This window comes from Caballeronia udeis, assembly GCF_001544555.2.
Lineage (GTDB): Bacteria > Pseudomonadota > Gammaproteobacteria > Burkholderiales > Burkholderiaceae > Caballeronia > Caballeronia udeis.
In genome coordinates this window covers 226,794-319,799 of the sequence record NZ_FCOK02000002.1, presented here as the reverse complement: position 1 = coordinate 319,799, position 93,006 = coordinate 226,794, and the positions used below count along the sequence as shown (strand labels likewise).

At 58.3% G+C, this 93,006-nt stretch carries 75 protein-coding genes (1 of these 75 cut by a window edge); 27 read left to right on the top strand and 48 right to left on the bottom strand.

Annotation, left to right across the window (positions count from 1 at the left end):
* Positions 1-283 precede the first annotated feature (283 nt).
* Positions 284-1,216: a UTP--glucose-1-phosphate uridylyltransferase GalU gene (galU, locus tag AWB69_RS02980; protein ID WP_062081935.1), complete on the bottom strand. Its 933-nt coding sequence runs from the start codon at positions 1,214-1,216 to the stop codon at positions 284-286.
* A gap of 267 nt (positions 1,217-1,483) precedes the next feature.
* Here galU (AWB69_RS02980) and AWB69_RS02975 point away from each other — a divergent pair, with 267 nt between their 5' ends.
* Both AWB69_RS02975 and AWB69_RS02970 read left to right on the top strand, forming a co-directional pair.
* Positions 1,484-2,656 carry a GlxA family transcriptional regulator gene (locus tag AWB69_RS02975; protein ID WP_231936958.1) on the top strand — a complete coding sequence of 391 codons (1,173 nt, stop codon included), beginning with the start codon at positions 1,484-1,486 and terminating at the stop codon, positions 2,654-2,656.
* 159 nt (positions 2,657-2,815) lie between these two features.
* The gene (locus AWB69_RS02970; RefSeq protein ID WP_062081933.1) at positions 2,816-3,406 is read left to right on the top strand and encodes a phosphatase PAP2 family protein; all 591 of its coding nucleotides are present in this window, start codon (positions 2,816-2,818) and stop codon (positions 3,404-3,406) included.
* 90 nt (positions 3,407-3,496) lie between these two features.
* Here AWB69_RS02970 and galU (AWB69_RS02965) read toward each other — a convergent pair whose 3' ends face one another.
* Together galU (AWB69_RS02965) and AWB69_RS48565 are read right to left on the bottom strand one after the other, a co-directional pair.
* Complete coding sequence (gene galU, locus AWB69_RS02965; RefSeq protein ID WP_062081931.1) at positions 3,497-4,417, bottom strand: UTP--glucose-1-phosphate uridylyltransferase GalU; 921 nt, start codon at positions 4,415-4,417, stop codon at positions 3,497-3,499.
* 265 nt (positions 4,418-4,682) lie between these two features.
* On the bottom strand, positions 4,683-4,826 hold the full coding sequence (locus tag AWB69_RS48565; RefSeq protein WP_165936459.1) for a hypothetical protein: 144 nt from the start codon (positions 4,824-4,826) through the stop codon (positions 4,683-4,685).
* 291 nt (positions 4,827-5,117) lie between these two features.
* Between AWB69_RS48565 and AWB69_RS02960 the strand changes: the two genes are divergently transcribed.
* Entirely contained in the window at positions 5,118-6,296 is a 1,179-nt protein-coding gene (locus tag AWB69_RS02960) for an acyltransferase family protein (protein WP_082913240.1), read from the top strand.
* Between the two features lie 80 nt (positions 6,297-6,376).
* On the opposite strand, the gene AWB69_RS02955 is transcribed toward AWB69_RS02960, so the two are convergent.
* From AWB69_RS02955 to AWB69_RS02940, 3 genes are all read right to left on the bottom strand, one after another.
* A complete protein-coding gene (locus AWB69_RS02955) occupies positions 6,377-8,899 on the bottom strand; it encodes a glycosyltransferase family 4 protein (RefSeq protein WP_062081929.1) in 2,523 nt (840 codons plus the stop codon).
* 15 nt (positions 8,900-8,914) lie between these two features.
* The gene (locus AWB69_RS02950) at positions 8,915-10,408 is read right to left on the bottom strand and encodes an oligosaccharide flippase family protein (RefSeq protein ID WP_062081927.1); all 1,494 of its coding nucleotides are present in this window, start codon (positions 10,406-10,408) and stop codon (positions 8,915-8,917) included.
* A gap of 1,080 nt (positions 10,409-11,488) precedes the next feature.
* Entirely contained in the window at positions 11,489-13,732 is a 2,244-nt protein-coding gene (locus AWB69_RS02940) for an NHL repeat-containing protein (RefSeq protein ID WP_407923006.1), read from the bottom strand.
* A gap of 871 nt (positions 13,733-14,603) precedes the next feature.
* Here AWB69_RS02940 and AWB69_RS02935 point away from each other — a divergent pair.
* Positions 14,604-15,587, top strand: a complete 984-nt coding sequence (locus AWB69_RS02935) for an NAD-dependent epimerase/dehydratase family protein (RefSeq protein WP_062081922.1) — start codon at positions 14,604-14,606, stop codon at positions 15,585-15,587.
* Here the strand turns inward: AWB69_RS02935 and AWB69_RS02930 are convergent.
* From AWB69_RS02930 to AWB69_RS02880, 11 genes are all read right to left on the bottom strand, one after another.
* Positions 15,577-16,554, bottom strand: a complete 978-nt coding sequence (locus AWB69_RS02930; protein WP_082913239.1) for a LysR family transcriptional regulator — start codon at positions 16,552-16,554, stop codon at positions 15,577-15,579. The genes AWB69_RS02935 and AWB69_RS02930 overlap by 11 nt on opposite strands.
* 213 nt (positions 16,555-16,767) lie before the next feature.
* The gene (locus tag AWB69_RS02925) at positions 16,768-17,934 is read right to left on the bottom strand and encodes a glycosyltransferase family 4 protein (RefSeq protein WP_062081920.1); all 1,167 of its coding nucleotides are present in this window, start codon (positions 17,932-17,934) and stop codon (positions 16,768-16,770) included.
* 52 nt (positions 17,935-17,986) lie between these two features.
* The gene (locus tag AWB69_RS02920; protein WP_062081918.1) at positions 17,987-19,264 is read right to left on the bottom strand and encodes a glycosyltransferase family 4 protein; all 1,278 of its coding nucleotides are present in this window, start codon (positions 19,262-19,264) and stop codon (positions 17,987-17,989) included.
* Positions 19,261-20,790, bottom strand: coding sequence for a glucose-6-phosphate isomerase (locus tag AWB69_RS02915; protein ID WP_062081916.1), 1,530 nt, complete (start codon positions 20,788-20,790; stop codon positions 19,261-19,263). The genes AWB69_RS02920 and AWB69_RS02915 overlap by 4 nt, the downstream gene beginning before the upstream one ends.
* A 3-nt stretch (positions 20,791-20,793) precedes the next feature.
* Positions 20,794-21,960 carry a glycosyltransferase gene (locus tag AWB69_RS02910; RefSeq protein ID WP_082913238.1) on the bottom strand — a complete coding sequence of 389 codons (1,167 nt, stop codon included), beginning with the start codon at positions 21,958-21,960 and terminating at the stop codon, positions 20,794-20,796.
* A gap of 56 nt (positions 21,961-22,016) precedes the next feature.
* On the bottom strand, positions 22,017-23,003 hold the full coding sequence (locus AWB69_RS02905; RefSeq protein ID WP_062081979.1) for a glycosyltransferase family 2 protein: 987 nt from the start codon (positions 23,001-23,003) through the stop codon (positions 22,017-22,019).
* A 37-nt stretch (positions 23,004-23,040) separates the two neighbouring features.
* Entirely contained in the window at positions 23,041-25,263 is a 2,223-nt protein-coding gene (locus AWB69_RS02900; RefSeq protein ID WP_156528713.1) for a polysaccharide biosynthesis tyrosine autokinase, read from the bottom strand.
* Positions 25,264-25,309: 46 nt separating this feature from the next.
* Positions 25,310-26,485, bottom strand: a complete 1,176-nt coding sequence (locus tag AWB69_RS02895) for a polysaccharide biosynthesis/export family protein (protein ID WP_062081912.1) — start codon at positions 26,483-26,485, stop codon at positions 25,310-25,312.
* The gene (locus AWB69_RS02890; protein WP_062081909.1) at positions 26,479-26,934 is read right to left on the bottom strand and encodes a low molecular weight protein-tyrosine-phosphatase; all 456 of its coding nucleotides are present in this window, start codon (positions 26,932-26,934) and stop codon (positions 26,479-26,481) included. The genes AWB69_RS02895 and AWB69_RS02890 overlap by 7 nt, the downstream gene beginning before the upstream one ends.
* 138 nt (positions 26,935-27,072) lie before the next feature.
* The gene (locus AWB69_RS02885; RefSeq protein WP_062081907.1) at positions 27,073-28,464 is read right to left on the bottom strand and encodes a UDP-glucose dehydrogenase family protein; all 1,392 of its coding nucleotides are present in this window, start codon (positions 28,462-28,464) and stop codon (positions 27,073-27,075) included.
* 64 nt (positions 28,465-28,528) lie between these two features.
* Entirely contained in the window at positions 28,529-29,899 is a 1,371-nt protein-coding gene (locus tag AWB69_RS02880; protein ID WP_062081905.1) for an undecaprenyl-phosphate glucose phosphotransferase, read from the bottom strand.
* A 514-nt stretch (positions 29,900-30,413) separates the two neighbouring features.
* Between AWB69_RS02880 and AWB69_RS02875 the strand changes: the two genes are divergently transcribed.
* Entirely contained in the window at positions 30,414-31,919 is a 1,506-nt protein-coding gene (locus tag AWB69_RS02875) for a mannose-1-phosphate guanylyltransferase/mannose-6-phosphate isomerase (RefSeq protein WP_062081902.1), read from the top strand.
* A gap of 91 nt (positions 31,920-32,010) precedes the next feature.
* Here the strand turns inward: AWB69_RS02875 and AWB69_RS02870 are convergent, their stop codons facing one another.
* From AWB69_RS02870 to AWB69_RS02840, 7 genes are all read right to left on the bottom strand, one after another.
* Positions 32,011-32,982, bottom strand: coding sequence for a transposase (locus AWB69_RS02870; protein ID WP_062081899.1), 972 nt, complete (start codon positions 32,980-32,982; stop codon positions 32,011-32,013).
* A 359-nt stretch (positions 32,983-33,341) separates the two neighbouring features.
* Complete coding sequence (locus AWB69_RS02865) at positions 33,342-34,373, bottom strand: glycosyltransferase family 9 protein (protein ID WP_062081897.1); 1,032 nt, start codon at positions 34,371-34,373, stop codon at positions 33,342-33,344.
* 9 nt (positions 34,374-34,382) lie between these two features.
* Positions 34,383-36,263, bottom strand: a complete 1,881-nt coding sequence (locus AWB69_RS02860) for a polysaccharide biosynthesis protein (protein ID WP_062081895.1) — start codon at positions 36,261-36,263, stop codon at positions 34,383-34,385.
* Positions 36,253-37,269 carry an MraY family glycosyltransferase gene (locus AWB69_RS02855; protein WP_062081892.1) on the bottom strand — a complete coding sequence of 339 codons (1,017 nt, stop codon included), beginning with the start codon at positions 37,267-37,269 and terminating at the stop codon, positions 36,253-36,255. The genes AWB69_RS02860 and AWB69_RS02855 overlap by 11 nt, the downstream gene beginning before the upstream one ends.
* Entirely contained in the window at positions 37,266-38,222 is a 957-nt protein-coding gene (locus AWB69_RS02850; protein WP_062081890.1) for a UDP-glucose 4-epimerase family protein, read from the bottom strand. The genes AWB69_RS02855 and AWB69_RS02850 overlap by 4 nt, the downstream gene beginning before the upstream one ends.
* A 19-nt stretch (positions 38,223-38,241) precedes the next feature.
* Positions 38,242-39,426: a glycosyltransferase family 4 protein gene (locus tag AWB69_RS02845; protein WP_062081887.1), complete on the bottom strand. Its 1,185-nt coding sequence runs from the start codon at positions 39,424-39,426 to the stop codon at positions 38,242-38,244.
* A gap of 62 nt (positions 39,427-39,488) precedes the next feature.
* Positions 39,489-39,764 (bottom strand): hypothetical protein, encoded by a 276-nt coding sequence (locus AWB69_RS02840; RefSeq protein ID WP_156528712.1) that lies wholly within the window; start codon positions 39,762-39,764, stop codon positions 39,489-39,491.
* 322 nt (positions 39,765-40,086) lie between these two features.
* Between AWB69_RS02840 and AWB69_RS02835 the strand changes: the two genes are divergently transcribed.
* The 5 genes from AWB69_RS02835 (at position 40,087) to AWB69_RS02815 (ending at position 46,269) form a co-directional block, all read left to right on the top strand.
* Positions 40,087-41,538 (top strand): mannose-1-phosphate guanylyltransferase/mannose-6-phosphate isomerase, encoded by a 1,452-nt coding sequence (locus tag AWB69_RS02835; RefSeq protein WP_062081883.1) that lies wholly within the window; start codon positions 40,087-40,089, stop codon positions 41,536-41,538.
* A 112-nt stretch (positions 41,539-41,650) separates the two neighbouring features.
* Complete coding sequence (locus AWB69_RS02830) at positions 41,651-42,766, top strand: glycosyltransferase family 4 protein (RefSeq protein WP_062081881.1); 1,116 nt, start codon at positions 41,651-41,653, stop codon at positions 42,764-42,766.
* 86 nt (positions 42,767-42,852) lie between these two features.
* Complete coding sequence (locus AWB69_RS02825) at positions 42,853-43,959, top strand: glycosyltransferase family 2 protein (RefSeq protein ID WP_231936957.1); 1,107 nt, start codon at positions 42,853-42,855, stop codon at positions 43,957-43,959.
* On the top strand, positions 43,956-44,363 hold the full coding sequence (locus AWB69_RS02820; RefSeq protein WP_062081876.1) for a GtrA family protein: 408 nt from the start codon (positions 43,956-43,958) through the stop codon (positions 44,361-44,363). Before AWB69_RS02825 ends, AWB69_RS02820 begins: the two co-directional genes overlap by 4 nt.
* A gap of 148 nt (positions 44,364-44,511) precedes the next feature.
* The gene (locus AWB69_RS02815) at positions 44,512-46,269 is read left to right on the top strand and encodes a hypothetical protein (protein WP_062081869.1); all 1,758 of its coding nucleotides are present in this window, start codon (positions 44,512-44,514) and stop codon (positions 46,267-46,269) included.
* Between the two features lie 289 nt (positions 46,270-46,558).
* On the opposite strand, the gene AWB69_RS02810 is transcribed toward AWB69_RS02815, so the two are convergent.
* Positions 46,559-47,200: a sulfotransferase family 2 domain-containing protein gene (locus AWB69_RS02810; RefSeq protein ID WP_156528711.1), complete on the bottom strand. Its 642-nt coding sequence runs from the start codon at positions 47,198-47,200 to the stop codon at positions 46,559-46,561.
* Between the two features lie 552 nt (positions 47,201-47,752).
* Here AWB69_RS02810 and AWB69_RS02805 point away from each other — a divergent pair.
* From AWB69_RS02805 to AWB69_RS02775, 7 genes are all read left to right on the top strand, one after another.
* Positions 47,753-48,751, top strand: coding sequence for an NAD-dependent 4,6-dehydratase LegB (locus AWB69_RS02805; protein ID WP_062081864.1), 999 nt, complete (start codon positions 47,753-47,755; stop codon positions 48,749-48,751).
* Between the two features lie 8 nt (positions 48,752-48,759).
* Entirely contained in the window at positions 48,760-49,476 is a 717-nt protein-coding gene (locus AWB69_RS02800) for a sugar phosphate nucleotidyltransferase (protein WP_062081861.1), read from the top strand.
* On the top strand, positions 49,473-50,330 hold the full coding sequence (locus AWB69_RS02795) for an NAD-dependent epimerase/dehydratase family protein (RefSeq protein ID WP_062081859.1): 858 nt from the start codon (positions 49,473-49,475) through the stop codon (positions 50,328-50,330). Before AWB69_RS02800 ends, AWB69_RS02795 begins: the two co-directional genes overlap by 4 nt.
* A 2-nt stretch (positions 50,331-50,332) precedes the next feature.
* Complete coding sequence (locus AWB69_RS02790) at positions 50,333-51,283, top strand: glycosyltransferase family 2 protein (protein WP_062081856.1); 951 nt, start codon at positions 50,333-50,335, stop codon at positions 51,281-51,283.
* Positions 51,280-51,960, top strand: a complete 681-nt coding sequence (locus tag AWB69_RS02785; RefSeq protein WP_062081854.1) for a class I SAM-dependent methyltransferase — start codon at positions 51,280-51,282, stop codon at positions 51,958-51,960. The genes AWB69_RS02790 and AWB69_RS02785 overlap by 4 nt, the downstream gene beginning before the upstream one ends.
* Positions 51,960-52,343, top strand: a complete 384-nt coding sequence (locus AWB69_RS02780) for a GtrA family protein (protein WP_062081852.1) — start codon at positions 51,960-51,962, stop codon at positions 52,341-52,343. Before AWB69_RS02785 ends, AWB69_RS02780 begins: the two co-directional genes overlap by 1 nt.
* A gap of 123 nt (positions 52,344-52,466) precedes the next feature.
* On the top strand, positions 52,467-54,800 hold the full coding sequence (locus AWB69_RS02775; protein WP_062081849.1) for a glycosyltransferase family protein: 2,334 nt from the start codon (positions 52,467-52,469) through the stop codon (positions 54,798-54,800).
* A 298-nt stretch (positions 54,801-55,098) separates the two neighbouring features.
* Here AWB69_RS02775 and AWB69_RS02770 read toward each other — a convergent pair whose 3' ends face one another.
* From AWB69_RS02770 to gmd, 9 genes are all read right to left on the bottom strand, one after another.
* The gene (locus AWB69_RS02770) at positions 55,099-58,440 is read right to left on the bottom strand and encodes a glycosyltransferase (protein ID WP_062890643.1); all 3,342 of its coding nucleotides are present in this window, start codon (positions 58,438-58,440) and stop codon (positions 55,099-55,101) included.
* A 116-nt stretch (positions 58,441-58,556) separates the two neighbouring features.
* Positions 58,557-60,413, bottom strand: a complete 1,857-nt coding sequence (locus AWB69_RS02765; protein WP_062081847.1) for a glycosyltransferase — start codon at positions 60,411-60,413, stop codon at positions 58,557-58,559.
* Positions 60,414-60,435: 22 nt separating this feature from the next.
* Positions 60,436-61,569 (bottom strand): class I SAM-dependent methyltransferase, encoded by a 1,134-nt coding sequence (locus AWB69_RS02760; protein ID WP_082913235.1) that lies wholly within the window; start codon positions 61,567-61,569, stop codon positions 60,436-60,438.
* 422 nt (positions 61,570-61,991) lie between these two features.
* On the bottom strand, positions 61,992-63,560 hold the full coding sequence (locus AWB69_RS02755) for a hypothetical protein (RefSeq protein ID WP_062081843.1): 1,569 nt from the start codon (positions 63,558-63,560) through the stop codon (positions 61,992-61,994).
* 541 nt (positions 63,561-64,101) lie between these two features.
* Complete coding sequence (locus tag AWB69_RS02750; RefSeq protein ID WP_062081841.1) at positions 64,102-64,902, bottom strand: ABC transporter ATP-binding protein; 801 nt, start codon at positions 64,900-64,902, stop codon at positions 64,102-64,104.
* Between the two features lie 12 nt (positions 64,903-64,914).
* Positions 64,915-65,715, bottom strand: a complete 801-nt coding sequence (locus tag AWB69_RS02745; protein WP_062081839.1) for an ABC transporter permease — start codon at positions 65,713-65,715, stop codon at positions 64,915-64,917.
* A gap of 191 nt (positions 65,716-65,906) precedes the next feature.
* Positions 65,907-68,450 carry a glycosyltransferase family 4 protein gene (locus AWB69_RS02740; RefSeq protein WP_062081838.1) on the bottom strand — a complete coding sequence of 848 codons (2,544 nt, stop codon included), beginning with the start codon at positions 68,448-68,450 and terminating at the stop codon, positions 65,907-65,909.
* An 18-nt stretch (positions 68,451-68,468) separates the two neighbouring features.
* Entirely contained in the window at positions 68,469-69,173 is a 705-nt protein-coding gene (locus tag AWB69_RS02735) for a hypothetical protein (protein WP_062081837.1), read from the bottom strand.
* A gap of 129 nt (positions 69,174-69,302) precedes the next feature.
* Positions 69,303-70,334 carry a GDP-mannose 4,6-dehydratase gene (gmd, locus tag AWB69_RS02730; RefSeq protein WP_062081836.1) on the bottom strand — a complete coding sequence of 344 codons (1,032 nt, stop codon included), beginning with the start codon at positions 70,332-70,334 and terminating at the stop codon, positions 69,303-69,305.
* 939 nt (positions 70,335-71,273) lie between these two features.
* Here gmd and cysC point away from each other — a divergent pair.
* A complete protein-coding gene (gene cysC / locus AWB69_RS02725; RefSeq protein WP_075643849.1) occupies positions 71,274-71,918 on the top strand; it encodes an adenylyl-sulfate kinase in 645 nt (214 codons plus the stop codon).
* A 127-nt stretch (positions 71,919-72,045) separates the two neighbouring features.
* Here the strand turns inward: cysC and rfbD are convergent, their stop codons facing one another.
* Genes rfbD through rfbB form a run of 4 tightly spaced genes read right to left on the bottom strand, consistent with a single transcriptional unit; the run spans position 72,046 to position 75,453 of the window.
* Complete coding sequence (rfbD, locus tag AWB69_RS02720) at positions 72,046-72,933, bottom strand: dTDP-4-dehydrorhamnose reductase (RefSeq protein ID WP_062081834.1); 888 nt, start codon at positions 72,931-72,933, stop codon at positions 72,046-72,048.
* Between the two features lie 10 nt (positions 72,934-72,943).
* Complete coding sequence (gene rfbC / locus AWB69_RS02715) at positions 72,944-73,495, bottom strand: dTDP-4-dehydrorhamnose 3,5-epimerase (RefSeq protein ID WP_062081831.1); 552 nt, start codon at positions 73,493-73,495, stop codon at positions 72,944-72,946.
* The gene (rfbA, locus tag AWB69_RS02710) at positions 73,480-74,373 is read right to left on the bottom strand and encodes a glucose-1-phosphate thymidylyltransferase RfbA (RefSeq protein WP_062081829.1); all 894 of its coding nucleotides are present in this window, start codon (positions 74,371-74,373) and stop codon (positions 73,480-73,482) included. Before rfbA ends, rfbC begins: the two co-directional genes overlap by 16 nt.
* A 12-nt stretch (positions 74,374-74,385) precedes the next feature.
* Positions 74,386-75,453, bottom strand: a complete 1,068-nt coding sequence (rfbB, locus tag AWB69_RS02705; RefSeq protein ID WP_062081827.1) for a dTDP-glucose 4,6-dehydratase — start codon at positions 75,451-75,453, stop codon at positions 74,386-74,388.
* 422 nt (positions 75,454-75,875) lie between these two features.
* Here rfbB and AWB69_RS02700 point away from each other — a divergent pair, with 422 nt between their 5' ends.
* The 5 genes from AWB69_RS02700 (at position 75,876) to AWB69_RS02680 (ending at position 80,198) form a co-directional block, all read left to right on the top strand.
* Complete coding sequence (locus tag AWB69_RS02700; RefSeq protein ID WP_062081825.1) at positions 75,876-76,730, top strand: symmetrical bis(5'-nucleosyl)-tetraphosphatase; 855 nt, start codon at positions 75,876-75,878, stop codon at positions 76,728-76,730.
* A gap of 472 nt (positions 76,731-77,202) precedes the next feature.
* Entirely contained in the window at positions 77,203-78,081 is an 879-nt protein-coding gene (locus AWB69_RS02695) for a class I SAM-dependent methyltransferase (RefSeq protein WP_156528709.1), read from the top strand.
* Between the two features lie 472 nt (positions 78,082-78,553).
* Positions 78,554-78,871 carry a hypothetical protein gene (locus AWB69_RS02690; RefSeq protein WP_063977737.1) on the top strand — a complete coding sequence of 106 codons (318 nt, stop codon included), beginning with the start codon at positions 78,554-78,556 and terminating at the stop codon, positions 78,869-78,871.
* A gap of 85 nt (positions 78,872-78,956) precedes the next feature.
* Positions 78,957-79,319 carry a hypothetical protein gene (locus AWB69_RS02685; RefSeq protein WP_063977736.1) on the top strand — a complete coding sequence of 121 codons (363 nt, stop codon included), beginning with the start codon at positions 78,957-78,959 and terminating at the stop codon, positions 79,317-79,319.
* A gap of 198 nt (positions 79,320-79,517) precedes the next feature.
* The gene (locus AWB69_RS02680) at positions 79,518-80,198 is read left to right on the top strand and encodes a class I SAM-dependent methyltransferase (RefSeq protein ID WP_062081822.1); all 681 of its coding nucleotides are present in this window, start codon (positions 79,518-79,520) and stop codon (positions 80,196-80,198) included.
* An 87-nt stretch (positions 80,199-80,285) separates the two neighbouring features.
* Here AWB69_RS02680 and AWB69_RS02675 read toward each other — a convergent pair whose 3' ends face one another.
* From AWB69_RS02675 to AWB69_RS02650, 6 genes are all read right to left on the bottom strand, one after another.
* Positions 80,286-81,098, bottom strand: a complete 813-nt coding sequence (locus tag AWB69_RS02675; protein WP_156528708.1) for a lysophospholipid acyltransferase family protein — start codon at positions 81,096-81,098, stop codon at positions 80,286-80,288.
* 9 nt (positions 81,099-81,107) lie between these two features.
* Positions 81,108-82,385 (bottom strand): dihydroorotase, encoded by a 1,278-nt coding sequence (locus AWB69_RS02670; protein WP_062081818.1) that lies wholly within the window; start codon positions 82,383-82,385, stop codon positions 81,108-81,110.
* 3 nt (positions 82,386-82,388) lie between these two features.
* Entirely contained in the window at positions 82,389-83,420 is a 1,032-nt protein-coding gene (locus AWB69_RS02665) for an aspartate carbamoyltransferase catalytic subunit (protein ID WP_062081816.1), read from the bottom strand.
* Between the two features lie 101 nt (positions 83,421-83,521).
* Positions 83,522-84,037, bottom strand: coding sequence for a bifunctional pyr operon transcriptional regulator/uracil phosphoribosyltransferase PyrR (pyrR, locus tag AWB69_RS02660; RefSeq protein ID WP_062081814.1), 516 nt, complete (start codon positions 84,035-84,037; stop codon positions 83,522-83,524).
* Positions 84,024-84,482 carry a Holliday junction resolvase RuvX gene (ruvX, locus tag AWB69_RS02655; RefSeq protein ID WP_062081812.1) on the bottom strand — a complete coding sequence of 153 codons (459 nt, stop codon included), beginning with the start codon at positions 84,480-84,482 and terminating at the stop codon, positions 84,024-84,026. The genes pyrR and ruvX overlap by 14 nt, the downstream gene beginning before the upstream one ends.
* Positions 84,479-85,057, bottom strand: a complete 579-nt coding sequence (locus AWB69_RS02650; RefSeq protein WP_047845053.1) for a YqgE/AlgH family protein — start codon at positions 85,055-85,057, stop codon at positions 84,479-84,481. The genes ruvX and AWB69_RS02650 overlap by 4 nt, the downstream gene beginning before the upstream one ends.
* A 29-nt stretch (positions 85,058-85,086) precedes the next feature.
* Here AWB69_RS02650 and AWB69_RS02645 point away from each other — a divergent pair, with 29 nt between their 5' ends.
* Positions 85,087-86,538, top strand: a complete 1,452-nt coding sequence (locus AWB69_RS02645) for a cryptochrome/photolyase family protein (RefSeq protein WP_062081810.1) — start codon at positions 85,087-85,089, stop codon at positions 86,536-86,538.
* A 62-nt stretch (positions 86,539-86,600) separates the two neighbouring features.
* Here the strand turns inward: AWB69_RS02645 and AWB69_RS02640 are convergent, their stop codons facing one another.
* A complete protein-coding gene (locus AWB69_RS02640) occupies positions 86,601-87,959 on the bottom strand; it encodes a hypothetical protein (protein ID WP_062081808.1) in 1,359 nt (452 codons plus the stop codon).
* Positions 87,960-88,305: 346 nt separating this feature from the next.
* Entirely contained in the window at positions 88,306-88,476 is a 171-nt protein-coding gene (locus tag AWB69_RS02635) for a rubredoxin (RefSeq protein ID WP_025527884.1), read from the bottom strand.
* A 354-nt stretch (positions 88,477-88,830) separates the two neighbouring features.
* Here AWB69_RS02635 and thiD point away from each other — a divergent pair, with 354 nt between their 5' ends.
* Genes thiD through AWB69_RS02620 form a run of 3 tightly spaced genes read left to right on the top strand, consistent with a single transcriptional unit; the run spans position 88,831 to position 90,992 of the window.
* Positions 88,831-89,700, top strand: coding sequence for a bifunctional hydroxymethylpyrimidine kinase/phosphomethylpyrimidine kinase (gene thiD, locus AWB69_RS02630; protein ID WP_062081806.1), 870 nt, complete (start codon positions 88,831-88,833; stop codon positions 89,698-89,700).
* Between the two features lie 25 nt (positions 89,701-89,725).
* A complete protein-coding gene (locus AWB69_RS02625) occupies positions 89,726-90,541 on the top strand; it encodes a DUF72 domain-containing protein (RefSeq protein ID WP_062081804.1) in 816 nt (271 codons plus the stop codon).
* A complete protein-coding gene (locus AWB69_RS02620; RefSeq protein WP_062081801.1) occupies positions 90,534-90,992 on the top strand; it encodes a hypothetical protein in 459 nt (152 codons plus the stop codon). The genes AWB69_RS02625 and AWB69_RS02620 overlap by 8 nt, the downstream gene beginning before the upstream one ends.
* Positions 90,993-91,126: 134 nt before the next feature.
* Here the strand turns inward: AWB69_RS02620 and groL are convergent, their stop codons facing one another.
* Together groL and AWB69_RS02610 are read right to left on the bottom strand one after the other, a co-directional pair.
* Entirely contained in the window at positions 91,127-92,767 is a 1,641-nt protein-coding gene (groL, locus tag AWB69_RS02615; RefSeq protein ID WP_062081799.1) for a chaperonin GroEL, read from the bottom strand.
* 110 nt (positions 92,768-92,877) lie between these two features.
* A protein-coding gene (locus AWB69_RS02610) for a co-chaperone GroES (RefSeq protein ID WP_031362728.1) crosses the window boundary here: on the bottom strand, positions 92,878-93,006 show its 3' end. Its footprint extends 162 nt past the window's final position; only the last 129 of its 291 coding nucleotides appear in the window; its start codon lies off the right edge, out of view; its stop codon occupies positions 92,878-92,880.

Genomic DNA, 93,006 nt, shown 5'->3' with positions numbered 1-93,006 from the left:
TAGTCCTTCACCACCATCAGGTTGGACAGGGGACTTGCACCCCCAAGCTGTTGCGCATGCTCGGCGCACCAAAAAAAAGCCCGCACGTGGCGGGCTAAAGACCATAGCGCACGCCGGGGGGCTAGCGCTACTTACAACGCGGTTCATGCTGCAATTCGAATCCTGTTCACCTTGTTCGCCGGACGTGTCTGCAGCTGACACCGGTCCGGCGTATCCACCGATTCCTCGTTCATCACCCGCGGCTCGTGAGCCCTTCGTGAGCCCTTCTGGCTCCCGCGCGAACTTAGCCGATCAACTCCGGCGCCTCGTCGAGCGGTTCGTCGTTCGTCACCGGTGCAGGGTTGCGGCTCGCGAGAAACGCGCGCAAGTAGGCTTCGAACGGCTCGGCCACTTCCGGGTGACGCAACGCAAACTCCACGGTAGCTTTCAGATAACCCAGCTTGCTGCCGCAGTCGAAGCGCTTGCCCTTGTACCGGTAAGCGAGCACCTGTTCATGCGCGAGCAATGCCTGGATCGCGTCGGTCAACTGGATCTCGCCGCCCGCGCCCGGCTTCTGCGTACGCAGATGCTCGAAGATGCGCGGCATCAGCACATAGCGTCCAACCACACCCAGATTGGATGGCGCCCGCGCCGGTTCGGGCTTCTCCACCACACCCGCTATCTTGAAGAGCCCGTCATCCCACTGCCGGCCTTCGATCACGCCATACGACCCCGACTCGCGCCTGTCGATCTCCTCCACGCCCAGCACCGACGAGTGATAGCGGTTGAAGACCTCGACCATCTGCGCCATGACGGGCGGCTCGCCGTCGAGCAGGTCATCGGCGAGCATGACGGCGAACGGTTCGTTGTCGATCAGCTTTTCCGCGCACAGCACCGCGTGGCCCAGTCCGAGCGGTTCGGCCTGACGCACGTAGACACAGTTGACGTGGGAGGGTTTGATGCCGCGTACCAGCTCAAGCAACGCGCGTTTTCCGCGTGCTTCCAGCTCGGCTTCAATTTCGTATGATTTATCGAAATGGTCTTCTATCGCCCGTTTGCCGCGGCCCGTGACGAAGATCATTTCCGTGATGCCGGCCGCGACCGCCTCTTCCACCGCATGCTGGATCAGCGGTTTATCGACGATGGGCAGCATTTCTTTCGGACTCGCCTTGGTTGCAGGAAGAAAGCGCGTACCGAGTCCTGCCACGGGAAACACCGCCTTGCGTACCTTCAGCATGTCCGACCCCCTTGTTTTGTCCGGCGCTCGATGACGGGCCAGGATTCTGGTCAACGCGGTCTCTCGCCACGCCTCGTGCCACGCGAAAGAGAGACCTCGTGACGGGTTTTTCATCACTGATGGTCAGCTTATTACTTGAATATCGAAACCATCTGCCAACATCTCGTTCTTTTCAGACGACTGCCATGACGCTTCTGCAGCGCCGCGTATAGTGCGACGCATACGAGATCAATCCCCACCGCCCGGACCGACAACGGAGACAAGTTGATGGGACACGCCAATGGTATGAGCCGGCTGCAAATCGTGCGATTGCCGAGTGCTGACTCTGCGACGACGTCCGATGCGTCCCGCTCGAACCGGCACAAGCCCGGGTACGAAACCGTATCCGGAGCCGCGCACGAGTCAGGGGCGGGAACAGCCAACGAAGCGATGCAAGAAGCCATGCACGAAGCGATACAGGAAGGCAAGGCCGCGCCGAAGCGGATCGGCATACTGATCTTCGAAGACTTCTCGCTAGTCGAGGTAAGTTCGATATCGGAGGTGTTTTCGCTCGCCAACGAGATTCACACGTTATCCGATTCCGCCGCGCTCAAGTCGGGTGCGGCGCCGGATTACGCGTTGCTGTTCTTGTCGAGCGATGGCGGCAGCGTTGCGAGCAGCTGCTCCATGCGCATCTGGACCGAGAGTCTCGACACGCGCTGGATGAGCGAGTGCGACGCCCTCTTCATTGCGGGCGGCGACGGCGCGCAGCACGCGAAACTGGATACGCAGTTGCTCAGGCGGCTGAGCCGGGTTGCGCCGAAGATATCGTTTGTAAAGGCCATTGGCGAAGGGTCCCAGATCCTCGCGGCAGCGAACCTTTCACTGCAGAACCGCGCGCCCGACTTCGAAGACCCGGCGGCGGCTTCTGCGCTGACGAGTTCGCTGTTCATCGCCGAGCAGACCCTGACGCTCGATGACCCCAAGGGTCCGATCGCGGCCGCGCTGTCCATCATCAAGCGCGATTACGGTCCGACGGTGGCGCGGGAAGTATCGGAGCGTTCCATTCCCGGTGCGTGGCCGAAGCTGTCCGCCGTGCTCGACGACACCGACGTTGGCGGGGTCCGGCAAAAAATAGACGCAGCGGCGCGATGGATGCGTGAAAATTACATCCGGCCGATTTCGATAGCCGACGCCGCGCGCGTGGCGGCCATGAGCGAGCGCAATTTCCTGCGCCGCTTCAAGGCGCAGATCGGGTTGACGCCGTCGGAATATTTGTTGCGGGCGCGACTCGATGCGAGCTGCATGCTGCTCGCCGCGACCGATCTTCCTGTCGATAAGATTGCGCGTCGATGCGGGGCCGGCAGCGGCGATGGACTGGCCAAGATATTCCGCAAGCGCCTGTCAATTTCGCCGACCGAGTATCGGCTCGCCGGGCGCAGGAAAGCCGCGGAGGAGTGAGGCGTTACGTGTTGCAGCAACGTTGGGAACACGAGTTGAACGCGAGCATCAAGAGCCAGCATCAAGAGCAAGGTTTAAAAGCAAGCGGCAGGCACAGCGCAACAAGCGCAGCGGCGACGATCCTGGTCACCGTTCAAGCGCGCGCTTTTCGGGGGGCGTATGACGGGTACGACGGTTTTGAGTTGGATCACCAATTTCGGCGATGCGGGTTTGACCATTCCCGTGGCGGCCGGATGTGCGCTGTGGCTAAGCACGACTGACAAACGCGAAGCGCTGGTTTGGCTGGGTACCCTGGTCGGCGCGCTGGTGCTGGTCGGCGTGAACAAGATCCTGTACGCGGGCTGCGGCATCGAGATTCGTTCGATCGACTTCCGCGTGATCAGCGGCCACACCATGCTGACATCGGCGGTGTGGGGCGTGACGTTCGGTTTGCTTGCCGGCAGCATAGGCGTGAGGTGGTACAGGCTGGGCGCAGCGGCCGGGTTGGCACTGGGCGCACTGATTGGCCTATGCCGGGTCGTGCAGGACGCCCATACGCCGATTGAAGTCGTCGCGGGCTGGTTCCTGGGCGGTGGTATTGCGTTGTTTTTCCTGCGGCGCTTTTTCAAACAGCCGCGCAAGATGCCGGGATCGATCTTCGCAGGGGTGGGCCTGCTCGCGGTATCGACCATTGCCTATGGGCATCACGCACCCATTCAGCAAATGCTCGTGGCGTACTCGCCGTGGTTATGCCGGTGGTTGGATTTCTGATTTCCAGCTTCTTTTGCCGGTTCGTTTCCCGATTCTTATCGAAACGCTCGCGCCAGGTTTGAATTGCTGGCGCGAGCGAACACTATCCCTTTAGACAGGCTCGATCAGCTCAGCTTGTTCGACTACTTCCGCCGGGAACAACGCGGGCAGATACTCACGCAAATAGGCCTCGAAGTCTTCGCGCACTTCGGGGTGCTGCAACGCGAGCTGCACTGTCGCCTTCAAATAACCGAGCTTGCTGCCGCAATCGAAGCGGGTGCCGTAATACCGGTACGCCAGCACCTGTTCGACCGCCAGCAACGACGCAATTGCATCGGTCAACTGAATCTCGCCGCCACTGCCGGCCCGGGTATTGCGCAGATGCGTGAAGATGCCCGGCATGAACACATAACGCCCCACCACCCCCAGGTTCGACGGCGCCAGGGCCGGCTGCGGCTTCTCCACAATGCCGGACAGCTTGATGATGTCCTCTTCCCACTCGCGCCCTTCAATCACACCGTAGGACGCGCTGTCGATACGGCTGATCCGCTCTACGCCAATGACCGAGCTATGGTAGTGATTGAATACATCGACCAGTTGCTTCATGACCGGCTCCTTGCTGTGAAGCAGGTCGTCGGCCAGGATCACGGCGAACGGGTTTTCGCCAATCAGCTTCTCGGCGCATAGCACCGCATGGCCCAGCCCAAGCGCGGTCGGCTGGCGAACGTAAAAGCAGTCCACGTTCGCGGGCTTGATGTTGCGCACGACCTCGAGCAACGCCTCCTTGCCGCGCGCTTCGAGTTCAGCCTCGATCTCGTAGGATTTGTCGAAGTGATCTTCAATCGCCCGCTTGCTGCGGCCCGTCACGAATATCATTTCCGTGATTCCCGCCGCTATCGCCTCTTCGACCGCGTACTGGATCAGCGGTTTGTCGACGACAGGCAGCATTTCCTTCGGGCTCGCTTTTGTCGCGGGCAGGAAACGGGTGCCGAGTCCCGCGACAGGAAATACGGCTTTGGTGACTTTCAGCATCGCGCGCGCTTCCCTTAAATACTTTTAAATTAATGCACGAACGCCCGTTCGTGCGGTATCCAACGCATCGAATTCGCGTTCACTCAAAGCTTTCAATTACGGTGCCGATATTCATCGAAAGCCGCTTTTGAAAACATAAAATAATCTGCTGCGTCGCAAGGCGGTGTGCCCGGTGGTCCTGGCCCCGGTGGTAGCCGAAGCCAGCCGGTGCAGAAAAAAAATATTCAATCACCCGCCGTACCGCAGCACGATCGTTCCGAAACGTTTATTCCTGATCGTCCGAATGCGGAAAGCGAATGCCCGACGCGTTCAGTTTCGACATGGGATCGTTACGCAGCGCGTCCCGATAGGCCGAGACCGCGGCGAGGATCAACAAAACAGCAATACCGGCAAGTGCGTGCATGTCCATGGCTTACCCCTGTTTTCGAATGGTTTGAAATGAAGTTAGCAGAAAAAAAACGACAAATAATTGCCAAATAAATTCGTTACCTTTCGAACAGACCGTAAGGAGGTTTTTGCTCATCATGTGCAGGATGAGGTGTTTGCCACGCATATTTTTCCATTATTTGCCAGACTAATATGGCGTCAGCACAGTGCGCCGCTTAGAGCGCGCTCAGTGTGCGATTAGTGCACGAGACAAGCCGCCGCCAAGGCCGGGAACCGTCTCCGGCCTTTATTCAACCTGGACACGAGGTTTTCAATGAGCGATTCGTCCCTGCTCGATCCGGCCGGTTCCTCCCTGCAGTTACCGCTCGAACGCGCAGCCGCTGTCAGCGTCGACGACCGCGATGTCGCCATCAACGCGTGGCGTGGTTTCGCGGCATTACTGGTCGCTTATTTTCATTGCCGTCAGATCACCTGGATCGGCATACAGCAATTCCACAGAAGCGGGGCCAGGTTCGACCTCAACACGGTCTTCAGCTATCTCACCTTTCCGATTGCCTGGGGTTCGGCCGGCGTGCCGATCTTCTTCGTGATCAGCGGGTACTGCATTCATCGCGGAACGGCACGCAAGCTGCTCGCCAATCCAGGCGCACCCTTCGATACCGGCAACTTCCTGATGCGCCGTTTCGCGCGTATCTATCCGGTGTTGCTGGCGGCGCTGGTGCTGACCTATGTGCTGGATACGTTCAGCCTCGGCTTCACGCCGGTCAGCCCCAAGATTGGCACGGCGGACCTGCATTTGTTCATCGTGAACCTGCTCTCGCTGCAGGGCGTGGCCGGCGGTACGTTCGGGTCGAACGGAGCGTTGTGGACCCTGTCGCTCGAAGTGCAGTTCTATCTTGTGTATCCGTTGCTGATTGCATTGCGCCGGCGGATCGGAATGAAGGCGGTGCTGGTTTGCGTCGGTGTCATCAACGTGATTTCCGCACTGGTCTTCGAGCGTCATGAAATTGTGTTGTTCGCGTCGTACTGGTTCTCATGGACGCTCGGCGCGTGGATTGCCGAGGCAAAGGCCGCGCCGGGTGCACAGAAGCTGCCGAACGGGTCCACGAAGCTGAAGATCGCGGCCTTGGTGGTGGCGGTGATTGGCTGCGGTGCATTCAAATTCGGGCAATACCTGGCGTTCCAGTTCTGGGCGCTGGCGTTCGCGCTGTACCTGTTCCAGGCGCTGGATAAACCCATGCGCAACTCGTTGCCGGTACGGGGCTTCTCGTGGCTCGGTGAGTTCAGCTTCTCGCTGTATATCGTGCATATTCCGATCCTTATCCTGCTCGGGTCGGTGCTGTTTCACTCGGCGCTGCAAACGACCATCTGGGCGTCGTTCGCCTTCATGCTCGTGCCCATTGCGGTGGCCTTCGTGTTCTACATGCTGGTCGAGCGCCCCGCGATGAACTGGTCCGCCAGCCTCAAGCGGCGGCAATCGGCAAGCGCTTAGGCACGATCCTCGGCTCGCAACGGAAAGAAGAAGCCCAGCTGACGCGGGGCTTCTTCGTTTCCAGACCTGCGGAATGGGCCCTAGCTTCGTTTCGACCGCGACTTCCCGGCGACATCGGAGAGAATCTTTTGAACGCTCTCCACGTACCGTTCGGTCCCGAAGCGGTTGATCGCATTCGCATAACCCTGTTCGACCAGACGGTTGCGCAAACCCACATCGGCTGATAACTCACTCAGTGCGCCTGCGAGCGCGTGGACATCGCCCGGTGTGCAGAGAATGCCGTTCTCGCGATCTTCCACAATGTCCGTCACACCACCCGCCCGCGCCGCCACGATCGGCCGCTTCGCCAGCATGCCTTCAATAATCACGCGGCCGAACGGCTCCGGGCTGATGGACGTGTGCGCAACGACATCGACAGCTTTCATGCACGCAGCAATGTCGTGCTGGAAACCAAGGAAATGCACGCGGTCAGCGAGGCCGTGTTCGAGCACGTAGGCACGCAATTCCGCCTCGTAGGCGTCCTCGCCGAAGAGCGCCGACCCAACCAGCACGGCGTGCATCTCAGGCGCCTCCAGCAGCGCCTCGAGCAAGATATGCTGCCCTTTCCAGCGCGCGAGCCGGCTGAACGAGCCGACCAGGAACGCGTCCTGCGGCAAGCCGAAGCGCGCCCGCAACTCGTGCTGCGCGACAGATTCCAGCTCGGTGAACGGCTCTGCGGAAATGCCGTTGAACACCACATCCAGCCGTTCCTCTTTCAGCCGCGTCAGCGCGGTGAGCGCTACGGCCGATGCCGTCGAATTCGCAATCACACGCTCCAGCATGAGCTTCGTGCACCACTTGATGATGGTGAGCTGCGTCTTGCCGAAATGCTCTGGGCTGACGATATCGCGCAGATGCCAGACCACCGGGCGCCGCGAGATCAGTCCGGCGATCGCGCCGACCACCATCGCGCGCTGCGTGTTCACGTAGATCACATCCGAGTTGCGCGACTTTTCCAGCGTGCCGCGCACCAGGCTCATCACGCCGCCGATCATGCCCGCACCCGGCCGCTTCATCCCGCCGTCCTTGCTCAAGCCGCCGAGCCCGGCGCCGTCGAGCACATCGACCTTGATACCGACTGCTTCAAGCGCGATGCGAAACGGGCCGTCGTCGAACAACACGGTCTCGTTGGTGCCGCGCATGTTCTTCATCACCTCGAGCAACGACAGTTCCGCGCCGCCCAGCACACCGCTTTGATCGACGGCCAGGACACGCATGGCGTCGGCCTCTTCATGATCCTGGTCCAGTTGCGCAGCCGCTGCCGTTGATACCGGCTCGACGACCGTTTCAATGACCGGCACCGGCGGCATCGCTGGCGGTGCGAGCGTGAACTGAGGCGCGACGCTTTGCACGTAGGCGCGCAGGCCATCGCGGAAATGCCTGATCGAAAAACGCTCGGCATTCGCGCGGCAATCGGCCGGATCAATCTTCACCGCGCCGAGCTCGAACCCCTCCACCGCTTCGATAATGGAGTCGGTCGTCTGTTCATCGAAGAAAAGGCCCGTTGGACGCGCGTGCGAACTATCGAGCACGGTCTCCAGCGCGCCGCCCTTGCCATAGGCGATCACCGGCGTCCCGCACGCTTGCGCCTCGACCACCGAGATGCCGAAGTCCTCTTCGGCCGCGAACACGAAGGCCTTCGCGCGGCGCATCTTGTCCTGCAGAACGGAGAACGGTTGATACCCCATGATCTCGACGTTCGGCGTGGCCTTGTCGCGGATCTTGCGCATGTCGGGGCCGTCGCCGATCACGACCAGCTTGCGCCCGGGCATCTTCGCAAACGCTTCCACGATCAGATCGATCTTCTTGTAAGGCACCATCCGCGATGCTGTCAGATAGAAGTCCTCTTTCACCTCGCATAGCTGGAACGCTTCCACGTCCACCGGCGGAAAGATCACATGGGAATCGCGGTGATAGACCTTGTTTATCCGTCGCGCGATGAACGCCGAATTCGCGATGAAATGGTCCACCGAGTTTGACGTACGGATGTCCCAGTTGCGCATGTAGTGCAACACCATGCGCGCGAGCAGCGACTTCATGCCGGCCGTGAGATTCGATTGCTGCAGGTACTGATGTTGCAGGTCCCATGCGTAGCGAATGGGTGAATGCACGTAGCTCACGTGAACCTGGTCCGGGCCGGTCAGCACGCCCTTCGCCACGGCATGGCTGCTCGAAATGACGAGGTCGTAGCCGGACACGTCGAGTTGCTCGATCGCCAGCGGCATGAGCGGCAGATACGATCGGTAACGCTTCTTCGCCTGCGGCAGTTTCTGGATGAACGAGGTAGTGACCTTCTTGCCGCGCATCCATGACCGCTCTTCCATGAAGTCGACGACGCTGAACAGATCCGCATCGGGAAAACATATGACGATCTGTTCGAGCACCTTCTCCGCGCCCGCGAAAGCGACGAGCCAGTCATGCACGATCGCCACGCGCGGCACCCGTTTTGCGATTCTCGCGCGGTGGCGGGACGGCGTGTCCTGCACAGCAGGCGGGGGCAGGCCGACCGCGTCGAGCGTCGCTCGCACCGGGTCGATGACCGCTTCATCGAGATCATGTCTCATGTGTCTCTCCTCACCTTAAACCGTGGATTTCACGCGCCGTTTCAGACGCACATTCAACTCGTGGACGAAGCTGCGCGCCATGGAGCGCAACGCGGGCCGCGTGAGAAGGGAGCAACAGCAATTCAGGGCCGAGATGACGAACGCTGCCGCGATTGATTGCAGCGGATACTCGATCGGATCGATGACAAACGCCACGCCCAGGCCCGCGATGAGGAACGCGAGATGCATCAGCATGTCGGCGGCAATGGGGCGGGCGTGGATACGCGAGGTCCAGAGCAGGAGGCCGTAGTCGACAAGCGAGCGCAGCACGACCACGCTCGCTGCACCGATAGGCCCGAAGTGCGCGATACCGAACCACAGCGCGGTCACGAAGAACGGCAGTTGCACGACGCCGATACGCGCCGCGGTGGCGGGATTGATCTGCGACTGGATCATGATGCGCGTGACGCTGGCCTGTCCGACGAGCCACACGCCGATGATCAGGATCCGGCCCACCGGTGCGCTGGCAATGGCGATTTCCTGCCCGACCCAGAGGTACAGGAAGGGCGCGAGCACGAGCATGACGAAGAGAGCGATGGGGGTGAACACACCGTTGAGGAATTCGAGGGACTGCCGGACCATGGCATCGGCGTGTTCGCGCTGGACGGCGGACAAGCGCGGGAACAACGTGCGAACGAGTGAGTTCGGCAGCATGTTCAGGCGGGTGACGAGGTTCTGCGGCACGGTGTAGTACGTGACGAAGCGCGCGCCGAGATTGGCTCCCAGGAGGATCCGGTCGAGTGAGTCCGTGATCATGCTGGAGATGGTTGCCACCAGCATCCAGCCGCCGAACTTGAACAGGCCGCCGGCGACGCCTAGCTGCGGCCATTCGATGCGTTTGATGTCGAGCACCTTGAAGCTCGCTCGTGCGAGGAGTACGACGGCGAGGACTCGTGCGACGACGGCGGCGGCGAGTACGGTTTGCAGGTTCGGTGCGATTTTCCAGGCGGCGGCGAGCGGCAGCAGCTGGAACAGGAAGGTGCCGATAGTTTGATTGGTGTTGTAGATACCGAAGCGTTCGACGCCGTTGATTGCACCGGCGCAGACCCATGACACGTTGGCGATGGGGATGGCGAGGGCGAGCCACGGGAGCGCGTGGTAGACCTCGCGTTGCATGGCGGGGGATGAATGTGCGACGTAGGCGGTGTAGGCGAAGGCGCCGAAGTAGATCAGGACACCGCCGATGATGCCGGTGCCGAGGTTGAGCCAGATGGCGCTCCAGAACACGCGCGAGCGGGCTTCGGGGTCGTTGGCGGCGTGGGCCTTTGAGATCTGGTGTTGAGCGGCCATGCCCATGCCGAGATCGAGAATGCCGAAGTAGCCGATAAGCGTCCAGACCAGGCTGATCACGCCGTAGCGTTCGACGCCGACGAGATGGATGTATGCGGGCACGGTGATCAACGAGACAAAGGTAGGCAGCACCAGTCCCGAGAAGTTAATCGCCATGTTCTTCACCATCGATTTTTCCATCGTTCGCACTCGTTCTTTGGGGGTCGTTCGCACTCGGTTTTTTGGGGGGGGGGTGACTGGGGTTTTCGGGGTTGGTGGTCCGGGGTGATGTCGGGGTGGGTGGTTCCTGCGTTAGCGGTCGGGGTCTATGCCGGGTTGCTGCTTTCCAGGTCTTCGCACGTTATATGTGAGCTATTTTCTTTATCGCTATTAGCCACTGTGCGTGGCGGCACGTCATTTCTTTGTCCAAAGCGACAAAGAAACGAAGCAAAGAAAACGCTGTCACCGCTCTACCCTAAGTGTCCACAGCGTGCAGTTCCCATTCATGGGTGCCCCAAAAGCACGGTGCTCGCCAGAGCGAAGGATGTGTGAACCCCTCCTTCTCCGAACACAGATACCCACACGCTTCGCCACCAGTGACTGAACCTGCCCAAGGGGCACCCCGCGCTATCCGCGAACAACCAACCGCCCAAAACCTCCACCGCCCTATCAACACCCACCAACAAATCCAACAGAACCAACAAATCCAACAAATCCAACCGGCTCAGTAGACTTAGCAGGCCCACCAGACTCTACAGATTTAGAAAACGTTAAATATTTCGCATACCTTACAAATCATTTTTATGGTGCGGATCAGGAAGCGGCCAACACCGCGGGAAATGCAGCGAAAAATACGTGTTGTGCCGTGCTGACCGTGGGGTGCTGGTGCTTGCCCGAGAGCACTGGTGGCGAAGCGTGTTCATGTCAGGATTCGCGAGAAAGAGGGGTTCAACTGTCCGTGGCTCTGGCGAGCACCGTGCTTTTGGGGCACCCATGAATAAAAACTGCACGCTGTGGACACTTAGGGTAGTGCGGTGAAAGCGTTTTCTTTGCTTCGTTTCTTTGTCGCTTTGGACAAAGAAATGACGCGCTGCCACGCGCAGTGGCTAATAGTGATAAAGAAAACAGCCAACATGTAACCCGCGAAGGCCCTGAAAGCAGCAACCCGGCACTGACTCAGATCGCTAACCCCGGAACCCGCCATCCCGACATCACCCCCGACCACCAACCCAAAAACCCCGGTCACCCAAAACCCAAAAAGTGCGAACGAACAGCCAACGGCTATGGCCGCCACCTGTACATCATCACCTTCCCCCGCGCATCCTCTTCAACAAACACCAGGTACTCACCATCCGCCTGCCGGCTCGCACTAATGCCATTCGGCACATCCACCCACCCCGACGCACCTCCCACCTCCGGACCCGGCTTGATCACCCCAACCTCACGGCCCGTCTCCTTCTCATACACATGCACCATCCCAACCGGTTCCACCGTGAACACGTACCTGCCCTCAACCGTCAAACCAATCGTCGTTGCCAACGGCTTGCTCTGCGTGTCCCACGGCAACTCAATCGAATACCGCCGCTCCGGTACCTTCGACCAATGGTCGTACCGAACCAACCGTCGCCCCACTTCCTTCCAGTAACCACGATCAAACGGCTCGTCCGCCGTGTACCCAGTCAAATACATCGTGTCCGTATCCGCCTCATACACCGCCCGCTTCACCACGTTGAACGGCGCAGGCATCGCATAGTTCTGCGCATTGGCATACGCATAAACAGGATTGCCCACACGGTCCACACCGCCGTATCGAAAACGATTGATCCCCCGCGTATCACTCGTATGCCAAATATCGCCCTTCGTATCAACCCACCACCCCCATCCACCCGGATTAGGTAGCACTCCGTTGTTCACGTCGAACTCATTCGCATCAAACCGGCCATTGCCGTTGGTGTCGCGCCAGATCCAGTCACCATGCGGTGGATGATTCGGAATGTTCTCCGCACCACGCTCACGACCCGCAAAATACCCCGAAGGAATCGCCAGCTCTCCATCACGCTTCGCATCGAACCGATAAATCTTCAGGTGATCCGAATACATGTCCGTCAAGTACAGGAACGTACGACCATCAACCCTCCGGGCCATCGGCTGCCCCGGCCAGTCATCAACGCTAAAGCTGGGATCCTCGGGATACTTGAACCGCCCAGACAAGAACCCCACATACTTCCAGTCCTGTCCCGCCGGTTTCGACAGATCCAGTTCAAAGCGCTTGTTGCCGGTGTAAACGCTGTTCGGACGCGCCGGATCCATCCACGCACCGTCCACGAACAACAGTCCCTGCACTTGCCACAACTGCCGGCCATCAGGCGCATAACTCTCAAGCGTCGCGCCCAACCCCGCACCGGTCGAGCCCTGCCGCACACCTATCCCATTCGTCGATACATAAACATTCCCCGCCGCATCCACACCCACGCCGGTCAACCCGTTGAAACGCTGCGGACCAGGCCGCCCCGCGACACCCGAAAAAATGCCGCCACGCTCACCCAGCGCCGACGACTCGCGGTACCTGTCCGCCCCGCCATCGCGCGTGAAAATCAACACCTGCTGACGCGGTCCGTTATCAGCAACCAGCAAACGCCCCTGCGCATCGGTCGTCAGATCGACAGCGTCGGTACCCGCAGCCAGCGCGGGGGCATCGTCTATCGTCGCGCCCGCCGGCGTGTAATGCGCGAGCCGCGCCCGGCCGCCCTGCGTATTGACCAGCGCCCACAACGTGCCGTCCTTCGCGAGCGCCAGACGCCCCGGCTGCGTGGCGTTCCATTTGCCCTTTTGCTGCATCGACTCGGCGTCGTATACCTCGATGCGGTTCATCGCGGTATTCGCGACGTACAACAACGCATCCGACGCCGCCAGTCCACCCACGTCCGGCTTCACGTCGTCCGTCTTCGGAGCGCCGCGCTTGTCTTCCGGCGCCTCGTTGATCATCAGGAACGCGGCAGCGAGCTGCGCGTGCCCGTCCTTGTCGGCAGCCAGGTTCGCCTGGAACGCCACGCTGCGCTTCATGTCCCGGATGTCCCGGCGCGACACGCCAAACCACTGCTTCCCCTTGGGCGGCCACACACCCGCCTTCTGCAAATTGCCGCGTTCGTTACCCACCCCGACCGCCACAAACGCATAGCGCCGGTTAAGCGCAATCGCGTTGCCGCCGTAGTTCCCCCAGCCATGCGTGCCGCCGGCCGTGCCTAACACCTTGCCGTCCTTGTAGACGCTGACTTCCGCACCGCTCTCGTCCCACGGCGCATTGGTGTACACCCGGCCGTCAGGCGTGACGGCAATCGCAGTAATGTTGATCTGCGTCCAGGTGCCATCGCCGAAACCGAAAGTGTTTCCAATCCACGATGTACGGGCCTGCAGCACAGTGGGCGACGCCGCATACGTATACGCCGCGCTCACCGCCACCAGACCAAACACGCCCACAACCAGAAAACGTAATGCCAGAAGCGAAAAGCGCGAAAAACGATGCAAGAGGTTTTCTCCGTCTGAGAGCGGCCCGCCCTGCTCCCATCGGCCGATGGTGCAGCAGAGGCGTCACGGCCGTTACTCGGGTTAGCCAAGACTACCGTTCAAATATTGCAAAAAAATCTTAAATAAATAAAGCGCGAAGCAGGATCGCCAGTGGCAAATGAACCACAAAATTAAATCAATTACTGTTTGATGCCGCTTTTAAGTACACACCGCGCAGAGCCGGAAGAGTCCATAAAGGGCCGAAGCCTTTGCCAGCGAGGCTGTCCGAGCCCTAATCGACTTTCAAATTGACTTATTTCATTCAAAAAATTGTTTCGAGAAGTAATAAATCCGGCACCTTTGGGCCAGGCTGAGCGCCCTCACAGGAAATACTTTCTAACATGTGACCCATGGCCGTCGAATATTTTCGGGTTTGTTCTTTCGTAGAATAAGCAAAGCGTAATGTTCGACGGCAGGGCTAAAACCATGGCGCAGCGTGCAGCCAGCGGATTTCTTCGCCGCGGCCGGATTTCGAGGCGGGAATAACCGCGGTCCGAACCGCACGCGTGGCGGCTCGGCAATTAGTTGGCGCTACTTCACGACTCGCACCCGTTACACCGGGTGTTCCGCTCCCTTGAAACAAGGGCTACGTGATAAAATTCGCGATTAAATCGATGCGGAAAATGGCTGGAAAGCCCCGTGGCGCCGGGCCAGAGCGGAAATTCACATTCCCGTGCGAAACGCAGTTGCATGATGGAATTCATCGCTCGACGGCCGCATTGTCGGAGAACGGAAAGTATCTGGCGTCACCGGACAGGCATGCACAACCATTCCGATACGCCGCAACACTTTGCCAAAATGCCGAAAGAGGCCGCCGCATATATCACGCTCAATGAACGACATAAAACATCCTGACGGCGGCAAACGCCGTCGCGCTCTCATCACGGGTCTTTCGGGCTTTACCGGACGCCATATGGCCGCACGTCTGCTGGACGAAGGTTACGACGTGTGGGGCACGACCTCCCCCGCGTCCGAGCCCGACGTACCCGGCACGACCGGCGTTCCGCTCGACCTGCTTGATCTCGACGCAGTGCGCGCGTGCGTCAGCGACGCCCAGCCGGATGTGGTCGTCCATCTCGCCGGGCTTGCGCACGTCACGGGCAACCCGCCCACGCAAAGTTATCTGGTCAACATCATGGGCTCGCGCAATCTGCTCGACGCGCTGTCGCAGATCGACAAGAAACCGCGCGCCGTGCTGATGGCAAGTACATCGAATGTGTATGGCAATGCGAACGTGGAAGTCATCGACGAAAACGTGCCGCTGAATCCCGGCAACGACTATGCCGTCAGCAAGCTCGCCATGGAGAACATGGCCCGCCTGTGGCTCGACCGCCTGCCCGTCTTCTTCACGCGCCCGTTCAACTACACAGGCGTTGGCCAGAGCGACGCCTTCCTGTTGCCTAAGATCGTCAATCATTACGCGCGTCATGAAGCGCGTATGTCGCTGGGCAACCTGGCCGTGAGCCGCGATTTCTCCGATGTCCGCGATGTCGTCGAAGTCTACGCACGCCTGCTGGAAGTCGCGCCCGCAGGCGAGGCATTCAATACGTGCTCCGGCACCGGCCATTCGCTTGGTGAAATCCTGACCATGATGCAGCGCATAGCGGGATACAAGATCGATATCTTCGTCGACCCGCGCTTCATGCGGCGCAATGAGATTGCAAAGCTGGTCGGGTCGAACGTCAAGCTGCGGCGCGCGATCGGCCGCGTGCCCATCACCCCTATCTACGACACGCTCGAGTGGATGTTCAAGCATGCACGCGCAGCGCAAGTCGAAGGTGAAACCGTACCGGGCGCCGCAGTCGTCAGGACGTGACGTGGTTCGCGTGATCGGCATGCACGGTATGGCCATGACCTGAGACCAGATCATCCGCGGCTATCTGCAATGACGACTGCCGCCTGTAAATCTCCGCGATCCATTCTATGAACACCTTCACCCGCCGTGGCTGATGCCGGTTCGCCGCATACAGGATCGACACCACGCGCGGATACGACGGATACGCCTGCAGCACTTCCTTCAGCGCACCGCTTTCCAGATACGAAGACAGCGTATAGCTTGACGCCTGGATCAGCCCGAGGCCGGCGAGTCCGCACTCCACATACGAATCCGCATCATTGACGGCCAGTATCGCCTTGAGCGGAATGGTCCTGGTCTCGCCGTCCACCACGAATTCCCAGATTCTGACGCGGCCGGTGTTGCTCACCAGATAATCCACGCACATGTGATGCTCGAGATCCTCGAGCGTCCTGGGCTCGCCATATTTCTCGATATACGACGGTGCCGCCGCGGTGACCTGGGAATAGCGGCCGATCTGCTTTGCCACGAGGCCGATATCGCCGACTGCGCCCACGCGGATCACACAATCCACGCCCGACTCGATGATGTCGACCTGCTTGTCGGTCAGGCTCATTTCCACGCGGATATCCGGGTAGGCCTCGAAGAACTCCGGCAGCGCGGAGATGATGGTGCTTTTCGCCATGAGTGCGGGCAGGCTGACGCGTACGGTGCCTTTCGGGCTCAGCTTGGAGCGCGACAGGACGGACTCCATGTCGTCCACTTCGCCGAGTACGCGCACGCATCGCTCGTAGTAGATCTCACCGTCTTCCGTGATGCTGATGCTGCGGGTAGTACGGTTCAGGAGGCGTGCGCCAAGGTGCGCTTCAAGTGCCTGGACAGTGCGGGAAACGCTTGCGGCAGGCAAGCGCAGCGCGTCGGCGGCCTTGGAAAAACTGCCGCTCTCGACTACGCGCACAAAGACTTTCATTGCTAGAAAACGGTCCATGCCAGTCGGCCCCATTCCGGCCCGCACGTGCCAGGTATCCGGCTTTTTTACGGGCCCAAAATGGGATATTACGACGGTTTCGAGGAGTTCCGCTTGAGAGGACCGTTTGCGGACAGCGCTGGAAGAGGTTCCTGGTGATCCGGATTTGGCCGTCAAGCAGACGCCCCGGAGTGCTTTCACGGCCGGACAGCACCCCGGGGTACGCTTGAAAAATTAATGCACCACGCCGGCATCAATTGCTTCGCTATAAACCGCGGCCACGCGTTTGGCGATCACCGGCGTATCGAAGTTTTCGCGCGCGTAGATCCGGCACTCCTGCTCCGTCGGTAATTTCAGCGATCCATTCAGCGCAGCGATCAAGCCATCTGCAATGGCATCCACGCCCGTCGACGGCAGGACAAGATTTGCTGATAAAGGCGCAACCGCCTCCGGCAACCCGCCCACCGGCGTGACCAGCACCGGCGTCCCCGAAGCAAGCGACTCCACCGTAATCAACCCAAAACCCTCCAGCGCGACCGTCGGCACAATACTCACATCCGCGGCACGATACAGCGCCGCCAGATGCCGGTCAGGCACAAATCCAAGCAGTCGAACGTTGTCATCAAGACCGGCTTCGGTAATGCGCGCCTGCAATTCCTCGGCAAGACGCCCCTTCCCCGCGATCAACAGCAAAACGTCCCGTTGTTTGGACTTCACACGCTTCATCGCTTCGATCAGATCTTCAAGCCCCATCCGCCTGACCAGCCGCCGCACCGCAAGCACGACGGGCCGGTCCTGCGGCAACTGAAGCCGGCGACGGGCATCGGAACGGCTCAGCGGCAGATTGAACTGCGAAACATCGACACAGCCCGGCACCACGCGAATCCGGTCAGCAGGAATGGCATAACGCGACTGCAGGATCTCCCCGAACGCCTCCGACAATACGATCAGCCGCGACGAACGCGCATACACCCGCTGCTCAAGCAAACGCTTGGTCCGCTGGCCAATGGAGTCGGCGCCTTCGACATGGCTCTCATCCGCCCACGGCCCCTGGAAGTGCGAGACCTGCGGAATGCCGCGGGTGACATCGAGGCCCGGGAAGGTGTAAAGCGCGAAATGCGACGAGACCACGTCGGGCCGCTCACGGCTCAACGACGCCCGCAACGCCCGGCGTGCTGCCATCAAGCGTCGCGGCAAGGACTGCGCCGCCGGACCGAAGCCGCGAATGGCCCCTTCCGTGTCGGCCGCCACTCGCGCCGATCCCGCGACCACGCCGCGCACCGTAACCCCCGCACCCGGCAACGCACCGACCAACGTGTGATACATCCGGTCCAGACCGCCCGCGCGCTCGGGGAACCAGTGCATTCCAATTTGCAGCGACTTGATGGCTTGCGTGCTCATGTCCACGACCCCGATCTGATTTGTTGATGGATAACGACAACCGTCGAATTGCTCATACCGGCGATGCGGGTGATTCGTTCGCCATGCCAGGCAGCACGGCATGGCGGGCACTGATCGCCGCGCTCTTCGTCAGCGCCGCCGCCTTGGTCACCCCGCCCTCCGACTGCGCTTCACCGGACGCGGCTGCGCCAGCCTGATTCGCAAAACCGCGATACAGATCCAGATACCGCCGCGCCATCCGCGCCCAGCCAAATTGGTCCGCCAGCAGGCGCGCAGCTTCGCCCATCTCGCGACGCAGTTCGGGTGCTTCATCAAGCTTCGAGATCGCGCCCGCGAGCGCGGCGGCGTCGTCGGGATCGTCGAGCACAATGCCGCAATCCGTGCCGATAATCTCCGCCCCGCCGGCAGTCTTTGCCGTAATGACCGGCAGACCCGCCGCGAGCGCTTCCAGCAGCGAGAGGCTCATTGCTTCGTAACGCGACGGAAAAACGAACGCATCGACGGAATGCATCAGCGTGGGCATGTTCTTCACCAGCCCCAGGAAATGCACGCGATCCGCAATGCCCAGCGCCCTGGCTTCATCGGGATAAGGACTGCCCGGGATATAACCGGCCACCGCCAGATGAACATGGGCAGGAAGCTGCACCAGCGCCTTTAGCACCGTGTCCAGGTTCTTGCGCGGCGTGCGCAGGTCGCCGACAAACAGCAGCAGGCAGGTATCGTCTCGCAGTCCGAATGATTTCCTGTCGCCCCCCACCACCCTGGCCGCCCTGAACGCGCTGGTATCCACGCCGTTATAAACCACCTCGATACGCTCCCCCGCCACACCGTTCGCGCGAATCTCGACAGCCACTTTCTCCGACACCGCGGCGATGATCTTCGAGCGTTGATACGCCCAGTGTTCAAGCCGCGCGTTCACGCGGCTATACAACACCTGGTAAGCGGACCACAAACCACCCGTGAGCTTGAACGGATAGTACGGACTGCGCAGCCAGCCGCCATGCACGAAGTGGGCGGTATTCACGTCGGCTTTGGCCCACGATATGAAGCCGTTCACATGCAGGACGTCATATTCCTTCTTGTGCGTCCTGAGCCACAACGCCGTCTTCAGCGCGAAGACCTGCTGCTTGAAAAGCTTGGTCGGCCAGAAACGCCCGACCTTGATCGCGACCCATTGCAAACGCGCTTCCGAAGCAAGTTCCGGCGCAACGTGCGACGCCAGCAGCGTGACCTGATGGCCTTCCGCCAATGCAGCGCGCGCGATCTCGTAGTTCACGCGGCCTTGTCCGTCGTTATGACGCACGACATGAGTGACGATGGCGATTCTCATCGGAGTGCCTTTTCAGGGAGGGAGCGTTCGAAGAGCGCCTGCGCGCGGCGGCGCCCGAGTTGCTGGTGGTGGCGCGCCGCGAGGACCGAGCAAAGGCCCATGTAAAGGATCATTCCGCCAATCGACGTAAAGGTATTGGTGAACACCAGCATGCCGACAATCGCGAACGCAACGCTTAAGGACGCCTGCGCATATTTGTCGTCGCGCAGTGAAAACGAAGCACGGAATGCGCGTGTGAGCAGCAACCCCAGCCCGGCCAGGTACATGAGCGAACCGGGCCAGCCGAGGACGAACGGCACGTTCATCACACCGCTGTCGAAGCTGCCGTATTTGCCCAGATCCCCGTTGGAGGTGGAGAGTTTCGTCGACGAACCGGTAGCGCCGAATCCTTCGCCGGAGACGTCCGTGAAGGCGGTCTTCGCAAATGACGCGTAGAACTCGTTGCGCGCGGCATAGCTGTTGTCATCGCTGAGATTGGTGATGGACTGCAGGCGCGTCGCCATCTTGTCGGCAATCGGCCCGAAGGTCAGCAGCGGCACGGACAGTCCCGCCAGCACCACTGCGCCGACCAGGATCCGCACCCGCACCTTGTTGCTTGCCTTGATGAGCTGCAGCACCATCGCGATGACCCAGCCGCCCCAGGTCGAGCGTACCATGCACAGGCCGAACGAGATGAATCCCACACCCCCGGCGACCCAGCGCACGCTTTGCGTGCCGGCCATGGTGAAGGTGAGCGCCGCCATCATGGCGAGCGCGAACGGACCCGATGAATTCATGGTGCTGAATACGCGCACGCCGAGCCGGACCGGGTCGCCTTGGGAAGCCATCTGCGAACCGATCATCCACATGGCGTCCCAGGCCGGCATCAGGAAGAACTGCACGAGACCGTAGCCGCCCATGAACAGCATGCCCCAGATGAACGTGTCGAGAATCGCCTGGCGGTACTTCGGATACTCGCGGGCATGGACCATGATGTGAAAGCCGATCAGCACCGGATACAGCCACGCCGCGAGGTCGTAGGTGGCCGCCATCGGGCCGTTGGACATCACGCCGATCAGGTACGCATAGGCGAGGCCCATGAAGATCAGGAGGAACGGCAGGCCGCGCCGCTCAGCCAGCACACGATAATGCCGAACCACAGTCAACGCGCAGATCATGGTCACGACCACGGGCGCGACCTGGATCAGGCTGGTGGCGGTGAAACCGCCCTTCGAAAAATCCGCCAGCCTGCGCACTTCGGGACCGAGAAACCACTGCCACCAGACGAAGCTGATGTAACGCGCGGGACTCTTGAAGTACAGCCATAGGCCGACAGCGGTGGACATGACCGGGAACCCGTATGTCAGCGCCGTGCCCTGATGCGCGAGGATGAGCAGCAGCGTGAATATCCAGAACCCGGTTTGCGGCACCCAGTGTTTTGGGTCGTCGCGGAACAGGCCGAGAAAACCCGCGCGCAAGGGCTTGCCGCCGTTCTCGATCAGATCAGCCAGATACTTCGGCGTACGCGCTGCGGCCGGTGTGCTCATGGATCAGTTCACCCGGCGTTGAGGCGCGACATTGCCAAGCTCGCCAAGCTCGGCATGCCGTGCGGTTTCTGATGGGCGCGCCGGTATGTCCATGTGCCACGTCCTCATGAACTCCTGCGTGAGGCGCACATGCTGAAGCGCGAACTGGCGCGTCGTGTAGTCACGCGCGGCGAAGTGACGGCTCGCCGCCTGCGCGCGTTGCAGTGCAAGCGCGGGATTGGAGACTATCGCGTCGAGCGCGTGCTGCAATGCGGGCACGTCGTGCGGCGGCACATAAAACACATGCTCAGGTCCGAAGTAATCGCGCAGGGACCCGACATCGGAGACGATCACCGGTTTGCCCAGCGCCACCGCTTCGAGCACGACCGTTATGCCCGAGACGTGCGAGTTCGGGCGCAGCGGCACCACGATCACGTCGGCCCAGTCGTACAGTTCACGCGCCGCTTTCAGGCCGACTGCCGGCGCGATCTTCACGTTGCTCGCATGCAGCGCTTTCGATACCCGCCGACGCGTCGCGATCCGCACTTCATGCGCCGGGTTCTGCCGGAACGCCCGGACCAGCGACTCCCAGTCACGATCACGATCGTTGCCGATTGCAGCAATTCGCACCGGCGTATGCGGCTGCCAGGAGGTCGGCTCCTCCAGCGGAAAATCGAGCGGGTTGATACCGTAGAACACCTGCGTCACATCGCGCTTGAAATATTCACGCGCCATTTGCGCGTTCTCGCTCGCGTGCGTGGTCAGCACATCGGCACGGGCGAGCAGCTTCCTGTACAGCCACTTCCTGAGCGCACCGAAACCTGCCCACTTGTCGACGAGCCATACGCTTTGCGCGAGCAACATGGGATTGCCGCGAGCCCGGCCCTTCAAAAGCAGCAACAACGCCGCCGACAAATGCTCGGCCTCGGTATGCGTCCAGACGACATCGGCGTCGAGAATTTCCTCGCGGTTGCGCCACGTATGGATGAAGTCGAAGCCAAGCGCCGCCTTCAGTCCACGCCGCGCGAGCCGCACGAATTTGTTCTCGGGCTCGTCGCGCGAATACGTCAGTGTTAGTTCAGGGGACTCCGCATGGTGATAGCCGTACAGGCAGCCGATGTTCTCCCCCTTGCGGTAAAACCGCGGGTCTGTGCCGTAGAACAAATGCACGTGAACCTTGGTCGCTTGCATACGGGAAACCTCCACGTCGCCATGATCTTGTGAGCTCCGGACCCGCGCTACGCGGCTCATGCGGCTTTCGCGCCGTCGTTGCGGCCGCGCATGGCGAGTGCGTAGGCTGCAGGCACGTGCTGTGCGTCGCGGCGAGCGTCCTGTGCACCTTTGCGCATGGCGCGGTAACGCGTCCAGCAGGCCGCGTCGCGAGTGCGTGCAAGGGCAAGCAGCGCATGCGCGAAGCCGGGCATTGCACGGGTGCCAATGGCGGCGTACCAGTACCACGCCACATGCCGCGCGACCGGACCGAGATGCTCGCGCAATACCAGATGCAGGTTGTATGCGGTGTCCGCAAGCGCGCCCAGCGTTTGCGCGTCGCGACCGTTGTCGTCGAAACGTTCGGCGGGGAAATGATCGACCGCCACGCGCGGGTCGTAGACCATCTTCCAGCCCGTGCGCCGCACGCTCAAGCTAAACGAGAGGTCATTGCAAGGCTGCGCGCCCTTGCCGCGCAGACGCGTATCAAAGCGCAATCCGCCCACCGCCGAGCGCCGGTAAATCATGTTCGCGCCCTTCAGCAGCGAGACCGTTCGCGGTGCGCCCACACCCAGATGATGGTTGCCGCAGATCTTGCCGGTGCGACGAATCACGCCGACTTCCGAGCGCTCGCCGTCAAGCAGCGCACCGCGCTCGAACACCCAGTCACGGCCGCCGAGCGCGCCAAGCGTCTGGTCGTTGCTGAAGGCTTCATCAATCCGCGCCAGCCAGTCGACACGCGGCGCGGCGTCGTCGTCAGTGATCGCGATGATGTCACTGCGCGCCGCATCAAGCCCGCGATTAAGCGCGGCGACCTGCCCGCCCAACCCCGTCTCGATCACGCGCAATTCAAACGGATTGTTCGCGGCCAGCTCGTCTGCAAGCGCGCGATGCGTCGCGTCGTCTTCGGGACGCGCGACGACCAGCACTTCGTCCGCCGGACGCGCCTGCGCGCGCAACGCGTCAAGGCAACGCTTCAGGTCGGCGGGACGGCGATACGTCGGCATCATCACGGAGATTGTCAGGGTCGAGGTCGAGGTCATGCGGCGCTCCGCTTGGCGTTCAAACATTCAGGTAGTCTTCGACCGCTGCATAGTGTCCGCGGTTATAGCCACGCGAACGTGCCGGCATGCCGTTCATGATTGCCCCGTGCAGCGGAATGCCCGCCGAGCGCAGGCGCCGGATTGCATCGGAGATCTCCATTTCGTTGTGCGCACCCGAGCGCATCACGAGGAAGTTCGTTCCCGCAAGCTTGCCGATAATCGACGCGTCCGTGACGGCGAGCACCGGCGGGGTATCGATGAAAACGACGTCGTACACGCGCCCCAGGCCATCGAGATATTGCTGCAGGCGCGGCGACATCAGCAGCTCCGAAGGATTCTCCGGACGCTTGCCGGCAGGCATGAAACTGAGGAACGGCGTACGCGTGGTGCGGATGGCCTGCTCGAGTCCGATCGTGCCGGCAAGCAATTCCGCCAGGCCATTCGCACGCTCCAGACCAAACGAACGTTCCAGCTTGCCACGCCGCATGTCGGCGTCGATCAAGAGGACTTTCTTGCCTGACGCCGCGAGCAACACGGCAAGGTTCACCGCAAGAAAGCTCTTGCCGACACCCGATGCCGGGCCCGTCAGCATCACCGTGTGATTGCGTGCTTCCATCAGCGTGAACTGCAGCGACGTGCGCAGGCTACGCATGATTTCCACGCAGACATCGTTCGGACGCATGGTCGCGAGGATTGGCGCAATCCGGTCGCGATCACGCTCCGTGCGCTTCGCTTCCGCATCCAGCTTCACCTGTTCCGTGCTCATGGGCACGAGGCCGATCAACGGCAAGCCCGCCAGGCGCTCGACCTTGTCCGGGTCCACGATGCCCTTGAACATGGCGCGGCGCAGGAACACGAGGCCGGTTCCAAGGATCAGGCCGAGAATCACGGCCGCCGACATGATCAGGAATTTCTTCGGCTTGATCGGCGCACCCGGTCGCAGCGCGGCATCGACAATATGCACGTTGCCGCCCGTCCCGGCCTTCTGCACGGACAGTTCCTGCACGCGATTGAGCAGCAGCACATAGATGTCTTCGGCCACCTTCGCATCACGTTGCAGCGATACCGCCTTGACTTCGGATGCCGGAAGATTCTTGAAACGCTCGCTGAAACGCGCGCGTTCCCCTTCCAGTTGGCTAAGCTGCTGCTGCGCGGTGATGAGCGCCGGATGGTTGGCTTCAAAGCGCTGGTTCAACGTGGCGATCTGCAGTTTCAATGACGAGATCTGCGCTTCGTAGGTGATGCTGCCTTCGAGATAAACCTTCGCTTCGTCGCTTGCGTTGATCGAACCGGACTTGCTCTGGTATTCCGTCAGCGCGGCTTCGGCATGCTCAAGATCACCCTTCAGCCGCGGTTGTTCGCTCTTCAGGAACGCGAGCATTTTTTCCGCGTCGGCCTGCTTGCTTTCAATGTGCTGGTGCAGATACGAATCGGCCAGCGCATTCGCAATTTCCGCCGCACGCGCCGGGTCGCCGTTCTCGAGCGAGATCTGGATCACGCCCGTCGACTTGCCTTGCTCCACGACCGTAATGCCCGACTGAAACGCGGCGATGGCATCGAGGTCATTCGCGCGGATCACCACGAACCGCGTGCCGGGACGCGCCACCAGTCTTGTGACATCGATACTGACGCCATTGCCCTTCGCCATCTCACCCACACGGCCTTCGAGCAGCGGCACGCCTTGGGGCGTCGCCAGCGAATAGCGGTCGTTGCCGAGCGCCGTCATGGTCAGCTTCACGCCTTCCAGCGACTGGACCACGTCGATTGAATCGACCGTGGCCTGCTCGCCGCCCCACGCATACGACGTCATACCAAGCCACGGCTTCGCAGGCTTGCCCGACGTCGCGAGCCGCTCAGCAATGCTGCCGAGCACCGGGACGGTCATCGGGCTCACCGAGAAGTTGAGCTTGCACTGCGCGACGACCGGCGCAACCACGCCACGGCTCTTGATGATCTCGATCTCGGCGTCGGTCGGCAGCGCGCCCGACGAATTGCCGATCGCGGCGCCTGTCTGCGTCTGCGTGAGCGCTTGCGACGTGTTGTCGGACTGCTCGACGCGTACGTGCGCATCGGCGGAATACACCGGCTTCGCAACGTAGCAGTACGCGGCCGCGGCGAGCACGATGAACGCCGCGGTGCCGATCAGCCACCAGATGTCGTCGAGGACCACCTGCAGCAGTTGCCCAAGGACGACGTCCTCTTCTTCGGTCTTGCCCTGATAGGAATGTGCTGGCGTGCTCACGATTCAATCCCGGTTGGTTTGAAGCATTTGACGATCTGGAAAGCGTTCATCGCGTCAGTTCCTTCAGGTAGAAGAGTGTCTGCAAGGTCGGCAGGACCTGGTTGACCATCCGGTTGAACTGGACCGCACCGGCCGTGCCCACGTACACCACGTCGAGCGGGTGAAGCTGGAATTGCGTGGACAGCAGCAGCGAATCCGGCTGCGTCAGGTCCAGCCTGTAGATGTCCGGTGACCCCGGCTTCTCGCGCGTGCCGCGCACCACATAGATCTGCCGCGCATTCGCGTCCGTATCCAGGACGCCGCCGGCTTGCGTCAGTGCGTCGGCGATCGTCAGGCGGCCCTTCAGCATCGAGACAGGCAGCGGCGTCTTGACTTCACCCATCACGAACACGCGGCTGTCGGTCCGGTCCGGCACGTTGACGATATCGCCCGATTGCAGCATCACGTTCTGCGATATCTCGCCCCGGTCGAGCACGCCGTCCGCGTCGAGTTCATAGAGCTTGCCGTTGCGCGTGAGACGCACGCGCTGCAGGTCGGCATCGGCGTTCGTACCGCCCGAACGCGTGATTGCATCGACCAGCGTGAGCGGCACATCGCTCATGGCGAGCGGCCCGGGGGTCTTCACTTCACCCGTCACTGAGACTTTCTGACTGCGGTAGGCAAGTACACGAACGTCGACTTGCGGTTTCTTCAGGTAAGGCGACAAGCCCGCTGCGAGCTGGTCGCGAATCTCGCCCGCGGTCTTGCCCGCCACGCGGATCTTGCCGACGAACGGGAAGTAGATCGTGCCGTCGGGCGAGACGGTCTGCCCGAACGGATCGGCCTGCCCGGGCAACGCGGTGGTGTACGGCTGCGCGAGCGCGCCGGCGACCGTTTGCGTGGTGTTGCCACCCGCCGACAAGGTCTGCCCCTGCTGCGTGGTCAGTTCCGGGTGATCCCAGATCGTGATGCCGAGAACATCCTGCGGCGCCACGCGATACACGTATTGCGCCGGGTCCGCGAAACGCGCGGGCGGCAGCAGCGCTGCCGGACCCGGCCGGTTTTGCTGCATGATCACGTCCGCCGTGATCAGGTGCACGGGATAGGTCGCGGTCGGCGCGGGGTCGGTATCGTTCAGGCGCGACGTGTTCAGGTTGTAACCTGGCAAGACGCCACAAGCCGACAAAAAAGTCGCCAGCGAAAAGACCACGGAAACAGATAAAGCTAGAGACCGGTTCACCATATTTTATTCAGCCATCCCTGGACCAGACGTTCAATAAGCCCGAAGCTCTCGCGATAGGCAACTTCGTGGCCGCCGTACGGATCGGCCACTTCAGAGTCTTCCCACTTGCCAAGCAGATGCACCTTGCCGCGTGTGTGCGGCGCCATCTGTTCAATCGCGGCAATCTGCTTTCTTTCAGGCACGAGAATCAACTCGGCTGCGCGCGCCATGGACTCGTCGAGCCGGCGCGCAGAGTGTCCCGATGGATCGACATCACGCTCCGCCAGCAAGCGGTACATCGTTGGATCGATGTTGCGGCCTTCTTTGGCAAAGAGACCGGCGGAGCGAAATTCGATCGGGCGTCTTGCGTCTTGCTCCGCTAACTTGCCGGCGTATGCGCGGAACAGCATTTCCGCGGCAGGGCTTCGGCAGACGTTCGCATGACAGACAATCAGGACGCTTCGAAACATGGGTTGTATCCGTTAAAGCGGCGCGCTCGCGGCATCGGGTCCTTCAACCGAAGCCGCGCTCGCAGCGCCTGGGTGTGTCGATATTTTTCAATGGCCCGCCATGTCGCTGGCGTTGCCTTGCTTTGCCTTGAAACCGGCTCAGACCGCGACCGGTGACTTCACCGCTTGCCTTACACCACGTCCTATTGCGTGATACTCCACGCCGATCTCGTTCATGGTTTCCGGCTCGTAGAGGTTGCGGCCGTCGAAGATCAGCGGGGTCTTCAGGCGGCGTTTCATGCCGTCGAAGTCCGGGCTCTTGAACACCTTCCACTCCGTCACAATGATCAGCGCGTCCGCGTTGTCGAGTGCTTCGGTGTGGTCGTTCGCGTACGTGAGGCGAGCGAGCAGCGCAGGCGTTTCACGCAGATCGAGCGCGATCACGCGGCGTGCTTCGTCGGTCGCGACCGGGTCGTAGGCGCTGATCGACGCGCCGCGTTCAAGCAGCGCCGCGATCAGCACACGGCTGGGAGCGTCGCGCATGTCGTCGGTGTTCGGCTTGAAGGCGAGGCCCCACAACGCGAATTTCTTGCCGCGCAGATCGTCACCCAGGCGCGCCACGATCTTGTTGGCGAGGGTCTGTTTCTGCGCCTCGTTCACCGAGGTCACCGCCTTCAGGATTTCCATCTGCTCGTCGTACTCACCCGCCGTCTGGATCAAGGAACGCACGTCCTTCGGAAAGCACGAGCCGCCATAACCGCAACCCGCATACAGAAAGTCGTAGCCAATGCGCGGGTCAGAGCCAATACCGCGACGCACCGCTTCAATATCCGCACCCACGCGATCCGCGAAATTCGCGAGTTCGTTCATGAACGAAATCCGCGTGGCGAGCATGGCGTTGGCTGCGTACTTGGTGAATTCCGCCGAGCGCACGTCCATGTAAAGCGTGCGTTCGTGATTGCGGTTGAACGGCGAATACAGTCTCTTCATGCGTTCGCGCGCGCGTTCGCCAGGGACGTCGTCGTCGCAGCCCAGCACGATCCGGTCGGGCCGCGTGAAGTCGTCAATCGCCGCGCCTTCCTTCAGGAACTCGGGGTTCGAGACCACGGAGAACATGTGCTGGACACCACGGGCCGCGAGTTCCTGATCGATCACCGCCTTCACACGGCGCGCCGTGCCGACCGGCACCGTGGATTTATCGACGATCACCTTGAAGTTGTTCATATAACGGCCGATGTCGCGCGCCGCCGCAAGCACGTATTGCAGGTCGGCGGAACCGTCCTCGTCGGAGGGTGTGCCCACCGCAATGAACAGCACTTCGCCGTGTTCGACCGCAGCCTGGACATCGGTGGAAAAGTTGAGGCGTCCTGCCGCGCGATTGCGCGCAATGACCTCCTGCAGGCCCGGCTCGTGGATCGGCACGCCGCCGCCGTTCAGGATGGCGATCTTGCGTTCGTCGAGATCGAGGCACAGCACGTCGTTACCGATATCGGCCAGACACGCGCCCGTCACGAGGCCTACATAGCCGCTACCGATGATGGTGAGTTTCATAGCTCGCGCTCCAGGGTTGGCAAATTATTCAAAACATTCTTGGCTGGGGTGTTGGTAAGCATTCTTAATAAGCATTCACACCGGCGAAGCCCTTCCACAAAGTCATGGCGACAATCTTCATGTCGAGTCCAAAAGTCCAGTGCTGCATGTAGTACAGGTCGAGTTTCACGCGCCCCATCATCTTTTCGATGCGGTCGGTCTCGCCGCGAAAACCATTCACTTGCGCCCAGCCGGTGATACCCGGTTTGATGCGATACCGGTACATGTAGCCCTTCACGAGATCCTTGTAGATGTCGTCGTGTTCAAGCGCGTGAGGACGCGGACCGACCACCGACATCTCGCCCCTGAGCACATTGATGAACTGCGGCAACTCGTCCAGGCTCGTGCGGCGCAGGAACGCTCCTACGCGCGTCACCCGCTTGTCGCCCTTCTTCGCCTGGGTGACGTGACCGGCAGTTTCCTTGTGAACCCTCATGGAACGAAACTTGTAGATCTCGAACTCGTAACCGTCTATGCCCTTGCGCTTCTGCTTGAAGAACACCGGCCCCGGCGAGGACATCTTCACGGCCACCGCGAGCACGATCAGCAACGGCGCCAGGCCCAGCAGCACGCTTGCGGCAAACAGGCGGTCGAACACCCGCTTGGGCAACACCTTGAGGTCCGTGATCGGCGACGCGGCCAGGTTGATCGCCGGCACACCCAGCAGATCGACCACCGCGTGGTTGAAGAACGACAGGCTGCGCACATCCGGAATGAAGCGGATATTCACGAAGTCGTCGCGGAACTCCGTGACGAGCTTGTTGATGGTCCGTTCCTGCGAGATCGGCAGGGCCAGCCATAACTCGCGAATCGCACGGCCACGCACGAGCAGCGTGAGATCGCCCAGATCGCGGCTCACCGGTACGCCCGCAAGCGTGCCTTCCGGGAAGGTTTCATCGAACACATAGACCGGGCTGAAACCTGCCTCGGGACGGCTGCGCATCTGCTCGATCAGGAACTGCCCGTAAGGCGCCGCACCGACAATGGCGACCGCCTTCTGGTTGAAACCTTCGCGACGGATCGACTTGAGCGTGGCGTGCACAACGGCCTTTGAAAGCATCAGCAAGGCGGCGGCTGCCGCTCCCCAATACAACAGCCATAAGCGCGACAACAAGTCTGCCCGATGCACGCTGAACGTCAGCAGCACGCCAGCCCCTTCCACCATCAACCACGCCAGCGTCACGCGCCACAGCAGGTCGTACACGGGCTTGCCGCGCCACGACTTGTATATCCCGAACGACGGGAACGTCATGATCACCAGCACGCAATTGAACGCGAGCAGCGTGCTTTGCATGTCGTCGAGCCAGACGGCATTTCCCGCGTGCAGCCACGCGGCCAGCAGCGCGCCCAGCGCCACCATTGCAATGTCGATCATTCTCGAAAGCACGCTCAACATGTAAGACACCTCGGGTGGAAGACACGGTCTGCTCGGGTCTTGCTTCAGCTTCACGCATTCGCCTGGGGCAAACGCACAAGCAAAGGCGGAGAAACAAGAGCACTGATCGCCTTGGTACATACCCGTATAAGGCGGGAATTAAATTCATGCTGCAACCGCAAAATAATGCGCAGGTTAATTCGCGTTTTTTCGCCGATTTATTTTTGTCACGAAGCGGCTCTAGAAGCCTACGGGCACTGCGGATACGACGCATTGGCGAATTTTTTTCAGGATGTAACACATCCGTCCCGGCCTTATGGCTCAGGGCGGCAGACCGAATTTTAAGCAATTAATTTTCGAGAAAAAATTACGGAAAAGTAAGAAAAAAATTCAGCCGCTCATTTTCCTTACGTTTAATTACCAAGATGCCGCGCTGAGTATATTGAGTGATTATTTTTTGGTTTTTTGATTTAACAGCTATTTACTACGTGTTCAAAATTGTAATACCCGATCAAGCTCAAGGAGCTCCCTCGTCATGACCGCTCTCGATACAACAATTATCAGCACTCCACTCACGCCCGCGGCAACTGAAACCAGGCTCAGGATCCAGCCGGTCATCCTGGCCGGAGGTGCTGGCACACGCCTGTGGCCCATGTCACGCGAGCACTTCCCCAAGCAGCTGATTGGTTTGATCGGTGACCAGTCGCTGCTGCAATCCACCGCACAACGCCTCGACGGCCTGACCTACGGCACCGCGCGTATCGACGACGCCATCATCGTGTGCGGCGAAGATCATCGCTTTACGACCGCCGACCAGTTGCGGGCCGGCGGCCGGCGCGCGCATCTCGTGCTTGAACCGGTTGCGCGCAATACGGCGCCCGCGCTGACCGTGGCTGCCATGCACGCGATGGCGGCCGGCGAGGACGCCATCCTCGTGGTGATGCCGGCGGATCATGTTGTTACGGATAGCGAAGCATTTCACAAGACGATCGGTGCAGGCGCGAAGTGCGCGCAGGACGGCGCTATCGTCACCCTGTGTATCGTGCCGACACATGCCGAAACGGGCTACGGCTACATCAAGGTCGGACAGCAGATGCTCGGCTCGGGTGCATGGCCACTCGAGAAGTTCGTCGAGAAACCGCATCTGGAACTCGCACGCCAGTACGTGAGCTCCGGCGAGTACTGGTGGAACGCGGGCATTTTTATCGTGCGCGCTTCGGTGTGGCTCAAGGCCATCGAGCACTTCCAGCCTGCTATCTACGCTGCCTGCCGCGCCGCCTGCGACGCCGGCACGCACGACGGCGAGTTCTTCCGCCTCGACAAACAGGCGTTCGCCGCCTCGCCGTCGGACTCTATCGACTATGCCGTCATGGAGCAGCTTGCCAGCGACCAGAGCGTCTGCTCCGGTGCTGTCGTGCCGCTGAACGCGGGCTGGTCGGACGTGGGCTCGTGGGACGCGATCTGGAAGATCCTGCCGAAGGACGGCGAAGAAAATGTCGCGCGTGGCCGCGTGATGTTCCAGGGGGCGTCATCCACGTATGCACATTCCGAGGGCCGGCTGATCGCGTGCGTGGGAACGCATAACCTGGTGGTCGTGGAAACGGCGGATGCCATTCTGGTCGCGAACAAGGAGTGCGTGCAGGACGTGAAGGCGATCGTCGGGCGCATCAAGGCGGAGCAAGGCAAGGAAGCAGCGGATCATCGCAAGGTGCATCGGCCGTGGGGCCATTACGATTCCATCGACAACGGCGAGCGCTTCCAGGTCAAGCGGATCGTGGTGAAACCGGGTGCGCGGTTGTCATTGCAGATGCATCATCACCGCGCGGAACACTGGGTCGTGGTGCGCGGCACGGCGCTCGTCACGCGCGGCACCGAGACGTTCATTCTTGCGGAAAACGAGTCCACTTACATTCCGATCGGCGTGCAACACCGGCTCGAGAACCCGGGCAAGATGCCGCTTGAGATGATCGAGGTGCAGTCGGGCACGTATCTGGGCGAAGACGATATTGTCCGTTTCGACGACAAGTACGGCCGGCAATAGAAAAATGCTGTGCGGCGCGTGATTCAGGTGCGCCGCACAGCATGTCGAGTCAAACCCGGGAGACCTGACCGGTCCTGCAAAGTGTTCCGAGTCAGCCTTGTACGTCTGCGTAGCGCCGGACTTCGACACGTTCCGGCACCGCTGCGGCGAGTTCACGTTGCAGATTGTTCTGGGCGTGGCTGGACGCGTTGGCAACGGACGCAACGCGATGAGGCGCGTCCGAGGTGGTTTGCACGGGATGGGTCATGCGCGTGGATTGCGCCGCGATCCATCTGCGGGACCACTCGAGCGCGTAATCCGCCGCTTCCCGCGGGTTCTCGTAGCGCGGACCGATCAGACCTGAGCGCTCCACCCGGCGGCCGTCCTTCACGATCTCGGCCCAGCCGCGAAACATGTTGCCGGCAACCGGCCGCGCAATGGCGTAGATGGCGTAACCGTGACCGTCATGCACGGGGGCGCAGTCGGGCTCGAAGGCCATTGGCAAGGGATCGGACGAATGGGGCCGAGCACCTGACGGCTCGCGCTGCAGCGAACGCGAAGCCGTGGTGAGCAGGGCCGCCCTGCCTGGCGACAACGGCGTTGGCGCATTCGCGCGCGCAACGTCGTGCGCTTCCGCGAGGCGGCGCGGGACGGCAGCGAACAGCGCATCCACCGCGTTTGCGCTGTTTCCGTCAGGACCGCCCCATGACTCCGGGTTCTGCCAGAACACGCCACGCAGGCGATCGCACTCGTAGGTGGCCTGCGCCGGGCGCGGCGGGGCTTCGGTTGGCGCGGACGGCACGATCGCGAAGGAACGCCCGCGCGCTGCGAGCCGAGTCACCATTTCGATCAGCGTGCCGTTCATTTGCCAGTCGTTGAAACGGCGGCGACAGGTGGGCACGGTCGGATAGTGACTGGGCAGCTTCGACCAGGTTTCGCCGGTGGTGAGAATCCACAGCACGGCATTCACGATCGTGCGCGGGTGCGCACGCGGACGGCCGCGCCGGTGTTCGCGGACTTCACCTTCGGTCACGAGGGCGGCAACCAGTGCCCACTCTTCATTACTGAGTTCGTCAAAAAACATTGCGTTGCTCCATGCAGCCGGACTGAGCTGCGAATGTTGAACCAAGCGTAGCGGGCGTGCCTTCTGCCCGCAAAACGGATGAATCAAGAAATTCGGGGTGTTCGCAAACGTTTGCCAAAAACCACAAGATGGTGCATGTAATCTGCATCAAATCCGCTAGCTGGTGCAAAACGGGTTCCAAAGCGGCGCACAACCCAGCCTGGCACTTGCGTATGAAGATTATTGCAGGAAGCATACCACCCTAATGGTTTGCCCGAATATGACAAAGCAGTAGATTTTAAGCATGTCTTAGAAGAAATAATTCTTACACTTTCGAGTAATTTATTCCGATTTATCGATTGAAGTATTAGGCGCGGCAGTTAAGCAAATCCATAAAAATCAGCGTCAATCTTTAACGTGCGATAAGCGCGCTCTATCAACTCCACGTCCGGCGCCCGGTTACTGGCTTGTATGCCCTCCAATTCAGGAACCGGTAAGGAAACAGGCTTGCAGTGCGGATAGTCCCGCGCGCGTAAATCTGGCGCGATGGTTGTAAAAAACGCCGTTGTCGGGATATCGAACCCCGCAGCAATATGAATGGCGGCTGTGTCCGGGGCCGCCAGATAGGCGGCGTGCTTGATCCACGCAAGGAAATCGGCCGTGTCAGGGGCGTGCGGGGAGAGGTCCGTGTAAAGCGGATGATCTATGGCGCCAAAGCCCGCTACGGGGAGCCTGTAGCGCTGCCATAGGGCTTCCGCGAAGTCCTTGCGCACAGACACCGGAATACTGCGCACGGGTGTGCTTGCGGTCGGGCACAACAATACATAGTCGCCCTTGAGCGCCTGAGGCCGTGGCAGCGCCAATTGCTGCAGCCAATGATTGCGTTTGTCTGTCCCCGGGACTTCGTCGGCCTTTATCCCCATTGCGTCGAGAAAAAAATCGATCATCGGCAGCGAGGTGAATTTCGGCCAAAACAAATGATTGCCTAAGTCAATGCGTAATTCGGCGTAAGGAATGGTGCCGAGCTTCACCGGCAAATCGACGATGGAACCCAATAGCGGTGCGGCCAGTTCGTAAAGACGCTTTACATAGCCGGGCGTATGAACCGGTCGATAAATCGTGAAGGTAATGTGCGGGAATCGTGTCTTGATGGCAGTAAGTGCGGTCAGGCCGATAACGGAATCACCCAATGTCACACCCATGCCATTAATCACGTGTACGCGCGACACCGCGGCGTAATCGGGATTGAATTCAGCCATAGCGGCATTGCAAATGCCGTTTGAAAGACCGAGGGCGCGATAACCCTCGGCAGCGCTATTGGATACTTCCAGATCGTAGGGCGCCACGATCTCGCCATGCGGCGAGAGCAACGAGCCTGGATTCGTCAACGCGCAAGCAGCGTCCAGCAGCATCCGCGGCGATCAGTTCGTCGAGCCCAGGCGCAGCGGCTGGACGCTTTGCAACACAGGCGGCATGGTCGTCTGATACTCCGGCACCCAGCGACGCAAGTCACGCCGCACTTCATCGTCAGCCAGCACGCGATGCTGCATCAGCCACGGCAGCAATTCATCGAGGAAATGATTCGGCACTTCGCGCGCCTGGGCGATCCGCAGTTTCGGATGCGGCGTGCGGGTGGTCGTTTCGTCATCCGCAAGCAACTCTTCGTACAGCTTTTCGCCCGGCCGCAAGCCCGTGAACACGATCCGGATCTGCTCCTCCGTGAATCCGTACAACCGGATCAGATCTCGCGCCAGATCCACGATCCTTACCGGCTCACCCATATCCAGGATAAAGATCTCGCCGCCACGGCCCATGCTCGACGCCTGCAACACCAGTTGCGCCGCTTCGGGAATCGTCATGAAGAAGCGCGTTATTTCCGGATGCGTCACCGTCACCGGCCCGCCCTTCGCAATCTGCTGCTGGAACTTCGGGATCACGCTGCCCGCGCTGCCCAGCACATTGCCAAATCTCACTGTCTCGAACTGCGTGCGCGGCGCGGTCTGCTGCAACGCCTGGCAGGCCATCTCGGCCAGGCGCTTGCTCGCGCCCATCACGTTGGTCGGATTGACGGCTTTATCGGTGGAGATCAGCACGAAATGGCTGACCTGATGACGGATCGCCGCTCGCGCCACGCGCAGCGTGCCCAGCACGTTGTTGCGCACTGCTGCCCATGCGTTCTGCTCTTCCATCAACGGAACGTGCTTATAGGCGGCCGCGTGAAACACAATATGCGGTGCGAAGCGCGACATGGTCTGATCGAGCAGCAGCGAATCCTTCGCATCGCCAATAACCGGGATCACCGACAGATCCGGAAACCGCTCATGCAATTCTTCGATGAGCAGATACATCGCGTATTCGCTCAGGTCGTAGGCCACCAGTTGCGCCGGCGAGAAGCGCAGGATCTGCCTGCACAATTCCGAACCGATCGAACCGCCCGCCCCCGTGACCATCACCACGCGCCCATGCAACAACGCTTCGACGTGCGGCATGTCGATCTTCACCGGCTCGCGGCCAAGCAAGTCTTCCAGGTCGATCTGGCGAACCCGGGAGAGAAATGCCTGACCTTGCGTCAGCACGGTGAGCGCGGGCAGGACCATAGCCTTCACGCCGGCACGAACGCACATGGTCGCCACACGCCGCTGCGCATCCACCGATGCCGACGGAATCGCGATGATCGCCGTATCGGCCTTGAGTTGTTCCGCCCACAGCGGCAGTTCGCTGATCGACCCAAGGACTTTGTGGCCGAGGATTTCGCGACCGCGTTTGGCGGGATCGTCATCGAGCAGACCGACCAGACGCCATTCGCTTGAACGTGCCAGCTCGCGCACGAGGTTCGCACCGGCCGTGCCCGCGCCAAGCACGATCACCGGCTTACCCTTGCCAATCAAGCCGCCGTAGAGATAGAACTCCTTGATCGCCCTGTAGAGCGCCCGCGAACCGCCCGTTGCCATGAAGAGCAGCAAAGGCGACACGATCAGCACGGAACGGGGAATGATGGGCAAGGGCTGAAGCATCGCTGCACCGATCATCACGATCAACGCACCGCTGATCACCGCCTTGGAAATCCGCATCAGGTCGGGCAAGCTGGCAAACACCCACATGCCGCGATACAGCCCGAAGATTCGGAACATCACCCCGTAGATCACGACGACCCACACCAGCGCGTTGATGCCGCCGTGCCAGAAATCGTCAGGAACCGAGCCATTGAAGCGCAGCGCATACGCTGCGAGCCACGCCACGGCAACCGCTACGAGGTCGAAGCCGAATGCCGCAATCGAGAGCCACGAAGGCTTAATTCGCATCGTTACCGTTACCTTGAGTGAGGATGAATTGCCGCCAACGGCGGTCGATCTGCCAGCCAACCAAGGCCAGAACAACGTACCACGCCCCGAACAAGGTCCATTGACCCGTGAGCGGCACGCGAAGTGCTATGAGCGCAACGCAACCGCTGCCCAACATGAGCAAGTAATACGCCATAGCCACGCGGACGTGGCTTTCAGTCAGTCTCACCAGACGCTGATAATAATGCTCGCGATGCGCCAGCCATACTTTCTCGCCCCGCGCGAGACGGCGCGTCAGGGTCACGGTGGCGTCGACGACGAAAGGCGCAAACACCAGCGCAGGGAACCAGATCGGCCAGACGCCGTGCTGCCAACCCCAGAAGCCCAGCGCCCCTGCCAGGAAACCAAGCGGGATCGAACCGGCATCGCCGAGGAATATCTTGGCCGGATGGTGATTAAAAATCAAGAAGCCAAATCCTGCGCCGGCTACCGCCGCCGCGGCCACTGCGAGCGTTGGCTGGAAAACCAGCGCTGCAACAGCATAAAAACCAAAACCGAACACGGCCATGCCGCCCGCAAGACCGTCTGAACCGTCCATGAAATTGTAAAGATTGACCACCCAGACGAGCGCCACGACCGCAAGCAGCGCAAGCCACCAGGAAATATCCACCGCACTCCACGCGACGGCAGCAGCCACCGCGATCAGATGCGCGGCGAAGCGCACGCGGGCCGGCAAGCCTCGCCGGTCATCGATCTGGGACACGATGGCCAGCAACAATGCCCCCAGCGCGATCCAGCCAAAGGACGGTGCGCACAATGCGACGGCGAGCAGCGTGGCCGGCATGACCCCCCAGCCGCCCACACGCGGCACGGGACGCACGTGCAGCGACCGGTGGTTCGGGATATCGACCGCAATGTCCCAAGCCCAGCCGGTACGCAATAGCAGAAGCAAGATCCCAGCGCTCACCACGCACGCGATTCCGGCCGCGAAGAACAACAGCATCGGCATTGGCGTCAGCGATGTCATCGGCGCGCCTCCTGGAATGCACGCACCGTCCGGGCGATGCCTTCGGCCACCGTTGCAGGCGGCGTCCATCCCAGGCCAGTCCGCAGGCGCGCGCTGTCCATGCGCAGCGGGCTTGTCAGGCGATCGATCTGGGCCGCGCGCCCCGTCACTGCGCCCGCTGCACGCAACCATGAAGCGGGTACGGGCAACAGCCGCGCGGGCTTATTGAAGGCTTGTGCCAACGCCCGGATCATCTGCGCGACGCTGAGATCGTCGCCGTCAGTGACGTGGAACACGCCGTTGGTCGGCTCGGAGCGCGTCGCCACGAAACGGATGGCATCGGCGAGATTACCCACGTAGACCATGCTGCGGCGGGCATCGATAGCACCAAGCGGCAAGGGGATACCGCGTTCCACCGCTCGCAACAGTTGTTCGAAATTAGCTCGCACTCCCGGGCCATAAACCAGCGGCGGACGGAGCACCACGATCTCCATCCCCTGCTCGCGGCCGAAACCCGCAAGCGCCCGTTCGGCTTCGAGCTTTGTAATGCCGTAAGGATCTGCAGGCGCTGGCGGATCATCCTCGCGCCACGGCCTGCCCGGTTCGCCCTCACCCAAAGCCTTGATGCTGCTTACAAAAACCAGCCGCTTCACGCCCGCGCGCAACGCCGCACGCGCCACGTTCAGCGAGCCCTCCACATTGACCGCACGATACTCGCCGAGCGGATCGCCGGCGCTGTCCTTCATCACATGGACACGCGCGGCAAGATGAATCAGCACGTCGGCAGCAGGCAAAGCGGTGAGACTGGCGAAGTTATCGTCGGCGATCACTTGTTCGTGCAGGCGCCCACGGTCCAACGACTTGCAGCCGCCCGGCCGGCGCACGAGCGCGGTCACATCGTGGCCCGCATCGCAGAGCGCTGCGCAGGTCGCGCGGCCCACGAAACCGTTGGCCCCGGTGACGATTACTCGCATGACAGCGATCTCCACAGCTTCATGCCGACAGTCCGCGATATACCGCGCACGTCTGGGCCACGGTTGCCTCCCAGGTCAGGTCGGCGGCCCGCCGCAAACCCTTGGCGATCAGTTCGTCGCGCAGAGCCGGATCGCCGAGCAGGCGCTCCATGCCGGCCGCGATGTCACCGATGGAATACGGGTCCACCTCCCACGCCGCCCCGGCCGATACTTCGGGCAACGAAGTCAGGTTCGACGTCAGCACGGGCACGCCGCTCGCCATGGCTTCGGCGACGGGCAGGCCGAATCCCTCGAATAACGACGGATAGGCAAACAATGCCGCCGATGCATACAGTTTCAGTAAATTTGCCCGCGGCACGTAGCCGGGCACCACGACCTGGCCATCACGCGCGAGCGGTTCGATCACGCGCATCAGCGCGGAATTCTTCCAGCCGTCCGCGCCGATCAGCACAAGCGGAAAGGCGCTGCGCATCTCCGCAGGCAGTTGCGCGAACGCTTCGACCAGCCGCTGGAGATTCTTGCGCGGCTGCAGCGTACAGACGGACAATACGAATCCGCGATGCTTCAGGCCGAGATCGGTGAGCGCCTCGGCGCATGACTCCGCCGAATACGGCTGGAACGCCGCTTCCACGCCCAGATGAATGGTGACGACCTTGGATTCAGGCACGCCGTAGATATCGACGATATCGTTCTTCGTGTAGTGACTGTCCGCGATCACGACCTGCGCTTGCCGCAGCGTCTTTGGCAACTCGCGATCCAGGTATTCCACCGCCACCCGCGGATGAAACTCCGGATGCCGCCGATGCGACAGGTCGTGAATGGTCACGACTGTCGGGCCTTTGTATCGCGAGGCCACGAAGTTGGTCTCGTGATACACATACCCCCGGCGGGCGAAGTCGTCGCGCACTTCACGCGACTTGATTGCCCGCACAACAGTCCTTCCGCGATATAAACCGGGCAGGCTGCGCGCCTTCTGCAGCATCTGCGCCGCGATACCCTCGCTGAACTGCACGCCCTTGCGCAACGCCACGCGTTGATTGATCAGCGCGAGCAGACGCTCGCCTTCGAAACACTCTGCGCCCACCCAGCCCGCCAGCCCCTGCACATCCGGCTCATCGCGCAATCCTTCCAGCAGATGCTGCGTGTAATAGCCGACGCCGCTCCTTGGTGGACGAAGTGAGTTGAGATCGAAGAGCAGTTTCATGCGTTAGCGTTTAGTTGGCGTAGTAAACAAACAAAAAGCAAAAGGAGGTCTGCGATGGCGGTTTAGCCCGTCGTCGACCGTTGCATGCGAATATGTTTCAAGCGAGATTTCCAACCGGGTTCCATGCCGGGCAGATAGCCCATCAAAGCTGGCCGGCGCTCACCGCTGAAACTGAAACGCGCCTCCAAAGCGGACTGTGCATCTACTTCGATGCCCGCATCTATGCCCGCCTTGATGCCCGCTTTGATACCTTGAACTCGCCGCGCTTCATCTGCCCTGTTTTCGTGATCGATTGGACAGATTTTCCTGTGCGAGGACCTTGCCCCCGCCGTGGTCAAGCGCGCTTTGCGTACCCCGAACGCAACCATCGAATTTAACACATTGCGCCCTTGATTTTATCTTGCGAGCACCTTTCCAACAGTGCTTGCAGCAATCGGGCAACCCTGCGGCCGCTACCCTCACGAGCTTATGCAGCAAGCGATAGAAGTCACCAGGAAGTCACCCGCACACCTTAACAAAACCCTCCTCCCTGAGCGAGCCGCGGCAGGTTCGATTGCTGCAACAACAGTAACCAGATGTTCCGAAATAGGGCACCAGTGTCTTGAAATCCGCTAAAATCGGCCCTTTGCTGCCCCCATTCAGTCATTTTCGAGCCGTTCAATGAACATCATTCCCGTCATTATTTGTGGGGGCGCAGGTACCCGCCTGTGGCCGGTGTCCCGCGAAGCCTTCCCTAAGCCGCTGCTGAAACTGGCCGATGGGCAGAGCCTGCTGCAAAAGACGTTTCTGCGTGCATCGCATGTGGCGAACGTCAGTGAAGTGGTCATCGTTACGAATCGCGAAACGTATTTCCTGACGAAAGACGAGTGCGTTGAAGCCAAATCGGACGTCAGTCAGCTTGGTTTCATCCTGGAACCGTCCGCTCGCAATACCGCGGCGGCTATCGGTGTAGCAGCGGAAGTCGTGCGCCAGCAGCATGGCGCGGACGCGATCATGCTCGTGATGCCCGCAGACCAGCTCGTGGAAGACGAAGCCGCATTCGGCGCCGCCGTGGAACATGCGGCGCGTGCGGCACAGGAAGGCCGGATTGTCACGTTCGGCATCCGTCCGACCAAGCCTGAAACGGGCTACGGCTACATTGAATTCGAAAGTGCGCCGCTGGCCGGCGCGGACGCCGTGCACAAGGTCGTGCGGTTCGTGGAGAAGCCGCAATTGTCCGTGGCTCAGGAACTCATCGCGGATGGCCGGCACCTGTGGAACGCCGGCATGTTCTGCTTCACCGCCGAGACCATGCTCGCCGAGCTCGATAAGTACGCTCCGACCGTGCTGGGTCCGGCTGTTGCTGCTGTTATCGATGCGAAACGCAGTACCTCGAAAGACGGTTACACCGTCGAACTCGATGCCGCGCAATTCAGCCGTGCGGAAGACATCTCCATTGACTATGCCGTGATGGAACGCTCGGACAACGTCAACGTGGTGCCGTGCGAGATGGGCTGGAGCGACATTGGCTCGTGGCTGTCCATCAGCGAACTCACCGCACCGGACGCACGCGGCAACCGCATTCATGGCGAGGCGGAGCTGTACGAAGTCGACAACTGCTTCATCCGCAGCGAAGACGGCCGCATGATCGGTGCCGTGGGCGTGCAGGATTTGATCGTCGTGGACACCGCCGATGCGCTGCTGATTGCATCGCGTGACCGGGCGCAGGACGTGAAACAGATCGTCGCCAAGCTCAAGAAGGTCAATCACGATGCGTTCAGGCTTCATCGGACGGTGCATCGCCCGTGGGGCACGTACACCGTCCTCGAAGAGGGCGATCGCTTCAAGATGAAGCGCATTGTGGTGAAGCCGAACGCGCAGTTGTCCTTGCAGATGCACCATCACCGTAGCGAGCACTGGATCGTGGTGAGCGGTTGCGCCGACATTGTCAACGGCGAGCAGATTATCTCGCTGCAGCCGAACGAGTCCACCTACATTCCTGCCGGCCACAAGCACCGCCTCATCAATCCGGGCGTGATGGATCTCGTGCTGATCGAGGTGCAATGCGGCGAGTATCTGGGTGAAGACGATATCGTCCGTTTCGAGGACGTTTATGGGCGCGTGCCGGCCTGATCGTCTGTAGCGTCTTTCAGCGCCGCCGTCAGGGAATGTTGAATGCGCGGCGGGCGCTTTGCTCGCTTTATCGCCGGCGGGTTACATCCGCCGGCACTCCTCAGCGGGATCTATGCGCGTTTTACACTTCTATAAGACGTACAAGCCCGATTCAATGGGCGGCGTCGAGGAGCTGATCGGCCAGATTTGCTCGGGCGCCGCGAAACGCGGCGTGACGAGCGAGGTGTTGACCGTGTCCAAAGACACGAGCACGGTCGACTTCGGCGATCATCTGCACCATCGCGCGAAGCTCGATGTCGAGATTGCGTCGTCGGCATTCTCGCTCGCCGCATTCCGGCGCTTTCGTGAGCTCGCCGAACACGCCGACCTGATCCATTACCATTTCCCCTGGCCGTTCGCTGACGTCGTGCACTTCGCTTCGCGCGTGGCCAAGCCGTCGATCGTGACGTATCACTCGGATATCGTGCGGCAAAAGGTCTTGCTGCAGTTTTACAAGCCGCTGCGGGACAGGTTCCTGGCGAGCGTGGACAGGATCGTGGCAACGTCGCCGAACTATCTGGCGACAAGCGAGGTGTTGCAGCGGTATCGCGACAAGGTCGAGGTGATTCCGATCGGGCTGGACGAGACGTCGTACGCGGCGCCCACTGCCGAGAAGTTGCAATACTGGCGCGAACGCGCCGGCCCGAAGTTTTTTCTGTTCGTCGGCAATCTCCGGTATTACAAGGGTCTGCACGTGCTGCTCGATGCGCTGCCGGGGACGGATTTTCGCGTGGTGATCGTTGGGTCGGGGCCAGTCGAGCGTGAGCTGCGGGCGCAGGCAGAACGGCTGAAGCTGAACAATGTGGACTTTGTCGGGCCGGTGGGCGACGACGACAAGATCGCCCTGCTCACGCTCTGTCACGCACTCACGTTCCCGTCGCATTTGCGCTCCGAGGCGTTCGGGATCTCGCTGCTGGAAGCGGCGATGTTCGGGAAGGCAATGATATCGACGGAGATCGGCACCGGGACGTCGTATGTGAACGTGGATGGCGAGACCGGGCTGGTGGTGCCGGCGAGTGATCCGGGGGCTTTGCGCGAGGCAATGGGGAGACTGTGGAATGACGGGCGGCTCGCGAGGGAATTCGGGGCGAACGCGCGACTGCGATTCGAGACCAAATTCACCGCAGAGCGAATGGTCGATGCGTATGTGAATTTGTATGAGCGGCTGGTTGGCGAGCGTCGCGCTTAAAAACTATATTACTGAACGCCCTGTGTTCCGCCGCCTTTGCAGGCGAATGGGCAGTCAGGCTTCCATCTTATAGTTACGTCGCTCAATTGCACTGGTCTGACGCTTCGCTCGCCGCGGCATTTGCTGCTGTGGCCTTATGTATAATCCGCGCCTTCCTGTGCCCATGTTTGCCAGACAGTTCGCGCCAAATTCGTAGTGACAAAATGACGACACAACCAGTCCGAGAATACCAGCCCCGTATCGCCATCGTCCTGCCGGCTTATAACGAGGCAGCGACAATCGTGGAGATCATGAAGGCGTTTCATCGTGAACTGCCCGGTGCGTCGCTGTATGTAGTCAACAACAACTCGAAGGACGACACCCAGGCACTCGCCGAACAGACGCTCGCGCAATTGCCTTGCGAGGGCGCAGTCATTTTCGAAAAGAGGCAAGGCAAAGGCAATGCCTTGCGCCGGGCATTCCTTGAGATAGATGCAGACATCTATGTCCTGGCCGACGCCGACCTGACTTATCCGGCCGAGCGCGTGCACGACCTCATAGCACCGATCATGGCGGGACGAGCGGACATGGTCGTCGGCGACCGGCATTCAGGCGGTCATTACGCCAAGGAGAACGACCGCCCCCTGCACGGATTCGGTAACTCGCTGGTCCAAGGCATGGTCAACCGTTTTTTTGGGGCTAGCCTTACCGATATCATGAGCGGATATCGCGTATTCAATCGGGCCTTCGTCAAGTCTTACCCCATCCTCGTGGAAGGCTTTCAGATCGAGACTGATATGACGCTGCATGCGCTGCATCAGCGCTGCCGCATTGTGGAAGTGCCTGTTGAATACAAGGATCGCCCGGCAGGGAGCGTTTCCAAATTGCAGACACTGCCCGACGGCGCTCGCGTAATTTTTGCCATTGCGCAGATCCTGCGGTACTACCGCCCCCTGCTTTTCTTCGGCACGTTAGGAATCCTGTTTGCCATTGCGAGTCTGGTCATCGCTTTACCCGTTTTCGATGACTGGCTCAGATACCGCTACATTCACCACGTGCCGCTAGCGATCCTGGCGTCTGCGATCGGCGTTGCCGCCATGATGATCACTGGAGTGGGTCTTATCCTCGATACCGTGGTCCACCAACAGCGAATGGAAGCTGAAAGGTTTCTCCTCCAACAGACCGAAACAGACAGGGCACGTCGAATTCGATGAGCAAGGCCCTCATTAAAAAGCTGCTCGCGTTTGGTTGCGTGGGTGCGGTCGGATTCATGGTCGACGCTGGCGTGCTGTCGCTGCTAGCGCAAAAGCTGGGCGTAAACGTCTATCTCGCCCGTGTCATATCCTTTCTGATCGCCGTTTTCGTCACGTGGGTTTTGAACCGGACTTGGGTGTTCAGGTCTGCAGAAGGGCAAACCGGGGGCAAAAGGCGTGAGTACGCCAGCTATTTTGCCGTTCAGTCGGTCGGAGCGCTGCTGAACCTCGGCGTGTTTGCGGCGCTGGTGGCTTCCCATGCCGCCTTAAGGGCGTATCCCGTCGTACCGCTGGCGGCGGGGTCAGTTGTCGGTATGTTCTTTAACTACGCCGGGGCCCATTTCTGGGTGTTCAAAAAACGCTGAAGCCGCTGCTGCAAGCGCATCCCGCCAGGACCCCTTGTTGTCTTCTGAGCAGCCCTCTCATGGCTGTGGGACACAGTTTTTCTGCTGTTAGAATGCATGCGTCCAAAACTTAGGCTCCCCTCTTTCTCTCGGTAGGTACGTATATCAAATGAAGAACAAAAACGAGAGCTTCAGCAACACCAAGCCGGCATTGCAGAAGAGTCATATCTTTTTAATATGCCTGGCCATAGTCGTGTTCGCTGTGCTGCTGCTGACAAAAAGACAAGAGCTTACCGGTGACGAGCCCCGGTATCTGATGTACTCAGCTTCGTTTCTTCACAGTGGCCATTTTGTTATGTCACTGCCCGACTTTCAGAAGCTATATTTTGATGCCACCGGCCATACGGCGGACGCTCTGCCGATGGGCGCTGGCGGTGTCGTCTTGTTAAATGGCGTTTATCTGCCAGCGATACTGTCACCGATCGGACTCATGTTCTCGTTGGCAGGACTGCGTTTCGTGACGCTTATAGCAGGGCTGATTGGACTTTATTACCTGTACAAGCTGTGCCAGAGACTCAGTGATTCGGCCGCGCCTAAGCTGGCAGTCACGATCGCCGCTTTATCCATACCGCTCCTTCCCTATCTCCATCTTTTCTACATGGAGACGTTCGTCTTCGCGCTGGTCTGCGTGACGTGGGAGCGCTTGCAAACAATCGATCGATCGGTCCGCGCGGATGCCGTGACCGCCGTTCTGATTTTGCTGATCCCGTTTGTGCATATGCGCGGTTCCGTTGTAACGGTAGCGCTGTACGCAATCTTTCTTTGGCAGATCTACCAGCGCGGACTTCGTGCGCGGGCTGTGTGTCTAGCTGTCTTGGCGGTAGGCGCCGCAGCATTGCTCGTGGTTCTTAACATAGAGATTTACGGTGCGATCACCGGGCCGGTGAATTCAGCGCGCCCCCCTCTTCCGACGGAGTGGTTCTCCGTCATCGCGATGCAGTTGTTCAATGTTCGCCATGGCTTGTTCGCTTATGCGCCCATCTGGCTGCTCGGCTACGCCGGCATTTGGATCGGCGTTATGCGAAAGTCAAAAATTGGTGTCCAGGCATTGGTTCTTGCGATCATTGCGGCGCTGACAGGCGTTGGCGTGAATCCTGGTGAGTGCTGGCCCGCACGATTCTGGGTGATGTCGATGCCCATGCTGACGGTTGGACTCTGTATCTGGTGGCCGGTCAGCAAGCATTTCCTGCTGAGGCTGATCGCGCTTGCGCTGATCGCGGTGACGCTGGCCAACACCGTGTTGTTCATTACCAGACCGAACATCTTCCTGGAAAATCGGCAATCCACGGTCTCATATCAATGGATGTTCGACCGGGTCGGCAAAGTCAACGTTGGCGTTGCCTTGCCAGTGGAGTTGCCCGACGAGCAAAACACGGACGCCGCCCGCAATCTTGCCCTGGGTGCCGGTGCTGTCATGCTGTTGATGATTGCCGCCGCGATGCGCAGACAATGGCTTTACGCTGTTCTGGCAGTCGTGCTTCTTTTGATTGCCGCCGACCTTACGAGGATGAGCGCGCTCAAGAGTGACGAGTACACGGCAACGGCTGAGCCAAGCCGGCTTTCCGTCGCCCTACATGTTCCCGTGAAATCGGTCTACGTCCAGATCGGTCAACCCTGGATGACATGGGTGGCACCTCCCAGCGTGCCCATGTTCACTGTTCGAGCCTCGGGAACCGGAGTCGCGGGAGAGCACTCCATGTACGCGAATCAGGTCATTCCAGTCTCTTGCCATTTACCCGTTCAGAACATCGTAGTGGATACGACTGCGGGCGTGGACTTCGCGAAGGAAGCCGGCTTCGCCCTCAAGGTGTATCGCTCTGATTCGTGGACGAGGCGGCTGTACGAGAAGTTTTCCAGCGGCTGTTGAGATGAATGGCTACTGATCGGCCCACCTGGCCGCTCTCAGCTCGTAGCAATACGGTCGCTACCGGCCGGCGTTGCAGACACTGCCGGACGGAGCGCGGGTTCTTTTTGCCATCGCGCAAATCCCGTCTTATTACCGACCGCTCTTTTTCTTCGGTAGGCTCCGCTATCTTGTTCGCATTGCTGAGCTTATTGATCTTCGATGTCGCACCATCTGTCACGTGCCGTATTCCTTACCCGTCTGGCGAGCGAAAACGCCTGCGCGCCAGACGTAAACGGTCACATCCAGATCCCTATCCCCGCGTTTGTTGGCGAGCCCGAAGCGTAGAAAATAGTTGCTGCGCTTCTCGATAGAGCAACATGTCCAACGCGTTGATTTCTAGCAAATCCCGATAAAGCGCGGCACCGAGCTCATTTTCAATGCGGTAGAGCCGCTCATCCAGCGTTCGAAGGCGCCCGGGACTTGCGTTTTCGATGGTAAAAGCCAGATCGATCTCGCCAATATGCGGTCGCAAAAGGTGCTGCAAGCCCAGCAAGGATTCGTCGAAAAACTCAACCAAACCGAAGAATGGAAGCTCCTTGAGGCGAGTCAATGCCGTCAGGTAGTCGTCATGCGTTGCACGCGCGAAGCGCATGTCGCCCTGTGCGCCAGCAAGGTGGATGACCTGGAAGTTGCGGCAGACGGCGGTTGCCTCGCGCCCTATCGTCCACTCGGCGAAGGTTTTCAGGTCGTTGTCCCGCGCGATGATTGCGCTCGGACTGGTACTGTCGGCGGGTTGTCGGCGCTCGTATTCGTACACCGACGCGAAGCGGTCGATCGGATGACGCAAGAAGAGGACTGGAAAGAACCTGATCTCGGCGTGGGCAGGTATTGGTAGACGTGCCTGGTGGCTGGAAACCAGGCCGACTTGAGGATTGGCTTGCACATAGCTCAACAGTTCCTGCGGCCTGACCGTAGACCACGGCTCCGGACCCTCGATATAACCGTGCGCATCCGCTTGAAAACTACGGCCCAGGATAGCGTCCATTGTGGAGCCGGCGTTTTTGAAGAGGTGATAGTGAATCAGTACTATGCGCATTTTTAATGAAATATCGATACCGCTTACCGTGGGACACGCTCGTGATCGGAGCGAGGTCGATTGTATGTGAGGGCGTGGAGTCTCGGCTATCGGTCGTTATGACCTCGCGGTTGGCTCCGCGATCGATGCTGGACGCCGCGGGCAAGGATACTTTCTCCGCGACGCCAGAGCGCACCAGGCTTTCGAAACTGCGCCCGTAATCGACGTGTTGTTTTGACAAGGTGCGACAAGCAGCGCTCAGCAAGCCTCTTCCCTAATGGATAGATGCCACAGCGAACCATTGTGATCGCTTGTTACGTAGCGATCACGGTGTAGAATTTGGGTAAAGTGGCAAATTGTTGATCCGGGCTAGCGCCAATACAGGCGAGTCTCGTGCCTCTTCGCACCTTCAAAAATGGGAAAACTTAGATGAATCTAGCTGGGAAGCGAGTACTTGTAACAGGAGCCGACGGCTTTATTGGTAGCCATCTGGTCGAGGCTTTGTTAGCGCGCGGTTGTACTGTCCGCTCATTCGTCTACTACAACTCGTTTAATAGCTGGGGATGGTTAGACACCTTGCCCGCTGCACAGCAGCGGACGCTCGACGTCTTCGCCGGTGACATCAGGGATCCGAATGGCGTTCGGGAAGCAATGAAAGATTGCGACGTGGTCTTCCATCTCGCAGCCTTGATTGCGATCCCATTCTCGTACCATTCGCCCGACTCGTATGTCGACACGAATATCAAAGGAACACTGAACGTCCTGCAAGCAGCGCGTCAGTCGAATGTGCAGCGTGTTCTGGTTACTTCGACATCCGAAGTTTATGGCACCGCGCAATATGCGCCTATTGACGAAAAACATCCCTTCCAAGGTCAATCGCCCTACAGCGCTACGAAAATTGGCGCGGATCGCCTTGCGGAATCGTTTTATCGCTCATTTGAGACGCCTGTTGTCATTGTGCGGCCGTTCAACACGTACGGCCCTCGACAATCAGCGCGCGCCGTTATCCCGACGATCATTACGCAACTGCTTAGCGGCGTAGAAGAAATCTCGTTGGGTAGCGTGTCGCCCACGCGCGACTTCAACTATGTCAAGGACACTGTGCAAGGGTTCATTGCGCTTGCCGAGGCTGATGATGCAGTAGGCGAAGAAGTCAATATCGCAACCAACACAGAGTATTCGATTGGTGACGTAGCCAACGACCTGATACGGCAATTGAATCCAAGTGCTCGAATCGTGACGCAAGAGGATCGGTTACGGCCTGATAAGTCGGAGGTCTTTCGTTTGATCGGCGACAATCAAAAGATCAAGCGCATAGCAGGATGGTCGCCCTCGTATGACTTATCAGCCGGCCTCGCTGATACGGTTGCCTGGTTTAAAAAGGCCGAGAATTTGGCCAAATATAAAGCTTGGCTCTATAACCTGTAGGAGATCGCATGCGAGCAATTATTCTTGCCGGTGGCAAAGGTACGCGACTGCGTCCTTTCACAACGCTCATTCCAAAACCGCTGGTCCCGCTGGGCGGGAAATACTCGATTCTCGAGATAGTCCTGATGCAGCTGAAAAAAGCCGGGTTTACTCACGTAACTCTGGCCGTTAACCACCTGTCGAACCTCATCATGGCGTATTTCGGTGATGGTTCGCGGCTTGGGTTAAAGCTCGACTATTCGCTTGAGGACGAACCTCTCAGCACCATTGGCCCTATCACACTCATAGACGATTTGCCAGAAAATTTTCTGGTGATGAATGGCGATATTCTGTGCGATCTCGACTACCGCGCATTCTTCGATAGCCATGAGCGCGATGGAAGCGATGTATCGGTTTCCGCGTATCAGCGTGAAGTCAAGGTTGACTTTGGTGTGCTGAAATACGACGAAGAAAATCGACTGACGGCTTTCCAAGAGAAGCCCGTCTATCATTTCGACGTAAGTATGGGTATCTATTGCATTAATCGTAGGGTAATTGAGTCGCTGCCTCGCGGAAAAATATATGGCTTCGACAACCTCATGGTTGACGGGTTAGAGAAAGGAACAAAGATCCAGATCAAGCCGTTTTCTGGATATTGGCTGGATATTGGCCGGCCGGATGACTACCAATATGCAGACGACAACTTCGACGCATTGGCGGAACGGCTTGGAATTGAACTCCGATGAAAGCGTTAGTAACCGGAGCACGGGGGGCTGTCGGCAGTTTCTTCATGCGCTGGCTCGCTCAAAAACCCGATTGGGACGTCGTGGGAGCGGTACGACACAATACCGGTCTCCCTGGCTTGGTTGAGTGCGATTTCAGCGACCCGGTTGCTATCCGAAGCGCGATTCTTTCGGTTCAACCCACGCATGTCTTCCATATGGCTGCAAGTTTCTCCGGGTCACTTGACGAGAATATTGCAGTGAATGCAATGGGCGCACGACATATTCTTGACGCGATCCAAAGCAGCGGTTTGGGGTCAAGAATTGTCCTCTGCGGCAGCGCGGCAGAATACGGGATCGTCGCCGAGGCCGAAAACCCGATCACGGAAGATCGCGTGTTGAGGCCGGTTTCTAACTACGGTATATCCAAGGCGCTGCAGACTCAAATCGGCGGCCTATACGTTCATGAATTCGGCGCGAATGTAGTCATCGCGCGAATCTTTAATCTCTTGATGCCTGGGCTCAATGAACGCCTTTTCCCAGGCCGGGTTGAGCAGCAAATCATCAAGCTAAAGCGTGGCGAGATTCAGAAGATCTCCATCGGCAATCTGGATGCCTCGCGTGACTATGTCAGTGGCCAGACAGCCGCCGAGCTAATCATGGATATTGCCGAATTCGGCACCAAAGGTCACATCTACCACGTCGCCAGTGGCAAGCCCGTGCAAATGCGCCAATTGCTCGACTCAATGCTCAAAGAAAACGAACTCGACTGGTCTGTTGTGCAAGAGCAGGCCGCAGGAGCTTCGCGACCCGGCTATGACGTCCCGGTGATTTTCGCTGACGTCAGTAAGACGCACTCTCTTTCCAGGACACGGTAGCGATGCAAAAGAAACAATTGACGGTCGTCGCGCCGGTATTCAATGAAAAAGAAGTCATTGAAAGGTTTTACCTCGAGACCAAGCAGGTACTTGCGAATCTCTCTGACACGTACTCGACTCGACTGCTTTTTGTGGTCGACCGCTGTTCCGACGGTACGACCGACATTCTGCGTCGGCTGGCGGACACCGACCGTGAGCTGCAAGTACTGACGCTGTCATCGAGGTTCGGGCACCAAATGTCTTTGCTGGCAGGGATCGACTACGCTCAGGACGCAGATGTGCTGATCATGATGGATAGTGATTTGCAGCACCCGCCGCAGCTCATTCCTGAACTGCTGAGGCAGCATGAAAAAGGGAACGATATTGTCTACACGGTGCGTGCCGAAAACGCCGACGCGAGCGCGCTGCGTAAATTCACCGGAAATATATTTTACCGGGTTTTAAATTACTTCACTGATATCCCGGTCAACGCGAATGCGGCCGATTTCAGACTCGTCACAAAACGTGTCGCACAAATCATGCGGACTGGTGTCCGCGAGCGAAACATGTTCCTGCGCGGCCTGTTCACGTGGATTGGGTTCAACCAGGTGGCGGTGGAATACGTTGCAGCAAAGCGCGCTGGCGGTACCAGCAAATATTCTCTATCTAGAATGATTGCGTTGGCCACTGCGGGGATTTTATCGTTCAGCACACGACCGTTAAAGCTAAGCATATTTGTGGGCCTAGGGTTCGCCAGCTTGAGTTTCCTGATGGGAATAGCAACCCTGGGTGCCTATTTCGTCAACCGGTCGATTCCCAGTGGCTGGACGACTATTGTTATGTTGCTGCTGTTGTTCAGCGGTGTTCAGCTCATCGTACTTGGCATTCTGGGCGCCTATATTGGCGGCATCTATGAAGAGGTCAAAGCACGCCCCCATTATATTGTCGACGAGGCTATCAATTTTCTACCATGAAAAAACCAGTCAACTTCGATGAGTACACCGAGACATATAATTCGCTCCTGACACAGCAGACCCGTTTCTTCGCGTCTGGCGAGGAGTATTTTTCCCACTACAAGGTAGCTATCGTTCGCGACGAAGTGAAATCCCCACCGGCTCGTATCCTTGAGTTCGGGTGTGGGATTGGCCGTAATATCCGATACCTGCGCGACGCTTTCCCAGATGCAGAAATTATGGGATCAGACATCTCGGCAAAGAGCCTGGAGATGGCTCGATCCGAAAATGAAGGGGTAAGGTTCTGGTGTGAGGGTGTTGACGAGCAGCCCGATAACCAGCAGTTTGATCTGATATTCGTGGCCGGCGTATTTCATCATATTCCCCCCGCACAAAGAGCCGATGTGGCGACCACATTGTTCTCCAGGCTCACGCCCGGAGGATCGCTGTTCGTGTTTGAACACAATCCGTTTAATCCGGTTACGCGACGTATCGTCGACAATTGTCCCTACGACGAGGACGCCGTTCTCCTGACTCCTCGCAATTTATCCAATGTATTACGTCAGGGCGGACTTCGCGTCGAACGCCAGGCTTTCGCCCTGTTTTTTCCACCGCGCCTGAAGGCGTTATTAGGCCTGGAACCCTTTCTTGGCTGGCTCCCGTTGGGTGGTCAATACTGGGTAAAGGCGACGCGCTAGTGACTCAGTTCGTCCGCTTCGTTTTGGTTGGTATCCTCAATACCGTGTGGGGATACCTGCTTATATTTAGCTTCATGTACTTTCTCTCGCTCTCGCCAGCGCTCAGCAATGCGCTCGGTTATGCGATAGGTCTTATTTCATCTTATTTACTTAACCGTCTATACACGTTTCGTAGCAAAAACAGCAAGCGATCCGAGTTTTCTCGATTCTTAGTCGTGTTCGGGCTAGCGTACGGTGCAAATTATGCAGCTCTACGCGCACTACTGGCCGTCGGGCTCAATCCGTATTTGAGCCAGTTTGGAGCGGGAATCATTTACGTTTTAACGTCTTATCTACTTGGTAAGGCATTTGTGTTCAAGGCACGGCGAGAAGCCGACGCCTAATCCTGAGTAATAGGGGCCGGCCCGCTCTGCGTAGCGACGCCCCTGAACCAAGCAGAATGCGGTTTACGCCGCCGTGTCCAAGATATCGAGAACCACCTTCGGCGATCTGAATCGCAACGACTCATGCATACAAATAACGTTAAAACAGCGGATGAGGTCCTCTCGCATCGATTGATGCCGGTGAGTCTCGTCAAAGAAACTGTCGCAGTCGTTATCCTGGTACTGATCTGGGCCTTCTTTCTAAGGCACGCTTTCACGACGGGCGGATCGTTCACCATGTACATGGACAACGAGTTCTTCCTTGGACCCGTCCTTTCTTCAATGTCAGCGACGTTCGCACACGGTCAGTGGCCCCTTCGAATGGACACGCTGTTGGGTGGCATTCCCCTTTATAACTTTGCGCAGCTATCACCGTTTTATCCGTTCTATCTGGCAATATTTTCGATTTACAATCATCCGTTGGAAGCAGCGCTCTCGATGCACTGGGTCGTGATCGGACATCTGCTTATCTTCCAACTCAACACCTATATATTCCTCAGAGTGCTGTCCGCTTCCCGTCTCGCATCTATTGCGGGTGCCAGTTTGGTTGCCTTCAGCGCAAATAGCTTGGCCTATGCTGTGTGGGTGAACATCACCGCACCGTATGCGTGGTTACCTTTATTTTTGGCTGGTCTTGTTGGGGTATTGCAACGTCCAAACTCGCTGAAATACTCAAGCATGACTTTGCTTGGAATTGTCTTGCTAGTTTTGGCATCCCCTGCTCAACCATTAATTCACGCAATATTTTTGTCGGTAATTTTCATCGCCTTTTACGTTGTCGATACCTTATTTCGTCATCGGAACTTCGAATTCTTCAAATTGCTTGGCACCTTGTCGGGAATTGCTGTAGTAGCATTTCTATTATCCTCACCCGTGATTATTCCCGTTGCGCTTGGCCTGAAGGACACAATTCGATGGATTGGCGCATTTCCGCCCATAATCGGAAACGAGCGGATACCGTATGCGGCTTTCCAGGTTTACCAACTAAGTGTGCCTGATTTGGGAGGCGCGTTCTTTCAAACTAAAGCTGGGGCTGTTGGCAATCAATATGTTGGTGTATTCCCGATCGTACTAGCCCTGATAGCAATGGTTTCACGGCCGCGCTCGTGGGTCGTACGGTCGCTCGTTGTGATTTCTCTGTATTCACTGATATCTGCTGCGGGAAGTAATCTCGGGCTGCTTGCTCTCAATTACCATATTCCACTGCTAAACAAGATTCGGGAACCAACTCGGTTTCTCGTGCTGTTTCAATTTGGTATTGCGATTTTGGCCGCAATCGGAATTGACGAGCTTCGGAAGAGAGGCCCAGATATTAAGCGTTGGAGCCGTCTAAACATTCAAATGCTGGTGGCAGCCGCGGCTGGTACCATCGCCCTCACGACGGCGGTCCTCTTGCGTAACCGACTTTCGAGCCATACGTCGCCTGCCGTTACCCTTCTGGCATTGTTCGCGCTTATTGTCATAACGCGTGCGGTATCGCAAAAATATACGGGCAAGAAGCCAATAATAGCGACCCTATGGGCGGTGATCGCAATTGCATCGCTCGCGGTTGAGGTATCTTGGGTACCGCCGGCTATATCTACCAGTCAATACGTCACAAGCGGCGCATCTGCTCTCGACCAGGCCTTAACTCGGATTACGGCTCTTGATCCGGATCACGAATACAAAGTTATATTCGATGGAAAAATCCCCGCGCAAGAGGCAGGAATGCTTGCTTCGTACCGGGGAATAAAGGTTTTGAATTTTTATTTCAATCCAGCGCCCTATGTGCAGTTCCAGGAGATGTATTACCAAGGTCAACAGCCCGGCAATTACTTTCGGATACTCGGAGCGCGGTATTTAATTTGCCTTCAATGCAGCGCTGAAATGACTCGAGGCTTCACTTTTCGCGAGAACGTTGCCGGATATGCGATCTACGAAGATACGAGTAGCTTCCCAGATTTCTTCATCGGCACTCGCGTCAACGGCTCATACACCGACTGGAATGACTTTGTGTCCAAGACTGCAGGTCCAGACTTGAGTCGCGGAGTCTTATATCTGGGCACAAACGTGTCAGGCGATACATTAGGTATCACCTCGACCTCAACCGCAACGAAAAATTGCTCCGCGTCCGCTAGAACCAAGACACCGAATGTTTTAAGTTTTTGGGTTAATTGTGCTCAACCAGGGGTGCTTGTCATCAACCAATTCTTTGACAGTGCGTGGCGGGCCTCCATAGACTCGACGGCTACGCAAGTTCTCAAGGTGAATGAAAATCAGATTGGCGTACCCTTTTCCTCAGGCGCACATCTGGTTGAACTGCGTTATCGTCCTCGAGTCTTTGTTATTTCACTCATATTAATGTCAATTGGTATTTTTATCGTTTTCACAGTACTTATAGTAGCCTTCATCCGAAAAATGAGGTCGAATATAAAATGATGTGGATTCGAAGTTAAGGACTAGGGCTCACCGACGACCACAGGCTCCCAATGGCCCCTCTAACAATCCAGGCAGAGGACATCTTATGGGGGATTCATCCCACCACGGGATGTCGTCCAATCCGATGCCGCTTTACTTGAATGCGTACCGATTGCCTTAACGTCGAGGACGCGCACGGCTGCCACTATGGGCGACCGGATACGACCCTCGCGTTCAAGGTTGAAGGAACTGCTAATGACATGCGAGAGGCTTTGATCGCCGTGCGGGCCCTACGCATGTCATTGGTCATTGCTGCGCCTCACAAGTCAGCGATCAAAACTTTACGCATCGTCTCAAAGGAATAATGCTCGCTAACATACGCACGACCTGCCTGCGAGACCCGCATTGCATACACATCATCCTCAAGCAAGTGACAAACTTCAGCGGCGAAACTTTGAGCGTCATCGTGAACTGGAATTGAAGCTTCGAGAGCTGGCAAGCCTTGCGCACCAATTGAAGTCGTCACAAGCGCCGCGCCGTTATGCATTGCCTCGACCACTTTGTTCTTCACTCCGGCACCGAAACGCAACGGCACGACAGCAACGCGAGTTTCGTCGTAGTAACGCTTCAGTTGCGAATCCGTCACGTAACCCGTTACATCGATCATATCCGAAGCAAGTTCAAGCACCTTGGTCGTGGGATTGGAGCCGACCAACGTTAAACGGATGTCGGGGAAGCGACGGCGAATCAGCGGCAAGATCTCCGAAACTAACCAAACCGCAGCATCAATATTAGGCGGATGTCCAAAGCCGGCAACAAAGAGCAGGTCTTTACGTGTACTCGGCAAAGGAGGGGTATCGGCCAACGTACCGTAGTAGTACGCAGGCAGCGTCCGCGCGCGTACGGTGGGGAACATCGAGAGCACCGTCGCCGTCTCCGTATAAGACGGGTAATAGACGACGTCGACGCTCTTCCAGATCTTCACCTCTTCCTCACGAATATAGTCAGCTTCGGCAAGCAAACGCCGATCTCCGGTCACTTCGAACTCTTTATTCGCGCGCGCGAAGTGGAGATCGACACCAAAGTAAAGAAGCTTGGCGTGTGAGTAAGCACTCAGGCCCGGAATAAACTCCGCACTGACATAAGGCCGGCTCAGGAACGCGACGTCGATGTACTGACCGTTCGCTTGAATCCAGTTGTCGAAGCCGCGCACATACTCACCGCCGTAGATGACTTCAATTCCAAGCTGTTGAAGTGGAAGCGCATAGTCTTTGTCGTGCGCCAGGTTTTGCGGCCAGAAGACGACGTGATATCCCATTGCAAGGAACTGATTCATGTAGCAGATCATGCAGCGAGACCCCGCGTCCCGGTCGGGCTGCGGAATATAATGGTCCACCACCAAAATCGTTTTTGCCGCTCGGCTTCTATCGCGCGCCTTGAAAACGTGCTCGGCGTTGGGGAAGTGGTCGCGCTCGAGCACGGTACGCCAACGGTCGAAAAATTTGCCGTGGTTCGTCACTTGATAAGTCTTGATTCCCGCCCCGGTATCGGTACCGTTTGAAATGCCTTCGAAATGGGTGATAACAGAGCGCGGTTGATAATATAAAACCTTACCGCTCTCCCTCACCTTGAATGCGAGATCAACGTCCTCGTAGTACGCGGGAACATACCGTTCGTCAAAGCTGCCAAGGCGCTCGAACAGATCGGCACGTATCAGCAAGGAAGCGCCGGAACAATAATCAACGGGCTTCAAATAGTTGTAAATGCTTTTGTTCGGATCGTCCAGACGGCCGAAATTCCATGCCGACGCATCCTGCCATACGATGCCACCCGCTTCCTGTAACTGGCCGTCCGGATAAATCAGCTTCGAACCAACCATACCGCAGTCGCTTTTTTCCTTGAAAACATCGAGCATTGAATCGAGCCAGCCTTCGCTCACTTCCGTGTCGTTGTTCAGGAAATGGATATATTCCCCTCTTGCTGCTTTGGCACCGATATTGCACGAGCGCACGAAGCCCTGATTCTTTGCGTTGCGAACCACGCGGACGCTTTTAATCGTCTCGAGAATCTCGACGGAGTTATCCGGCGAGCAGTCATCGACCACGATTATTTCGAAAGGCGCGGTTGGCGGAAACCGCCCTATGGAAACGAGGCATTGCAACGTGTAATCGATTTTCCCGTAAATGGGAATGATCACCGAGACGAGCGGATTACCAGACACCGGAATCAGGTTGACGAAGCTTGCCTCCCGCATCAAATCCGCGATGCTGAACACCGTTGAACCAGTGGTTGCCGCTAAAACCTCTTCGCGCGCACCCAGTACTTCGTTTTGTGCTATTGGCAAACCCGCATTCCGTTGCGCAACGCGAGTCGTTCGGCCAGTAATTTTTCGGCCGATGTTGATATAACGCTTTGTTTGTTGGCCAGGAACCTGAACCCATCGCTTAACTTCGCGCATCGGCCAAGTCATTTTCCATGAGCTACTTCTTATGAGTGCATCCCGACTGGAGTTTGCTACGTGAAGGCTTGTCTCGAGCTGGGCTTTTTCATTCTGCAAATGTGCGACCTGGCTCTCGCGCAAATCGATGTCTCGCTTGACGCTTGCGAGCTGCTCGTCGCGGTTCGCCAGAAACTTCCTTAAACTCGCGACTTGACGCGTTCGCTGGCTTACCTCTTGATTCAAACCAAGTATGTGTTTATCTTTCTCGTCTATTGACTCGCTCAGACTGACGATCTGCTGAGCTCGCTCTGTCAGTGAAGCGTTTAACTCATTGATTAGCTCATCTCGTTCGGCCAGGACACCAGTCAAGCTTTCTATATGCTGTTCGCGCTCGGCCGCAACTTCGTTCAATGTTTTAATCTGATATTCGCGGTCCCCTACGACAACATTAAGCGACTGTGCCCACTTCGCAAACCCGACATAATGCTTTACCAAATCGAGCTTGTCCGGATAGGCGACCGATGGAGTCAGCTCCGGCAGATTGGCTGATTTGCTTACACCGCATAAGGCGACATAATAAACAGGGGAAATCAGATTGCCGGTTTGGGGCTTCATCGACGAACCGTCATCATGCCAGGCTTGATAAGCCTGTTGACCGCCTTGCAAAGGCTGGATGACCGAGCCCATCATTATCCGCTGGCCGTAGTACTGGGTCACCGGAAACTGGACCTTTAAAAGCGCGTTGAACTCGTAGAAATCAAGTTCCTTGACGTGGAACTCGTTATGCTCGCCGCTTTCTTCAGAGTACACGGGTCGATTAGGCGACGATATCACCAGTACGCCGTCATCGCGCAGCACTCGCCGGATCTCCGCAAGCATCTCCGCTTGTTCACTCAGGTGCTCTATCGTTTCGAACGAGACGACCACGTCGAAAGACGCATCGGCAAAACTGAGTGCCGTCGCACTGCCTTGAAGATACTCAAGGTTGTTCCGGTGTGCGTATGTATTCGTTGCGTGCTGGACGGCCTCCGCGGAAATGTCGACGCCGCGTACCGACCGGGCGCCCCCCGCCATCAGCGCGGAACCGTAACCCTCTCCGGAAGCAACGTCCAGTACATCTTTCCCGGACACGATATCTAAAACCATCGCGTAACGATGATAATGCTCCAAACGAATCCTGCCCTGCTCGGTGGGCACGTATCGTTCGCCAGTAAATTCCATCTTTGTTTCCTTCAATTTGATCTACGCGGACAGCGGCAAACTGTCACCACATATTACCGGGTCCATTGTATTGCATACGTCGCGCGCAGCCAAACCTGGCGGCCCTGGCCACCCTTTTACGGTTGGAGCAGCGAACGCCAGTCCCTTACACATAGAGCCCGCGAAAACCCTTCAGAATCGATCCTCGCGGCCGCTCTCATCGCGTTCGTGACTTCATCCGTTTCATTGAAAATCCGTTGTGATATCCGGACAAGTTCGTCTTCCGAATCGAAGCGAAATCCATTGAGTCCATCCCGGACATTGAGCGCTCCCTGACATCCTTGCGCGACGATTGGAATGGCGCCGGTGGACATGGCCTCTATCACGCTCAACCCGATGTGTTCATAGCCACCGTCATGCCAATAGAGCGAGGCGCCTTCAAACATCCGGTCGCGCTTCTCACGCGGAATATCCAGATGGAAGTGGACTGGTAGTCCCTCTGCCATCCGCTTGCATTCAAGAAAATATTCCCGATGCCTGGATTCCGGGAGCAGCGACCCGATGAAATGCAACTCTGCCCGATGCCCCGCCTCCACCAGGCGGCGTAACGCCGTGATCATCAAATCCTGACGAGTGGACTCGGTGCCGGCGGCGAACATCCCTTCGGAAACAATGCTTGTCTTCGATATTTTTTCGCGGAAAGAAAGGGGCCAAATTGCCGGTCTGATGACGTGTATATCGACGCCGGTAAATTGCGGATCGCTTCGCATGAGTTCAGCATCAGCGCCGGAATTCACGACAATGCCTTGATATCCTGGAGGGCACTTGCTGCGGCGGTCGGCCAGATAGAAGCTTCTCTTCACCAGCACCTTGATGGATCTCGCACCCTCGCTCCCAAACTCTATTGCCAAGTCCAGCGGCGCGCTCAACTGGTCCACGATCAGGAGATCGAGCATAAGCGGCGCTTGCAGGCCCAACGCATGCGCGATCTGGTTGAGCCGCAGATAAGACACCCTCTGCGGGGTAACGAGCGACACGCGATACCCCAGCTCAAGCAACGCATCGACTGTCGAAAGGAGATATCGCGTCGACTCTCCCGCATTGATCGGATGTGGGGTATAGATCGCAGCACCGGGACGATCTTCACCCGACGAATGGGTAACTATTCGAGCCAGCGAACTAGCCCCCTCACGATGCCGTCCTGTCTTCAAGAAACGAGTCCATCGGTCCGCGAACTTGCTCCGGTTTATCTGAACCAGGTTGTTTAGATTCAATCCGTTGGATGGGTCCGCCGTCGTGGCATTTTCATGATGAACGATATGAGAACCGGGCACATAGAAAGTCTTCAGCCCTGATTCACCTATTTTCAGGCACAGATCCGCATCCTCGTAGTAGGCCGGTTCGTACATAAAATCAAAGCCAAGCGCATCGTCAAAATCTCGTTTTCTCATGACAACGCACGCAGCCGAAACGTAGTCGACCACCCGCATGCGATTGAAGCGTGCACAGGCGGGATCCTGAAATTTCCCGATCTGGACCGAGTCACCCTCCTCATCCAGCAGCGCACCGGCTTCCTGTAGAAGACCGCTGGGATACACAAATTTTGGTCCCGCCACTCCGCATTCGGGGTGCAAGGCGAATACGTCGATGAGCGGCGAAAGCCAGTTCGGCGTGACGGTAACGTCATTGTTCATGAACATCACGAACTCGCCTTTGGCCAACTCGGCGCCCAGGTTATTGCCTTCACCGAAGAAACGGTTTTCCCCTAACCGCAGCAGGCGATGAGGCCCCACGTACCCTGACAACATCGAATACTCGTCGGCCCGGCTACCGTTGTCGACAACAATGACCTCGTAGCGGCTTCCACGGGTGTGCTCGAAAATGCTGGCAAGACATTCGATCGTCAGCTGCGCTTTGTTCCAGTTCAGGATGACTATGGATATCTCGGGATGTGCCGGGTCATACCACTGGTCAACTAAAGATGGGCTCGACATTGTTTGCATAATGAATGTTTGATTAACGCCGCACGCGACGGGCAATATCGATCAAAACACGCATCGGCTTCGTGATCGCCATTGACCGGGAACCCAGCACCAGATCATGCGCCTGTCGAAGGTCTGCGTGCTCGAGACGCAATTCAGCGAGCTCGCGACGCAGTTCGGCGAGCTCGTTAGCGATGGCCTGGTTTTCATTTTGCAACCCGGTAATCAGCCGGTCCTTTTCGGCGCTCGTGTGTCTTGATATCGCCACGCGCTCTGCCAGGTGGACTTCGTACCTGCAGGACTCCACCTCTAACCTGCGCCGCTCAATCTCAGCCTTCCAAAGTTGCTCGCGCAGCGATTCGAGTTGTCCTGCTTCGGGTACAAGCGCCCCTTCGGATTCTTTTGCTTCGCTTTGAAGGCTCGCCCTGGAAAGTTGCGACCGTATGAGCAGTCCGGACGCCTCGAATGCACGCCGCAGCAACTCAGCATCCTCACCATTGAGCCGTGTCAATTGTCGGACCTCATCCGGCACGTCACGACCGATGCTCAACATGGTGAGCCCGTGTCCGCAATCGAAAGATAGCGGTTGCCCGGAAGACTCAAGCGGAGACTCCCGCAAGCCGGTCGCCCATTGCCAGCACGTGTTTGGTTGTCCGACGGCGTGAGTGGTATGAACCAGCACGACAGCCCGGTCGCTTAGCTTGGACAGCCACGGTTCAAGTTCACGCTGAACGCGCTCGGCTTCGTACTGCCCATGGAGATGAAGCAGGTCAACGCTCTTGGCGGGAAAAGACGCAAGCGCTTTATCAAAGGTCGAATCAACTAGTCGGGAAAAACTGCGAAAGTACTGATCGTGGTAACGCGCAAATTCACTATGACCGCTTTCGTTGCGCATTCCAACGTTGTCCGCTGGCGCACCTTCAACGCCATAGCATGAACTCGCGGGCGTCCATCTTTGCACTGCTTGACAAAAGGAGATGTACAGATCGCCATCGCCCAAACCGAGTTGGACGTAAGTTCCTGGCTTAAGATTTTCAACGATCCATAATGCGAAAGAACTATCTTCGTGCCAGCCCCTCATCGCTTCGAGATGCGCCGGTACTATCGCGGATGACAACAAATCGCGTAAGACACGGCTTAGCAATCCGTCAGTTGTATCTGTAATCATGTCGACGCTCACTCGAACATTGCAGGTATTTGGAAGCGGCGATAAGGGCGCATTGTAGCGCACGTCCCTTGATCCTTTTGCCGGCAAACTTGAAGCGACGCCGCACGAGTTTCCGGCTCGAAGATCATGCGCAAGCCAAAGCAACGCGGCGGATCAGGACGTCTCCATACCGGCGGGTTGCGCGACCTGCTGGCTCCGGTTCCCGTTGAGTATTGCGCCTAGGATAAATCCACTGCTGCCCGATCGCTTTCGCAGCCCGAACGATCGAAACCAGCCAGACCTCAAGCCAGTTCTGGATCATGTGCGAACGACAAAATGGTCGATCGGGTTAACCAACGAACGTTGGCGAAATCGAAGAAGTGCTGCGGTTATCTCAATGTTCGCTCGACTGGCATACTTGCTTCCGGCACACGACTCTTGACCTAGGTAGCAGCACCCTTAAGACTATTGATGATCTGTTTTAATTTGATACCAATCTTCCGGCGTAGCGGGCTTTTTTCCGATTGACGCCCCAATTTCGTATCAATCAAATCGCCAGTAAATTGTATGAGTCCGGGAATATCGCTGAATCGATAGTTCTCTACCCTGAGCAGCTTTTCCAAATCACTTCCCAAATCCACCGAATCAGTTTCTCCGATCAACTCTATGGGTACATACACGGGAAGATCGGCGATCTCAGATTGGCCTTTCATAGCAGGGGCCAGATCCATTCCGGTCGTCCTGACATTGCTATGAATAACTCCAGGACAGGACGAGAACCAGCCGATTTTATGTTGGACCGTTCCATGATGACAAAAGTAAAATCCCGCCAATTGCGCAAGATAAATGGACTCTGATATTTCCAGGCCTATTGCCAACTCTACGGGAGGCATGCCGCCGTTTTTGGTCGCAAGCGCCTTCGCTATCTCTTCGGCCGCCTCTTTATCCGATTTGACCGTCTCTAGCTGCGCTGGCTTGTCGACTCCTGGATTCGAATCGAAATCGCATACGACGGAATGACCGTCCAGAATAATAAGACCCTGTGGGTAGTGCTTGATGAAATGTTTTCCCAGTTCGATCAAAGCTTCGTTGAGATTTATCGCAGTTCTGTTTCGGGAACGAACGCTCATCCACAAGACAGGCCCGTTCGCGCTTCTGGTGCGTGCCAAAATCCGGAGCGCGTCCTCGGATTTGGGATTCATTTCGACGTGGCGTAAAACCCTGTCCACCAGAGTTTTCTTAATAAACGACCCTCCTACCGGCAAAATCATTTGACCGCGCTTATTGATGTCTTCCAGTTCCCATTCGGGTACCTGGTAATTATTCCAATGGGCGAGTTCCGGAAATAGCTCGGGCGTTGGCCCCAAAGGTTCGTGTGTACTGACAAGTTGAGCCGGAAACTTCGCCAAGCCGCAATCTACAACGCCTTGTAGCGCCGAGAGATGATTCCACGCGTGGTGTGCAAAATTCGGGTCGCCTGACAGGAGGTACAATTTATTCGGCTTTTCCTCCACAGTCTCAGCAAAGCGCGTCAAGATCTTCGCAACGGCAGGAAGCTGCTCTTCCTTGACACCCCAAAAATTGTCAATGATCTTTAAAAACAACCTTTCTTTCGGAATAATCAACGCCATTATTGGGAATCCCATCCCCAAATGGCCTATCGCGACTGAAAAATCATCGAAAAATACAAACGTACTTTTGTTATACAAAGCAATCGAAAATTTCGACTCAACTGAATGCCCGCTAAAGGGCGATACGAGATTGAATGATCGAAATTTAATTGTTTGGTAGAGATATTGACGTATAACAAAACCGTCGACGTAGCCGGATGCGTGTTCAATACTCGCGAACGTTTCAGATAAGTACGGAAGCTGATGTGCCTGGACTATTTTTGCAATCGATTCGGCGCTAAAGTCTGAAACAGACTCATAGATTGCTTCAAGATCACTTGGGTTTATTTCGGTCACTTCTGCCTCTCTCAAGTCCTTATGGCGTGAATCGGATGCCACCATGCCTTGTTCAGCCCAGCCCAGAGAGCTGGCCGGAAATCTTCCTATAATTACGAATACATTTGTAATCAAAATGGTACGACATGCAAAACAAAGGAGGCAATAGTAATCTTAGTAGACTCAAAATATTTCATTCCAGGTATTTCTGGAAGAAGACATTCGTGTCCTTAAGGAACGGCAGTTCTTCGTCAACTTGAACATTGTTGACGGCGAGACAGCGTATTTATCGGGCGAAATCGTCTGTTTTGACGGGACCCGTGCAGTTTGATCGCCTTGCTTGACGGGTGTTCCCTGCCCTAGGAGGAAATCCACCAGCGTCTGGGGACTCGGTTGACCATCGCGAAACAATGCACTAGACGTGCCACGAAACTTCAGGGAAGTTCGTCAACACGCCGTGCGCAGTGAATGCTCAACGATCTTGCACTTGACGAAGTCCGGCGGCGCGCACCGCTTCACCCCATTAGGGGCCGCTGGAGCCAGTGACAAGTGCCACTTGGCCAGCATCATTTCAATCATGTCATGTGAGAACGTGGCGTGACGTGATTTATTCGGCTCCAACCGGCACTGACGCGCCGCTTGGGCCGGCGCCATCACCGGCAACCGGGCTTGTAAAGTATTGATCGCAAATCTCTGCGGCCGGCCCTTCCATGCGAATTTTGCCGTGCTCCAACCAGATGACGCGATTGCAAGTCGCCTTAATCATATGGTGTGAGTGAGTGGCGATCACCAAGATATTCGTTGCTTGCACCAATTCAGTGAGTCGCGCTTCTGCTTTGATCTTGAACCCTTCGTCTCCGACGGAAAGCCACTCATCCATTAGCAAGATGTTGGGGCGGACCACCGTGGAGACGGCGAAGGCGAGGCGCAAATGCATACCCGTCGAATACGTTCTGACCGGCATATCGATAAAATCGCCAAGCTCAGAGAATTCAATAATCCCTTCGAGCTTTTCTTTCACTTGCGCTTTGGTCATTCCCAGCAAAGCGCCGCGGAAGAAAATATTCTCGCGGCCCGATGCTTCAGGATCAATCCCAAGCGAGATGTCGATCAGCGACCCCACCTCACCATCAACCACTGCAATCCCGGACGAAGGCCGGTAAACCCCGCTAAGGAGCCGGAGCAGCGTGCTCTTGCCTGCTCCGTTATGGCCGACCAGCGCCACTCTGTCGCCGTCATTGATGGAAAAATTCAGGTTCTCCAGCGCACGAACAACGACGCGGCCCTGCTCGTCTGCTCCGAGTTGACCACCCGTTGCTACTTGCATCAACCGCTTTTTTAGCGATCTTCCACTTGCGTTGTAGATTGGAAAGTCGATGCTGACATTACGAAATTCAATGTGCGCCATAAGTCTGTGTTCTTAAACCCAGTATGCAATGCGAGATTTGTAGCGGCCAAAAACGAATATGGCCCCTGCCCAACCCACAACCGCCAGCCCACCTGAAACAGCCCAATTCATCAGCGAAGGCAATTGGCCCAATAATGGGGCTCTGAAAATCTGGACCAGATGAAAAAACGGATTCATGTCCAGCAGATAAACTTGCATTTGCGGCGCCAGACTATGCGGAAGCCACATAATTGGAGTCAAGAAATACAGTACCTGAAGTACGCTGGCTACAATCTGCGGGAGGTCCCGATACCGGGCACAGATCACCGCGAGAATGAGCGACATCCACATCAAGTTGATCATTATCAGCGCAAGACCCGGAATGCTCATTAACGCATTCAGATCCAAAGGCCTGCCGACCGCCAGTAACACGAGCGGAAAAATAACGAGGTTATGGCCGAAGATGATGAGATTGCGCCAAAGCAAACGAAGGATGTGAACGTTAAGTGGAATGGGTAGCTGTTTGATAATGCCTTCAGCCGCAATAAACCCCGTACACCCTTCGTTGATGGCAGATGAAATCAAACCCCAAAGAATCATTCCCGCCGCAAGAAAGGGCAGAAATTCGCTCATCGGGCTTTTAAAAATATGACCAAATACCACGCCGATCGAACCGATCATCACGCCCATGCTGATTGTCAGCCAAAAGGGCCCGACAGCAGAACGGCGATAGCGCTGACGCACATCCTGCCAGCCCAGCATTCCGGCCAATGAATAGCGTTTTAGCGACGCCACAATGTCAGCCGTAGCTGACCGCGATGCAACGTTATGCATTAGATCGTTCGATTTGATAAAAGAATAAGTATAAACGATGCCGCTGGCCACGCCGCTTGGAACACGGCCCTGATTCCCCAGCGGGCGCCCCTTCCGGCGGGTAGCAGCCCGACTCAACCACCATGGCTGGCGAAAGGCTCGCCGGCCATCGAGACGACCCGGCGAGCCGTGGCGTCACACGTGACTCGTGCTCAGCGCGTGCGCCAAACCTGATAACGCTCGCCCTTGAGGATCACGCGAACAAGTTGTTCAGCGCTTTGCGTCCAGGTGAGCCACGGCATCGCGGCGGAAGCAGGAGCACGCCCCTCCTTGTCCAACCCGATCCATGTCTCCACGGCGCTGGCGAGCGTACTGGCTTCGTCGCCCGTGAAGTAGAACGCGTGATTGCCGGCCACTTCGCGGAACACGGGGATGTCCCGCGCCAGGATTGGCAAGCCTTTTTGTGCGGCCTCGATCAACGGTAAGCCGAAGCCCTCACCCAGCGAAGGCGCCAGCAGACAAGACGATGCCTCATAGATCTTGTCGAGATATTCGTCGCTAATTCCCTGCAGCCAAAAGAATCGTTCATTCTGATCCGCATGCCGGGCAAGCGTTTCCGGAAGATCTCCGACACCCCAGCCGGCTTTGCCGACAATCACCAGATTCACGTCGATCTTCGCCGCCCACAGTTCCTGGAACGCCGCAAACGCCTGGACATGTCCCTTGCGCGGCTCGACGGTTCCCACCATGACAAATGTCGGCTTGGCCCGCAACGCGCGTAGCACCTCGTCGGTGTCGTCGGGAAGCCCGGTGGACGGGTGACTGTTTTCGATATCCGCGCCGAGATGAAAATAGCCCAGCGACAGCTCGCGCAAGCGCTCGGGATTCGCGGCATCGAGCCATGCTTTCAGGTCATCGGCGACCGCGCGCGAGATGCAAACGAGGCTGTCCGATACCCTCACAATTGTCTCCACCCAAGCCGGAAAGCATCGCGCGATACCTTCATGAAACCACTCGGGCCTCAACACTGGCAGCAAGTCATAAACCACGAAATGAATCTTCACGCCCCGCTCACGCTGCGCGCTAAACCATGCTTCGGCATTCGCAGCCGCATCAGCGATGAGATCAAGGCCCAGGAAGACATCGCCCGGCTGGGTGTCGACCCATTCGTCATCGTCGTCCGCCTCCGGCGTGGACTCGAGCATGCGCAAGAATGCATTCGCATATCGATACGCCATATGCTGGCGATCCAGGCGCACCGGCCTGACCGTCCATCCTGGTGGCGGAGAAGTGAGCAAGGAAAGCAAGATGGAACGGGTCACTCGCTGAATGCCCGATTTCGCGTCGAACGCACTAAGAACTGACACGTCCACAAGAAGTTGCGGTACGCGCTCGCTCCGCTGATTCGCTCCGATCGCGTTCGCACTAGCAATATAGTCAACATCCGAGGCCGGCTCTCCCAGTCCCACAAGCGCATCAATCAGCTTCCGATAACGACCCTCTCCCGACGACCATTCCGCGCTTGGCTGGCCGGCGTGACGTTTTGCATAGGCGTTTTCAAACGCTTCGACCGCTCTGCGGCCCGTGACGTCCCAGGAGAACTTGCGCGCCCGTTCAATGCCGAAATCTCGAAGGCTCTGCCAGTATTCCTTGTCGGTCAGAGCGCGATGCATCATTTTCGCCATCTGATCCAGATCAAGCGGATTGAACAACGCGTCCTTGCGACCTATCACCTCTGGAACGCTGGTGGCCGCCGATCCGATCGCGGCCGCGCCGCATGCCATGGCCTCCAGAGCCGGTAGCCCGAATCCTTCGTGCAACGAAGGAAAGACAAACAGATAGCACTGGTTGTACAACGCAATCAGGTCCTGGTCCGAGACGTAGTTGGCAAGAACGAGTTCATCCGCGTTCAAGCCATGGCTGGCCGCAAGATCATTCAAGCGCACGCGGTCCCGCGCGGTCGGTTGGCAAACAATGAACAACTGATGACGCCGCCGCAACTCCTCGGGCAACATCGAGTAAGCGATGATCAACCCGTCGAGATTCTTCCTTGGCTCGACAATACCGGTGGTCATCAAGAATGGCCGCGACAGTCCGAAGCGACGGTTCAGTTCCTCGATCTCCACCTCACTCATGGCAAGACGTGTGAATGTATCCGCGGCAGCGGACGAGATGCTCGTGATGCGCGCAGGAGAAATTCCGAGCTCCCGCTGTGCTTCCTCAGCGCAAAAGTCCGAGATGGCGAGCAACATGTCGGCGCGCTTCAGATCGTCGATCTTGCCGTAGTAGTGATGTTTGCGGCCGTCGTCGGGCAGGTACTTGGCCGGGTTCAAAAAGGGAATGAGGTCGTACAGCGTAACCGCAACCAGCGTGGTTTCGTCGAAGGCCTTCACTGAAGTCATCGACGTATCCACGTAGCCTTCGAACAAGCTGCTGATATGGACCAGATCCGGCTCAAGCTCGGCAATTGCATGCTCGCGAATCAACCCGGCTGCGCGAGTACGCCAATCGTGGGTGCTTTGATACGGGGTAAGTGCCGGAAGCGAGAACGTGACAATCCGCTCGTCCGGCAACAGTCCTTCAAACGATGCCCGGATTGTTTCGATCGTCCCTGGAAACAAGTCGCTCAGGACGATCCAGACTTGATGCTCCCCCGCATTACGCACGATGGCTTTGGCCAGCGCGATGCTATATCGACCGATACCCCGCAGCCGGCTGACCGACTGACAACCTTGTAAATCTAAGACAATGCGCATTGCAATACCGGCAAAAGGTTATCTTGAACGAATGTTCCTGGCGGACAAGAGATCCGCGTGAATCCTTCGGCCGCGCGCTGTCAGCCGGTCTACGGTCTCGACATCCGGCATGGGCGCGCCGGCAAGCATGCCTTGCACGGCGTCAAATCCCGCCAGACGGATCAGCCTTGCACGAATCCCAGGGAAGCGTGCAAGGACGGCTACGATGCCTTCTTTAAGCGCCGGCCGGTTACGTATGTAGGCCGCACCGTGCAGGACGACGCGACGCGCCATGGTCTTGGCGACGACCCCGGAGCCCCCGATCCTGCGCATCGCCGTCCCTCCCGCCCTCACAGGCGACGAGAAGCGCCAACTCGTGCTGCGAAACATCGCCTCGGTCAACAATTGCGCTTGCTCGGCCGATTTTTCGGCTGCCATCGCGCGGCTCTGAGCAAGCCGCAGTTGCGCTTCGAGATCACGTACGCGATACCGGTCCGACGGCCCGGATGCGACGCCTCCCGTCTGCAACTCGCGTACGAGCGCCTCCAATGCCTCCACGCGGATATCCGCAAGCGCGAGCAGGCGCTTGGCTCGCGCCGCTTCAGCCTCGGCAAGGTCAAGCCTGTTACTTGAGATGACCTGCTCCGCTTGTTCGCTGCGGGTATTGGCTGGCTCTCGGACACCCGGAGGTGACACGGTCCCGGTCACGGCGACGCCTGTTGGCTTGACTGATTCATTGTCCATATTTCTTTAGTGCGGCAACCGCTTCGCCCTTGCGTGAAACTGCGGCGGTGCCGGCCTAGATCAATGTGGCGCGGCACGCGCACAGACAACAACAGTCCCATGTTCCCGGACGTGTTGCGGCTTACTTCGTCAGAACGAGAATCCTGCTTTGTTTCTGCGCAGATCCGCTTCCACCATCAACTTGCAGAGTTGCTCCAATGTCGTCTTCGGCTCCCAGCCAAGCTTTTCCTTCGCTTTGGAAGCGTCGCCGATCAGCAACTCGACTTCGGCCGGACGATAGAACTTGGGGTTGACTCGCACCAGCACCTTGCCATTGGAATCAACGCCCTCCTCTTTTTCAGCCGTGCCACGCCAGTTCAGTTCGATGCCGACTGACTTGAACGCCATCGTGACGAAATCGCGGACGGTCTCAGTGCGGTTGGTCGCGAGCACATAAGTGTCCGGCTCGTCGGCCTGGAGCATGCGGTACATGCCTTCCACGTACTCTTGTGCGAAGCCCCAATCCCGTTTCGCATCTATATTGCCCAACTCGAGCACGTCGAGCTTTCCAAGCGAGATCTTCGCGACCGAGTCGGTGATCTTCCGGGTGACGAATTCACGACCCCGCAAGGGCGATTCATGATTGAAGAGGATGCCGCTGGATCCGAACATATCGTACGATTCACGATAGTTAATGGTGATCCAGTGCGCATACAGCTTCGCGACGCCGTATGGGCTACGCGGATAGAACGGCGTGTCTTCTTTTTGGGGGATGGCCTGGACCTTCCCGAACATTTCCGAAGTCGATGCCTGATAAAAACGAATGGATTTATCAACGATACGAATAGCTTCGAGCTGGTTCAACGCACCTACGCCGGTAATTTCCGCCGTAGTTGCCGGCTGGTCGAACGACACGCCAACAAAGCTTTGCGCGGCAAGGTTATAAACTTCGCGCGGCCGGGCCTTCTCGAACAAGCGAATGCTGGCGCCCAGGTCCGTCAGATCGTGCTCGACCAGGTTCAGCTTCGGATGGTTCAGGACACCAAGTTCCTCCATGCGCCAGAAATTGACCGAACTCGTGCGCCGATAGGTGCCATGAACCTCGTAGCCCTTCTCAAGCAACAATTGCGTGAGATATGCCCCATCTTGCCCGGTAATGCCTGTAACCACTGCGCTCGTCAATTCGATCTCCTTTAAGTAAACCCATCTGCGCGATACTCGATACCGCGCTCGATGGAGAGAAAATGCTCGGTGGCTCAATTGTAACCGAGCCAACTTAGCCGCCATCCGCCAAACGTCCCCGGGCCGAACGCCGTACGCCACGCCGGATTCCCGACTGGTCGTCCGCTTGATGACCTTCGCGGCATGCAGTGGCGAGCAACAATGCGTGGCCCGCGTCTCAATATTTTCATCTGGCGCGTTGCCACTTCTGCGCTCGAACCCGGGGCTGCGTCGCCGCGATTGTAAACGCGGAAAAATGATAAAAAATCGTAGGAAAGGCACGGTATTTATTTGTGCTGTCCGGCTACGCGATGTATCCGGGAACGTTGACATTCCCAACTGCTCGGGTTGCATCCTCGCGGAAATGCCGCACGCAAGGACGAAGATTAACGACACGCGCGCAAAGTAACGAAACGTAACAAAAAACCAGCACATCTTTACTCTTTTTTACTCTTTTATTCCCTAATCAGGAACAAATGACCGTCGCACTGTCGATGTTTACCAACGCTTTGAAGATGTAAATATTGATTACAACACCGCGAATCTTATAACTGCTGATTGACGTCGAACGAAGGTTTTAATATTATTTTTGCTATTAACCACTGAAGTTATTTTGACACAGAATTTTGCACTTAATCCTGCATAGGACATGACTATTGCGCAGGTCGCGCAACCATTAACCCAGATTCCTCAACGGTAATTGTTCGACATAACCCTGTACAACGTCTACAAAAATTGGAACCGCTGAATATTTTATCTAACACAATATTATTATCAATTACCAAAGTAAAAAATTTGTAATATCAGAAAGATTTATGTAATATACCGTGTATGCCTTTCTTCAACGGTTTAAGTGAGTGCGCGCTTAACGGGACGCACAGACCTTGAACGGGAACAATTATGACGCATCGTCGAAATCTTGAAATTGCCACTGCTTGTCCGCCCCTACATGTGGTCAAGCAGACAACAACTGTCACACGCGCGAGTCGTGAGGCGAGAAACGGTCACCGCGGTGCAATCGTATGGCTGACGGGCATGCCTGGCTCAGGCAAATCCACTATTGCTGACGCAACCGCACAAAACCTTTATGCCCTGGGCATACAGACCGCGATCCTTGACGGCGACAACATACGCCTCGGCTTATGCGCTGATCTAGGGTTTTCTGATGCGGACCGTAATGAGAACGTCCGTCGCGTCGCCGAAACGGCCAAGCTGTTTATCGAGTGCGGCTTCGTCATTATTGTTGCGCTGGTTTCGCCTATTCGCGAGACGCGTGAACGGATAAAGCAGTTGCTGGGTCCCGACGACTTCCTTGAAGTTTATTGCCGCTGTCCGTCGCTGGTGTGCCAGCGACGGGATCCCAAAGGCCATTACGCTCAAGCAAGGCGCGGAGAAATTCAGGAATTTACCGGAGTGTCTTCGGGTTATGAAGAGCCGCTTGCACCCGCCCTGCTTCTGAATACCGATAGTCAATCGGCTGAACAATCGGTGGAAATGCTTACTGCGTTGATACTCAAACGTTGCATGCCCTCAGAATCAAGATGATCCCAATGCCGAGCACTCGGTTCATTGGATCATCCCGTTTCAATAAACTATAACGCGCTGTGCAAGCTCGGTGAGATTGAAATCGTCGCGAGATATGGTTTCAAAAACTGACTCGCTCAGCCATCTATTATCTCGTCATGCAGATGCGCAGTGCATCGTCCCAGTCGGGTGCCTTTAAGCCAAAAGCTGTGAACAGCTTTTCGTTGGACATACGCGAGTTGGCTGGTCGCGCCGCAGGCGTTGGGTATGAAGCTGCTGGAATCGGAGTCACCGAAGGCTTCTTTTCAAGCGACGAGTTGTCGAAGATCGCTTGAGCAAACCCGTGCCACGACGTCGAGCCAGATGCCGTAAGGTGATACACGCCCGAGTTCTCGTGCCACCAATTGCTGGTACCAGCCGCCGCTTGAGACAACACGTGCGCGGACAACGCGGCAATCGTGGTCGCCCACGTAGGCGCGCCGAACTGATCCGCGACGACGCTCAACTCGTTACGTTCAGCACCAAGTCTCAGCATTGTCAGCAAAAAATTCTTACCACGCGTGCCATACACCCAGCTCGTGCGAAAAATCAGATGATCACAACCGGACGCTGCGATGGCCTGCTCACCGGCCAGCTTGCTTCTGCCATAAACGTTTTGCGGATTCGTCAGGTCGGTTTCCTCATAGGGACCGTCCTTGGCGCCGTCGAAAACATAATCGGTGGAGTAGTGAACCAACGCGGCGCCTAAACGCTTGGCCTCCTCCGCGATCACGCCCGGTGCTTCCGCGTTCGCGCGCAAGCACGTGGCCGCGTCGGTTTCGGCTTTATCAACGGCGGTATAAGCAGCGGGATTGACAATCAGCGTCGGTTTCACCTCACGGACGACTCGCCTCACCTGATCGAGATCGCCAAGATCGAGATGATTGCGATCGAGCGCGACCACTTTCCCCAATCCTTGCAGACTCCGCGCTAGTTCGAACCCAACTTGTCCATTGACTCCAGTCAGCAAAATGGTCGCTTGCTTGCGTGTGCTCATTCCCATTCCCTCACGCAAAATGATCGGCTTCTGACAGTCGTTTGCCTGCTGCGTCCTTCGCCGCCAGCAACGGTTCGAAATCTATTGGCCACTCGATTCCTATTTCCGGATCGTTCCAGACGATGCTGCGCTCGTGCGCCGGATACCAGTAGTCCGTCGTCTTGTAGAGAAACTGCGCCGACTCCGACAACACGACAAACCCATGCGCAAAGCCCGGTGGCACCCACAGTTGCCGATGGTTCGCCTCCGACAAATGAACGCCCACCCACTTGCCAAAATTCGGCGAGCTTTTGCGGATATCGACAGCCACATCGAATACTTCGCCTTCCACCACGCGCACGAGTTTTCCCTGCGCGTGGTCGATCTGATAATGCAGGCCGCGCAATACGCCCCTGGCCGAGCGCGAATGGTTGTCCTGCACGAACTGAACGTCCACCCCTACCTGGTCCGAGAACTCTCGGCCGTTAAAGCTTTCGTAGAAGTAGCCCCGGGCATCGCCGAACACTTTCGGTTCGACCATCTTGACTTCGGGCAGCGCGGTAGCGGTTACTTGAATGGCCATGCGACTTGATCGTTTGGTAGGTTGAGAAGGTACTGTCCGTACGCGTTCTTCGCGAGCGGCCGGGCGAGCTTGAGTAACTGCTCGTCATCAATCCACGCTCGACGATAGGCGATTTCCTCGGGGCACGCGACCACCAGGCCCTGCCGTTTTTGCAGCGTCGCGATGAACGTGGCCGCTTCGATGAGCGAGTCGTGCGTCCCGGTATCGAGCCATGCAAAACCACGTCCCATGATCTCGACAGTCAGTTTTTTCTGCTCAAGATAGCGGGAATTCACGTCTGTGATTTCGAGCTCGCCGCGCGGTGACGGCTTGATATCGGCGGCAATGTCGCAGACCTGGTTGTCGTAGAAATAAAGTCCGGTAACCGCGTAGTTCGAACGCGGCTTCACGGGCTTTTCTTCAATAGATACCGCACGAAACTGCTTGTCGAACTCCACCACGCCATAACGCTCAGGATCCTGGACGTGATAGGCAAATACGGTCGCACAATCGCTACGAGCATCCGCGCGCTCGAGTTGCTTCACGAGATCGTGGCCATAAAAGATGTTGTCGCCGAGGATCAGCGCCGACGGATCGTTGCCGATGAATTCCTTGCCGATAATGAACGCCTGCGCCAGCCCGTCGGGCGACGGCTGCACTTCGTAGCGAATATTCATGCCCCATTGACTGCCGTCGCCGAGCATCGCCTCGAATCGCGGCGTGTCTTGCGGAGTAGAGATGATCAACACGTCACGAATACCCGCGATCATCAGCGTAGAAAGCGGGTAGTAGATCATCGGCTTGTCGTACACAGGCAAGAGCTGCTTTGAGACGACATGCGTAATCGGATAAAGCCGTGTTCCCGAACCGCCGGCGAGAATGATGCCCTTGCGTGCCATGGTCAATTCCTGTCAGTTATGCGCACGCTGCGCGTAGTTGGTTTCGACCCACTTCAGGTATTCACCGGAGGCCACATTGTCGGACCATTCCTGGTTGTCGAGATACCACCGGACAGTCTTTTCCAGGCCGGTTTCGAATGTCTCCGCCGGCTTCCATCCAAGCTCGCGCTCAAGCTTGCGAGCGTCGATGGCATAACGCCGGTCATGCCCCGGCCGGTCTGTCACATACGTGATCTGATCACGATAAGAGCCGTTCGATTTCGGCTTGAAGCGGTCGAGCAAGTCGCAAAGTGTGTGCACGACTTCAAGGTTCTTCTTCTCGTTCCAGCCGCCGACGTTGTAGGTCTCTCCCGGCTTTCCGCGTGCGAGCACTTCGCGAATCGCGCTGCAGTGGTCGCCAACATATAGCCAGTCGCGCACGTTCTGGCCGTCGCCATATACCGGCAGCGGCTTGCCCGCCATCGCATTGGCGATCATCAGCGGAATGAGTTTTTCCGGGAATTGATATGGCCCGTAGTTATTCGAGCAGTTGGTCGTGAGGACCGGCAGACCATACGTGTGGTGATAGGCGCGGACCAGATGATCCGAGCCGGCCTTCGTGGCGGAATAAGGGCTGTTGGGCGCGTAAGGCGTGGTCTCGGAGAACTGAGGATCGGTAGCGGAGAGCGATCCGAACACCTCATCCGTCGAAACATGCAGAAAGCGGAAGGAGGTCTTTTCCGCTTCGGGCAAAGTTGTCCAATAAGCGCGAGTCGCTTCCAGCAACGTGAACGTACCCACCACATTGGTCTGCACGAAATCCGCCGGCCCATGAATAGACCGATCGACGTGGCTCTCGGCCGCAAAGTGCAAGATGGCGCGCGGCCGGTGCTCCGCGAGCAGCGCGTCCATTGCGGCGCGGTCGCAAATATTCGCGCGGGCGAATATATGCCGGGGATTTCCCTGCTGCGATTTGAGCGTACCGAGATTGCCTGCGTACGTCAGCGCGTCGACGTTCAGTACCGCTTCGTCTGAACCGTGCAGCCAATCAAGCACGAAGTTAGAGCCGATAAAGCCGGCGCCGCCAGTCACTAGAATCATGTAATTTCTGCGCGAAAAAAGTTAATTAACAGATTTGGTTGCCGCGAACCATCGAAGCGCGAGTCGAAGAGACACCTGCACAATCGGAGATTCACCAGCTACTGTGTGTTGTCACGAAGATATCACAGGTGACGTTACGACTATCCGCCCGGCAGCCCGGGAGTCTTGCGTCATCAGGCAGCAATCCTGCTGAGCGGACTGGAGCGCCTCGCGAACGCTCGTCAGTCATTTCGCGCACCAATTCAAACGACACCCACTTGTCCTTGAAACCGCAACGGCGCAATACCTGCCTACCTCAAAGAAATTTGGCAGTTAAACTAGTCGTTTGTGACGTCATCGCGCCCGCACGACTGGCGGCCATCGGCGGACACACCCGCGTCCTCCGACACTCATTCACCGATTTGTAGCCAATTGCCTCACTTATGCTGCTTTCCCCTGCGCAATACTCCCCACCCCTCGCATTCGGTGATATCCAGGGTTGCCGCGAAGCTTTCCAGCGTCTATTGACGAAAGCGGCACCGAGCGACGCCACCCCGCTCTGGTTCGCCGGCGACGTCATCAATCGCGGCCCTGAATCGCTCGGCACGCTGCGCGACCTGATCGCGCTCGGCGACCGTGCCGTCGCCGTTCTCGGTAATCATGACCTGCATCTGCTGTCCGTATCGGCGGGTATCCGGAAGTCGAAAAAAGGCGACACCATCGACGACATCCTGGCAGCCCCTGACGCCGCTGATCTCCTCGACTGGGTCCGGCACCGCCCGATCGCGCATTTCGCTCACGGCATGCTGATGGTTCATGCGGGCGTCCTGCCGCAATGGGACGTGGCAACGACGCTAGAACTCGCCGATGAATTCCAGCGCGCGCTCCGGGCGCCGAACTGGAAAGAAACGCTCGCGAGCCTCTACGGCAACGAGCCGACCCGCTGGAAACCCAAGCTCAAGGGCAGCGACCGGCTGCGCGTGGTGTGCAATGCGTTGACGCGCCTGCGCTTCTGCTCCGCCGAAGGCGACATGGACTTCTCGTCCAGCGGCGCCGTGGATTCTGCGCCTCCGGGTTTCATGCCCTGGTTCGACGTGCCGTCGCGTGGGACATCAGACATCACGGTCGTGTTCGGCCACTGGGCAGCGTTGGGTCTTATCGTCCGCGATAACGTCATCGGCCTCGATTCAGGCTGTGTCTGGGGAGAAGAGTTGACAGCGGTGCGCCTGGCAAGCGATCCGGCCGAACGGACAGTGACGCAAGTGGAATGCTCAAATTGCCGCGCGGTTGTTGATTGAGTAGCGGTCACAGCGCGAGCATCTTGTTCCAGCCTGATTGGATAAGTGTTTGCGTACTGGTTCTTATAACGTTTCGCATGCTAAACAGGCAGTAGGAAAACACGCATTTTTCGAAACTAACGTCAGAGACATTGGAATTTTTCGCTGCGAATATACTCGGTATTGAGACAGGATGGGCGCAGCGCTATATGTAAGATGATTACCACTCAACGGGTGAGATTCTGGACCGAGCGGACCGCAATAATTTGCGAATGCATGAAAGACCGGGAAGCTGCCGGACCGGTTTTCGCACATTCTTCGGTCTGGTCGCAGGCTTGATTATTCGTTGATACGTACCGTGTCGTTTCTTTTAAGTCATCGGGCAGAGGGAATCGCAATCGAGAATGGTGCTGCATCGGTCCGGCAAACGGTTTAACTATCAGGCACAGATATTTCAACAGCCAAGTCCCATAAGCGAGAGGATGAGAATGCTATGACAGGTATATCCGCCGTTGTAAAAGCCGTGTTGGGCCGCACCGCGGCCGATGTTTCACCCCCAGCGACTGGTGAGAGTGTGCTCGAGCCTCCCCCGACACTCGCTTCGCAGCGAGCGCCTGACAGGCATTTATTGCAGGATTACTCGGCTCTCGTGCCCGCTGGCGTGTTTTATACCGATTTCTTCAAGTTCGTTGACGATCAACTGCGCCCCAAGGCTTACTTTGAAATTGGGACGCATCTGGGCCGATCCGTGAGGGCTTTCAGTTGTCCTGCTGTATGTGTGGATCCGCACTTCATGCTCGATGAGGATGTGATCGGCGCCCGGACGCAGACGCATTTCTATCAGATGACATCGGATGCTTACTTCGATCAACACGATTTGCGGGCCATTTTCAAAGCAGGTCCGGATATCTGCTTCCTTGATGGAATGCATCGGAGCGAATATCTCCTTCGAGACTTTCTCAATACTGAGCGCGTTTGTCATCGCCGGACAGTCATCTTTATGCATGACTGCTTGCCGGCGAACACACGGATGGCATTACGCACACACGAGCCTGGCGATGAATCAGAAGGCTATTGGGCGGGCGCGTGGACCGGTGATGTTTGGAAGATCGTACCGCTGCTGCGAGCTCATCGGCCAGATCTGAAGATTTTCCTTTTGGATTGTGCGCCTACCGGGGTGGTTGTGGTATCCAACCTCAATCCGGCGTCGACCACCTTGACTGAAGCGTATAGCGGCCTTGTAGACAAGTTGCGCGAGATGGATCTGGAGAAGCACACCATCCGTAAGCTCTGGGACGAAGTGCCGGTTATTTCGTCTCATTCATTGATGCAACACCCGGAAGACCTCACTCTTTTCTTCGACTTCAAATAGCACAGTTAGCGTCCACCGAAACTGGGGAAGGCGTTTTACCTAACGCTGCCATGGTCGAGGAAACAGGTCACGCTTTCATGCGGAAGGTAGCCTCCGCACCCCGAATCTAAGCACCGGGGTGGGTCGCTATCGCAGAACGCTTGTCACGCCGCGCAAAAAATTATTGCTGAGAGCACATGACATTTGAATAACATCGCGCTCTAAAAATTTTAGAGCGCTCAACGGCCGGCAGGCAGTAGCTATCTTTCTGGTCTTCAGTGTCCATTTTGGCGGTGAGTTGTGGGCGCCGCTTTCTGGTTGGTTGGGCGTCCACGTATTCTTTGTTGTATCTGGTTATCCGATTACAACCCTCCTTTTGCGAGAGCGCGATGCGACTAACACAATTTCGCTGTGCGTATTCTATATCCGCCGCGCTTTCAGAATATTGCCAATTTACTTACTCGTTTATGTTTTCGTAATGGTCCAGAGTTACATGGCGCATGACGATTCATGGGCGAATATGAAAGCCGCTTCGCCCTGCTATCTGATGTTTCTCAACGAGTTCGCACCGTTCGCGCAGTTGAAAATGACGTCGACACTCGGCATCGAGTGGAAGTTTTATTTCGTCTGGCCGACGGTGATTGCGGCGGTCGGAGTAGCGGCTTTTTCGCGAATTGCTTTGGTTCTTTTGAGCATCACGGCGCTCGGATTTAGCCGGTGGACCGGATTTCATATTGATTTGCGGAACCCGTTCCACTACATAGTGATGTTAATAGGAGCTGCCGTGGCGGTAGTTTTTTCACTATCGTAAAACCTACGTGCGCGTGCTCCTGTCGAACGCTTCGGGCCTTATCCTGTTTGCGGTCCTACGCGTAGTTCATTGGAAATCAGTTGAGTTGAATCACCGGATTGGAGAAGCGCAACTGGTCGTGTTATACGGCTTCATAGTCGCGCTATTGATGCCTAACCTGGTCTCGGGCACGCTGTGGGCCGAGATTCCAGGCTCGCGTCAATTCGCTCTCGTCGGTCACCGCTCCTACTCGATGTACCGGATCGAACTGATTGGCGCACAAGCCACCATGGGCATATTCCCGCAGATCCACTTCGGGCCGCTTCATGCCAATCTGTTGCTTTATGTCGCTCATGGCCGCAGATTGTCTGCATCGTTTCATCGAGAAGCCGATGACAAGAATCGGCCATATTTTAGCCAACTCGAAGCAGCAGCTGCGGCCTTTGTCTGCTTAGAACGCGGGCATTGACTACAAGACAACCGCAGCAGCCCGAGCGGTGGCTGCCGTTATCTTGTCGTAGTTGTTCGGCGTCCCTATGTCCCTGTCGACTGTGCCTGGGGCGGATTTTTTCATGTAGAAGGTCATATCAGGGCATAAAATACTGCCTGAGGGCGTCGCAAGCTGCATCGGTGAACATGTTTCTTTGGTTTGTTACAAGGAGCGAAAATGCGCTGCAGCGTTTGTGGCGAAGCAGAGTTCAAAAGCCGTGACATATTGTGGGACCGCCTGATCAACGAGTGGCAACTCACCCAGGCAGAGACGGTCTACGTTAATCGTCAACAAGGTGAGACGTGCGTCACTTGCGGCGCGAATCTTCGATCTGTTGCTCTGGCTGACGCAATTCGCGCGGCGCGGGGAACCGGCGAACTACTTGGAAACTTCGCGCTATCACCCGAAGGTCGAGATGTATCGATCCTTGAAATCAATGAAGCTGGATCGCTAAGCCCTAGGCTGCGCCTATTCCCAAAGTACCTTTTCGGCGCATATCCGGAAGTGGACATGCACGCGATTCCCTACCCTGATGCAACGTTCGATCTGGTAATCCATTCCGACACACTTGAGCATGTGGAGAATCCGGTCCACGCACTACAGGAATGCCGTCGAGTGCTCAAGCCAGGAGGAGCGCTTTGCTTCACCGTGCCGATCATTGTCGGGCGCATGACGCGCAATCGCGCCGGCCTTCCACCGAGCTATCACGGCAATCCGGAGACATCCACGGATGACCTGACTGTGAAGCATGAATTCGGTGCCGACGCATGGACGTACGTGATGGAAGCAGGTTTCACCAGTCTTGCTATGCACTCGGTCGAATACCCGTGCGCAATCGCCTTTCGCGCGACGAAATAGGTCCCGATAGCCGAGCGACGGAATAAACGAAGATCTCGACGACAGTCGATTCCGCCCGATTCAAGTGGGATTGCAATTGTCTACCCTTCACTGCCGCGGCGTCACCGCTTCGAACCCGGCAACCACGCCCGCCTCATCGCTAACAACCGCCGCCGGCGCCCCCAACCCCTGCTGCATCCGCCGCAACGCCCCCTCCACCGCCGCCTGCGCTTCTTTCGCCAGCACGCGCCTGTCGGCGCCCGGCGCGATCGCATCGCAGACGTACAGATGTGCCGTCAGCGGCGTATCGCGAAGCATGGCGTTCAACGTGAACGCGAGCGTCAGGTCATCGATATAAGCCGGTGCTTCCGACTGCCGTCCGTTCGCGCCTTCGTACATCAGGCAGATCGGCTGCACCGGACAGGACGCCGACACAGCCGCCTGAAACAGGTTGGAGTGAAACGGCAGCAAGTCAGTACCAACTGACGTCGTCCCTTCCGGAAACACGCACATGAGTTCGCCGCGCACGAGCCGGTCCGAGAGCTCATGCATGATGCGTTTGGCGTCGCTGCGTTTTTCGCGTTGCAGGAAGATCGTGTCGAGTTGCTGCGCCAGCCAGCCGACCAGCGGCCATTGGCGCACTTCAGCCTTCGAGACGAACGGCGTCGGCCGCCATGCGTTGATCACGTAGATATCGATCCAGGACACATGGTTGCCGACCACCAGCGCGCCGCTGTCGAGCCGCGCCTGATCGTTGTGCACCACAAGCTTCATCCCGCATCGATGCAACATTTCAATCGACCAGCGCCGGTTCAGCTCCATGCGCACCTGCGGCGTCGCGTTGGGAAAACGCGTGGCGACAGTCCACATCCCGTGCAGCAGATGCCCAAAAATCCGTGCTTTGCGGAAAGCAAACATGATCAGGACCGGTTAGCGCGCTTCATACGCAATATGCCCGGAGACAAGCGTCATGAGGACGCGCGCCGGCAGCTCATAACCGAGGAACGGTGAGTTGTGCCCCTGGCTCTTCAGCTTCGCGGGTTCAACGAGCCATTCGGCGGCGGGGTCGAAGAGACAGAGATCGGCTGACTCGCCGACCGCTATACGCCCCGCGTTCAGCTTGAGCACGCCGGCCGGCGCAGTCGTGATGCGCGTGAGCGCCTTCGCCAGCGGCACCCTCGCGTCACGCGCCCATTTCACCGTCAGCGACAGCAGCAGTTCCAGCCCGGTCGCGCCCGGCGTGGCTTCGGCGAAAGGCAGCAGCTTTTCGTCGTCGTCGAGCGGGGTGTGATCGGAACAGATTGCGTCGATGGTGCCATCCGCCAGCCCCGCGCGAATCGCATCCCGGTCACGCTGCGAGCGCAACGGCGGATCCAGGCGGAATTGCGAATTGAAATAACCGATGTCCATATCGGTCAGATGCACGTGGTTGATGGTCACGTCGCAGGTCACGGGCAAGCCCTCGGCCTTCGCCTGGCGCACGAGCGCAACGCCCGCCGCCGACGACAAATGCGACAAGTGCACGCGCACCCCCGACACCCGGACCAACTCGAAAATAGTATGCAACGCGATGGTTTCCGCCGACACCGGCACGCCCGACAACCCCAGCCGCGACGCCACCGCACCACTCGCCGCCACACCACCGCTCGCCATATAAGAGTCCTGCGGACGCAGCCACACGGCATACCCGTACGTGGTCGCGTATTGCAGCGCGCGCAACAGCGTGCGGGTATTCACAATTGGTGTATCCGCCTGCGAGAAGCCGATACAACCCGACTCGGTCAACTCGACCATCTCGGTGATCACCTGGCCCTTGAGCCCCACGGTCAACGCGCCGAGCGGATACACATGCGCCTGATGCAGCTTCTGCGCGCGAAACCTGAGCATTTCGACAAGACCCGGTTCATCGAGAACGGGATCGGTATCGGGCGGACAGACAAGACTGGTCACGCCGCCTGCAGCCGCGGCCGCCATTTCTGACGCGAGCGTGGCCTTGTGTTCGAAACCCGGCTCGCGCAGCCGCGCGCACAAGTCGACGAAACCCGGCGCAAGAACCAACCCTTTTGCATCGACCACCCGCGCGGCGTCGAAATCGGCGGGGGCCTCGCCAATGGCCACGATCTTCCCCGCTGCGATAAACACATCGGCCTGGGTTTCGGCGCCCGCAGCCGGGTCAATGAGCGTGCCGCCCTGAATATGGATCTTCATGGTTTAGTCGTTATTTCCGGCAACGATGCCCATTACCGCCATCCGCACGGCAATTCCGAATGTGACCTGGTTAAGGATCACCGATTGCGGGCCGTCGGCCACTTGCGAATCGATTTCCACACCGCGATTCATCGGTCCGGGATGCATCACGATAGCGTCGGGCGCAGCCAGCGCCAGACGCTCCGGCGTGAGTCCCCAGGACTTGAAATACTCTTGCGCCGAGGGCAGCAACGCGCCGCTCATGCGTTCGTTCTGCAAGCGCAGCATGATGATCACATCGACACCCTTCAAGCCTTCGTCGAGGTTGTGATACACGTGCACGCCCATCTCGTTGAGATTGCCGGGCAGCAAGGTGCGCGGACCAATCGCGCGCACTTCCGGCACGCCGAGCGTGGTCAGCGCGTGAATGTCCGAACGGGCGACGCGCGAATGCAGGATGTCGCCCACAATAGCCACGCGCAGATTCGTGAAATCGCGCTTGTAGTGACGGATGGTGTACATGTCGAGCAAACCCTGCGTGGGGTGTGCATGACGCCCATCGCCGGCATTGATCACGTGCACATGCGGCGCGCAATGCTCGGCGATCAGGTACGGCGCGCCGCTCGACGCATGACGCACGACGAACATGTCCGCGTGCATGGCCGAGAGGTTGTTGATGGTGTCGAGCAGCGATTCACCCTTGCTCGTGGACGACGCATTGATATTCAGGTTCAGCACGTCCGCCGAGAGCCGCTTCGCGGCGATCTCGAACGTGGTCCGGGTGCGCGTGGAGTTCTCGAAGAACAGGTTGAAGACTGACTTGCCGCGCAGCAACGGCACTTTCTTGATCTCGCGATCCGTCACGCTGACGAACTGTTCGGCGGTATCGAGAATATGCGTGACGATCGCGCGGGGAAGTCCTTCTATGGTGAGCAGATGCTTGAGTTCGCCGTTCTTCGTGAGCTGCGGATTGCCTTTGAGAAAACCGTAGCGCGAAGACGCCGGTTTTCTGTCCGGCACGCTGCTTTCGGCAGAACCCTGGGTGGCCGTGTTCATGTCGATCCTGGTGGTGCGTTGTTTGGTGCGTTGTTTTTTGTCGGGGAAAAGCGGAGAGGCGGTTCGCTGCTATTCGATGCGATTCATGCAGGCGCGAGTTTTTAATCCGTGCGCGCTTCAGTCGTGAACGCCAACGTGCCGTCGTCGCGCCGCGTGAGCACGAGATTGGCATGCGCGGGTACGTCGACCACACCGCCGGTGAAACGCGCCGCCATGGGCAACTCGCGGCCGCCGCGATCGGCGAGCACGGCTAGTTCCACGGAGGCCGGACGGCCGAAATCATAAAGCTCGTTGACGGCTGCGCGCACGGTCCGGCCCGTTGAGAGCACGTCGTCGATCAGCAGAATTTTTCGATTGTCGACTTCGAACGGCAGCGAGGTGGGGCTGGCCTGGCTGTGCAGGCCCTTTTTTGCGTAATCGTCGCGATGCAACGACACGTTCACCACGCCGAATTCGGCCGCGTTCAGGTCCTTGGCCAGCCGTTCGGCCAGCCACACGCCGCCGCTGTAAATACCGGCGAGCACCGGAGCACCCGCTCGCGTCAGCGACTCGCCATAAGCGGCGCGGATCTGACCAAGCAGCTCGCGATACAGCGCCTCGGCGTCAATGGAACTCATGATCGTCGTCAAGTCCGTCTAGATACTGTTGGAGGATGACACGTGCGGCTTCGGCGTCGATATCGTCGTAACGGCCTTTTGCATTCATCTTCACGCCGTTGCGCTTCATCTCGGCCTTCGCTTCCACCGATGAATACCGTTCGTCCACCCAGCTCACCGGCACGCTGAAACGGCCGTTCAACTGATTGCCGAAACGCGTGGCCAGTTGAGTCATTTCATGCGGCGTGCCGTCGGGGTGCATGGGCAGGCCGACAATCACCGTCATGGGTTTCCATTCGGCAATTAACTGACCGACTACTTCGAAACGATATTCGCGGCTGCGGTTTTCAAGCACCGTCAGCGCCCGCGCGTGCCGGGTCAACGTATTGCCGACCGCGACACCAATGCGTTTCTCGCCGTAATCGAAGGCAAGCAGCGTGGCTTCGGTGCGGGCGTCACCCGTCATGCGTGGCCCGCTTCGCCCGAGAGCATGGAAAGCGACACGCCGAGCAGCGACAACGCCGCTTGCAGCTTGTCCTCGGCGGGTACGTCGAAGACGATGCGCGGATCCGCTTCCACGGTCAGCCAGCCGTTCTTGGCGATTTCTTCTTCCAGTTGCCCGGCACCCCAGCCGGCATGGCCGAGCGTGAGCAGGAACCGTGCGGGCCCCTTGCCGCTCGCAACAGCTTCGAGCACGTCTTTCGACGTGGTCATGGCGAGGCCGCCGGGAACGCTCATGGACGACGTGTAGACGTCGCCGTCCGCCGGATCGTGCAGCACGAAGCCACGTTCCGTCTGCACCGGGCCGCCGAAATAGACAGGCAAATGCACGAGCGGCTCGATCTCGAGTTTCAGGTCGATACGATTGAAAAGCGATTGGAGGTCGATGTCGGTCGGCCGGTTGATCACCAGGCCAAGCGCACCGCGCTCGCTGTGATCGCAAAGGTAGACTACCGTTCCCGAGAACGTGGGATCGGCCATGCTGGGCATGGCGATCAGGAACTGGTTCGTCAAATTGATGCGATCGGAAGTCTTGGACATAATTCGAATTTTAGCAAAGGCACTGCTTGATGGCCGACTTTGATCTGGGGCTAGTCTGGTTTCGACGAGACCTGCGCGTAGCAGACCATGCTGCACTCTATCACGCAGTAACACGCTGTCGCCGGGTGCTGTGCGCCTTCGTTTTCGACAGCGAAATTCTCTCGCCTCTTCCTCAAAACGATCGCCGTGTCCCGTTTATTCATGCCAGCCTGATTGAACTCGATAAAACCCTGCGCGACGCGGGCGGCGGCCTGATGGTGCGGCACGGCACGCCGTCGCACGAGATCCCGGCGCTGGCCCGCGAATGCGGCGTTGACGCGGTATTCACGAATCGCGACTACGAGCCGTCTGCGAAGGCACGGGACGAGGATATCGGGAAAAAACTGGCCAGTGCGGACGTGGCGTTTTTCACATTCAAGGACCAGGTCATTTTTCATCAGGACGACGTGCTGACGGGCGCGGGCAAGCCGTACACCGTGTTCACGCCCTATAAGCGCAACTGGCTCGCCTCGCTGACGCCGGATGCGTTGAAGCCGTATGCATCGGAAGAAAATCTTGGCGGTCTGGCACGCCCGCCGGCCGGCGTGAAGCACGCCATTGCGTCGCTGGAATCGCTTGGATTCAGTGCCGCGCACGCACCCGCGTTGCCGGCCGGATCGAGCGGCGCGTATCAGCTCTTCGATGACTTCCGCGACCGCATGGCCGATTACGACCGCGCGCGCGACTTTCCTTCCGTCAAGGGTCCGAGCTATCTCAGCGTGCATCTGCGGCACGGCACGATCTCCATTCGCGCACTCGCCCGCACTGCTCACGACGCTCAGCGCCACGGCAACCGGGGTGCCGAAACGTGGCTGTCCGAATTGATCTGGCGCGACTTCTATTTTTCGGTGCTGCACCATTTCCCGTATGTCGGCATGCCGGGCGACCACAAGGCGTTCAGGCCGGAGTACGACGGTATACAGTGGGAAACGGGGGATGTCGCGGATGCTAATTTCGCCGCCTGGTGCGAAGGCCGGACGGGTTACCCGCTAGTCGATGCTGCAATGCGCCAGATCAATCAGTCGGGTTACATGCATAACCGCTTGCGGATGGTCGTGGCGAGTTTTCTCACCAAGGATCTGGGACTTGACTGGCGGCGCGGGGAGCGATATTTCGAGGCAATGCTGAACGACTTCGAGCTGTCATCGAATAATGGCGGGTGGCAATGGGCGTCCTCGAGCGGTTGCGACGCACAGCCGTATTTCCGCATTTTCAATCCGGTCACGCAGTCGGAAAAATTCGATACCGGGGGCAAGTTCATCCGTCACTACGTGCCGGAACTCGCGGCGCTGCCGGATAAAGACATCCATGCGCCGTGGAAAGCAAAACCGGATGCGTTGAAGGCGGCGAAGATTTCGCTGGGCGCTGACTATCCGATGCCGGTCGTCGATCACGATACCGCGCGCAAAGTCACGCTCGCGCGGTATGCCGCGGTCAAGTAGCGCAGTTAAGCCGGCGCTTACGTTTATGCACGAATTCTGCCGCTAAGCGCGAGCGAAAAAACCTATCGCGCGACCGTAATGCCTCGTTCGATCATCGCGGTCAGCGCCGCCACCGACGCCCCGCCCTCCGAAGGCGCAATCCCCGCCGCAGCCTGATGCAACATTGCACCCAGCGCCTGAGCGGCTTTCTCGGGAATCGCGGCATCGAGCGGTGAACCGTCGGGCGTTATCTGCGCCTCGTACGCAATCCGCCGCCACGCGAGCCCAAGCGTGTCGGCCAGCAACGCGACATGACCCAGCCCTATCGCACACGCCGCCGCACCCAGCCGATACGCCGCGTCGGCTGCCTTGAGCGCAGCCGGCACGTGAATGCGCCCAGCCTCCCGCGCCGACATCCCGTGCTCGATCAACGCGCCGATCGCCGGCTCGGCGCTCGTCAGAAAGTCTTCGTACGCAACCGCGTTCACGCGCAATACGCCCAGATCACGCGTGGAAGCATCACGCGCCTGCTCTGCATTGCGCTCCCACGCTTCCTCGGACGCCTGCGTCGCCGCAACGTGCCAGTCCACGGTCAGACCGTAATCGCGCAACACATCGACCTGATCCGAATCCTCTGCAGACGCGCCGTATAACGCGTAATCACGCCACAGCAGCGCCAGCGCGGCGCGTACCAGGGACTTCGGCGCGTGCGACAAACCGTGCGCCTGATCGGCCAGAACCAGATTGAAGCGAGCGTACAGACGACGCGCGTCGGCAACGTTGTCGTCACCGGGCTGCAAACGCAATGCGCCGACAACCGCGCCCGCCAGACGCCAGAAATCATAGGGATCGGGACCGGCGAGATCGGCGAGACAGGCGTCGAGGATGGAAACGATTTCCGCCTGCCCCTTCAACTCGCCCGCCTTCGAGCGCAGCAGCATCAGCAGTGCACGTTCGTAGTGCGCCCGCACGCGGGCAAGGCGCTCGGAGGAAATGGAACGCAGCGTAGCCGGCGGGATAGCGCGGCCGGCGAGCGCGAGGTCATCGAAGGAAACGGGCACGGCCCGGGTATGCGCGGCCATCAGCGCATGCAGCCCGCGATAATGCTCGAAGAGGAGCGTGGAACAGGCCAGCTCACGCAGATTGCGGCGTTCCACGGCCGCGCTGAAATCACGCAGTGCCTCGGCGAACTGGTTGCGATTTTTGTCGCTGAGCCCGGCAAGCGGCGACACGAACACCAGGGTCTCGCCGAACCGCTGCGCCGGCAGCCAGCCGGCCGACTGCAACGCACCAATCCCGCGGCGCAGGACACCGAGCGTGTCGCCTTCGCGCATGAATGCGTGCAGGGCGTCGGTCAGCGCCATCTCCGCAATCCGCACGGCGCCCCCGCGCGGATTGGGCAGTGCCTGGAACGTGTTGCTCAAGCCGGATTGTGTTGTCATGGAACGCTCACGAGCCGATGCGCGGCACAACGCCCAAGCATCGGATGGATCTTGATCGAACCCGGGCGCAATTTCGCCGATGCATGCCGCCGCATCCCCTCTGGCGATAAAACCCGGACACACGCCGGAAGAGTCGAGTCGGGTCGAGCCAACTCGCTGACCAAGCGTTCCTGCTCACTGGTCTAACCGTGGTCCAAGTGAGCATCATGCGCGCCACGAACCACTAAACACTGAGCCGCGCGAACCACACGACTTATTTATTTGCCCATGTGTAAACAAGGCGCGCCGCATGAAGGTATCCCATCCATGCGGCGCGGTTATGCCTTCACGACGTCCGAGCCTTTGCTCAGATCTGGACCATTTCGAAGTCTTCCTTGCGTGCGCCGCATTCGGGACACGTCCAGTTGATTGGAACGTCTTCCCAGCGAGTGCCCGGCGCAATTCCTTCCTCGGGCAGTCCCGCTTCTTCGTCATAAATCCAGCCGCAAATCAGGCACATCCAGCTTCTGTATTCCATACTTATGTCGCGTCGGGCAATCGGTTAAATGAGTGCATGATGGTACCGGTTTGGCGACGCGATGCCTAGCAATGCAGCAGCGCTGGCCGATCGGCCGGGTTTCGGACGACTTTCGAGCATTGCCGGTTCCCTCGGCGGCACAGCTCGCTCTGGCACTGCACGGCCCGCGACGCCCTCCCAGCAAGTATCGGTCCTTCGTGGCGCCGGATTTGCAGGATCGATCAACCCGCTTTGGTGCGAAAAAAAGGCCATCTCATGTGTCTGCGCGACTTTAGGCCGCATAATCGTGCAGTTTGAGCCGACTCCTGGTCCGGCCGCTTGAATAGCCGATAGATTGAACCCACGAATATTCCGATGCCCAGCGACACCCCTCCTATTGTTCTAACTTTCGGCCTGTCCGACCCCACAGGCGGCTCCGGCCTGCAGGCAGACCTGCTGACGCTTGCCAGCATGGGCTGCCACGGGCTGACTGTCCTGACCGGTTACACCGTGCGCGACTCGGCGACCTGCGACGAAGTCACCGGGCTCGACCCCGACACCGTTGGCACTCAGGCCCGCATGTTGCTGGAAGACATGCCGGTAGCGGCCTTCAAGATCGGCGCGGCGACGCGTGCGGAAGTGGTCAGCGCCATTGCGGAAGTGGTCGCCGATTACGACGACGTGCCGCTGATCCTCGCACCCGACTTCACGCTCGACGACGAACACGTGCTGGCGGCGGACGAATTGCGCGAATCGATGGCGGATTTGCTGGTGCCGCAAACCACCATGCTCGTCGCCGATCACGCCACGCTCCTGCAGCTAGCGCAGCCCGACGGCGACGCCGAAGCGCCCACGCTCGACGCCGCGATCTCGCATTTGCTGTCGCAAGGCTGCGAGTACATCCTGGCGACGGAAACGGGCACGCACCGGCATGTGAACACGCTTTACGGCGAGGAAGGCCAGATCCGGCAGGACACATGGGACCGTACCGAGCACCGCATGATGGGCATTACCGACACACTCGGGTCCGCCATTGCCGCGTTGCTCGCCAACGGGCAGGAACCTGCGGAAGCCGCGCGCGAAGCACAGGAATATGTGTTCCAGGCGACCCGCGCCGCCTTCAGGCCCGGCATGGGCGCTTATTTGCCGGATCGATTTTTCTGGGCGCGCTCGAACGATGACGACGAGGCACCGCCCGTGGTGGTCGATGCACCATCCGTTACGCCGGGCGAAGCCCACCACTGATACTTTCCTGGAGCGAGACTGACACATGCCGCTGCGCAAAACATCGCTCCACCCACTCAAGCACAGCCCCGGCCCCATACGGGTCGGCTGCGCTGGCTGGGGTATCACGGACGCGGTCGCGGAACACTTCCCCGGCGAAGGTACTCACCTCGCCCGCTATTCGCAGGTGCTGACCTGCGTCGAAATCAACTCCAGCTTTTACCGGCCGCATCGGGCGGAAACGTATGCCCGCTGGCGCGATAGCGTGCCCAGCACGTTTCGCTTTTCCGTGAAGATCCCGAAGGCCATTACGCACGACGCACGCCTCGTCAATTGCGAGCCGCTGCTCGACGCCTTCCTGGAATCCGCGACTGAACTGGGCAGTACGCTCGGCTGCTGGCTTGTGCAACTGCCGCCCAGCCTGGTATTCGATCCGGACGCGGCCCAGTCGTTTTTTGCATCGATGCGTGAACGCACGGACATTCCGATCGCGCTGGAAGCACGGCACGGGAGCTGGTTCGCGAAAGACGCGGCCACGTTGCTCAAATCGAAAAAGATCGCTTACGTCGATGCCGATCCACAACCCGATGATTGTTTCATCGCGCATCGAGCGGATACGTCGCTGGTGTATTTCCGGCTGCACGGCTCGCCGGAGATGTACCAGTCGTCGTACGAATATCCCTACCTCGATGCCCTCGCGCTCACGCTGCATGACCGGGCAAAAAAAGCGCACGAAGCATGGTGCATCTTCGACAACACCGCCGCCGGCCACGCCCAGTTCAACGCGCTGCGCGTGAAAAGCCGCAGGGCATTGAACGCGCGTCCGAAACGCGCTGCCGTCAGGGAGAACGCCGATGCTTGAGTGCAGAAAATGGCTGGGTGCGCGGCTGATTGCAGGTGCGCTGGTGGCCGTCAGTTCCGCTGCGGCATTCGCCCAGACGGCTCCGGCCGCAACTCCCGCCCCCGCTCCTGCTGAAAGCACGAATTCGAACGCTACGCCCGTCGGCGACGGGACGTTTCTGCTGACCATTTTCCTGAAGCATGATCAGTCGAAGACACTGCCGAAGATCAACGAACAACTGAAGGAGCAAGGCTTCTTCAAGGCGTTTCCGCCACCGGGCGTTCAGGTGGTTTCGTGGTACGTGATGATGGGTATCGGCCAGGTGGTGACGCTGCGTGTTCCCGCCGATAAATTGCGCGACGTGAATCGCGCGATCGAAAATACTGCGTGGGGAGGCTACCGGACCGAGTTCTATCCGACCTATGACTACAAGGCGGTCGCCGAACAAATGCGAGCACAGAACAACAAGTAGCCGGGCGTTTCTCACGCCCACAAAATCAAGCGCACAAAAAAACCCGCATCGTTGCCGATGCGGGTTTTTTCTTTGGCAAGCGCCAGGCTTCCGAAGAAGCCCATGCCACCCTGTAATTCAGGCCAGGCCCGAAATTACATGTCCATGCCCATACCGCCCATGCCGCCGGGCATACCGCCGCCCATCGGAGCATCGTCCTTCGGCAGTTCCGACACAGCGCAGTCGGTCGTCAGCAGCAGACCTGCCACCGATGCCGCGTTTTGCAGTGCCGTACGCGTCACCTTGGTCGGGTCCACAACACCGGCTTCCACCAGGTCGCCGTACTCGCCCGTTTGCGCGTTGTAGCCGAAGTTGCCCGTACCGGCTGCAACTGCTGCCACCACGACGCTGGCTTCTTCGCCACCGTTCGTGACGATCTGGCGAAGCGGCTCTTCCATCGCGCGCAGCACGATCTTGATGCCTGCGTCCTGATCGGCGTTGGCGCCCTTCAGGTCCTTCAGTGCCAGACGAGCGCGGATCAGCGCAACGCCGCCGCCAGCAACAATGCCTTCTTCCACAGCTGCACGCGTTGCGTGCAGTGCGTCTTCAACACGCGCCTTCTTTTCCTTCATTTCCATTTCGGTCGCAGCACCAACCTTGATCACTGCCACGCCGCCGGCCAGCTTGGCGACACGTTCCTGCAGCTTTTCACGGTCGTAGTCCGACGTTGCTTCGTCGATTTGCGTGCGAACTTGCTTCACGCGCGCTTCGATGTTCGAAGCTTCGCCAGCGCCGTCGATGATCGTGGTGTTTTCCTTCGCCACTTCGATGCGCTTCGCCGAACCCAGCTCAGCCAGCGTAGCCTTTTCCAGCGTCAGGCCGGTTTCTTCAGCGATAACTTGACCACCGGTCAGGATCGCGATGTCTTCCAGCATGGCCTTACGACGATCGCCAAAGCCCGGAGCCTTAACAGCAACTGTCTTCAGGATGCCGCGGATGTTGTTCACAACCAGCGTTGCCAGTGCTTCGCCTTCCACATCTTCAGCGATGATCAGCAGCGGACGGCCAGCCTTTGCAACTTGTTCCAGGATCGGGAGCAGGTCGCGAATGTTCGATACCTTCTTGTCGTGCAGCAGCACGAACGGGTTTTCGAGGATTGCGGTTTGCTTTTCCGGCGTGTTGATGAAGTACGGCGACAGGTAGCCGCGGTCGAATTGCATACCTTCAACCACGTCCAGCTCGTCTTCCAGCGACTTGCCGTCTTCAACCGTGATCACGCCTTCCTTGCCGACCTTGTCCATTGCTTCAGCAATACGGTCACCAATCGACGAATCGCTGTTAGCCGAAATCGCGCCAACTTGAGCGATTTCCTTGTTCGTCGTGCAGGGCTTGCTGATCTTGCGCAGTTCTTCGATAGCAGCGGTCACTGCCTTGTCGATGCCGCGCTTCAGGTCCATCGGGTTCATGCCCGATGCAACGTACTTCATGCCTTCGCGGACGATCGACTGAGCCAGAACCGTAGCCGTCGTCGTGCCGTCGCCTGCGTTGTCGCTGGTGCGGGAAGCAACTTCCTTCACCATTTGCGCGCCCATGTTCTGGAGCTTGTCTTTCAGTTCGATTTCTTTGGCGACCGAAACACCGTCCTTCGTGACCGTCGGGCCGCCGAAGCTGCGTTCCAGAACCACGTTACGACCCTTCGGGCCCAGCGTGACCTTGACCGCGTTGGCCAGGATGTTCACGCCTTCGACCATCTTTGCACGGGCGATATCGCCAAATACGACTTCTTTAGCTGCCATATTCAAACTCCTTGATTCGTTTCAGTTTTCTGGCTTGGTCCGAGGCCGGTCGAGATTCGCTTGAGCGGTTCAATCGTCCGGCCGGGAAAGCCGAATGGACTTGAAGGGATTTACTTGACCAGGACGGCCATGATGTCTTCTTCGCGCATCACGAGCAGTTCATTGCCGTCGACCTTGACGGTCTGACCAGCGTATTTACCGAACAGCACGCGGTCGCCCACTTTGACGTCGAGGGCGTT

Bases quoted from the DNA above. Each gene is read 5' to 3' on its own strand.
- galU (WP_062081935.1), bottom strand. From the start codon at position 1,216: ATGCTGAAGGTACGCAAGGCGGTGTTTCCCGTGGCAGGACTCGGTACG.
- AWB69_RS02975 (WP_231936958.1), top strand. From the start codon at position 1,484: ATGGGACACGCCAATGGTATGAGCCGGCTGCAAATCGTGCGATTGCCG.
- AWB69_RS02970 (WP_062081933.1), top strand. From the start codon at position 2,816: ATGACGGGTACGACGGTTTTGAGTTGGATCACCAATTTCGGCGATGCG.
- galU (WP_062081931.1), bottom strand. From the start codon at position 4,417: ATGCTGAAAGTCACCAAAGCCGTATTTCCTGTCGCGGGACTCGGCACC.
- AWB69_RS48565 (WP_165936459.1), bottom strand. From the start codon at position 4,826: ATGGACATGCACGCACTTGCCGGTATTGCTGTTTTGTTGATCCTCGCC.
- AWB69_RS02960 (WP_082913240.1), top strand. From the start codon at position 5,118: ATGAGCGATTCGTCCCTGCTCGATCCGGCCGGTTCCTCCCTGCAGTTA.
- AWB69_RS02955 (WP_062081929.1), bottom strand. From the start codon at position 8,899: ATGAGACATGATCTCGATGAAGCGGTCATCGACCCGGTGCGAGCGACG.
- AWB69_RS02950 (WP_062081927.1), bottom strand. From the start codon at position 10,408: ATGGAAAAATCGATGGTGAAGAACATGGCGATTAACTTCTCGGGACTG.
- AWB69_RS02935 (WP_062081922.1), top strand. From the start codon at position 14,604: ATGAACGACATAAAACATCCTGACGGCGGCAAACGCCGTCGCGCTCTC.
- AWB69_RS02930 (WP_082913239.1), bottom strand. From the start codon at position 16,554: ATGGACCGTTTTCTAGCAATGAAAGTCTTTGTGCGCGTAGTCGAGAGC.
- AWB69_RS02925 (WP_062081920.1), bottom strand. From the start codon at position 17,934: ATGAGCACGCAAGCCATCAAGTCGCTGCAAATTGGAATGCACTGGTTC.
- AWB69_RS02920 (WP_062081918.1), bottom strand. From the start codon at position 19,264: ATGAGAATCGCCATCGTCACTCATGTCGTGCGTCATAACGACGGACAA.
- AWB69_RS02915 (WP_062081916.1), bottom strand. From the start codon at position 20,790: ATGAGCACACCGGCCGCAGCGCGTACGCCGAAGTATCTGGCTGATCTG.
- AWB69_RS02910 (WP_082913238.1), bottom strand. From the start codon at position 21,960: ATGCAAGCGACCAAGGTTCACGTGCATTTGTTCTACGGCACAGACCCG.
- AWB69_RS02895 (WP_062081912.1), bottom strand. From the start codon at position 26,485: ATGGTGAACCGGTCTCTAGCTTTATCTGTTTCCGTGGTCTTTTCGCTG.
- AWB69_RS02890 (WP_062081909.1), bottom strand. From the start codon at position 26,934: ATGTTTCGAAGCGTCCTGATTGTCTGTCATGCGAACGTCTGCCGAAGC.
- AWB69_RS02885 (WP_062081907.1), bottom strand. From the start codon at position 28,464: ATGAAACTCACCATCATCGGTAGCGGCTATGTAGGCCTCGTGACGGGC.
- AWB69_RS02880 (WP_062081905.1), bottom strand. From the start codon at position 29,899: ATGTTGAGCGTGCTTTCGAGAATGATCGACATTGCAATGGTGGCGCTG.
- AWB69_RS02875 (WP_062081902.1), top strand. From the start codon at position 30,414: ATGACCGCTCTCGATACAACAATTATCAGCACTCCACTCACGCCCGCG.
- AWB69_RS02870 (WP_062081899.1), bottom strand. From the start codon at position 32,982: ATGTTTTTTGACGAACTCAGTAATGAAGAGTGGGCACTGGTTGCCGCC.
- AWB69_RS02865 (WP_062081897.1), bottom strand. From the start codon at position 34,373: ATGCTGCTGGACGCTGCTTGCGCGTTGACGAATCCAGGCTCGTTGCTC.
- AWB69_RS02860 (WP_062081895.1), bottom strand. From the start codon at position 36,263: ATGCGAATTAAGCCTTCGTGGCTCTCGATTGCGGCATTCGGCTTCGAC.
- AWB69_RS02855 (WP_062081892.1), bottom strand. From the start codon at position 37,269: ATGACATCGCTGACGCCAATGCCGATGCTGTTGTTCTTCGCGGCCGGA.
- AWB69_RS02850 (WP_062081890.1), bottom strand. From the start codon at position 38,222: ATGCGAGTAATCGTCACCGGGGCCAACGGTTTCGTGGGCCGCGCGACC.
- AWB69_RS02845 (WP_062081887.1), bottom strand. From the start codon at position 39,426: ATGAAACTGCTCTTCGATCTCAACTCACTTCGTCCACCAAGGAGCGGC.
- AWB69_RS02835 (WP_062081883.1), top strand. From the start codon at position 40,087: ATGAACATCATTCCCGTCATTATTTGTGGGGGCGCAGGTACCCGCCTG.
- AWB69_RS02830 (WP_062081881.1), top strand. From the start codon at position 41,651: ATGCGCGTTTTACACTTCTATAAGACGTACAAGCCCGATTCAATGGGC.
- AWB69_RS02820 (WP_062081876.1), top strand. From the start codon at position 43,956: ATGAGCAAGGCCCTCATTAAAAAGCTGCTCGCGTTTGGTTGCGTGGGT.
- AWB69_RS02815 (WP_062081869.1), top strand. From the start codon at position 44,512: ATGAAGAACAAAAACGAGAGCTTCAGCAACACCAAGCCGGCATTGCAG.
- AWB69_RS02805 (WP_062081864.1), top strand. From the start codon at position 47,753: ATGAATCTAGCTGGGAAGCGAGTACTTGTAACAGGAGCCGACGGCTTT.
- AWB69_RS02800 (WP_062081861.1), top strand. From the start codon at position 48,760: ATGCGAGCAATTATTCTTGCCGGTGGCAAAGGTACGCGACTGCGTCCT.
- AWB69_RS02795 (WP_062081859.1), top strand. From the start codon at position 49,473: ATGAAAGCGTTAGTAACCGGAGCACGGGGGGCTGTCGGCAGTTTCTTC.
- AWB69_RS02790 (WP_062081856.1), top strand. From the start codon at position 50,333: ATGCAAAAGAAACAATTGACGGTCGTCGCGCCGGTATTCAATGAAAAA.
- AWB69_RS02785 (WP_062081854.1), top strand. From the start codon at position 51,280: ATGAAAAAACCAGTCAACTTCGATGAGTACACCGAGACATATAATTCG.
- AWB69_RS02775 (WP_062081849.1), top strand. From the start codon at position 52,467: ATGCATACAAATAACGTTAAAACAGCGGATGAGGTCCTCTCGCATCGA.
- AWB69_RS02770 (WP_062890643.1), bottom strand. From the start codon at position 58,440: ATGGAATTTACTGGCGAACGATACGTGCCCACCGAGCAGGGCAGGATT.
- AWB69_RS02765 (WP_062081847.1), bottom strand. From the start codon at position 60,413: ATGTCGAGCCCATCTTTAGTTGACCAGTGGTATGACCCGGCACATCCC.
- AWB69_RS02760 (WP_082913235.1), bottom strand. From the start codon at position 61,569: ATGATTACAGATACAACTGACGGATTGCTAAGCCGTGTCTTACGCGAT.
- AWB69_RS02755 (WP_062081843.1), bottom strand. From the start codon at position 63,560: ATGGTGGCATCCGATTCACGCCATAAGGACTTGAGAGAGGCAGAAGTG.
- AWB69_RS02750 (WP_062081841.1), bottom strand. From the start codon at position 64,902: ATGGCGCACATTGAATTTCGTAATGTCAGCATCGACTTTCCAATCTAC.
- AWB69_RS02745 (WP_062081839.1), bottom strand. From the start codon at position 65,715: ATGCATAACGTTGCATCGCGGTCAGCTACGGCTGACATTGTGGCGTCG.
- AWB69_RS02740 (WP_062081838.1), bottom strand. From the start codon at position 68,450: ATGCGCATTGTCTTAGATTTACAAGGTTGTCAGTCGGTCAGCCGGCTG.
- AWB69_RS02735 (WP_062081837.1), bottom strand. From the start codon at position 69,173: ATGGACAATGAATCAGTCAAGCCAACAGGCGTCGCCGTGACCGGGACC.
- cysC (WP_075643849.1), top strand. From the start codon at position 71,274: ATGACGCATCGTCGAAATCTTGAAATTGCCACTGCTTGTCCGCCCCTA.
- rfbD (WP_062081834.1), bottom strand. From the start codon at position 72,933: ATGAGCACACGCAAGCAAGCGACCATTTTGCTGACTGGAGTCAATGGA.
- rfbC (WP_062081831.1), bottom strand. From the start codon at position 73,495: ATGGCCATTCAAGTAACCGCTACCGCGCTGCCCGAAGTCAAGATGGTC.
- rfbA (WP_062081829.1), bottom strand. From the start codon at position 74,373: ATGGCACGCAAGGGCATCATTCTCGCCGGCGGTTCGGGAACACGGCTT.
- rfbB (WP_062081827.1), bottom strand. From the start codon at position 75,453: ATGATTCTAGTGACTGGCGGCGCCGGCTTTATCGGCTCTAACTTCGTG.
- AWB69_RS02700 (WP_062081825.1), top strand. From the start codon at position 75,876: ATGCTGCTTTCCCCTGCGCAATACTCCCCACCCCTCGCATTCGGTGAT.
- AWB69_RS02695 (WP_156528709.1), top strand. From the start codon at position 77,203: ATGACAGGTATATCCGCCGTTGTAAAAGCCGTGTTGGGCCGCACCGCG.
- AWB69_RS02690 (WP_063977737.1), top strand. From the start codon at position 78,554: ATGGCGCATGACGATTCATGGGCGAATATGAAAGCCGCTTCGCCCTGC.
- AWB69_RS02680 (WP_062081822.1), top strand. From the start codon at position 79,518: ATGCGCTGCAGCGTTTGTGGCGAAGCAGAGTTCAAAAGCCGTGACATA.
- AWB69_RS02670 (WP_062081818.1), bottom strand. From the start codon at position 82,385: ATGAAGATCCATATTCAGGGCGGCACGCTCATTGACCCGGCTGCGGGC.
- AWB69_RS02665 (WP_062081816.1), bottom strand. From the start codon at position 83,420: ATGAACACGGCCACCCAGGGTTCTGCCGAAAGCAGCGTGCCGGACAGA.
- pyrR (WP_062081814.1), bottom strand. From the start codon at position 84,037: ATGAGTTCCATTGACGCCGAGGCGCTGTATCGCGAGCTGCTTGGTCAG.
- ruvX (WP_062081812.1), bottom strand. From the start codon at position 84,482: ATGACGGGTGACGCCCGCACCGAAGCCACGCTGCTTGCCTTCGATTAC.
- AWB69_RS02650 (WP_047845053.1), bottom strand. From the start codon at position 85,057: ATGTCCAAGACTTCCGATCGCATCAATTTGACGAACCAGTTCCTGATC.
- AWB69_RS02645 (WP_062081810.1), top strand. From the start codon at position 85,087: ATGGCCGACTTTGATCTGGGGCTAGTCTGGTTTCGACGAGACCTGCGC.
- AWB69_RS02640 (WP_062081808.1), bottom strand. From the start codon at position 87,959: ATGACAACACAATCCGGCTTGAGCAACACGTTCCAGGCACTGCCCAAT.
- AWB69_RS02635 (WP_025527884.1), bottom strand. From the start codon at position 88,476: ATGGAATACAGAAGCTGGATGTGCCTGATTTGCGGCTGGATTTATGAC.
- thiD (WP_062081806.1), top strand. From the start codon at position 88,831: ATGCCCAGCGACACCCCTCCTATTGTTCTAACTTTCGGCCTGTCCGAC.
- AWB69_RS02625 (WP_062081804.1), top strand. From the start codon at position 89,726: ATGCCGCTGCGCAAAACATCGCTCCACCCACTCAAGCACAGCCCCGGC.
- AWB69_RS02620 (WP_062081801.1), top strand. From the start codon at position 90,534: ATGCTTGAGTGCAGAAAATGGCTGGGTGCGCGGCTGATTGCAGGTGCG.
- groL (WP_062081799.1), bottom strand. From the start codon at position 92,767: ATGGCAGCTAAAGAAGTCGTATTTGGCGATATCGCCCGTGCAAAGATG.